The sequence below is a fragment of the Paramagnetospirillum magnetotacticum MS-1 genome (assembly GCF_000829825.1).
Taxonomy (GTDB): domain Bacteria; phylum Pseudomonadota; class Alphaproteobacteria; order Rhodospirillales; family Magnetospirillaceae; genus Phaeospirillum; species Phaeospirillum magnetotacticum.
Window position 1 is genome coordinate 114,667 of the sequence record NZ_JXSL01000027.1, and the last position, 115,343, is coordinate 230,009.

General features: G+C 63.4%; 101 protein-coding genes (1 of these 101 running past the window's edge). 64 read left to right on the forward strand and 37 right to left on the reverse strand.

What is annotated here, in order from left to right; translation table 11 throughout:
• Positions 1 to 3,093 carry the 5' portion of a tetratricopeptide repeat protein gene (locus CCC_RS09250; protein WP_009867737.1) on the reverse strand. It extends 531 nt beyond the left edge of the window, so 3,093 of the gene's 3,624 nt are visible here — the first part of the coding sequence; the start codon lies at positions 3,091 to 3,093; its stop codon lies beyond the left edge, outside the window.
• A 38-nt stretch (positions 3,094 to 3,131) separates the two neighbouring features.
• Positions 3,132 to 6,590: an indolepyruvate ferredoxin oxidoreductase family protein gene (locus tag CCC_RS09255; RefSeq protein WP_269078875.1), complete on the reverse strand. Its 3,459-nt coding sequence runs from the start codon at positions 6,588 to 6,590 to the stop codon at positions 3,132 to 3,134.
• A 188-nt stretch (positions 6,591 to 6,778) separates the two neighbouring features.
• Here CCC_RS09255 and CCC_RS09260 point away from each other — a divergent pair, with 188 nt between their 5' ends.
• From CCC_RS09260 to CCC_RS09270, 3 genes are all read left to right on the forward strand, one after another.
• Complete coding sequence (locus CCC_RS09260) at positions 6,779 to 7,759, forward strand: NAD-dependent epimerase/dehydratase family protein (RefSeq protein WP_009867221.1); 981 nt, start codon at positions 6,779 to 6,781, stop codon at positions 7,757 to 7,759.
• A 65-nt stretch (positions 7,760 to 7,824) separates the two neighbouring features.
• Entirely contained in the window at positions 7,825 to 8,127 is a 303-nt protein-coding gene (locus tag CCC_RS09265; protein ID WP_041040983.1) for a hypothetical protein, read from the forward strand.
• 237 nt (positions 8,128 to 8,364) lie between these two features.
• Positions 8,365 to 9,882: a hypothetical protein gene (locus CCC_RS09270; RefSeq protein ID WP_041040985.1), complete on the forward strand. Its 1,518-nt coding sequence runs from the start codon at positions 8,365 to 8,367 to the stop codon at positions 9,880 to 9,882.
• A 281-nt stretch (positions 9,883 to 10,163) separates the two neighbouring features.
• Here CCC_RS09270 and CCC_RS09275 read toward each other — a convergent pair whose 3' ends face one another.
• Complete coding sequence (locus CCC_RS09275) at positions 10,164 to 13,838, reverse strand: vitamin B12-dependent ribonucleotide reductase (protein ID WP_009867646.1); 3,675 nt, start codon at positions 13,836 to 13,838, stop codon at positions 10,164 to 10,166.
• Positions 13,839 to 14,195: 357 nt separating this feature from the next.
• Here CCC_RS09275 and CCC_RS09280 point away from each other — a divergent pair, with 357 nt between their 5' ends.
• Genes CCC_RS09280 through CCC_RS09295 form a run of 4 tightly spaced genes read left to right on the forward strand, consistent with a single transcriptional unit; the run spans position 14,196 to position 16,031 of the window.
• Positions 14,196 to 14,546 carry an NADH:ubiquinone oxidoreductase subunit NDUFA12 gene (locus tag CCC_RS09280; RefSeq protein WP_009867645.1) on the forward strand — a complete coding sequence of 117 codons (351 nt, stop codon included), beginning with the start codon at positions 14,196 to 14,198 and terminating at the stop codon, positions 14,544 to 14,546.
• 25 nt (positions 14,547 to 14,571) lie between these two features.
• A complete protein-coding gene (mlaD, locus tag CCC_RS09285) occupies positions 14,572 to 15,063 on the forward strand; it encodes an outer membrane lipid asymmetry maintenance protein MlaD (protein WP_009867644.1) in 492 nt (163 codons plus the stop codon).
• 11 nt (positions 15,064 to 15,074) lie between these two features.
• Positions 15,075 to 15,545: an MlaD family protein gene (locus CCC_RS09290; protein WP_041040987.1), complete on the forward strand. Its 471-nt coding sequence runs from the start codon at positions 15,075 to 15,077 to the stop codon at positions 15,543 to 15,545.
• Positions 15,546 to 15,584: 39 nt separating this feature from the next.
• Entirely contained in the window at positions 15,585 to 16,031 is a 447-nt protein-coding gene (locus CCC_RS09295; protein WP_236686345.1) for a DUF2155 domain-containing protein, read from the forward strand.
• On the opposite strand, the gene aat is transcribed toward CCC_RS09295, so the two are convergent.
• Complete coding sequence (gene aat / locus CCC_RS09300) at positions 16,028 to 16,657, reverse strand: leucyl/phenylalanyl-tRNA--protein transferase (RefSeq protein WP_041040991.1); 630 nt, start codon at positions 16,655 to 16,657, stop codon at positions 16,028 to 16,030. The genes CCC_RS09295 and aat overlap by 4 nt on opposite strands.
• A 131-nt stretch (positions 16,658 to 16,788) precedes the next feature.
• On the opposite strand from aat, the gene CCC_RS21170 reads away from it, so the two are divergent.
• Entirely contained in the window at positions 16,789 to 17,241 is a 453-nt protein-coding gene (locus tag CCC_RS21170; protein WP_009867015.1) for a bacteriohemerythrin, read from the forward strand.
• Positions 17,241 to 18,644 (forward strand): nicotinate phosphoribosyltransferase, encoded by a 1,404-nt coding sequence (locus CCC_RS09310; RefSeq protein ID WP_009867016.1) that lies wholly within the window; start codon positions 17,241 to 17,243, stop codon positions 18,642 to 18,644. Before CCC_RS21170 ends, CCC_RS09310 begins: the two co-directional genes overlap by 1 nt.
• Here CCC_RS09310 and CCC_RS09315 read toward each other — a convergent pair.
• The gene (locus tag CCC_RS09315) at positions 18,629 to 20,086 is read right to left on the reverse strand and encodes a glycosyltransferase family protein (RefSeq protein WP_041040993.1); all 1,458 of its coding nucleotides are present in this window, start codon (positions 20,084 to 20,086) and stop codon (positions 18,629 to 18,631) included. The two genes, CCC_RS09310 and CCC_RS09315, sit on opposite strands and share 16 nt — an antisense overlap.
• 206 nt (positions 20,087 to 20,292) lie before the next feature.
• On the opposite strand from CCC_RS09315, the gene CCC_RS21175 reads away from it, so the two are divergent.
• Positions 20,293 to 22,353, forward strand: a complete 2,061-nt coding sequence (locus CCC_RS21175; protein ID WP_009867139.1) for a sensor histidine kinase — start codon at positions 20,293 to 20,295, stop codon at positions 22,351 to 22,353.
• Here CCC_RS21175 and CCC_RS09325 read toward each other — a convergent pair whose 3' ends face one another.
• A complete protein-coding gene (locus tag CCC_RS09325; RefSeq protein ID WP_041040995.1) occupies positions 22,354 to 23,631 on the reverse strand; it encodes an alpha-glucosidase/alpha-galactosidase in 1,278 nt (425 codons plus the stop codon).
• A gap of 161 nt (positions 23,632 to 23,792) precedes the next feature.
• Entirely contained in the window at positions 23,793 to 24,578 is a 786-nt protein-coding gene (locus tag CCC_RS09330; RefSeq protein ID WP_009867283.1) for a glucosamine-6-phosphate deaminase, read from the reverse strand.
• A 134-nt stretch (positions 24,579 to 24,712) separates the two neighbouring features.
• Here CCC_RS09330 and CCC_RS09335 point away from each other — a divergent pair, with 134 nt between their 5' ends.
• The 5 genes from CCC_RS09335 (at position 24,713) to CCC_RS09350 (ending at position 28,224) form a co-directional block, all read left to right on the forward strand.
• Complete coding sequence (locus CCC_RS09335) at positions 24,713 to 25,408, forward strand: class I SAM-dependent methyltransferase (RefSeq protein ID WP_009867284.1); 696 nt, start codon at positions 24,713 to 24,715, stop codon at positions 25,406 to 25,408.
• 61 nt (positions 25,409 to 25,469) lie between these two features.
• Positions 25,470 to 25,739: a FeoA family protein gene (locus tag CCC_RS09340; RefSeq protein ID WP_009867285.1), complete on the forward strand. Its 270-nt coding sequence runs from the start codon at positions 25,470 to 25,472 to the stop codon at positions 25,737 to 25,739.
• A gap of 2 nt (positions 25,740 to 25,741) precedes the next feature.
• The gene (locus CCC_RS22775; RefSeq protein WP_236686346.1) at positions 25,742 to 26,863 is read left to right on the forward strand and encodes a ferrous iron transporter B; all 1,122 of its coding nucleotides are present in this window, start codon (positions 25,742 to 25,744) and stop codon (positions 26,861 to 26,863) included.
• A 6-nt stretch (positions 26,864 to 26,869) separates the two neighbouring features.
• Entirely contained in the window at positions 26,870 to 28,012 is a 1,143-nt protein-coding gene (locus tag CCC_RS22780) for a nucleoside recognition domain-containing protein (RefSeq protein WP_009867245.1), read from the forward strand.
• Entirely contained in the window at positions 28,009 to 28,224 is a 216-nt protein-coding gene (locus CCC_RS09350; RefSeq protein WP_009867244.1) for a FeoC-like transcriptional regulator, read from the forward strand. Before CCC_RS22780 ends, CCC_RS09350 begins: the two co-directional genes overlap by 4 nt.
• A 154-nt stretch (positions 28,225 to 28,378) precedes the next feature.
• Here CCC_RS09350 and accC read toward each other — a convergent pair whose 3' ends face one another.
• From accC to aroQ, 3 genes are read right to left on the reverse strand one after another with little or no spacing between them, the layout of a single operon-like run.
• Positions 28,379 to 29,722, reverse strand: coding sequence for an acetyl-CoA carboxylase biotin carboxylase subunit (accC, locus tag CCC_RS09355; protein WP_041041400.1), 1,344 nt, complete (start codon positions 29,720 to 29,722; stop codon positions 28,379 to 28,381).
• Positions 29,723 to 29,726: 4 nt separating this feature from the next.
• Positions 29,727 to 30,176 (reverse strand): acetyl-CoA carboxylase biotin carboxyl carrier protein, encoded by a 450-nt coding sequence (locus CCC_RS09360; RefSeq protein ID WP_041040997.1) that lies wholly within the window; start codon positions 30,174 to 30,176, stop codon positions 29,727 to 29,729.
• On the reverse strand, positions 30,176 to 30,643 hold the full coding sequence (aroQ, locus tag CCC_RS09365) for a type II 3-dehydroquinate dehydratase (RefSeq protein WP_041040999.1): 468 nt from the start codon (positions 30,641 to 30,643) through the stop codon (positions 30,176 to 30,178). Before aroQ ends, CCC_RS09360 begins: the two co-directional genes overlap by 1 nt.
• A gap of 161 nt (positions 30,644 to 30,804) precedes the next feature.
• Between aroQ and thiS the strand changes: the two genes are divergently transcribed.
• Both thiS and CCC_RS09375 read left to right on the forward strand, forming a co-directional pair.
• Complete coding sequence (thiS, locus tag CCC_RS09370) at positions 30,805 to 31,806, forward strand: sulfur carrier protein ThiS (protein WP_041041001.1); 1,002 nt, start codon at positions 30,805 to 30,807, stop codon at positions 31,804 to 31,806.
• A gap of 108 nt (positions 31,807 to 31,914) precedes the next feature.
• Positions 31,915 to 32,610, forward strand: a complete 696-nt coding sequence (locus CCC_RS09375; protein WP_041041003.1) for an alpha/beta fold hydrolase — start codon at positions 31,915 to 31,917, stop codon at positions 32,608 to 32,610.
• Positions 32,611 to 32,614: 4 nt separating this feature from the next.
• Here CCC_RS09375 and CCC_RS09380 read toward each other — a convergent pair whose 3' ends face one another.
• Entirely contained in the window at positions 32,615 to 33,898 is a 1,284-nt protein-coding gene (locus CCC_RS09380; protein ID WP_041041005.1) for a sensor histidine kinase, read from the reverse strand.
• Positions 33,899 to 34,016: 118 nt separating this feature from the next.
• Positions 34,017 to 34,655: a ribonuclease T2 gene (locus CCC_RS09385; RefSeq protein ID WP_041041007.1), complete on the reverse strand. Its 639-nt coding sequence runs from the start codon at positions 34,653 to 34,655 to the stop codon at positions 34,017 to 34,019.
• 169 nt (positions 34,656 to 34,824) lie between these two features.
• On the opposite strand from CCC_RS09385, the gene CCC_RS09390 reads away from it, so the two are divergent.
• From CCC_RS09390 to CCC_RS09410, 6 genes are all read left to right on the forward strand, one after another.
• On the forward strand, positions 34,825 to 35,598 hold the full coding sequence (locus CCC_RS09390) for a hypothetical protein (protein WP_009867268.1): 774 nt from the start codon (positions 34,825 to 34,827) through the stop codon (positions 35,596 to 35,598).
• A 97-nt stretch (positions 35,599 to 35,695) separates the two neighbouring features.
• A complete protein-coding gene (locus tag CCC_RS22940) occupies positions 35,696 to 35,821 on the forward strand; it encodes a hypothetical protein (RefSeq protein WP_269078876.1) in 126 nt (41 codons plus the stop codon).
• A gap of 79 nt (positions 35,822 to 35,900) precedes the next feature.
• Positions 35,901 to 37,256 carry an oxygen-independent coproporphyrinogen III oxidase gene (hemN, locus tag CCC_RS09395; RefSeq protein WP_009867269.1) on the forward strand — a complete coding sequence of 452 codons (1,356 nt, stop codon included), beginning with the start codon at positions 35,901 to 35,903 and terminating at the stop codon, positions 37,254 to 37,256.
• A gap of 2 nt (positions 37,257 to 37,258) precedes the next feature.
• Entirely contained in the window at positions 37,259 to 37,681 is a 423-nt protein-coding gene (locus CCC_RS09400) for a dCMP deaminase family protein (protein ID WP_009867270.1), read from the forward strand.
• Between the two features lie 225 nt (positions 37,682 to 37,906).
• Positions 37,907 to 39,286, forward strand: a complete 1,380-nt coding sequence (locus tag CCC_RS09405; protein WP_041041009.1) for a ribulose-bisphosphate carboxylase — start codon at positions 37,907 to 37,909, stop codon at positions 39,284 to 39,286.
• A gap of 11 nt (positions 39,287 to 39,297) precedes the next feature.
• Entirely contained in the window at positions 39,298 to 40,179 is an 882-nt protein-coding gene (locus CCC_RS09410) for a phosphoribulokinase (protein ID WP_009867121.1), read from the forward strand.
• On the opposite strand, the gene nudC is transcribed toward CCC_RS09410, so the two are convergent.
• On the reverse strand, positions 40,176 to 41,096 hold the full coding sequence (nudC, locus tag CCC_RS09415; RefSeq protein WP_009867120.1) for an NAD(+) diphosphatase: 921 nt from the start codon (positions 41,094 to 41,096) through the stop codon (positions 40,176 to 40,178). The genes CCC_RS09410 and nudC overlap by 4 nt on opposite strands.
• Positions 41,097 to 41,248: 152 nt before the next feature.
• Here nudC and CCC_RS09420 point away from each other — a divergent pair, with 152 nt between their 5' ends.
• From CCC_RS09420 to CCC_RS09450, 8 genes are all read left to right on the forward strand, one after another.
• Positions 41,249 to 42,895: a sensor domain-containing protein gene (locus CCC_RS09420; protein WP_041041011.1), complete on the forward strand. Its 1,647-nt coding sequence runs from the start codon at positions 41,249 to 41,251 to the stop codon at positions 42,893 to 42,895.
• Positions 42,896 to 43,017: 122 nt separating this feature from the next.
• Positions 43,018 to 43,533: a ferredoxin-type protein NapF gene (locus tag CCC_RS21740; RefSeq protein WP_082036575.1), complete on the forward strand. Its 516-nt coding sequence runs from the start codon at positions 43,018 to 43,020 to the stop codon at positions 43,531 to 43,533.
• The gene (locus CCC_RS09425) at positions 43,530 to 43,844 is read left to right on the forward strand and encodes a chaperone NapD (protein ID WP_041041015.1); all 315 of its coding nucleotides are present in this window, start codon (positions 43,530 to 43,532) and stop codon (positions 43,842 to 43,844) included. The genes CCC_RS21740 and CCC_RS09425 overlap by 4 nt, the downstream gene beginning before the upstream one ends.
• A complete protein-coding gene (napA, locus tag CCC_RS09430; protein WP_009868250.1) occupies positions 43,841 to 46,324 on the forward strand; it encodes a nitrate reductase catalytic subunit NapA in 2,484 nt (827 codons plus the stop codon). The genes CCC_RS09425 and napA overlap by 4 nt, the downstream gene beginning before the upstream one ends.
• A 65-nt stretch (positions 46,325 to 46,389) precedes the next feature.
• Positions 46,390 to 47,184: a ferredoxin-type protein NapG gene (gene napG / locus CCC_RS09435; RefSeq protein ID WP_041041017.1), complete on the forward strand. Its 795-nt coding sequence runs from the start codon at positions 46,390 to 46,392 to the stop codon at positions 47,182 to 47,184.
• Complete coding sequence (napH, locus tag CCC_RS09440; protein WP_009868252.1) at positions 47,181 to 48,020, forward strand: quinol dehydrogenase ferredoxin subunit NapH; 840 nt, start codon at positions 47,181 to 47,183, stop codon at positions 48,018 to 48,020. Before napG ends, napH begins: the two co-directional genes overlap by 4 nt.
• Positions 48,021 to 48,045: 25 nt before the next feature.
• Positions 48,046 to 48,510: a nitrate reductase cytochrome c-type subunit gene (locus tag CCC_RS09445; RefSeq protein ID WP_236686347.1), complete on the forward strand. Its 465-nt coding sequence runs from the start codon at positions 48,046 to 48,048 to the stop codon at positions 48,508 to 48,510.
• Positions 48,511 to 48,530: 20 nt separating this feature from the next.
• Positions 48,531 to 49,172: a cytochrome c3 family protein gene (locus CCC_RS09450; protein ID WP_009868254.1), complete on the forward strand. Its 642-nt coding sequence runs from the start codon at positions 48,531 to 48,533 to the stop codon at positions 49,170 to 49,172.
• A 61-nt stretch (positions 49,173 to 49,233) separates the two neighbouring features.
• On the opposite strand, the gene CCC_RS09455 is transcribed toward CCC_RS09450, so the two are convergent.
• The 3 genes from CCC_RS09455 to CCC_RS09465 are packed head-to-tail and all read right to left on the reverse strand — an operon-like array spanning position 49,234 to position 53,452.
• Positions 49,234 to 50,088, reverse strand: a complete 855-nt coding sequence (locus tag CCC_RS09455; RefSeq protein ID WP_052473068.1) for a ferritin-like domain-containing protein — start codon at positions 50,086 to 50,088, stop codon at positions 49,234 to 49,236.
• On the reverse strand, positions 50,025 to 50,486 hold the full coding sequence (locus CCC_RS09460; RefSeq protein WP_009868256.1) for a peroxiredoxin: 462 nt from the start codon (positions 50,484 to 50,486) through the stop codon (positions 50,025 to 50,027). Before CCC_RS09460 ends, CCC_RS09455 begins: the two co-directional genes overlap by 64 nt.
• Positions 50,486 to 53,452 (reverse strand): bifunctional [glutamine synthetase] adenylyltransferase/[glutamine synthetase]-adenylyl-L-tyrosine phosphorylase, encoded by a 2,967-nt coding sequence (locus CCC_RS09465; protein WP_041041405.1) that lies wholly within the window; start codon positions 53,450 to 53,452, stop codon positions 50,486 to 50,488. Before CCC_RS09465 ends, CCC_RS09460 begins: the two co-directional genes overlap by 1 nt.
• A 133-nt stretch (positions 53,453 to 53,585) precedes the next feature.
• On the opposite strand from CCC_RS09465, the gene CCC_RS09470 reads away from it, so the two are divergent.
• Positions 53,586 to 56,693: a DUF3971 domain-containing protein gene (locus CCC_RS09470; protein WP_236686364.1), complete on the forward strand. Its 3,108-nt coding sequence runs from the start codon at positions 53,586 to 53,588 to the stop codon at positions 56,691 to 56,693.
• 57 nt (positions 56,694 to 56,750) lie between these two features.
• Here the strand turns inward: CCC_RS09470 and CCC_RS09475 are convergent, their stop codons facing one another.
• Together CCC_RS09475 and CCC_RS09480 are read right to left on the reverse strand one after the other, a co-directional pair.
• Positions 56,751 to 57,332 (reverse strand): DUF1013 domain-containing protein, encoded by a 582-nt coding sequence (locus CCC_RS09475; RefSeq protein WP_041041021.1) that lies wholly within the window; start codon positions 57,330 to 57,332, stop codon positions 56,751 to 56,753.
• Positions 57,333 to 57,499: 167 nt separating this feature from the next.
• A complete protein-coding gene (locus CCC_RS09480) occupies positions 57,500 to 58,492 on the reverse strand; it encodes an NAD(P)H-quinone oxidoreductase (RefSeq protein ID WP_009868757.1) in 993 nt (330 codons plus the stop codon).
• A gap of 75 nt (positions 58,493 to 58,567) precedes the next feature.
• Here CCC_RS09480 and CCC_RS09485 point away from each other — a divergent pair, with 75 nt between their 5' ends.
• The 4 genes from CCC_RS09485 to CCC_RS09500 are packed head-to-tail and all read left to right on the forward strand — an operon-like array spanning position 58,568 to position 60,646.
• A complete protein-coding gene (locus tag CCC_RS09485) occupies positions 58,568 to 58,750 on the forward strand; it encodes a DUF1192 domain-containing protein (protein WP_009868758.1) in 183 nt (60 codons plus the stop codon).
• 59 nt (positions 58,751 to 58,809) lie between these two features.
• Positions 58,810 to 59,592 (forward strand): 3-hydroxybutyrate dehydrogenase, encoded by a 783-nt coding sequence (locus CCC_RS09490; RefSeq protein WP_009868759.1) that lies wholly within the window; start codon positions 58,810 to 58,812, stop codon positions 59,590 to 59,592.
• Entirely contained in the window at positions 59,589 to 60,032 is a 444-nt protein-coding gene (locus CCC_RS09495; protein WP_009868760.1) for an acyl-CoA thioesterase, read from the forward strand. The genes CCC_RS09490 and CCC_RS09495 overlap by 4 nt, the downstream gene beginning before the upstream one ends.
• Positions 60,029 to 60,646 carry an acyltransferase gene (locus CCC_RS09500; RefSeq protein WP_009868761.1) on the forward strand — a complete coding sequence of 206 codons (618 nt, stop codon included), beginning with the start codon at positions 60,029 to 60,031 and terminating at the stop codon, positions 60,644 to 60,646. The genes CCC_RS09495 and CCC_RS09500 overlap by 4 nt, the downstream gene beginning before the upstream one ends.
• A 143-nt stretch (positions 60,647 to 60,789) precedes the next feature.
• Here CCC_RS09500 and CCC_RS09505 read toward each other — a convergent pair whose 3' ends face one another.
• The 9 genes from CCC_RS09505 to fdhD form a co-directional block, all read right to left on the reverse strand.
• A complete protein-coding gene (locus CCC_RS09505) occupies positions 60,790 to 61,770 on the reverse strand; it encodes a formate dehydrogenase subunit gamma (RefSeq protein ID WP_009868762.1) in 981 nt (326 codons plus the stop codon).
• A 13-nt stretch (positions 61,771 to 61,783) separates the two neighbouring features.
• On the reverse strand, positions 61,784 to 62,038 hold the full coding sequence (locus CCC_RS09510; protein ID WP_009868763.1) for a hypothetical protein: 255 nt from the start codon (positions 62,036 to 62,038) through the stop codon (positions 61,784 to 61,786).
• Positions 62,039 to 62,042: 4 nt separating this feature from the next.
• Positions 62,043 to 62,633, reverse strand: coding sequence for a formate dehydrogenase FDH3 subunit beta (gene fdh3B / locus CCC_RS09515; protein WP_009868764.1), 591 nt, complete (start codon positions 62,631 to 62,633; stop codon positions 62,043 to 62,045).
• A 12-nt stretch (positions 62,634 to 62,645) separates the two neighbouring features.
• Entirely contained in the window at positions 62,646 to 65,531 is a 2,886-nt protein-coding gene (locus CCC_RS09520) for a formate dehydrogenase subunit alpha (protein ID WP_009868765.1), read from the reverse strand.
• A gap of 17 nt (positions 65,532 to 65,548) precedes the next feature.
• Positions 65,549 to 65,752, reverse strand: coding sequence for a hypothetical protein (locus CCC_RS09525; protein WP_236686348.1), 204 nt, complete (start codon positions 65,750 to 65,752; stop codon positions 65,549 to 65,551).
• Positions 65,753 to 65,763: 11 nt separating this feature from the next.
• A complete protein-coding gene (locus CCC_RS09530; protein WP_041041026.1) occupies positions 65,764 to 66,369 on the reverse strand; it encodes a TorD/DmsD family molecular chaperone in 606 nt (201 codons plus the stop codon).
• A gap of 244 nt (positions 66,370 to 66,613) precedes the next feature.
• The gene (locus tag CCC_RS09535) at positions 66,614 to 67,018 is read right to left on the reverse strand and encodes a DUF3306 domain-containing protein (RefSeq protein WP_041041028.1); all 405 of its coding nucleotides are present in this window, start codon (positions 67,016 to 67,018) and stop codon (positions 66,614 to 66,616) included.
• The gene (gene mobA, locus CCC_RS09540; protein WP_236686349.1) at positions 67,015 to 68,160 is read right to left on the reverse strand and encodes a molybdenum cofactor guanylyltransferase MobA; all 1,146 of its coding nucleotides are present in this window, start codon (positions 68,158 to 68,160) and stop codon (positions 67,015 to 67,017) included. Before mobA ends, CCC_RS09535 begins: the two co-directional genes overlap by 4 nt.
• Complete coding sequence (gene fdhD / locus CCC_RS09545) at positions 68,150 to 69,031, reverse strand: formate dehydrogenase accessory sulfurtransferase FdhD (protein ID WP_041041030.1); 882 nt, start codon at positions 69,029 to 69,031, stop codon at positions 68,150 to 68,152. The genes mobA and fdhD overlap by 11 nt, the downstream gene beginning before the upstream one ends.
• A gap of 70 nt (positions 69,032 to 69,101) precedes the next feature.
• On the opposite strand from fdhD, the gene CCC_RS09550 reads away from it, so the two are divergent.
• Positions 69,102 to 71,120: a 4Fe-4S binding protein gene (locus tag CCC_RS09550; protein WP_236686350.1), complete on the forward strand. Its 2,019-nt coding sequence runs from the start codon at positions 69,102 to 69,104 to the stop codon at positions 71,118 to 71,120.
• A gap of 19 nt (positions 71,121 to 71,139) precedes the next feature.
• Here the strand turns inward: CCC_RS09550 and CCC_RS09555 are convergent, their stop codons facing one another.
• Genes CCC_RS09555 through hybE form a run of 3 tightly spaced genes read right to left on the reverse strand, consistent with a single transcriptional unit; the run spans position 71,140 to position 72,865 of the window.
• The gene (locus tag CCC_RS09555; RefSeq protein ID WP_009868773.1) at positions 71,140 to 71,622 is read right to left on the reverse strand and encodes a cupin domain-containing protein; all 483 of its coding nucleotides are present in this window, start codon (positions 71,620 to 71,622) and stop codon (positions 71,140 to 71,142) included.
• Entirely contained in the window at positions 71,619 to 72,395 is a 777-nt protein-coding gene (locus tag CCC_RS09560; RefSeq protein ID WP_009868774.1) for a formylglycine-generating enzyme family protein, read from the reverse strand. The genes CCC_RS09555 and CCC_RS09560 overlap by 4 nt, the downstream gene beginning before the upstream one ends.
• Entirely contained in the window at positions 72,392 to 72,865 is a 474-nt protein-coding gene (hybE, locus tag CCC_RS09565) for a [NiFe]-hydrogenase assembly chaperone HybE (RefSeq protein WP_009868775.1), read from the reverse strand. Before hybE ends, CCC_RS09560 begins: the two co-directional genes overlap by 4 nt.
• Before the next feature lie 151 nt (positions 72,866 to 73,016).
• Here hybE and CCC_RS09570 point away from each other — a divergent pair, with 151 nt between their 5' ends.
• Positions 73,017 to 74,030 carry a class 1 fructose-bisphosphatase gene (locus CCC_RS09570; protein WP_009868776.1) on the forward strand — a complete coding sequence of 338 codons (1,014 nt, stop codon included), beginning with the start codon at positions 73,017 to 73,019 and terminating at the stop codon, positions 74,028 to 74,030.
• A gap of 56 nt (positions 74,031 to 74,086) precedes the next feature.
• On the opposite strand, the gene CCC_RS09575 is transcribed toward CCC_RS09570, so the two are convergent.
• The gene (locus tag CCC_RS09575) at positions 74,087 to 75,766 is read right to left on the reverse strand and encodes a methyl-accepting chemotaxis protein (protein ID WP_041041034.1); all 1,680 of its coding nucleotides are present in this window, start codon (positions 75,764 to 75,766) and stop codon (positions 74,087 to 74,089) included.
• Between the two features lie 253 nt (positions 75,767 to 76,019).
• On the opposite strand from CCC_RS09575, the gene CCC_RS09580 reads away from it, so the two are divergent.
• Complete coding sequence (locus CCC_RS09580; RefSeq protein WP_009868778.1) at positions 76,020 to 77,192, forward strand: PP2C family protein-serine/threonine phosphatase; 1,173 nt, start codon at positions 76,020 to 76,022, stop codon at positions 77,190 to 77,192.
• On the opposite strand, the gene CCC_RS09585 is transcribed toward CCC_RS09580, so the two are convergent.
• From CCC_RS09585 to CCC_RS09605, 5 genes are all read right to left on the reverse strand, one after another.
• A complete protein-coding gene (locus CCC_RS09585; protein ID WP_041041036.1) occupies positions 77,177 to 77,911 on the reverse strand; it encodes an ATP-binding protein in 735 nt (244 codons plus the stop codon). The two genes, CCC_RS09580 and CCC_RS09585, sit on opposite strands and share 16 nt — an antisense overlap.
• Positions 77,908 to 78,213 (reverse strand): STAS domain-containing protein, encoded by a 306-nt coding sequence (locus tag CCC_RS09590; RefSeq protein ID WP_009868780.1) that lies wholly within the window; start codon positions 78,211 to 78,213, stop codon positions 77,908 to 77,910. The genes CCC_RS09585 and CCC_RS09590 overlap by 4 nt, the downstream gene beginning before the upstream one ends.
• Before the next feature lie 19 nt (positions 78,214 to 78,232).
• Positions 78,233 to 79,921 carry a methyl-accepting chemotaxis protein gene (locus CCC_RS09595; RefSeq protein ID WP_041041038.1) on the reverse strand — a complete coding sequence of 563 codons (1,689 nt, stop codon included), beginning with the start codon at positions 79,919 to 79,921 and terminating at the stop codon, positions 78,233 to 78,235.
• Between the two features lie 282 nt (positions 79,922 to 80,203).
• Positions 80,204 to 80,908 (reverse strand): glutathione binding-like protein, encoded by a 705-nt coding sequence (locus CCC_RS09600; protein WP_009867156.1) that lies wholly within the window; start codon positions 80,906 to 80,908, stop codon positions 80,204 to 80,206.
• 93 nt (positions 80,909 to 81,001) lie between these two features.
• Positions 81,002 to 81,424, reverse strand: a complete 423-nt coding sequence (locus CCC_RS09605; protein ID WP_009867155.1) for a bacteriohemerythrin — start codon at positions 81,422 to 81,424, stop codon at positions 81,002 to 81,004.
• 202 nt (positions 81,425 to 81,626) lie between these two features.
• On the opposite strand from CCC_RS09605, the gene CCC_RS09610 reads away from it, so the two are divergent.
• The 18 genes from CCC_RS09610 (at position 81,627) to CCC_RS09690 (ending at position 101,541) form a co-directional block, all read left to right on the forward strand.
• Positions 81,627 to 83,594: a cache domain-containing protein gene (locus tag CCC_RS09610; protein ID WP_082036576.1), complete on the forward strand. Its 1,968-nt coding sequence runs from the start codon at positions 81,627 to 81,629 to the stop codon at positions 83,592 to 83,594.
• 85 nt (positions 83,595 to 83,679) lie between these two features.
• Complete coding sequence (locus CCC_RS09615) at positions 83,680 to 84,564, forward strand: glycine--tRNA ligase subunit alpha (RefSeq protein WP_009868329.1); 885 nt, start codon at positions 83,680 to 83,682, stop codon at positions 84,562 to 84,564.
• Between the two features lie 3 nt (positions 84,565 to 84,567).
• Complete coding sequence (gene glyS, locus CCC_RS09620; RefSeq protein ID WP_009868328.1) at positions 84,568 to 86,634, forward strand: glycine--tRNA ligase subunit beta; 2,067 nt, start codon at positions 84,568 to 84,570, stop codon at positions 86,632 to 86,634.
• A 120-nt stretch (positions 86,635 to 86,754) separates the two neighbouring features.
• Positions 86,755 to 89,439: a pyruvate, phosphate dikinase gene (ppdK, locus tag CCC_RS09625; protein ID WP_041041040.1), complete on the forward strand. Its 2,685-nt coding sequence runs from the start codon at positions 86,755 to 86,757 to the stop codon at positions 89,437 to 89,439.
• Positions 89,440 to 89,547: 108 nt separating this feature from the next.
• Positions 89,548 to 89,958 carry a response regulator gene (locus CCC_RS09630; protein WP_009868326.1) on the forward strand — a complete coding sequence of 137 codons (411 nt, stop codon included), beginning with the start codon at positions 89,548 to 89,550 and terminating at the stop codon, positions 89,956 to 89,958.
• Between the two features lie 85 nt (positions 89,959 to 90,043).
• Positions 90,044 to 90,418, forward strand: coding sequence for a COG4315 family predicted lipoprotein (locus CCC_RS09635; protein WP_041041042.1), 375 nt, complete (start codon positions 90,044 to 90,046; stop codon positions 90,416 to 90,418).
• Between the two features lie 14 nt (positions 90,419 to 90,432).
• On the forward strand, positions 90,433 to 90,939 hold the full coding sequence (locus CCC_RS09640; protein ID WP_009868324.1) for a sigma-70 family RNA polymerase sigma factor: 507 nt from the start codon (positions 90,433 to 90,435) through the stop codon (positions 90,937 to 90,939).
• A complete protein-coding gene (locus CCC_RS09645) occupies positions 90,936 to 91,697 on the forward strand; it encodes an anti-sigma factor family protein (RefSeq protein WP_009868323.1) in 762 nt (253 codons plus the stop codon). Before CCC_RS09640 ends, CCC_RS09645 begins: the two co-directional genes overlap by 4 nt.
• 160 nt (positions 91,698 to 91,857) lie before the next feature.
• The gene (locus CCC_RS22550) at positions 91,858 to 92,019 is read left to right on the forward strand and encodes a hypothetical protein (protein ID WP_009868322.1); all 162 of its coding nucleotides are present in this window, start codon (positions 91,858 to 91,860) and stop codon (positions 92,017 to 92,019) included.
• 14 nt (positions 92,020 to 92,033) lie between these two features.
• Positions 92,034 to 92,579 carry a cupredoxin domain-containing protein gene (locus CCC_RS09650; protein ID WP_041041044.1) on the forward strand — a complete coding sequence of 182 codons (546 nt, stop codon included), beginning with the start codon at positions 92,034 to 92,036 and terminating at the stop codon, positions 92,577 to 92,579.
• Positions 92,580 to 92,595: 16 nt separating this feature from the next.
• Positions 92,596 to 94,278, forward strand: a complete 1,683-nt coding sequence (locus CCC_RS09655) for a cbb3-type cytochrome c oxidase subunit I (RefSeq protein WP_009868320.1) — start codon at positions 92,596 to 92,598, stop codon at positions 94,276 to 94,278.
• Positions 94,279 to 94,373: 95 nt separating this feature from the next.
• Entirely contained in the window at positions 94,374 to 95,240 is an 867-nt protein-coding gene (gene cyoE / locus CCC_RS09660) for a heme o synthase (protein WP_041041045.1), read from the forward strand.
• A gap of 9 nt (positions 95,241 to 95,249) precedes the next feature.
• Positions 95,250 to 96,065 (forward strand): SCO family protein, encoded by an 816-nt coding sequence (locus CCC_RS09665; protein ID WP_052473073.1) that lies wholly within the window; start codon positions 95,250 to 95,252, stop codon positions 96,063 to 96,065.
• A 35-nt stretch (positions 96,066 to 96,100) separates the two neighbouring features.
• Entirely contained in the window at positions 96,101 to 97,675 is a 1,575-nt protein-coding gene (locus CCC_RS09670; protein ID WP_041041047.1) for a hydrogenase iron-sulfur subunit, read from the forward strand.
• Positions 97,672 to 98,175 (forward strand): hypothetical protein, encoded by a 504-nt coding sequence (locus CCC_RS09675; RefSeq protein ID WP_009867879.1) that lies wholly within the window; start codon positions 97,672 to 97,674, stop codon positions 98,173 to 98,175. The genes CCC_RS09670 and CCC_RS09675 overlap by 4 nt, the downstream gene beginning before the upstream one ends.
• A gap of 129 nt (positions 98,176 to 98,304) precedes the next feature.
• A complete protein-coding gene (locus CCC_RS09680; protein ID WP_041041049.1) occupies positions 98,305 to 99,660 on the forward strand; it encodes a cbb3-type cytochrome c oxidase subunit I in 1,356 nt (451 codons plus the stop codon).
• Positions 99,653 to 100,132, forward strand: coding sequence for a cupredoxin domain-containing protein (locus CCC_RS09685; protein ID WP_041041051.1), 480 nt, complete (start codon positions 99,653 to 99,655; stop codon positions 100,130 to 100,132). The genes CCC_RS09680 and CCC_RS09685 overlap by 8 nt, the downstream gene beginning before the upstream one ends.
• Positions 100,133 to 100,194: 62 nt before the next feature.
• A complete protein-coding gene (locus CCC_RS09690) occupies positions 100,195 to 101,541 on the forward strand; it encodes a GH1 family beta-glucosidase (RefSeq protein WP_009867886.1) in 1,347 nt (448 codons plus the stop codon).
• A 122-nt stretch (positions 101,542 to 101,663) separates the two neighbouring features.
• Here the strand turns inward: CCC_RS09690 and CCC_RS09695 are convergent, their stop codons facing one another.
• The gene (locus CCC_RS09695; RefSeq protein ID WP_236686351.1) at positions 101,664 to 103,559 is read right to left on the reverse strand and encodes an ABC transporter ATP-binding protein/permease; all 1,896 of its coding nucleotides are present in this window, start codon (positions 103,557 to 103,559) and stop codon (positions 101,664 to 101,666) included.
• A gap of 171 nt (positions 103,560 to 103,730) precedes the next feature.
• Here CCC_RS09695 and CCC_RS09700 point away from each other — a divergent pair, with 171 nt between their 5' ends.
• The 7 genes from CCC_RS09700 to CCC_RS09730 all read left to right on the forward strand — a co-directional run bounded on the left by CCC_RS09700 (position 103,731) and on the right by CCC_RS09730 (position 115,206).
• A complete protein-coding gene (locus CCC_RS09700) occupies positions 103,731 to 104,984 on the forward strand; it encodes a D-alanyl-D-alanine carboxypeptidase family protein (protein WP_041041053.1) in 1,254 nt (417 codons plus the stop codon).
• Positions 104,985 to 105,188: 204 nt separating this feature from the next.
• The gene (locus tag CCC_RS09705; RefSeq protein WP_041041054.1) at positions 105,189 to 106,133 is read left to right on the forward strand and encodes a DUF7354 domain-containing protein; all 945 of its coding nucleotides are present in this window, start codon (positions 105,189 to 105,191) and stop codon (positions 106,131 to 106,133) included.
• A 58-nt stretch (positions 106,134 to 106,191) separates the two neighbouring features.
• On the forward strand, positions 106,192 to 108,246 hold the full coding sequence (locus tag CCC_RS09710) for an adenylate/guanylate cyclase domain-containing protein (protein WP_009867894.1): 2,055 nt from the start codon (positions 106,192 to 106,194) through the stop codon (positions 108,244 to 108,246).
• A 68-nt stretch (positions 108,247 to 108,314) separates the two neighbouring features.
• Positions 108,315 to 111,971, forward strand: a complete 3,657-nt coding sequence (locus tag CCC_RS09715) for a CHAT domain-containing protein (RefSeq protein ID WP_041041056.1) — start codon at positions 108,315 to 108,317, stop codon at positions 111,969 to 111,971.
• A 62-nt stretch (positions 111,972 to 112,033) separates the two neighbouring features.
• Complete coding sequence (locus CCC_RS09720) at positions 112,034 to 114,250, forward strand: cyclic nucleotide-binding domain-containing protein (protein ID WP_041041058.1); 2,217 nt, start codon at positions 112,034 to 112,036, stop codon at positions 114,248 to 114,250.
• Between the two features lie 5 nt (positions 114,251 to 114,255).
• Complete coding sequence (locus tag CCC_RS09725) at positions 114,256 to 114,705, forward strand: hypothetical protein (RefSeq protein WP_236686365.1); 450 nt, start codon at positions 114,256 to 114,258, stop codon at positions 114,703 to 114,705.
• Between the two features lie 72 nt (positions 114,706 to 114,777).
• Positions 114,778 to 115,206 (forward strand): bacteriohemerythrin, encoded by a 429-nt coding sequence (locus CCC_RS09730; RefSeq protein WP_041041062.1) that lies wholly within the window; start codon positions 114,778 to 114,780, stop codon positions 115,204 to 115,206.
• Positions 115,207 to 115,343 lie beyond the last annotated feature (137 nt).

Sequence of the window (115,343 nt, forward strand, 5' to 3'; positions counted from 1 at the left end):
GGCCAGATCGGCGCCACTTCCCAGCAGGCTGGGCAGGGCCGCCAGGCTGACCCGCATCTGGCAATCGGGCAGCGGGTCGTCTTCGCCAATCACCTGTTCGATCCCGGCCTGATCGGCCAACAGCGCGACGAGTTCATCGGGGCAGGACACGGTGACCAGGGCGCCGCGCGCCGCCAGCATGGGCAGGAATCGGGCCAAAAGCAGGGCATCGCCCACATCCGGCGTCACTTCGACCAGCACGGAAACCGCCACCACATCACCGCCATCCCATTGGGGAAGAAGGGGCGCCCGGCTGGGAGGAATGGGGCGATGGGCCATCAGGGGCAGCCCCTCGGCCAAATTGCCCGATCCCAAGAGAATCTGAGCCAAAGCCCAATCCACTCCGGGGCGCTCGGGGGCCAGAAGGCGGGCTTTGCGCATCAGGGTTTCTGCCTCGATCAGGCGGCCCTGGTCACGGCGCAGCATGGCAAGGTCGAAGACCAGTTCGGCGCTTTCTCCCTGGCGCTCCAGGGCTTCGGCCAGCAGGGAATTTGCCTCGCCGAGACGTCCCATCTGGCGCATGACCCCGGCCAGATTGGCCATGATGGCGGGATTACGGGACTGGCCCAGGGCGCGGGTAAACCCTGCAATGGCGGCGTCTGATCGGCCAGCCATGTGTTGCAGGACCGCCAGATTGGCATTGGCCATGCCGCAGAACGGGTCCACGGACAGGGCCTGTTCATACAGATGGGCGGCCTCGTTGACACGATCTTGGGATTGCAGGGAGGGGGCGGGAGCGGATAGTTCGACCGCGCGACCCGCCGCGGCCTCGACCAAGGCGGGTGAGGGCGGCAGGCTGTCGCGCCCGTAATGGGAGGCGGGTGCGATGCCGGGGGCCAGCGCCAGGACCGGTCCCGCCTCGCCCGCGAAAGGCACCAGGGCGCCGCTGGCCGTTTCCTCGGGAAAGCGCCACAGCCCGTATCCGGCCTCGGCCAGCATCCGGGTTGCCCGGGCGCCGTCGCAATGCTCCAGGATCACCACTGCGGGGCGCGAGCCGGTTCCTGCGATGATGTCGTCTTCCCAGCCTGTCTGGTCCAGGCGGAGAACCACCCGGCACGACGCCAGATGGGGCCGCTCGTCCAGCAGGGCTGCGATGGGCCGCATGGGCGTGGCGGCGGGCACCCAGTCGGGCAGGGCGAAGACGCGGGTACCGCCGCCATGGGGGGCGCGGGCGGCCAGGACGTGGCCTTCGCCAGATCCGGCGGCGGCGGTAAGCACCTCCACCTGTTCCTCCAGCCCGGAGATGGCGAAGCTGTCGCGCAGCATGTCGGCTTCCGAGGGTGAGGGTTCCAGGGTGATGACCAGCAGATCGGGGCAATGCTCCATGGCCTGCAAGATATGGTCGCCATTGCCGCCGCCAACATCCACCAGCAGGTCTCCCGACGCGAGATGGGCGGCCAGGAAGGCGTTCATGGCCGCGTCGCGGCCCATGGCGCCTCGGCGCTGCCGGTCGTTCTGCTCGGCGGTCGAGCGGATCAGATCCTCCATGCGCTGGCGGGCCGCGGCCAGGGGCGCGTCCCACTGGCCTGGGGCGGGTTGGCGCAGCAGCGTCATCGCGGGGTACCAGGGCGAATCATCTCTCCTGCGCATCCAGCGGGCATGGGCGGCATGGGGCAGCATCATCAGAACCGGCTTGCCCATGGCGGCGGCCAGATGGGCGGCGGGGCCGTCGGCGGCGATCACCATATCCATCTCGGAAATGCGTCCGGCCAGATCGGCGAAATCGGCAATGGTGGGCGAGAGGTCGGTGATCAGGGCGGGCAGAGCCTGTTCCCGCGCCTCGGCGGATCGCGGTCCGGTCTCCAGCGAGAACAGCAGGCTGCCTGGCAGGGTGGCCAGTTCCAGCACATGGGCGAAGGGCAATCCGTCTTCCGGTCGCTCGCCCGCCCAGGCGATGCCCACCTTAACCAGGGTGGAGGGGGGAACCCGGATATGGCGGATGCGGTCGGGCGGCGGCGGCAGATAGGGCTCGGCCGGGATGGTGCGCAGTTCCACGCCCATCAGAAGGGGAAGGTCATCCAGGGATGTTGCGTAATCGGCGGTAAATCCGTCGGGCAGGGCCTGGCCCAGGGGCAGAGCCCGCGTCACGCCGGGCAGGGTTTCCAGCAACGGGATCAATTCCGGCTGAACCTGTAAGGTGATGGCGGCGCAGCTTCGGGCCAGGATGGGGATGAAGCGCGCCATTATCAGGCTGTCGGACAGCCCGGATTCGGCGTGAAGTAGAAGATGGGTTCCGCTGAGATCCTCGCCCTCCCACGGATCGGCGGGGAGCAGCGGGCGGGCGAAGCCGGGTCGCCGGTGGCGCCATTGGGCGTCCTGCCAGGATGTGGCCAGATGACCGTTCAGCATGGACAATCGTGCGCGGGCCAAGCGGGCGGACGGATCCTCCTCGTCCAGGGCCAGGGCGCGCCCGATATGGGCGGCGGCTTCGTCGATCCGGTTCAGATCCATCAGCGCCTCGGCCAGATGAACCTGATGGGAGACCTGATCGGGCTCCAAGATGATGGCGGCGTGAAAGGCGTCCAGGGCCGCATCGCTTTCGCCCATGCGGGCCAGGACCCCGCCCAGGGTGGCCCAGGCGGGACCGAAGCCCGGATGGAGGCCAAGGGCACGGCGGAGCGAGAGTTCGGCACCGGCCAAGCGTCCCTCATCGCAAAGCAACTGGGCCAGGCCGCACCATACCTGGACGGAATCGGGGCGTTCCATCAGCAAGATATCGATGATGGCGTGGGCTTCTTCGGGCTGGCCGATCTGGCGCAGGGCCTCGGCCAGTTCCAGGCGGCATCCCATATGCTGGCGATCCATCTCCAGCAGGTCCAGGCAGAACAGTAAGGAATCGCGGGGCCGTCCGGCCAACCGGCAGGTCTGGGCGGCGGCCAGCGGCGCCTCGGTATTGATGGGATCAAGCGCGATGATACGGCGATAGGCACTCAGCGCCGTTTCGGTGTCGCCATAGCGGCGGGCAAGGCCCGCCTCTTGCCACAGGGTCTCGATGACCGCCGCATGCTCGGGAAGATCGGCGAATTCCAGATCGAGGTCTTCGATTTCGCTCATGGGGCAAGTCAAACCTGCCATCGAGTGCGAATCAAGGCCTATTCCGCTGCTCGCTTGTCATCATGGGGTGATTGGAGGCGGTGCAGCATTTCCGTCATCTGTGTCCTCACTTCGGCGGCGGCTTTCAGCTTGATGGGACCAAAGCCGCGAATACGGCGGGGCGCCGAGGCGATCTCCACCGCCAGGGCATGGGTGGCGGGGGTGAGATGGGCCAGAATGGTCTCTACCGCTATCTCGAACTCACCGATCAGCCTGCGTTCCAACTTGCGCTCGCTGGTGCGGCCGAACGGGTCGAAAATGGTGCCGCGCAATCCCTTAAGCCGGGTTAGCAGCGGCATCAGGCGCAACACCCAGGGGCCGAAGCGGCGTTTCTCCATGCCCATGAAGGGGGGCGCCAGATGGATCTCCAGACCCTTCCAGTCCTCGAACTGCTCCTTCAGCGATGCGGCGAAGGCGGGGTCGCAATAGAGCCGCGCCACCTCGTATTCGTCCTTGTAGCTCATCAGTTTGGCCAGGGAACGGGCCACCGCCTCGGTCAGGCTCTCCGAGCCGGGCAGGGCGGCGCTTTCGGCCGCCCTGACCCGGTCCACCAGGGCGCGGTAGCGGGACGCCCAGGCGGCGTTCTGATAGCCGGTCAGATGGACGACGCGGCGATTGATCAGTTCGTCCAGTCCCTGTGACAGGCGGCGGTGGTCATTGGCGCCCACCGGCGGCGCGGCGATGCGTTCGACTTCCGAGGGGGAATGGGCGGCAAGGCGGCCCCACAGAAAGGCCTGGATATTGAACGCCACCATGGCGCCGTTCAGTTCCACGGCGCGCAGAATGGACGCCTCGGCCAGGGGTATGCGCCCCTTCTGCCAGGCATAGCCCACCAGGAACATATTGGTTGCCAGGGCGTCGCCCAACAGCGTGGTCGCAAGGCGGGTGGCTTCGATGAATTCCGCATCGCCGCCCACCTGCTCCTTGATGGTGTCCTCCATGCCGCGGGCCGGGAAATTGAGGTCGGGGGCATGGGTGAAGGTGGCGGGCATGGATTCGTGGCGGTTGACCACGGCGAAGGAGCCGTGGGGCTTCAACTTCGCCAAGGTGTCGAAGCCCGCGGCGACGACCATGTCGCAAGCCAAGAGCAAGCGGGCCTGTCCCGCGGCGATGCGCACGGCATGCAGTTTCTCGGGGTCGTCACAGATGCGCACATGGCTCATCACCGCGCCGTTCTTCTGGGCCAGTCCCGTCTGGTCGAGCGAGGTGACGCCCTTGCCCTCCAGATGGGCGGCCATGCCCAGCACCTCGGCCACGGTCACCACGCCGGTTCCGCCGATGCCGGTGACGATGATGCCGTAGGGTTCGGTGCTTGCGGGCAGGACGGGAGGGGGCAGGGCGGAGATGTCGGCATCCCCCCGTCCTCGAGCCCGGCGAATCTGGGCGCCCTTGACTGAGACGAAGCTGGGGCAGAAGCCCTTCACGCAGGAAAAGTCCTTGTTGCACGACGACTGGTCGATGGCGCGTTTACGGCCCCATTCGGTCTCCACCGGGACAACCGCCACGCAATTGGATTGCACGCCGCAATCGCCGCAGCCTTCGCAGACTTTTTCGTTGATGAAGATGCGCTCATCCGGGTCGGGCATCAGGCCGCGCTTTCTGCGGCGGCGCTTTTCGGCGGCGCAGGTCTGGTCGTAGATCAGGACGCTGACGCCTTCCTCTTCACGCAAGGTCCGTTGCAGGGCGTCCAAGCCGTCACGGTGGTGGATGGTGGTGCCGGGGGGGAAGCATCCGGCCGGGTATTTGCCGGGATCGTCGGAGACCACGGCGATGCGGCTCACTCCCTCGGCGCGGACCTGGGCGGCCATGGCGGCTACCGAGAACCCCGATTCGGCGGTCTGGCCGCCAGTCATGGCCACGGCGTCGTTGTAGAGGATTTTGTAGGTGATGTTGCTCTTGGCGGCCAGGGCGGCGCGGATGGCCAGGGAGCCCGAATGGGTATAGGTACCGTCACCCAGATTCTGAAACATATGGGTACGGGTGGTGAAGGGAGCCTGGCCGATCCAGGTGGCGCCCTCGCCCCCCATATGGGTGAAGGTCAAGGTCTCACGGTCCATCCAGGTGGCCATGAAGTGACAGCCGATACCGGCCATGGCCTGACTGCCCTCGGGCAGGTTGGTGGATGTGTTGTGGGGGCAGCCTGCGCAGAAATAGGGAATGCGGGTGAAGCCTTGGGGAATCTCCGCCAGGCGCCGCTCCTTGTCGTCGAGGAAATCGAGGCGCTCCTTGACCCGCAGCGAGGTATAGAAGCGGCCGATGCGCGCCGCGATGACGCGGGCGATCATGGCCGGAGTCAATTCGCCATAGGGGGGCAAGACCCATTCGCCACCCTCGCCGTGCTCGCCGATGACGCGGGGGCGGACATCTTCGCGCCAGTTGTAAAGCTGGGCCTTGAGCTGCTCCTCGATGACGGCGCGCTTTTCCTCCACCACCAGGATCTCGTCCAGGCCCTCGGCGAAGGCGCGGATGCCCGAAGGCTCCAGGGGCCAGCTCATGCCCACCTTGTACAGCCGGATGCCGATCTCGGCGGCGTGGCGCTCATCCAGCCCCAGATCGGCCAGGGCCTGCATGACGTCCAGATAGGACTTTCCCGTGGTGACGATGCCGAAACGGGGACGGGGCGAATCGATGATGGTCCGGTCGATGCGGTTGGCTTTGGCGAAGGCCAGTGCAGCCGGGATGCGATGCGCCATCAGCCGCAATTCCTGCTCCAGGAATTTGTCGGGCCAGCGGATGTTGAGCCCGCCCGGTGGCATCTTGAAATCTTCCGGGGTGACGAAGATCTGGCGCCAGGGATCGACATTGACCGAGGCCGAGCTTTCCACCGTTTCGGAAATGGCCTTCATACCCACCCACAGGCCGGAAAAGCGCGATAGCGCCCAGCCGAACAGGCCGAAATCCAGCACCTCCTGCACGCCTGCTGGATTGAGTACCGGGATCTGGGCCGCCATGAAGACCTGTTCGCTTTGGTGCGCCAGGGTGGACGATTTGGCGCCGTGGTCGTCGCCAGCCAGCACCAGAACCCCGCCATGGGGTGCGGTGCCTGCGGAATTGGCGTGCTTGAACACATCGATGCTGCGGTCCAGGCCCGGTCCCTTGCCGTACCACATGGCGAAGACGCCGTCATGGGTGGGCCCTTGGAACAGGCCGATCTGCTGGGTGCCCCAGATGGAGGTGGCGGCTAGATCCTCGTTAAGGCCGGGCTGAAAACGCACGGAGTGGCGTTCCAGATGGGCGGCGGCCCGCCACAATTCCTTGTCCAGCCCGCCCAGAGGCGAGCCGCGATAGCCGGAGATGAAGCCACCGGTATTCAGACCCGCGGCCTGATCGCGCAGATGCTGCAGCATGGGCAGTTTGACCAGCGCCTGAATGCCCGACAGATAGAGACGGCCCTGATCCTGGACATATTTATCGTCAAGCGTGACGCTGGCGGCGGCGGTCATGGCGATCTTTCCCAACGGCGGCCCATGCAATGTAGGTAATTGTCGAAGCTTCCGGGTGAAAGAGGGCCTGCCAAAATAGCAAGGAATGCAATGGGCGGCCTGATTCGGGGCAAGGATATTGCGGTTCGGTGACGAAATACGGGGGATGATTTCCCCTCGCGATCAAGCTATATGAAAGCGCCTGTGTCAGAAGGGTTCCAAGGATGACCGTCCTCGTTACCGGCGCTGCCGGATTTATCGGATATCACGCCAGCCTTCGTCTGTTGGCGCGGGGCCAGCGCGTTCTTGGCGTTGATTGCCTCAGCCCCTATTACGACGTGCGGCTGAAGCACACCCGGCTCGAGCATCTGCGCAAGCACGAGGGCTTCTCCTTCGTCCAGGCAGACATCGCCGACCGGTCCGCAATGGAAGAGGTGGCGCGGTCCCATCCCGAGGTGACGGCCTATATCAATCTGGCGGCCCAGGCGGGGGTGCGCCATTCGCTGACCGCCCCCTTCGACTACACCCACTCCAATATCGAAGGCCATCTGGTGATGCTGGAGATGGCGCGCGCCAATCCCAAATGCCGCCATTTCGTCTATGCCAGTTCGTCCTCGGTCTATGGCGCCAATACCAAGCTGCCGTTTTCGGTGGAAGATCGGGTGGATACGCCCATCTCGCTTTATGCCGCGTCCAAGCGCTCGGGCGAACTGATGAGCCATTCCTACAGCCATCTGTTCCGCGTTCCCACCACGGGTCTGCGCTTCTTCACGGTCTATGGCCCCTGGGGCCGTCCCGACATGGCCGCCTATCTCTTCGCCGACGCCATCGTCGCCGGGAAGCCCATCAAGGTGTTCAACAACGGCGATATGCGCCGCGACTTCACCTATATCGACGATATCGTCTCGGGCGTGGTGGGGGTCCTCGACAATCCGCCCGCCGATGACGGCCAGGCTCCGCCGTATCGCCTTTACAATATCGGCAACAACAATTCCGAAAAGCTGATGGACTTCATCGGGCTGGTGGAAAGCTCGCTGGGGCGCAAGGCCAGCTATGACTTCCACCCCATGCAGCCGGGTGACGTCAAGGAAACCTACGCCGATATTTCGGCCATCCAGCGTGACGTGGGCTTTGCCCCCACCACCCCCATCAGCGTCGGCGTGCCCCGCTTCATCGAGTGGTACAAGCAGTATCACGGTCTGTGAGGCAATCGCTTGATCCGGCGATTCGTGGTATGATGGGGACCTGAAGTAATTGGGGGGAGGACGTCATGTCCGTCTCCGTTACATCATCCCTTGTCACCACGCAGACCAGCTATCCCGTTCTGGTCAATGGCATCTTGTGCTTCAGCGCCGCCGAGGTCGCCGCGGCACGTAACTTCGTCGATCTGAAAGCCGATCAGCAAGCCGTCTCGGCCTCCAAGCAGGCCAGCCCGTCATCGCAATACCCGCGCACCGTCAATGGGCAGCTGTGTTTCAGCGATGCCGACGCGGCTGCCGCGCGTAACTACACCAGCGTGAACAGACCGCAGACGTCGGGGGGGCGGGGGACCGTCATCGACATTTACGCCTGAAGTGCTGAGACCGTCCGCCCTGACCCCTTGTAAATGGCCAAGGCGATGCAAATGTATATGCAAATCTTCCCCGCCATGTTGGTTGCAGGTATTCGCCATCCCGTATGGCGTTGTCCCCTGGTTGTTACAATCCAGCGATAAATATGGCGAAAATCATCGGCAAAGTTTGCTTCTTGGCGGACTAAGTATATTCCGCTATACTTTTAAGCGGGATTGGACGAGAGGCGGGAGGGCGAAATGTCTGCCTCGAAGGGAAATGTTTGGGCGCGTCTGGCGCAGTCGCTGAAGACGCTTTGGGATGATGACAAGCCCGCACCGGCGACTGCCGTGGCGGGCAAGGTTCCCCGGCCGACCGCGCGTTCCACGGTGGAATCGGCGGCTGAGTGGCTGGAGCAGATGCTCGCCCGCAATCCCGAGATCAAGGCCAAGCTGCATGTGGTCTCTTTAAGCGAGTACCGCGATTCGGTGGGCGAGAAATGGCCGCGCCTTGCCGACAAGGTGGCGATCATCGTCGATCAGGTGGTGCGCCGGAATATCGGCCGCGGCAATACTTTCTGCCGTGATGGCGAGGATTGCTGGATTTTGGCCTTTCCCGAGGTCAGTCCCGACGAGGCCCGGCGCCGCACCATCAGCGTTGTCGAGGAACTGGGGCGCTTCCTTTATGGACATCAGCAGGGCGCCGAGGATCGTCCGGTGGCCGTTGCCGCCGAAATTTCCGTCGCCGAGGCGGTGGGCGAGGATGGCGAGTTCAACGTGACCCGGATCAATCGCGCGGTGGCCGAGGTCCGGGCCTATGTCTCGACCAGCGGTCTACCTTATCTGCCCTGCGCCCCGGCTCCGGCGGGTCCCGGCGTCAACGATCCGCTCAAAGGATGGGCCAGCCTCGATCGCCGCGCCGAGGTCCGCCGCGACGACATGAAGTGGGAAACCATCGAGGGCACCGGCGTCAAGAAACCGGCCGCCTATCTCGATCCCAGCATCGTCGGCCCGATTCCTCCGGGCGCCAGCCTGTCCTTGTTGTGGCGTCCCACCTGGGTGGCCATGGGTGAGTCCATCTCGGCCTATGGTGCCCGTGTGGTGCGCCGTGACCGCGAGAACGACGAACCCATCGAGGGGTGCCGTGCCTATCCCGAAGGTGACGTGGCCACCGCTTTGGCCCTTGACCGTTTCGTGGTCAATTCGGCGGTGCGCGATATCCGCAACGCGGCGCGTATTGCGCCCGAAGGGGTGCCCCAGCCATCGGTGATCCTGCCCTTGTCCTGGCAGTCCCTGGCATCGGATCAGCGCAATTCCGTGATTTTCGCCCTGTCCGACCTCACCCAGGAAACCCGCAATACCCGGCTGGTCATCGAGATCTTCCATATTCCCGACGGCACCACTACGCCTGAACTGGAATCCGTGGTGTCCTTCGCCAGCACTCTGTGCCGCGAGGTTCTGGTGCGGACTCGGCTGTCGGCGGCGCGGACCTCGGTCGCCGCCGAGATCGGCGTGTCCATGGTCGGGCTCGATCTGTCGGAATTCCGGCCCGAGGACAAGATGAGCGACGAGCAGCTTCTCGCCGTCCTGGAACGCATTCAGCAGGAAACCGCCAAGGATGGCATCGGCTGCTATCTGTGGAGCGCACGCCACCGCAAGATCGTCGGCGGCGTGGTCCAGGGCGGCTTCGAGATGGTCAACGGCCCCGGACTGATGAAAGACATTCCCCGTCCCGCCATGGTCCTGCCCGCGCCCCGCACCCGCTTCGCGGCGGAATAAGACCGAATCCCAACTCGGGGGCTTTTGCCCCCGATCCCCCAATCGGGAGGCAAAGCCTCCCGAACCCTTCCGTTTATTGAAACCGGAGGTTCGGAGGCTATGCCTCCGAACGGGTTCGGGCGGTAGCCCGGCTCGCGTAAGCGGAGATTTCCCGCAGCCCGTTGAGCACTCATCAACAGGCCTTGCCGCCTGAAAAAAATAGGGCTGGCTCCCCGGGGGGTGAGCCAGCCCTTCGTTGCGCGGACCGAGGAGATTAAGTTCGGATCCGCGCTTTTGTCGTTTTACGAGCAGCCGGTGGTGCCGCCGCAAGTGTCGCATTTCAGGCAGGTGCCGTTGCGCACCAGGGTGAAGTTGCCGCATTCGGGGCAGGCATCGCCTTCATAGCCCTTCATGCGCGCGGTGCGGATCTGTTCGGCGCGGGCGTCGAACTCCTGGATCAGCGCCTCGGCGTTCACCGCCACGCTGACCGCCGATTGGGCGGCGGCCGCAATCTGCATGGAGCCGCCCGAGATATCGGCGGAGACCGAGGTCGGCCCGCTGCTTCCCCGCGTCATGAACAGCAGGTTGGACGAGCGCACATAGCCCCTGGACGCCACCTTCTCGACCACCGCCAATTGCTGGGCTGCCGCAGCCGCCACGGCGGCTTCCGGCAGGCCCTCATGGGCGCCGCGACCCACCGTGTCGGGGGTGAGATCGGCGGGCTCCACATGGGCCAGATCGTTGCGGCCCAGATAGGAGATGGCCAGTTCACGGAAGATGTAGTCCAGGATGGAGGACGACATCTTGATGGTGTCGTTGCCTTCCACCATGCCCGAGGGTTCGAAGCGGGTGAACGTGAAGGCCTCGACGAATTCCTCCAGCGGCACGCCGTATTGCAGGCCCACCGAGATGGCGATGGCGAAGTTGTTCATCATGGCCCGGAAGGCGGCGCCTTCCTTGTGCATGTCGATGAAGATCTCGCCCAGCTTGCCGTCCTCGTATTCGCCGGTGTGGAGATAGACCTTGTGGCCGCCGACGATGGCCTTCTGGATATAGCCCTTGCGGCGGTCGGGCAGCTTGCGCCGGGCCTGGACCTGCTGGATCACCCGCTCGACCATGCGCTCGGCGACGATCTCGGTCCGCGTCGTCATGGAGGCGTCGGCCAGATCGTCGGCCAGTTCACCGGCATCGTCGAGCAGGGAGGCCTGCAGCGGCTGGCTGAGCTTGGAACCGTCGCGGTACAGGGCGTTGGCTTTGATGCCCAAACGCCAGGACAGCATATAGGCTTCCTTGCAATCCTCGACGGTCGCGCTGTTGGCCATGTTGATGGTCTTGGAGATGGCGCCCGAGATGAAGGGCTGGGCGGCGGCCATCATGCGGATATGGCTGTCGACGCCCAGATAGCGCTTGCCGATACGGCCGCAAGGGCTGGCGCAATCGAACACCGGCAGGTGCTCGTCCTTGAGGAAGGGCGCGCCTTCCAGGGTCATGGCGCCGGTGACATAGGTATTGGCGGCGTCGATCTGCTCCTTCGAGAAGCCGAGGAAGGCCAGCATGTCGAAGGTGTAGTCGTCCAACTTGGCCTGAGGAATCCCCAAGGTCTCGGTGCAGAACTGCTCGCCCAGGCCGTATTTGTTGAACACGAACTTGATGTCGAAAGCGCTTTCCAGCTGGCTTTCGATCTTGTCCAGCGTGGCGTCGTCAAAGCCCTTGGCCTTCAGGCTGTCATGGTTGACGTGCGGCGCGCCGCGCAAGGACGCATGGCCGACCGCATAGCGAATGATCTCGGCGATATCGCCTTCGTTGTAGCCCAGCGTGCGCAGCGCCTCGGGCACCATGCGGTTGATGATCTTGAAGTAGCCGCCGCCGGCCAGCTTCTTGAATTTCACCAGGGCGAAGTCGGGCTCGATGCCGGTGGTGTCGCAATCCATCACCAGGCCGATGGTGCCGGTGGGGGCGACCACGGTGGCCTGGGCGTTCCTGAAGCCATGCTTCTCGCCCTTGGCCAGTGCCTCGTCCCAAGCCTGACGGGACGCGGCCAGCAGGGGAGCGTCTGGGCAATTGGCGGCGTCCAGCGGTACCGGAATGACCGAAAGGCCCTCATAGCCGGTGCCCATGCCATGGGCGGCGCGGCGGTGGTTGCGGATGACCCGCATCATGGCGGCGCGGTTCTTCTCGAAACCCTCGAAGGCGCCCAGTTCCTCGGCCATGTCGGCGGAGGTGGCGTAAGACTCGCCGGTCATCAGGGCGGTGATGGCCCCGATCAGGGCGCGGCCCTTGTCGCTGTCATAGGGGATGCCGCCAGCCATCAACAGGCCGCCCACATTGGCGTAACCCAGGCCCAGGGTGCGGAACTCGTAGGACAGTTCGGCGATCTTGGGCGAGGGGAACTGGGCCATCAGCACGGAGATTTCCAGCACCATGGTCCACAGGCGGCAGGCGTGGCGGAAGCCTTCGACGTCGAAGGAGCCGTCGTCATTCCTGAAGCACAGCAGGTTCAAGGACGCCAGATTGCAGGCGGTATCGTCCAGGAACATGTATTCCGAGCAGGGATTGGACGCGTTGATGCGGCCGGACTCGGGGCAAGTGTGCCACTCATTGATGGTGGTATCGAACTGGATGCCCGGATCGGCGCAGGCCCAGGCCGCCTCGCCGATCTGCTCCCACAGGTCGCGGGCCTTCAGGGTCTTGGAGGTCTTGGTCGAATTGCGGTGCTTCAGGTTCCAGTCGCTGTCATGCAGCACGGCATTGAGGAAGCCGTTGTCGACGCGCACCGAATTGTTGGAATTCTGGCCCGAGACGGTGAGATAGGCCTCGGAATCCCAGTCGGTGTCCAGCACCGGGAAGTCGATCTGGGTATAGCCCTGGCGCGCGAACTGGATGACGCGCTGGATGTAGTTCTCGGGGATCTCGCACTTGCGGCCCTCGATGATGGCCTTCTTCAGGCGCTTGTTGATCTTGGGGTCGAAGCGGGCTTCCCCGTCCTGGCCGTCCCATTCGCGGCAGGCGGCCATCACTTCGGTCAGGCAGCGGGCGGCCAGGCGCGAACCGGCCACCAGGGCGGCCACCTTCTGCTCTTCGCGCACCTTCCAGGAAATGAACTTCTCGATATCGGGATGGTCCACGTCGACCACCACCATCTTGGCGGCGCGGCGCGTGGTGCCTCCCGACTTGATGGCGCCCGCCGCGCGGTCGCCGATCTTGAGGAAGCTCATCAGGCCGGACGAACGGCCGCCGCCCGAAAGCTTCTCGCCTTCGCCGCGCAGCCGCGAGAAATTGGTGCCGGTACCCGAGCCGTATTTGAACAGGCGGGCCTCGCGCACCCACAGATCCATGATGCCGCCTTCATTGACCAGATCGTCCTCGATGGACTGGATGAAGCAGGCATGGGGCTGGGGATGTTCGTAGGCGGACTTGGAGCGGACCAGCTTGCCGGTCTTGAAGTCCACATAGGAATGGCCCTGGCCGGGGCCGTCGATGCCATAGGCCCAGTGCAGGCCGGTATTGAACCATTGCGGGGAATTGGGGGCGCCCATCTGGCGGGCCAGCATGCAGGCCATCTCGTCGCGGAAGGCTCGCGCGTCGTCCTCGGCGTTGAAATAGCCGCCCTTCCAGCCCCAATAGGTCCAGGTGCCAGCCAGGCGATCGAACACCTGCTTGGCGCTCTTCTCGCCGACGATGCGCTCTTTCTCGGGCAGCTTGGCCAGCGCCTCGGAATCGGGTTCGTGACGGCACAGCCAATCGGGCACGCCCTTTTCGGCGACGCGCTTCAGCTTGGCGGGAACACCGGCCTTGCGGAAATACTTCTGGGCCAGAACGTCGCAGGCCACCTGCGACCAGTCGGCGGGGACCTCGATATCGGTGGCGGAGAACACCACGGACCCATCGGGGTTGCGGATTTCGCTGGTCGCCTTGCGGAACTGGATTCCGTCATAGGCGGTTTCGCCGGACTTGGTGTAGTGACGCTGGACGCGCATTTTTGCCCCTCTGCTCCGCTGACCCTTGGACGATCCCATCGAGATGGACACAAAGACGGCGGCAGGCGCCAGAATCTCGGCGCGTCTCCCCCCATTTCCCGTGTCGTCCACAATATCTTGTGGTTTTCCCTCGACAGAGACGCAGCCTATGTCACGGGGCTCCGTTGCGTCAACGATTCTTTACCAAGCATTCACATCATATTGTGTTTGAAATCGACGAAACTTGGCACTGCTAGTGGTGCCCGTGGCTGGAATCCGCCATTTTCGCCGCGATGGGCGGGAATTTCGCAACCCCTCTGGACGGGGAGGGTGGCTTTTGCCTATAGTCCGCCCGACATTTGTTTCGCGAGGATCGAGATGGCGACGCTGGGCACCCTGCTTTACACCTGGGCCAAGGGCAAGCTGGTTGGAACCGATGCCGAGGGCAACCGCTATTATACCGAGCGCTCTGCGGCCAAGGGACGGCGCACCAAGCGCTGGGTCATCTATAAGGGCAAGGCCGAGGCTTCGCGCGTTGCCCCTGAATGGCACGCCTGGCTGCACTATACCTCGGACAAGCCGCTGACCGACGTGGCGCGCCAGCCCTGGCAGAAGCCGCACCAGTCCAACAAGACCGGTTCGCCCGAGGCCTATCTGCCCCCTGGGCACGACTTGGCTGGCGGCAAGCGCGACCGCGCCACCGGCGATTACGAGGCGTGGCAGCCCTGATCGTCAGCCGAGGGGGGATGGGGGCATGGTCAGCCGCATAGATCGCGATACCGTGACGGGCGGCGCCGTGATGCTGGTCGGCGCGCTGCTGCTGATTCTGGCTTTCGCGGTCGGCGGCAAGAGCGCCGAAAGCGGTGACGGCTATGTGCTGAAGGCCCGTTTCAATCGCGCCGACGGCATCAATGTGGGCAGCAATGTGCGCCTGTCGGGCACCAATGTCGGCCGGGTGGTGGATCAGTCCCTGGATGAACGCTATCGCGCCGTGCTGACCCTTCGTCTGCGCAACGACATCTCGCTGACCAGCGACACGGCGGCGGTGATCTATACCGACGGCCTGTTGGGCGCCAAGTTCATCGAACTCAAGCCGGGCGGAGACGAGCAGATGCTCAAGCCTGGTGCCGAGATCCAATACACCCAGGACGCCGTGGTCATCGAAGATCTGCTGGACATGATTATCCAGCAAGGCCGCGCCAAGCGCGGCTATCTCGACAAGCCTTTGCCGTCCACCACCAATTGAGCAGGTAAGCCATGGGCCGGAATCTGATCGAAACCATCATGGGGGCCGTGGTCTTGGGCGTGGCAGGGTTCTTCCTGGTCTTCGCCTATACCCACGCCAACCTCAAGAAGATCGAGGGTTACGAAATCTCCGCCACCTTCGCCAGTGTCGGCGGTCTCGATACCGGCGCCGACGTCAAGATCAACGGCATCAAGGTGGGTACCGTCGCGGCGCAATCCCTGGACCCTGTCACCTATGACGCGGTGGTGAAGCTCTCCATCGCCCACGGCATCACCTTGCCCACCGACACGGTGGCCGCCGTGTCGTCGGAAGGCCTGTTGGGCGGCAAGTTCATCAAGCTGAGCCCGGGCAAGGCCAAGACCATGATCGCCGCCGGTGGCGCCCTTGGGCCCTCCAAGAACTTCAAGTCCATCGAGGAGATGGTGGGCCAGCTGATCTTCCTGGCCACCACCGACAACGCGCCCGCCGCCGCCAAGGAATAGGGCGACAGCCCCCGCGCGACGAAGGACGAGGAGATGACCATGCGCAGAGTATTGGCGGCGATGGCGCTTTTGGCGGCTGGGGCGGCACAGGCGCAAACCTCCGCCCCGGTGCCTGTTCCCGCCCCGGCTCCGGCCGCTGTTCCCGCCCCGCCCTCTCCCATGACGGGTGCCGATCTGTCTTTCGAAACGGCTGTGCTGCAAGGGCTGGACAAGGTCACGGCCCGGGTGGTGACGGTGGAAGCCCCGGTGGGGGCGCCCGTGCATGTGGGCTCGCTGGAAATCATCGTGCGGGCCTGCAAGAAGCGCCGTCCCGAGGATCAGCCGGAAAGCGCCGCTTTCCTCGATATCTGGGAATTGCACAAAGACCAGCCAGCCTCGGCCCTGTTCCGTGGCTGGATGTTCGCTTCCAGCCCGGCGCTCTCGGCCATGGAACATCCGGTTTACGACATCTGGGTCCTTGATTGCCGCGGCAAGGCCGTTCGCTAACCCAAGGCCCATTCCCAGGAAATAGCACCATCGCGGTCGAACCACGCCCGTTCGTCAAGAGCATCGGCCAGACGTTCCTGATAGGCGGCACGGGGAATTTCCACGGCGCCGAATTGCTTGAGATGGTCGGTGACGAACTGGGTGTCGAGCAGGCGAAATCCATCCCGGCGCAGGCGGGCCACCAAATGGACCAGCGCCACCTTGGAGGCGTCGGTGCGCCGCGAGAACATGCTTTCCCCGAAAAAGGCGGCGCCCAGCGCCAAACCGTAGAGACCTCCCACCAGTTGGCCGTCCTGGCGGACTTCCACCGAATGGGCCAGGCCCAGTTCGAACAGCTCGACGAAAAGCGAGATGATCTTCTCGTTGATCCAGGTTTCTGGCCGCTCGATGGTGGCCTCGCCACAGGCCCGCATCACGGATTCGAATTGGGTGTCGCAGGTGACCTCGAACCGGCCCGAGCGCAAAGTCTTGCGCAGGCTTTTCGGAATGTGGAATCCGTCCAGCGGCAAAATGCCGCGCTGCTCCGGATCGACCCAGTACAGGCGGTTTTCGTCGCGGGACCGGGCCATGGGAAAGACGCCAGAGGCATAGGCGCGCAACAGCAGATCTGAGGTCAGAGGACGCATGGGAGCAGCCTAACCCATCCGCTTTTTCCCGACGACGTCAAATCGGCGCTCGGCGGCTTGTTGTCGCAATGGCGTGCCTATATAATGGGCGCGCGACATGAAAGTGCATTTAATGTGCATTTGGAGGGGGAATGAAGGCCGAACGCTTGCATTGGGACTTCTGGAGCGAGGAACTGGCCATCGGTCATGCCGTCATCGACGATGACCATAAGCGGATTCTCGCCGGTATCGAGCGGCTGGCCAAGGCGTTCCAACTGGGAGACGGCGACGAGGCGCTGCGCGACGGGCTTGCCCTGATCGTCGACTATTCCAAGTCCCACTTCGAACGTGAGGAGCGCATGCTGGCGGCGGCCGGATATCCCCATCTGGAACATCACCGCGCCCGACATCAGAGCTTTAGCGACTATGTGGCCCATGCATCCGAGGCCGACGGGGGCATCGATCATGGGGCGCTTCTATCCTATCTGGTGGATTGGTGGGTCGGCCATATCGCGTCCGAGGACAAGCTTTACCGACCGGCACTGCGGGGTAAGGAAGAGGCCATCGCCGCCGCCTTCGGAGACGAGCGGCGGGGGGCTGCGTGATGGGCGGTTTCAATCCCATCCTGGCGGTGGACAGCTACAAGGCCAGCCACAAATGGCAGTACCCGCCCGAGACGGACTTTGTGTCCTCCTATGTGGAAGCCCGGGCCGACAATAGCGGCCTGGATCTTCCCGGCACGCTGGTCTTCGGCCTTCAGCCCTTGCTGCGCCGGTTGGCCGCCCATCCGGTGGGCGAGGGGGACATCGTCAGGGCGGCCCGGCTGTTTGCGGCCCACGGGGTTCCCTTTCATGAAGACGGATGGCGTCATATCCTCACCCGCCATGGCGGGCGTCTGCCCCTGGAAATTCGCGCGGTGCCGGAAGGGACGCTGGTTCCCTTTTCCAATGTGGTGGCGCAGGTGGTCAACACCGACCCTCAGGCCTTCTGGCTGACCTCCTATATCGAGACCATGCTGCAGCGGGCCTTGTGGTATCCGTCGACCGTGGCCACCGTCTCCTGGGCAGTGAAGCGAATCTTGCGGGAGTTCTGGACCCTCACCTCGGACGAGCCCGAGGGCAGCCTGGATTTCAAGCTCCACGATTTTGGCGCTCGCGGCGCCTCGTCGGGGGAAAGCGCCGCCCTGGGCGGGCTGGCCCATCTGGTCAATTTCAAGGGCACCGACACCATCGAGGCCTTGCTGGCCGCCGAGGAGCATTATGCCGAACCCATGGCCGGGTTCTCCATCCCCGCGGCCGAGCACTCCACCATCACCAGTTGGGGGCGGGCGGGCGAGGTCGAGGCCTATGCCAATATGCTCGAACAGTTCGGGGGGCCGGGTCGCCTTGTGGCGGTGGTCTCGGATTCCTACGACGTCTTTCATGCCGTGGAGAATCTTTGGGGGCGGGAACTTCGCGCCCAGGTGCTGGACATGGGCGGAACCCTGGTGATCCGACCCGATTCCGGCGATCCGGTCGAAGTGGTGTCCCAGGTGCTGCGCCTGGCCGCCGCCGCCTTCGGAACGACCCGCAACTCCAAGGGCTTCCGCGTCCTCAATCCGGCTGTCCGCATCATTCAGGGCGACGGGGTCAATCCCAAATCCATCCGCGCCATTCTCGCCCGGATGGTCGATGACGGCTTTGCCATCGACAATATCGCCTTTGGCATGGGCGGCGCGCTGCTGCAAAAGGTGGACCGCGATACCTTCTCCTGGGCCATGAAGGCTTCGGCGGTGCGGGTGGCGGGCCATTGGCGCGACGTCTATAAGGAGCCGGTGACCGATGGCGGCAAGGGCTCCAAGCGCGGACGTCTGGCTCTGACCCGCGACCCGGGCGGCACACTCCGCACCGTGCGGGCCGAGGAGTGTCCGGCAGGTGGAGATCTTCTGCGTCCGGTCTTCCGGGACGGAGAACTGCTGGTGGAGGACAGTCTGGCCCAGGTGCGCGAGCGGGCTTATCCCGGCGTGTAAAAGCGCCCGGTGATGCCTGTGCGCCGGAGCTTATAGCTGTTGTCCAGGGCGTCGAAGACGTCGTCGGCGAAGTTGATGAAGCGGGGCGGCATGGACTGAGCCCCCTTGGCCTCGTCCACGGGATGGGCGCGGCGGCTGATGATCTGGACCACGGCGACTTCGCGTCTGGCCAGCATGCCCGTCAGGGTGTCGGCGGGTACCCGGTTGTTGGTGATGGCCTGGGTGGCGCCATAGGCATCGATCCACATGGGCTTGCCAGCTTTCAGGCAGAGCAGCAGGGATTCGCAGATGGCCGGGCCGGGCACGGTCTTCAGCCAGGCTACGTCGTCCAGAAACAGCGCTTCGCGCTCTTTCAGATCTCCGGCCATGTCCACCCCGAAGCGGCCCAAGGCGATGGGCATATGGAACAGCAATCCCGCATGGACGATCAGCGCGAGGGCGGCGCAGGCCTTGGGGCCCAGGCCAGGCCGGGCGCGCAGCCAGGCGGCGGCGGGTCCGGCCGCCATGGCGCAGGCGATCATGGCGTCGAAGAAGATGTTGGTGTCCACCCCGGCGCCGCCGGAAAAGCCCATGGCCAGGGCGAGGCTTAGGGCCAGATAGGCACCCAGTTTGGTGCTGATCCCGCCATCACGGCCCATCAGGACGTAAAGGCCGATCACGGCGATGGGGGCCTGAAGCAGGTCCAGCATCTCGGTGGTGAGTATGACGCCGCGCGCTGCGTCATACTGGCGCGACGCCAGAAGGTTCTTGAAGAAACCGGCGCCGAACTTGGCATCGATCACCACGAGGGCAAGGGCGGCAAGCCCCAATCCGGTGCCGAGGAACAAAGCCCGCTCGCGATTGGTTCCGCGCCAGATCAGATGGATCGTGGCCACCACCGGCAAGGCCAGGACATTGTGCTTGCACAGCAACCCGGCCGCGAACAGCAGGGCGACCAGGGGCAGGCGGGCCGCGCCGCCCCGGCGGTTCACATAGAGGGCGAAACCCGCGCACAAGAAACCCTGGGCCAGCAATTGCGGGTCGTTGACGCCCACATAATCGGCGGCAAAGCCCGATAGCATGCCGAGAGCCGCCGAGGCCGAGAGAACCGCGTCGATCCGCCTTGCCCCTGCGGCGCGGGCCACCATGGCGGCCGAGAGCGCGATGACAGCCACCGCCAGCAACGACAACAGCCGCCCGGCCAGGACCATGTCGCCGATCAGGCTTCCCAGCAGCCCCACCAGATAGAAGGAGAGAGGCGGGTAGTTGTTCACGAACAACGGCGTGTCGGCCGAGTACAGGGACAGGCCCGCCATGGCCCGCATCTGCTGATAGGCGTTCCAGCCCTCGTTGTAGTCGAGTTCCAACGCGGTGCCGACCCTCAGACAGGGATAGGCGAACAGGGCCAATGCCAGAAGTGCCAGGCCGGCGACGGTCAACTTGTAGGCGTCGGTTCTTCTCAAGGCCGCTCTCGCATGCAGTTCGGGTGACTAGGGGGTGTAGCAACAATTTTGTCCGCGATCATCCGCTATTTGCCGGGGGACTGGTTATGTATCGCCGAGATCCCAAGGTGGATAAGGTGATTTCCTTATGGGCGTAAAAATGTAGAATTGGGCAATTCAACATGTCGGGGCCTTTGATGGGTGTTGCGCGGCCGGTCGAAGATGGAGTGCCAGACGATTCCGAGGCTCTGAGGTTTCGTCGCCTGCGCCGCTGGCTGATTGCCGGTTTTGTCGCCGCAAATCTGTTCCTTGTTGTCGCCTATCTGCTGATGGCTCTGCTGGCGCGGCGTTATGCCATCGAGGAGACGGGGCGTTCTATGAGCGGTCTGGCCCAGGCCCTGTCGGAACAGGCCGAGGCCACGATCCGCTCGGAGGCCGCCATCCTGACCTCCATGCAGCGAGAGATAAAGGCGCGTGGCGGTGTGGCGGCCTTCGACGAGACCGCCTGGTACAAGATGTTCATGTCCCATTTGGACCTGTTCAGCGACGATCCCGCCGACAAACCCTTGCACGCCTTGTATTTCGTGACCGCCCAAGGTATCGCCTCGGCGTCTTCGGTCAGCAATCCCACACGTCGGGCCGATGCCTCGGAGAGGCCTTATTTCGTCTTCCATCGTGATCATCCCGGTGACGATCTTTATATTTCCGCGCTTTCCCAGTCCAAGATCACCGGGCTGTGGGTGTTCTTTCTGACCCAGCGCATCAATGGGCCGGATGGATCGTTCCAAGGCGTGCTGGGCATGTCGCTGCGTATCAACCGGTTCGAAGAACTGTTCGAGCGTCTACGGCTGCCCGCGGATGGCTCCATCTCCATTCTGCGGAGCGACGGCGCTCCCTTGTTCCGCCATCCGTTCACCGAAGCTTTCGCCACGACGAAGCCGGGGGATATCGCCGGACTGGCGGCCATGGTGGAAAAAGGGGCGGGCTTTCAGGCGCAGGTCAGTCCCTTTGACGGCAAGGCTCGCATCGCAGGTTATAATATGGGCCGTCGTTATCCCATCCTGGCCGTGGCGTCAGTAACCCTCGATGGGGCCTTGGGGGGCTGGTACCGCACACTGTCCTGGTTCACTGGTCTGGGTGTGGCGGCCTTGGGATTGGGCGGAGTGCTGTTCGTGTTCACGCTGCGGCATCTGGGCAGCCTGGAGCGCGAAGCCCGCATGAGGCGGCTGACCCAGACCGTCGACCAAAATCCCAATATGATCATGACCACCGATCCCGTAGGCGTGATCGATTATGCCAATCCCAGCTTTTATCGCTTCACCGGCTTCACGCCCGAGGAGGTGATCGGCCAGACGCCGCGTATCTTGAAGTCCGGCGATGCTTCACCGGAGATTTACGCCGATCTGTGGACGACCATTCGGGCGGGGCGCGAATGGCGGGGCGAAATGCCCAACCGCCGCAGAGACGGACAGACCTATTGGGCTTCCGTGGTCATCTCGCCAGTCCTCGACCCGGAAAACCGGGTGTGCGGCTTCATCGGCATGCAGGAAGATATCAGTGAGCGCAAACGTATCGAGGGGCGGGTGGCCGAACTGGTCGCCGAGTTGAAGGAGTCCAACCAGGAGTTGGAACAGTTCGCCTATGTGGCGTCCCACGACCTTCGCCAGCCGTTGCGCATGATCAATTCCTATCTCGGATTGTTGCGAAAGAAGCTGGTTTCCTCCTTCGATGCGGAGGCCGAGGAATATTTCGCCTTCGCCTCGGATGGCGCCCGGCGGCTGGATCAGATGATTTCCGATCTCTTGGAATTTTCACGCATCGGCAAACAATCGGCCTGGGAGAGTGTCGATCTCAATGGGGTTCTGGCGGACGGGCTGCAAAATCTTCATGTCGCCATCAGCGATAGCGGCGCTTGCGTGACCATGCCCGAGGGCCTGCCGGTCATTCCGGGCGACAGGTCCGAACTGACCCGCCTGTTTCAGAACCTGATCGGCAATGCCTTGAAATACTGTCCGCCGGAGCGCAAGCCAGCGGTGGAAATCGCATGCGGTGATGGCGGTCGCGACTGGATTCTTTCGGTCAAGGACAACGGCATCGGCATCGAAGCCGATTGTCTGGAAAGGGTCTTCGGCATCTTCCAGCGTCTGGTCAGCCGGACCCAATACGAAGGTACCGGCATCGGTCTGGCGGTGTGCCGCAAGATCGCCGAACACCATGGCGGCCGCATCTGGGTCGAGTCCGTGTTGGATCAGGGCTCGACCTTTTTCGTCACCTTGCCCAAGGCGTGATCAGACGCATTTACGGATATAGGGCTTGTTGATCTCCCACAATTCATCCAGCAGCTTGACGGCGGCATCCGCGGAATTAACCACCGGATCGGCCAGTAGGGCCTGAAGCGCCAGTTCCTTGGAAGCGTGAACGGCGGCCTCCACCGACAATTGCTGCACGCCCGCCTGGACCAGGGCCAGCTTCTGCATGGGTTCGGGCAGCGGGCCCAGCGAGACGGGATGCACTCCGGCCGCATCCACGATAGCCGGGACCTCCACCGCCAGATCGGGCGGCAGGTTGGGGATGGTGCCGTTGTTCATCAGCACCGCCGATTCCAGATAGTGGTGACGGTTGTTGATGAGGCCGTCCACCACCACATTGGTGCGCTCGCCCACCGAATGCTTCCATTCGTCGGGAAGAGGACCGCCCGCCAGGACGCCCTCGATGGTTTGCTGCAGTTCCACCCTTTCGCGGGCATCGCCATCGTAATCATGGCCGTGTTCGCCGCCTTCCCAGCCGAATGCCAGATACTCGCCCATATGGTCGTCGCTGCAACTGGGCCACAGGCCGTAGATGTTGAACATCTTGCGGCTGAAGGGCTGGAAGCTGGGGTCGAAGCCGGGTTCCTTTTCCCTCAGCAGGGGATAGAGGTCCTCGCCTGTCCAGCGGTTGCGGAATTGCAGCATCCACTGGAAGTGGTTAAGCCCGATACCCCAGCATTCGGTATCGTGCCAGGATTGGCCGGTGATATGGCACAAAGCGCCCCTGGCCATGAAGATGCCGTGGCACAGGCCCATGGACTTGATGGGGCTGTACTTGCCCAGCGCCAGCACGATGCGGCTTTCCGGGTTGGAGAAGTTGAGGAACAGGGCGTCGGGACACATCTCCTCCATGTCCCGCGTGATCTCGAAGATCAGCGGCAGGGTGCGCATGGTGAAGAACAGCCCGCCCGGCCCGCCGTTCTCGCCCAGGGTCTGGCGGATGCCGTATTTCTTTGGGATCTCGAAATCCATCTTCCATAGCCGCATGCGGTCGATGGCAACGGAATTGATCACCACGCTGGCCCCGTCGAAGGCGGCGCGGCGGTCGGTGGTGCTTTCGATGATCATGCCTGCCTTGCCCTCGGCGTTCATGCGTTCGGCTAGGGCCTTCATGCGGGCCAGGGCTTGCGCGTCATGATCCACCAGGACCAGGGTGGACCCGGCCAGGGTGTCCGACGAGAACATGTCGCGGAAGGTGGACAGGCCGAACGACATGCTGCCCGCGCCGAGAAAGGCGATCTTGGTGATGTTCTTCATGGTTCGACCCTCCCAGGTCTGTTTACCGATATCGAGGTGATCGGAACCGATCACCTCGGCCCTCAATTGCCGGGCGGGCGCTGGCGCCCTTGGCTTCCGCGCCATAAGGCGCGCGGCCCCTTGGGCCTAGCCAGGCCTCATTCGAGGCCTGGCCCTATCCGTCAAAGGGCGCCCAGGCCCCCACGCTCCAACACGATTCTCGCCTCGTCCCGGTAATCCTGGGCCAGGCGAAGCCCCGCCGCCGCCGCCTCGTCCAGGACCACCACCGCATCGGGATGGAGTTGGAGGGCGGTGGCCGGAACCAGGGCCGAGACCGGGCCTTCGATCATCTTGGTGACCGCATCGGCCTTGGCCGGGCCGGTGGCCAGCAAGAGAATGCGGCGTGCACTCGAGATGGTGCCGATGCCCATGGTCAGCGCTGCCTCGGGCACGGGATCGGGAGCGAAGATGGGGGCGTTGGTGCTTCGGGTGCTGCGGCGTAATCCCACCAGTCTGGTCCTAGACGCCAATCCGCAGCCGGGCTCGTTGAAACCGATATGGCCATTGACCCCCAGGCCGAGGATCTGGAGATCCAGCCCGCCTGCCCTGGAAATACGATCCTCGTGCGCCGCGCAATAGGCGGCCAGATCGCCTTGGGCCTTTCCATCGAGCAAATGGGTCTGCGAGGGGGCGATTCCCGCCTTGTCCAAGAAGTGGTTGCGAAGGGTGGCCGCGCAACTTCCGGGATGGGTGGCGTCCAGTCCGAGATATTCGTCCAGACCGAAGACCGTAATCCGAGAGAAATCCAGGGATCGCCCCGGCTCGGTCAGCAGGGCGTACATGGCCAGGGGCGTCGCTCCGGCCGCCACGCCGATCACGCAAGCAGGTTTGGCGCGGACCAGGGCATCCACCAGCGAAGCCGCCCGCGCCGCCACGGACGAGACAGAGGGTTCGATCAGCACCCGCACCGGTTCGCCTCCCAGCCATAAAACCAGCCCTATCAGTGTACGAGGACCAACGGGAAATGCATCTGTAATCGCGCGCTTGTCCTTGCGCCCATGTGGACTTTGCCATCAAGATTACGCGGGTCTGGGGGGATTGAATGAATAATCGCAGCGGCTGGATCGAGTACTGGGATGGCGATGTCTCGGTTTATACGGGGGCAACCCATCTGAAGGCCCATTACCGTGAACTCTTTGCGGGAATTTCCCCCCTGCTTCCCGCGGCTCCGTTCACGCTTCTCGATTACGGTTGCGGCGAGGCGCTGATGGCGCCCGATATCGCAGCCAGGGGAGGGCGGGTCTTTCTCTACGACGCGGCTGGGGCGCGACGTCCCAGGCTGCGTCAGCGCTATTCCCACTTGGATGGCATCGCGGTGCCTGACGAACTGTCGGTGCTGGACGGATTGTGCGATGTGGTCCTACTCATATCGGTGATTCAATACGTGCCCAGGGAGGAATTGCCCCTCCTGCTGGGGCAGTTGCGGCATGTCCTCAAGCCCGGCGCAATCCTGATCGTCGGCGATATCCTCAGCCCTGCCAACAGCGTCCTGGCCGATGTGTCCGCCCTGCTGCGCTTTGCCTGGCGCGAAAGTTTCGTCATGGAGGCGGTGAAGGGGCTGTTGCGCACCCTGACCTCCAACTACAACCAGCGACGCCGGACGCTGGGTCTGTCAACCTACGGCGCCGGGGAAATCGGAAGCCTGCTGGAGGCGGCCGGGTTCGACGCCACGCCCTTGTCTGAGAATGTGGGCCATGCCCGTCATCGCCGTTCTGTCCTGGCGCGGCGTCGCGGCTGACATGCGTTGTCTTGTCTTGACCACAATTTTCTGATGGTCTAAGCCTGAGAATGAAGATGCGATGCGCTTGCATCTCGGTTCGCGGAGCTGGATCGCCATGGATGTTTCGCTGCAGGACATGAAGCCCGGTGACTCGGCCCGCGTGGTGGGCTTCGCCAAGGGCGAGCGGGACTACCGCCAGCGGCTGCTGGCCATGGGGCTGACCCCCGGCGCTGAATTCAAGGTGACCCGCGTGGCGCCCATGGGCGATCCGGTGGAGATCACCGTGCGCAACTTCACCCTGACGCTGCGCAAGGCCGAGGCGGCCATCCTGCGGGCCAAGAGAACCTGATCATGGCCCATATCGTCGCCGTGGTCGGCAATCCCAATTGCGGCAAGACGACGCTGTTCAACGTGCTGACCGGTTCCACTCAGCAGGTGGGCAACTGGCCGGGCGTCACCGTCGAGAAGAAGGTGGGAACCTATCTTCTGAGCGGCCAGGAATACGATCTTGTCGATCTGCCCGGCATCTACATGATCGGCGGAATCTCCAAGGGCTCCGAGGACGAGCGGGTGTCGCGCGATTACATCCTGTCCGGTGAGCCCGAGGTGGTGGTCAATATCGTCGACGCCTACAACCTGGAACGTAACCTTTATCTCACCGCCCAATTGCTGGAAATGCGGGTTCCGCTGGTGGTGGCCGTCAACATGATGGATCTGGCGGAAAAGAGCGGCATCCATATTGACGTGGAGGCCTTGTCTCGCGCCTTGGACTGTCCGGTCGTGCCCCTGATTGCCAGCCGGAAGAGGGGCGTGGACGACTTGAAGGCGGCCATCGCCGCCGCCTGCCGCGCCCGCCGTATTCCCATGGTCCAGCCCGCCCATGCAGAGGCCGTTGCCGCAGCGCGCGACGCTTTGCGCCCATGTCTGGCGGAGGCGGCCGCCGGTCGCAATGTGGATGCGGGTTGGGCGGCGTTGAAGCTGATCGAGGGCGACAGTTTCGCCGAGGCGCTGGCCGAAGGCCGCCTCGATACGGAGGTCGATTCGCATCGCGCCGAGATCGAGACCCGTTGCGGCGAGGAAGCCGACATCATCATCGCCGATGGCCGCTACACCTTCATCGGCAAGGTCATGGGCGGCTGCGTGCAGCAGACCCACAAAGTCTCCCTGGCGGCGACGCGGCGTATCGACAAGGTGGTGCTCAACCGCTTCCTCGGCGTGCCGGTCTTTTTGCTCGCCATGTATCTGATGTTTCTGTTCACCATGAAGGTGGGCGGCGCCTTCATCGACTTCTTTGGCCAGGCGGCCGAGGCCTTGGTCATGGATGGCAGCGCCCTGGCGCTGGGGCTGATGGGCGCGCCCAACTGGCTGGTGGCGGTGGTATCGGGCGGTATCGGCGGCGGCATCAAGACGGTGGCCACCTTCATTCCCATTATCGGCTCGCTGTTCCTGTTCCTGTCGTTTCTGGAGGATTAGGGCTATATGGCGCGGGCCGCCTTCGTCATGGACCGCGCCATGCGGGCCATCGGTCTGCCGGGTAAGTCCTTCGTGCCGCTGATCGTCGGTTTCGGGTGCAACGTGCCCGCCATCATGGCCACCCGCACCCTGGAAAGCCGCCGCGACCGGGTGCTGACCATCATGATGGCGCCGTTCATGTCTTGCGGGGCGCGTCTTCCGGTCTATGCCCTGTTCGCCGCCGCCTTCTTCGCCGAGAACGGCCAGAACGTGGTCTTTTCCCTGTATCTGCTGGGCATCGCTTTTGCCGTGGGCACCGGGCTGATTCTCAAGTCCACCCTGCTGCGGGGCGAGGCTTCGACCTTCGTGCTGGAATTGCCGCCCTACCATCTGCCAACTATGCGTACCGTGGTGCTGCAGACCTGGCAGCGCTTGAGTGAGTTCATCTTCCGCGCCGGGCAGTTCATCGTGCCTCTGGTGACGGTGCTGAGTGTCCTGAACACCCTTGGCACCGATTTCAGCATCGGGAAGGAGAACAGCAAGGATTCCGTTCTCGCCGCCGTCAGCCGGGCCATAACTCCGGTCTTTCACCCCATCGGCCTGTCCGATGAGAACTGGCCTGCGGCGGTTGGGCTGTTCACCGGGATTTTCGCCAAGGAGGCGGTGGTTGGCACCCTCAACGCGCTGTACTCCCAGGTGGACGCCGAGGATAAGTGTGGATGCGCCGAAGACGCTAAGCCCGGTATCGGCGATAAGCTCATGGCTGCGGCAGCGACCATTCCCGCCAAGTTCTCCGCGATGGTCGAGGCCGCCGATGAGGTGAAGGTCAAGGATGGCGTGTTCGGCGCCATGGTGGCCCGCTTCGACGGCACGGCAGGCGCCTTGGCCTATATGGTGCTGATCCTGCTCTACACCCCTTGCGTGGCGTCGCTGGGCGCCATCCGTCAGGAAGCGGGGGGAGGATGGACCCTGTTCGCCGCCGCATGGACATCGCTGCTGGGCTATTCAGCCTCGGTGGCCTGTTATCAGGCCGCCACCTTTGCGCGCCATCCGGCCCAGTCGCTGGGCTGGCTGGCGGCCTGTGTCCTGGCTCCCCTGGGGGCTTCGGGAGTGATGTGGCTGGTGGCCCGTGACCGCCGTCTCTCCGCCGTTTCAGGAGCGTCCCCATGACCCTGGTCGAAGTGAAGGCCTATCTGATGGAGCGCCACCGTGCCGGGCTGGGCGAAATCGCCACCCATTTCGACACCTCGCCCGACACTGTCCGCCAGATGCTGGCGCAATGGATCGCCAAGGGCAAGGTCAGGCAGGTGGATAACGGCTCCTGCGCCGCCGGATGCCACTGCGCCATCCGCCATGATGAGATTTACGAGTGGGTGGGGTGAATGGGCCTCTAAAGCCCCCGATCCCCCAAACGGGAGGCACGGCCTCCCGAACCCTTCAGCATTTTATAAAAACTGGTGGTTCGGAAGGCTGGGCCTCCGAACGGGTCAGGGCGGTAGCCCTGCCGCGCGAGCGGAAAACAGTACTCCTGAAAGATCAGGAGTGCTGCGCCACGAACTTTTCGAGCCAGTGGATATCGTAATCGCCGTTGACGAAATCGGCGTCCTGGACCAGCCGGTTGTGTAGCGGCAGGGTGGTCTTGACGCCTTCGATCACGTATTCGCCCAAGGCCCGGCGCAGACGCATCAGCGCCTCGTTACGGGTGTTTCCGAACACGATCAGCTTGGCGATCATGGAATCGTAATGGGGCGGAATGCGGTAACCGGAATAAAGGCCCGAATCCACGCGCACGCCAAGGCCGCCAGGGGCATGATAGCCCTCGATGCGGCCGGGGCAAGGGACGAAGGTCTGCGGGTCCTCGGCATTGACGCGGCATTCCAGGGCGTGACCGGCAAAGCGCACATCGGCCTGGGTGTAGCCGAGCGGCGCCCCGGCGGCGATGCGGATCTGTTCCCTGACCAGATCGATGCCGGTGATTGCCTCGGTGATGGGATGCTCCACCTGCAGCCTGGTGTTCATCTCGATGAAATAGAACTCGCCGTTCTCGTAAAGGAACTCGATGGTCCCGGCATTGCGGTAGCCCAGCTTGGCGATGGCGTCGCAGGCGATCTTGCCGATGCGGGCCCGCTGGTCGGCGTTGAGCGCCGGAGACGGGGCCTCTTCCAGGACCTTCTGATGCTTGCGCTGGAGCGAGCAGTCGCGTTCGCCCAGATGCACCACGGCGCCGTAATTGTCCGCCAGGATCTGCATCTCGATATGCCGGGGATGGCCGAGATACTTTTCCATATAGACGTCGGCATTGCCGAAGGCGGCCTTGGCCTCGTTACGCGCCAGCTTCCAGGATTCGACCAGTTCGTCCGCGTTGCGGGCCACCTTCATACCCTTGCCGCCGCCGCCGGCAGTGGCCTTGATCAGGACGGGGTAGCCGATCCCGGCCGCCACCTCCAGGGCGGTCTCCTCGGTATCGACCGAACCGTCGGAACCGGGGACCACCGGAATACCGGCATCCTTGACCGCCTGCTTGGCGGTGATCTTGTCGCCCATCATGCGAATGTGGTCGGGGGTCGGGCCGATGAAGACGAAGCCGTGCTCCTCCACCATCTGGGCGAAGTCGGCATTCTCTGAGAGGAAGCCGTAGCCGGGATGGATGGCGTCGGCCCCGGTGATGGAGGCCGCCGACAGGATCGCCGCCTTGTTCAGGTAGGAATCGCGGGCCGAGGGCGGGCCGATGCAGACGGCCTCGTCGGCCAGACGCACATGCATGGCGTCGTTATCGGCGGTGGAATGCACCGCCACGGTACGAATGCCCATCTCGCGGCAGGCGCGATGGATCCGAAGTGCGATCTCGCCCCGATTGGCGATGAGGACCTTCTCGAACATCATTCTATTCGATGATCAGCAAGGGCTCGCCGAATTCCACCGGCTGGCCGTCGGTCACCAGGATGCGGGTCAGCTTGCCGCCACGCGGGGCCCGGATCGGGTTGAAGGTCTTCATGGCCTCGATCAGCATGATGGTCTGGCCTTCCGACACCATGTCGCCGGGATTGACGAACTTGGCCGAGCCGGGCTCGGGCGCCAGATAGGCGACGCCCACCATGGGCGAGGTCACCGCGCCGGGGTGGTCTGCATCCGATGCCGCCACCTGAGCGGGGGTGGCCGTCGCATGGCCCACAGCAGCCGGGGCGGCGTGGTGCACGGCGACCGGTGCCGCCTGGCGGGCGACGCGGATGCGCATCTCGCCGACGCCGTATTCGATCTCGGTGAGATTGGTTTCATCCAGCAGTGCGGCCAGGGTGCGCACCAATTCGCTGTCGATGGGAGTCTTGTTGCCCATTATGCCTCTGCATTTCCGTTGATCAGGCGGGCCAGCGCGTCGAGCGCAAGGATGTATCCGTGGCTTCCCAGCCCGCAGATCATCCCCTTGGCGGCCTTGGCCACGTAGGAGTGATGGCGGAACGAATCCCGCTGGTGAATGTTGGACAGGTGCACCTCGATGGCCGGAACCTCGGCCGCCAGCAAGGCGTCCAGGATGGCGACCGAAGTGTGGGTATAGGCCCCGGCATTGATGATGATGCCAGCGGCGCGGCCGCGGCATTTCTGAATGCTGGTGACCAACTCGCCTTCCATATTGGTTTGCGAGAACTCCACCGCCAGGCCCAGCGAAGACGCGTGGGTCCGGCAGGCGGCTTCGATATGGGCAAGTGTCTCCTTCCCATACAGCTCCGGCTGCCGGGTGCCCAACATGTTGAGGTTGGGACCGTTCAGAATGCTGATTATGGGATCGGGCCTGTTGTTCACCATGGCAGGGTTTATAGCACGGGTGCGCCGCCGTGCAAGGCACTGATAGCGGGTTTCGCCCAGGGGATTGCCTCGGGGGCGGCTCGGTGCCATGTTTCAGGCTGGAACTTTCGAGGGGGCCTTGGGCCTCTTGGACCTCAACCGGATATCCGGGGACATCATTCATGAAGCTGGTGATCAATGGCGAGGAGCGGAGCTTTTCCGCCTCCATGACCGTCGAGGCCCTGTTGGGCGAATTGGGCGTGGATTCCCGCAAGGTAGCGGTGGAGCGCAATCTGGAGATCGTTCCCAAGTCATCCTACGCCCAGGTGGCCGTGAATGACGGCGATAAGCTGGAAATCGTCGCCTTTATCGGTGGCGGCTCTTCAGCCGCGGGCATCGGTGGCGGCTCCGACGCGGCCGATACCTTCACCGTGGCGGGCAAGACCTTCACCTCGCGGCTGCTGGTGGGCACCGGCAAGTACAAGGATTTCGAAGAGACCGCCGTGGCCATCGAGGCCTCGGGGGCCGAGATCGTCACTGTGGCGGTGCGGCGCGTCAACCTGTCTGATCCGTCCAAGCCCATGCTGGTGGATTATGTCAGCCCCAAGAAATACACCTTCCTGCCCAATACGGCGGGGTGCTACACCGCCGACGAATCGGTGCGCACGCTCCGTCTGGCGCGCGAGGCGGGCGGCTGGAATCTGGTGAAGCTGGAAGTGCTTGGCGACCAGACCACGCTGTATCCCAACATGCCCGAGACCCTGAAGGCGGCCGAGGCGCTGATCAAGGATGGGTTCGAGGTGATGGTCTACTGTTCCGACGATCCCATTCAGGCCAAGATGCTCGAAGACATGGGCTGTGTCGCCATCATGCCGCTGGGCTCGCTGATCGGTTCAGGTCTCGGCATTCTCAATCCCACCACCATCCGCATCATCAAGGACACGGTCAAGGTGCCGGTCCTTGTGGATGCAGGGGTGGGCACCGCTTCCGATGCGGCCCTGGCCATGGAACTTGGCTGTGACGGCGTTCTGATGAATACCGCCATCGCCCATGCCAGGGACCCGGTGCGCATGGCGCGCGCCATGAAGCTGGCCATCGAGTCCGGGCGCCTGTCCTATCTGGCCGGGCGCATGCCCAAGAAGAGCTATGCCGACCCGTCTTCGCCCACCACCGGTTTGATCTGAGGAGCCTGGTATCATGGATATGGGCGTGTTCCTCGATAACGTGATGGTCTACGGATTCTGGATCGGTTTGGGATTCGGTGCGTCGTGGCTGATCCGCAAACTGGCCGGATGAGCGCCGCTCTCGTCCTTTTGCCCGGCCTGCTCAACGACCATCGCCTGTGGTCGGGGCAGGTGGGCGCCCTGGCCGGGCGGGCCGAGGTGATGGTCGGCGACCTGACCCAGGACGATTCTCTTGGCGCCATGGCCCAAAGGGTACTGGCGGCCGCGCCCGCCCGGTTTGCCCTGGCCGGGCTATCCATGGGCGGTTACGTGGCCATGGAGATCATGCGCCAGGCCCCCGAACGGGTCGAGCGCCTGGCCCTGCTCGATACCACCGCGTGGCCCGATCTGCCGGAACAGACCCAGCGGCGCAAGGATGCGGTGGAGCTGGCCCGGTCAGGCGGCTTCGACAAGATCATGCCGACCATGCTGCCGCTTTTGTTTCATCCCGACCATCTGGCGGAGGCGGCCATCACCGGCCTGGCCAAGGACATGGCGCGCATGGTGGGAGCGGAGGCCTTCGCCCGCCAGCAGGCCGCCATCATGGCGCGTCCCGATTCGAGGGGTTCCCTGTCTGCCATTGCTTGCCCCACCCTGGTCTTGTGCGGTGCCGAGGATGGGCTGACCCCTCCGGATCGCCATGACGAGATGGCGGCTCTGATTGCGGGGGCAAAGCGGGTGACCATCCCCCTGTGCGGCCATCTGTCGCCCCTGGAGCAGCCTGACGCGGTGAGCGACGCCTTGCGGGCCTGGCTGGATTCGTGATCCGTCAGTCGTAAAGGGGAAGGCTTAGGGTGAAGGTGGCGCCCTGGCCGGGAGAACTGTTGACGGAGATCGACCCGCCATGCCGCTCGATGATGCTTTTGACCAGATAGAGGCCCAAGCCGGTCCCTGGCGCGTGCTTCACGGTGCTTGAGCGATAGTATTTCTCGAAGACGCGCGGCAGATCGGCGGGTTCGATTCCCGCTCCATGATCGACGACGCGGATTTCGGCGCGATTGTCCTGTCGGCTCATCCACACCTCGATGGGCGTGGTGGGGGGCGAATATTTGCTGGCATTGCCGACCAGATTGGAAAAAGCCACGGATAGAAGGTCCTTGTCTCCATACACCTGCAGTGGCTCGTCCAAAGACAGGTGAATCGGCCGCGCGGGCGCCAGGTCGGAGACCTCGGCCATGGCCGCTTCCATCAGCGACTTGATGTTGACGGGCCTGTGCCGGAATTCGGTGGCGACCATATACAGCCAATCGTCATCGGTCAGCATGTCGATCATGTGATCCATTCGCCGGACGGCACGGAACACCTTGTCGGTTTCTGTCCTTGCATCGTCTCCTCCCTGGGGGGCCAGGCGCAGCACGGAGGCGGCTCCGGAAATGATGCCAAGCGGCGTTCTGAACTCGTGGCTGACCATCCCCATGAAATTGCGCTGCTCCTGGATCGCCTTACGCTGGGTGTCGAGGGCGTTCTGGATCTGCCGATTGGTCTCCTGCAGCGCCTGTTCCGTCTGCTTCAACTTGTCGATCAACGTGCTTCGGTTGGCGTGAAAAACGGCGGCGGCAAAGAATAGAATGGTGACCAGGCCGAGATCGCAAATGGATTCGAACAATTCCTTGTAGTTCAAGTCATATAGCGTGTCGAAATCATACCCTAGCGTGGAGGCGATGGGCATGGCGACGAGGCCGGCGATGCTGATCGTCAGCCATGCCAGGGTATCTTTGGAAAGCCCAAGCAGGATCACCGAACAGACTGGAATGATGAATATCCAGTGGATGACGGGCGAGGAGCTGCCTCCCGTGAAGATGCTGTTCGAGAGGATTGCGATAAACAAACAATCGGCCAGAAACAGATTGCCGGTCAGACGATAGCGGCCGGATCGGCGGAAGTAGGCCAAGAGCGCCAGAATGATGATGAAACAGACTGACATCATCATCACGCCGATGGGATATCCGACACCCAGCGAAGTGATGATATAGACGATGGAATAGGCCGATGTGATCAGATGGATCTGAATCATCAGGCGATCCCTGATCACCTGATCGTCCGTCGCATCCATGCGATCCGGCGCGAACCTCTCGATGATATTCCTAAATCCGTTCAGAGGCTTCGCTCCCATCACCTGCGGCCACGCAACGATACAGTGGATTTACTAACTTGGGGAGAGGGTGGACACGCTAATCGAGCCTGACCGTTCCCGGGCAGTTGTCGTTTTTCACCTCGGCGGCGGGACAGGCGATAGGGGCCAGCGCCTTGTCCAGGCAGATATGAACCTCGCTCAGCCTCTTGCCCTTGCAGTGAACGGTGATGGCGTCTGCGGGGACCGCCCAGTTCCGCTTGAGGTCCGATACCTTGATCCGTTCCAGTCTGGAGCCGGGGAGGTTGGGGGCGAGGCCCAAACTGGACACGGCCGAGTTGATCTTTCCGAAATACAGGTCCTGCTGATCGGTAACGCAGGAGCCATGCTTGCTCCATTCGTGTTGCAGAAGGCTCGATCCGATCATCACCTTTGAGGCCTGGCTCGTGGCCGCAGAGGATTTCACCGCGCTCACCGGCTGGCAGCATTGGGGCCAAGTGCCGTCGGAGTGTTGCGGCCAAAGGCCGTGCACCACCATGCCGTAGCGTTGCTCTGCGCCACATTGCCGGGGGTTCTGTTTTCCCGATGTCGTGGCGCAATAGCTGGGCGACCAGGACAGGCTCAGCAGGTAGTAATCGAAATTGCCCGTCCGGCCCCGGACCGGGCCGCACTGGTCGGCCTGCGCGGCGGTCGAGGCCAGCATTCCGGTGAGAAATCCGCACAGAAGGGCTGTTCTCATCGTCGAGGGTCCCTCACCGGAAGTGGCTTGCGGAGGCTACGCTATCAAAGGCGAATATGTCCGTCCATCGCCCTCCCCTCGGTTCCGCCTGGAAAGCAATCAGGGCGCGAATTACATTCTTAAGAATTGGGTGTTAGTGTCCGTATTCGAAGAATTGTCGAGGTGAGCGATGACGGGCCGTGGACCTGAACATCTGCGCAAGACGACCAACGTCGTTCTGGACGCTTTGGTGCGGGCGGCCGAGCAGGCCTTGCACGGTCACGCCATCGACATGCGCACCTTGGAAGCCCTGGTGGCCGAGTTGAAGGACTCCGTCGCCTTCGATGATTTCTACCGCCGGTCCTATCGCGAACTGATGGAAGTGGTGGAGGGCGAAAGTATCGAGCAGCGGCGCACCAACGCCTTCGGGCGTCTGATGCTGCATCCTTTGTCGCCGCTGTTTTCCGAGGAAAAGCTCGACCGGGTTCTGGTGCCCAACATCTTCTCGTTCCTGCACATGGTGCTGGGTGATGAAGAGGCCGTGGCGGCCGAGCGCTGCGGGACCATCATCACCCAGTTGAAGGGGGAGTTGGGCGACCATTTCTCCTGGGACAATTTCTATGATGACCCCGAGGCCAAATTGATCCAGTGGCATGTGCTGGTGAAGATTTCCGCTTCGTTCAAGCGCTACGACCTGCGCAAGGACTGGTTCATCAAACTGATGCAGTACCGTCCCACCACGGTTAGCGTGGCGTCCAACGCCTTCGTCACCAAGGAGCACAACCCCTACGACGATCCTATTCAGTTCGGCGAGCGGGAGTTCTGCCTGTTCTTTCATGCCCTTTTTGATCCGCTGCAAAGTCTGGATCGCAAGGACGAGGCGGCATTCCAGAAGGAATTTGGTGCCGATCCTCACCATCTTATTGGTGGATTTCTGGTTAATCTGGCGACTTGTGCCATTTAAGTTGTTTATCTTTATTTTTGATGTCGGTGGAATATTTGTGATTTGACATTATATATCTATTGCGAGGGGCGCGCTCCCGCTCTCAAGGATATTGAAAATGTCCCGCCACCTGACCAAGTCCTCCTTCCTGGTGAATGATTGGACGATTGTGCTTCTGCTGCTGCCCGTCATCGTGATCATGGGGCTTGGCTTCTGGCTGGCGATCCGTTCGCATTTCGGCTAATACCCCCACGCCGCCCGGTGTTGCCAATGCCGGGCCGCTGGGAGTAGGGTTCCAGCCGAATTTTGCGGGATACCCAACAATGCGCCCCGATCTTGCGGCCAAGTATGACCTTCGCGTTCCCCGGTACACCTCCTATCCCACCGCGCCGCATTTCCATCCCGGCGTGACGGGCGAGACCTATCGTGGCTGGCTGGGCGGCATCGATCCCAATTTGGAACTGTCGCTCTATCTCCACATCGCGTTTTGCGCCGAGATGTGCTGGTTCTGCGGCTGCCACACCAAGATTACCAAGCGCTATGCCCCCGTCGCCGCCTATATGGACGCCCTGTGGCGCGAAGTGGAGCTGGTGGCCGAGGCTTTGCCCACCCGCATGACGGCCCGGCACATCCATTTCGGCGGCGGCTCTCCCACCATCCTCAGTTCAGAGGATTTCGTCCGCACCATCGATCTGCTGAAAAGCCGCTTTATCCTGAAAGCCGGTGCCGAGGTGGCGGTGGAACTGGACCCGCGCACCGCCGACGAGTCCTATGTGAAGGCCATGGCCGGGGCGGGGGTGACGCGAGCCTCCATCGGCGTGCAGGATCTCGACGACAAGGTGCAGCAGGCCATCAACCGCATCCAGCCCTACGAGGTCACCGAGCGGGTGGTGGAATGGCTGGGCAAGCATGGCGTGCCCGAGGTCAATATCGACCTGATCTACGGCCTGCCGCACCAGAGCCTCGACGGCTTGCTGGCCACCATCGACAAGGCGGTGAGAGGCTTTAGGCCCAAGCGCGTGGCGCTGTTCGGCTATGCCCATGTGCCGTGGATGAAGAAGCACCAGCGCCTGATCCCCGAAGAGACCCTGCCCGACACCAATACCCGCTGGCAGCAATACGAGCAGGGCTGCAAGCTGCTGACCGAGACTTTGGGCTATGTCCAGATCGGTCTCGACCATTTCGCCGCTCCCGACGACGCCATGGCCATCGCTCTCAGGAATAAGCGGCTGCACCGCAATTTCCAGGGCTACACCACCGATTCCGCCACCACCCTGATCGGCTTCGGGGCCTCGGGCATCGGCTCGTTGCCCCAGGGCTATGTGGTCAATGACGGCGAGGTCCATGCCTATCAGCGCTCCGTCGCCGAAGGGCGTCTTGCCACCTCGCGCGGGATCGCCATCAGCCCCGACGACATTCTGCGCCGCGAGATCATCGAGCGTCTGATGTGCGACCTAGAAATCGATCTGGACGCGGTCGCTGGCCGTCACGGCGCCGACGGCTCACAATTCGGTGCCGAGCTGGCCTCGCTGGCCCCCTTGCAGGCCGACGGGCTGGTGGAGGTCACGGGCCATCGCATCCATGTGACCGAGGAGGGCCGCACCCTGGTGCGCGCCGTCTGCGCCGCCTTCGACCGCTATCTCAAAATGGGTGAACAACGTCATTCCAAGGCTGTCTGAGCATGAGCATGAACTGGTACGACTATTTTATGGGCTTTGCGCGTCACGCCGCCAGCAAGTCCAAGGACCCCAGCACCCAGGTGGGCGCCGTGGCGGTGGGACCCGATGGCGAGATCCGCGCCACCGGCTATAACGGCCTGCCTCGGGGCGTAGAGGATAAGCCCGAGCGCATGGAGCGTCCGGCCAAGTATCTGTGGACCTCGCACGCCGAGGAGAATCTGGTGGCCCATGCCGCCCGTGTCGGCGTCAGCCTCAAGGGCTGCACCGTCTACGTCACCCATTACCCCTGTTCGCGCTGCGCCCGCTCGCTGATCCAGGCTGGCGTCGCCAAGATCAATGTGGGCGACGGCACCACCTCCATGCCCGCCGAGGAATTCGACACGGCCCGCGTGATGTTCGAGGAATCGGGCGTCCAGGTGGGGTGAAGGCCTCTGTGGTTTAATCCACTGTTTCCGCGTCCAGACTGTTGCCGTTAGGGCGAGAAGGGTAGGTTTTCCCACCCGCCCCACTCTTCGCGGGTAGGGCTCTCCCACCCAAGTCATTTTCCCATACTCCCCCTCCGGGTGTTCCGGAGCCATGTCGTCACGGCCATAGTAGCGTCCACGAATACAAGGGCGAATGCCCGGAACTCACTGGGAGACGTCGGGACCATGGACCAGTCGAAGCGTTATGTGAACTTGGCCCTGAGCGAGGCTGATCTGATCAAGGGCGGCCGCCATGTGCTGTGCGCCTACCGTATGCGGCCCAGGCCCGGTCACGGCTATGTGGAGACGGCGGCCCATTTCGCCGCTGAATCGTCTACCGGCACCAATGTTGAGGTCTGTACCACCGACGACTTCACCCGCGGCGTCGATGCCCTGGTCTATGAGGTGGACGAGGCGGAGGGGTTGATGAAGATCGCCTATCCGGTGGATCTGTTCGACCGCAATATCATCGACGGCAAGGCGATGATCGCCTCGTTTTTGACGCTGACCGTGGGCAACAACCAGGGCATGAGCGACGTGGAAAACGCCAAGATGGAGGATTTCTACGTTCCCCCAGAGTTTCTGAAACTGTTCGACGGCCCGGCTTGCAACATCTCCCATATGTGGAAGGTTCTGGGGCGGCCCGAAGTGAATGGCGGCATGGTGGTGGGGACCATCATCAAGCCAAAGCTGGGACTGCGCCCCAAGCCCTTCGCCGATGCCTGCCACCAGTTCTGGCTGGGCGGCGATTTCATCAAGAACGACGAACCCCAGGGCAATCAGGTCTTCGCGCCGCTCAAGGAGACCATGCGGCTGGTGGCCGATGCCATGCGCCGCGCCCAGGACGAGACGGGCGTGCCCAAGCTGTTCTCCGCCAACATCACCGCTGACGATCCCGCCGAGATGATCGCGCGCGGCAATTTCATCCTGGAGACCTTCGGCGAGAACGCCTCCCATGTGGCTTTCCTGGTGGATGGCTTCGTGGCCGGGCCGACGGCGGTCACCACCTGCCGCCGGAACTTTCCCGACACCTTCTTGCACTACCATCGGGCCGGTCACGGTGCCATCACCTCGCGGCAGTCGAAGCGCGGCTATACCGTGCTGGTCCATATGAAGATGGCCCGGCTGTTGGGGGCCAGCGGTATCCACACCGGCACCATGGGCTATGGCAAGATGGAGGGCGCCCCCGACGAAAAGATGGTGGCCTATATGCTGGAACGCCAGATAGCCGAGGGGCCCTATTATCGCCAGGACTGGGGCGGCATGGCGTCTTGCACCCCCATCATATCGGGTGGCATGAACGCCCTTCGCCTGCCCGGCTTCTTCGATAATCTGGGCCATTCCAACGTGATCCAGACCTCGGGCGGCGGCGCCTTCGGCCATAAGGACGGAGCCATCGCCGGTGCCCTGTCGCTGCGCCAGGCCCACGAGGCATGGCTGAAGAAAATCGATCTGGTGGATTACGCCCAAACACATGCGGAACTGAGAGGTGCCTTCGAATCCTTTGCGTCCGACGCCGATCGGCTGTATCCCGGCTGGCGCGATCGCCTGCGCATCGCGGCATAAGGGGAATCAAGATGTCCAGGAAACATCCGGTCATCGCCGTTACCGGCTCGTCGGGGGCGGGGACCAGCACGGTCAAGGAATCCTTCGAACATATGTTCCGCCGCGAGGGCATCAAACCGGCGGTGATCGAGGGCGACAGCTTTCACCGCTATAACCGCGCCGACATGAAGAAATGCATGAAGGACGTGGGCGGCACCTTCAGCCATTTCGGTCCCGAGGCCAATCTGTTCCCCCAGTTGGAAGAACTGTTCTCGACCTATGGCGAGACGGGGCGGGGCAGGCGGAGATTTTATGTCCATAACGACGAGGAGGCGGCGCGCTTCGCCCATCTGGGCGTGGGGTCGGGCGAGTTCACGCCGTGGGAGGACTTGGCCGAGGATACGGACTGCCTGTTCTACGAGGGACTTCACGGCTGCGTGGCGACGCGCGACAACAATGTCGCCCAGCATGTGGACCTTAAGATCGGCGTGGTGCCGGTGATCAATCTGGAGTGGATTCAGAAGATCCACCGCGACACCAACCAGCGCGGCTATTCGGAAGAGGCGGTGATGGAGACCATCCTGCGCCGCATGCACGACTACGTTCACTATGTGGTGCCGCAGTTCAAACTGACCGATATCAACTTCCAGCGCGTGCCCATCGTCGATACCTCGGACCCCATCATCGCGCGCGATATCCCCACCGCCGATGAAAGCCTGGTGGTGATCCGCTTCAGGAAACCCGACCGCTTCCGCGTCGACTTTCCCTTCCTGCTGCAGATGCTGAAGGATTCATGGATGAGCCGGCGCAACACCATCGTGGTGCCGGGCGGCAAGATGGGTCTGGCCATGGAACTGATCCTGACCCCCATCCTGCGCCGCATCATGGAAGACAGGCGCGCGGTATTGGGCTAACCCCGCAGCCAGCCATCCACCAGAACGCGGGCGATGGAATCCTTGCGCGGCAGGAAGCGGCCACCCTCACCGGGGCGGTCGGCTTCGCCAAAGGTACGGACCTCGTCACGGGTGAACCAGCGCACCTCCTCGATCTCATGGGGATCTGCCACCGGCTCCGCATCAAAAGCGCTGGCGGTAAAGCCGATCATGAGGGAGGAGGGGAAGGGCCAGGGCTGACTCGCTACATACGTGGTTGAGTTGACGCGAATGCCAGCTTCTTCCCACACTTCGCGGGCTACGGCGTCTTCCAGGGATTCGCCCGGCTCGACGAATCCGGCCAGGCAGGAAAACATGCCGGGCGTCCATTGGGGCTGGCGGCCCAGCAGGGCGCGGCCCAAAGAATCGGTGACCAGCATGATGATGGCCGGGTCGGTGCGCGGGAAGTGGAGGGAACCGCAGGCCTCATTGACGCATTTGGCCGAATGGCCGGAATCCTGGAACAGTAATGCGCCGCCGCAGTTGGCGCAGAAGCGGGTTTTCTCGCGCCAGATCAGCATGCCCCGCGCATAGGCCAACAGGCCCGCGTCCTGGGCGGCCAGCAAGCCGCCCACCGAGCGTAGCCACACCCAGTTGCCGCCCATTTCCGGTCCCTGCTCGCCACCATCCAGGGCGGAGATATCGAGAGCCAGCAGGGGGCCTGTCTCGTCTTCTCCCAGCAGCAGGCAGGTCCCTTGGGTCGCCTCGGCCAGACGCAGGCCATAGGCGCGGTCGAGCCAGCGGACTTTGGGCGGGGTTCCACTCACCAATTGGCGGCCACGCCAATAAAGGGTGAAGCGGGCGCCCTGGCGGCGCATCAGTTCGGCAATGTCGCCGCCCCGGCGGGTCGGGTGAGAGCGGTCGAGGCTGAGGCCGGAATAGAGGACGGGTGCAATCATGGCCGAAGATTGGCATGGGTTGTGACGCTGTCCAACCCCAGATTTACGGACGTCTCCGCCATCTTCTGAATCGGGGCGTAAAGTGTAAATGCCCATGAAATGAAGATTGCGAATCCGGTAGCAATTTGGAAGATTGTGACGCACGGTGACGCATGAATGATATTCAAGCCCTTCTGAACGGCCTGCTCGATTCCATCCACGACGCGGTGATCATCGCCGATGCCGAGGGTAATCCCTTGCGCTCGAATCCCGCCTTCGAGGCCTTGATGGGCTTTGCATCGGGCAGCGGCGCCGAGGTGTCGCGTCTCGCGGCCAGCATGATCTACAAAGCGCTCTCTCCGGGTGCCGGTGGACGCTGGAAGGGCATGGTCATCTGTCCCGACGGCAAGGAACGCCCCTTCGAGGTTACCGCCGCCGCCATCAATCCATCAGCCGATTCCGCCGACCGCTTTCTTTGCGTGGTGCGCCCCGCTTTGGCCGAGGACTCCCATGGCGATGGCGGAAGTTTCGGTTACGACACGCTGACCGGCCTGCCCAATCGCGATCTGTTCGCCGATCGTATCGGCCAGGCGGTGCTGCAGGCCAACCGTACCGGCGCCTCGGTGGCGCTGATGACCATGGGGCTGGACCGGTTCACCCTGGTCAATGATGCCCTTGGCCATAACGCGGGCGACAGGCTGCTGGTGGAGGTGGCGCGGCGCCTCAAGATGTGCGTGCGCGAGACCGATACGGCGGTGCGCCTGGACGGCGATAAATTCGCCCTGGTGATGGCCATCGCCGATACCGATGACAGCGTTATCGTCGCCGAGAAGGCTCTTCACGCCGTCAAGGAGCCTTTCTCCCTGGACGGCGAGGAGGTGGTGGTGACCTTCTCCATCGGTATCAGCGTCTATCCCCTGGATGCCGATTCCAGCGCCCAGCTGGTCAAGCATGCCGAGAACGCGCTGCATTACGCCAAGGTATCGGGACGCAACCAGTATCAGTTCTTCTCCAACGACATGAACCGCAAGGCCAAGTCCAGGCTGGAACTGGAAGGCCGCATGCGCCGCGCCCTGGCCAATGACGAATTCGTGGTCTATTACCAGCCCAAGGTCTCGGCCGATCGCAACACCATCGTGGGCGCCGAGGCGCTGATCCGTTGGCTCGATCCCGAACGCGGCATGGTCTCGCCCGGCGAGTTCATTCCCGTCGCCGAGGAAAGCGGCCAGATCGAACCCATCGGCACCTGGGTTCTGCGCCAGTCCTGCCAGCAGAACCGCCTGTGGCAGGAAGCCGGTTTCGATCCCATCAAGGTCTCGGTCAATGTTTCGGCACGGCAGTTCCGCTCGCCCAGTCTTCTTGAAATCGTCACCGAAGCTCTCGATTCCACAGGCCTTGATCCCAAATGGCTGGAACTGGAGATCACCGAGAGCATGCTGATGAACGATGTGGATACGGCGGTGCGCAAGATGAGGGCGCTGCGCGATCTCGGAATCGGACTGTCCATCGACGATTTCGGCACAGGATATTCGTCGCTTAGCTATCTCGGGCGCTTTCCCATCACCACGCTGAAGATCGATCGCGCCTTCATCGCCGATGTGGACACCAATCCCAAGACCGCCGAGATCGCCAGGGCCATCATCGGCCTGTCGCGCGGCCTCAATCTCGAGGTTGTGGCGGAAGGGGCGGAAATCGCCGCCCATATCGCCTTCCTGCGCAGCAACGGATGCGACACCGTGCAAGGGTTCTTCTACTCCCGGCCCGTCCCGGCTGACGAGTTCGAACAGATGATGCGCCAGCGGATCATGGCCCACGCCTGACCGCGTCTTCCCCCTCTCTCTTTTGACCAACGTCAAGGCGCCAGTCTGGGCGCGGTGACACCTTTCCGCCATCTGGCGTCATTCCTGGGGAGAAGGAATGGCCTGCCGCGGGAGGAAATCCGATGTCTGGGCTGCTGTCCCGACGGACGTTGTTGACGAGACGGACCGAGGCACGGGCGCCTTCGGGGCCCCGTCCGCCCTGGAGCGTCGCGCGCTTTGCCGAGGTCTGCGACGGCTGCGGCGCCTGTCTTTCCTCCTGTCTTGAACATTGTCTCGCCAAGGGCGCCGACGGCTTGCCCGTGGTGGATTTCGCGCAGGGCGGCTGCACCTTCTGCGGCGCATGCGACGCGGCCTGCGCGCCTCGCGCCATCGACCGCGCCGCTGCGGACGGTCTGGACCGTTTGCCGGTTCTGGCCCGGCTGGGGGCGTCGTGCATTTCCATTCAGGGCGTGACCTGCCGGTTGTGCGGCGATCCTTGCCTTGTCCGCGCCATCGCGTTCAGACCTTTACCGGGTGGCCGTGTCCTGCCCGAAATCGCCGATCAGTCCTGTAACGGATGTGGAATTTGCGTCTCGGCCTGTCCGGTCGGGGCCTTGTCCATGGTCGCCCAGGCCCCAAGCGTGAGAGGACTTTCATGAGACTCGCGACCTTCGTTGCCACCGAGAAGTCCAAGCCCAGGGAGCAGGTGGAGAATATCTGCGGCGTGCTGATCCACGCCAAGCCGGAGCGCAGGCACGAGGTTCAGGACGCCCTCGGCCGGATACCCGGCGTCGAGGTTCACACCATGACCGACGATGGCCGGATGGTTGTTACCGTCGAGGATGCCCAGGGCAACTGGGCGGGCGCCACCATCACCAGCCTGACCGACATCCGGGGCATTTTGAACGTGTCCTTGGTCTATCACCATTTTGATTCCGATCTTGATCTGGAAGGGGAGAGTTTTTCATGAGCCTCACCAGGCGCGACTTCATCAAGGCGAACGCCGTCGCGGCCACTGCCGCCGCCGCGGGACTCGCCACGCCGGCCATCGCCCAGCCGGCAAAAGCCAATATCCGCTGGGACAAGGGTGTCTGCCGATTCTGCGGCACCGGCTGTTCCGTTCTGGTCGGCGTGCAGGACGGCCGCGTCGTCGCCACCCAGGGTGACCCCGATTCGCCGGTCAACCGCGGCCTGAACTGCATCAAGGGCTACTTTCTGTCCAAGATCATGTATGGCGAGGACCGGCTGACCCGGCCCCTGCTGCGCATGAAGGACGGTAAGTTCGACAAGAACGGCGAGTTCCAGCCCATCTCGTGGGACCAGGCATTCGACATCATGGCCGAGAAGTGGAAGGAGCAGTTGAAGAAGCCCGACGGCGTGACCCGCGTCGGCATGTTCGGTTCCGGCCAGTGGACCATCTGGGAAGGCTATGCCGCGTCCAAGCTGTACAAGGCGGGGTTCAGGTCCAACAATCTCGATCCCAATGCGCGGCACTGCATGGCTTCTGCCGTGGCGGGTTTCATGCGGACCTTCGGCATCGATGAGCCCATGGGCTGCTACGACGATATCGAGCAGACCGACGCCTTCGTGCTGTGGGGCTCCAACATGGCGGAGATGCACCCCATTCTGTGGTCGCGCGTCACCGATCGCCGTCTGACCCACGAGGGCTGCAAGGTGGCCGTGCTGTCCACCTTCGAGCATCGCTCGTTCGAGCTGGCCGACATTCCCATGGTGTTCACGCCCCAGACCGATCTGGCGATCCTGAATTACATCTGCCACTACATCATCTCGAAGAACGCCTACAACAAGGAGTTCATCGACAAACACGTCAACTTCAAGAAGGGCGCCACGGATATCGGCTACGGCCTGCGTCCGACCCATGCGCTCGAGAAGGATCAGGCCAACGCCGCGACGCCGGACAAGGCCGATCCCATGACCTTCGACGAGTTCAAGGCCTTCGTGGCCGAGTACACGGTGGAAAAGGTCTCCAAGCTGTCGGGCGTTCCCGCCGACAAGCTGGAAGCCCTGGCCAAGCTTTATGCCGATCCCAAGGTCAAGGTGGTGTCCTTCTGGACCATGGGCTTCAACCAGCACACGCGCGGCACCTGGGTCAATAACATGATCTATAACGTGCATCTGCTGATGGGCAAGATCTCCGAGCCGGGCAATTCCCCGTTCTCGTTGACCGGCCAGCCCTCGGCCTGCGGCACGGCGCGCGAGGTCGGCACCTTCGCCCATCGTCTGCCCGCCGACATGGTGGTGATGAACGACAAGCACCGCGAGATCGCCGAAGGCCTGTGGAAGCTGCCCGCGGGCACCATCAACCCCAAGATCGGCTATCACGCCGTGCTGCAGCACCGCATGCTGAAGGATGGCAAGCTCAACGCCTATTGGGTGATGTGCACCAACAACATGCAGACCGCGCCCAACATGAACGAGGAGGGGTATCCGGGCTACCGCAACCCCGCCAACTTCATCGTGGTGTCCGATCCCTATCCCACGGTGACGGCCCTGGCGGCCGACCTGATCCTGCCCACCGCCATGTGGATGGAGAAGGAAGGCGCCTATGGCAATGCCGAGCGCCGCACCCAGTTCTGGCGCCAGCAGGTCAAGGCTCCGGGCGAGGCCAGATCCGACCTGTGGCAGATCATGGAATTCTCCAAGCGCTTCAAGATTGAGGAAGTGTGGCCGGAGGAGCTCATCGCCAAGAAGCCGGAACTGCGCGGCAAGACCCTGTTCGAGGTGCTCTACAAGAACGGCCAGGTGGACAAGTTCCCCCTGACCGAATTGCAGGCCGGTTTCGAGAATGACGAGGCCAAGGCCTTCGGCTTCTATCCTCAGAAGGGGCTGTTCGAGGAATACGCCTCCTTCGGTCGCGGACACGCCCACGATCTGGCGCCGTTCGAGTCCTATCACAAGGCCCGCGGCCTGCGCTGGCCGGTGGTGGACGGCAAGGAGACCCTGTGGCGCTTCCGCGAGGGTTACGACCCCTATGTGAAGGCGGGGGAAGGGGTGAAGTTCTATGGCAAGCCCGACGGCAAGGCCTGGATCTTCGCGCTGCCCTACGCTCCGGCCGCCGAGTCCCCGGACAAGGATTTCGACCTGTGGCTGTCCACGGGCCGTGTCCTCGAACACTGGCATTCGGGCTCCATGACCCGGCGTGTGCCCGAGCTGCACAAGTCGGTGCCCAACGCCGTGCTCTACATGCACCCCAACGACGCCGCCAAGCGTAACTTGCGCAATGGCGACGTGGTCAAGGTGGCGAGCCGTCGCGGCGAGGTCACCACCCGCATCGATACCCGTGGCCGCAACAAGCCACCGGAAGGGCTGGTCTTCATGCCGTTCTTCGACGAAAGCCAGTTGGTCAACAAGCTTACCCTCGACGCCACTTGCCCCATCTCCAAGGAGACGGATTACAAGAAGTGCGCGGTCAAGGTGAGCAAGGCCTAGGGAAAGGATCGTCATCCCGAGCGGAACAAGAAACTCCGCTCGGGACGACGACAAGGTGACGCCAAATGGCCAGCCATCGCGACAGTGCTGTTGATCCCAACCGGCGAGCCATGCTTGCCGGGGCGGTCAAGGGTGCCTGCACGGTGGGGCTGCTTGGCGCGCTTTTGGCCATTCCCGCCCGCAAACGGGCCGAGGCGGTGGCGCTTCGCCCGCCTGGCGCACTGGCCGAGAAGGATTTCCTGGGCGCCTGCGTCCGCTGTGGCCTCTGCGTCAAGGATTGTCCCTACGACACGTTGAAGCTGTCCGATCTGGGCGACGGTCCGGCTATCGGCACGCCGTTCTTCAATGCCCGCAAAGTTCCTTGCGAGATGTGCGAGACCATCCCCTGCGTCGCCGCCTGTCCCACGGGCGCGCTGGACAAGGGGCTCTCGGATATCAAGAACGCCAAGATGGGCGTGGCGGTCCTGGTGGGCCAGGAAACCTGCCTGAACTTTCTGGGCCTGCGTTGCGACGTCTGCTATCGCGTCTGCCCGCGCATCGGCGAGGCCATCACGCTCGAGATGAGCCACAACGCGCGCACCGCCAAGCACGCCTTCTTCATTCCCACCGTCCATTCCGCCAAATGCACCGGCTGCGGCAAATGCGAGCGGGCCTGTGTGCTGGAAGAGGCGGCCATCAAGGTGCTGCCCCAGTCCCTGGCCACCGGCCAGTTGGGCAAGCATTACCGCCTGGGCTGGGAAGAGAAGAGGAATGCCGGTGGCTCCCTGGTCGAGCCCAGTCCCGAAGTGCAGGTGCGCGGCATGGAAGGCGTCGAGATGACCCCCGGCGGCACCTATAAGCTCAAGGAGTCCAGGCCATGAGCGCCGCCAGGGGATGGTTCGCCGCCCATCAATGGCTGCTGGCCCGGCGCCTGTCCCAGGCCCTGGTGGTCGCCGTCTTCCTCACCGGTCCGGTGTGGGGCGTGTGGATCGCCAAGGGGAATCTGGCGTCAAGTCTGACACTTGGCGTTTTGCCGCTCACCGATCCGCTGATGGTGCTGCAATCCCTGCTGGCGGGCCATGTGATGACGGCCTCGGCCCTGATGGGCGCGGCCATCGTGCTGGGCGTCTACTTGGCGATCGGCGGGCGCATGTATTGCTCCTGGGTCTGTCCGGTCAATGCCGTCACCGACCTGGCCCAATGGCTGCGCACCCGGCTGGGGCTGGAAAAGGGGCTGGTGCTTCACCGCAATACCCGCCAGTGGCTGCTGGGCGGCGTGCTGGCGGCCTCGGCTATCACCGGCACCATCGCCTGGGAACTGGTCAATCCGGTGACCATGCTGCATCGGGGCCTGGTGACCGGGTCCATCCTGACCTTTGGTTCCGCCGCGCTGATCACCCTGGCGGTGTTCCTGTTCGATCTGGGCATCGCCCAGCGTGGCTGGTGCACCCATCTGTGCCCGGTGGGAGCCTTCTACGGCCTGCTGGGCAAGGCGGCGGTGCTGCGGGTTTCCGCCGTGGGCCGCGCCGCCTGCGACGATTGCATGGATTGCTTTGCAATCTGCCCCGAACGCCATGTCATCGCGCCCGCCTTGCGCGGCGCGGCCAAGGGCGTGGGGCCCGTCATTCTGTCGCCCGACTGCACCAATTGCGGCCGGTGCATCGATGTCTGTTCCAAGACCGTGTTCCGTTTCGGCACACGGTTTCACACCGTTTGATTTTCCGAGAGATCTGGAAAGGGGAGTGACCGCAGTGAAGACCAAGATCAAGGCAATCGCCCTCGCGCTGGCCCTGGCGCTGGGCATGGGAGTGACCGCTCTTGGCGTGGTGGCCGAGGAGGTGAAGTCCCTTCGTCCCACCGCCGCCACCGAGCCCGACGCGCCGCCCGCCATCTACAAGGTGATGGAAGGCGCCAAGCACGAACGCGCCTACCGCCAGCAGCCGCCGTTGGTGCCCCACACCACCGACAAATACGAGATCGACCTCAAGGTCAATCAGTGCCTGCGCTGCCACGAATGGCCGTACAGCGACCAGGAAAAGGCCCCGAAGATTTCGGACCTTCACTATATCGACCGGAATGGCGTTCGCCAGGACGTGGTCAACGGAAACCGCTATTTCTGCAAGCAGTGCCATGTGCCGCAGAATGACGCCAAGCCGCTGGTCACCAACAAGTTCCAGGCCGCCACGACCAATACGAACATCCGCTAGGCATGGGGAAGGATCGGGCCATGAGCACTGAGAATCCGGCCAAGCAAGGCGTGTTGCGTGAGTGGTGGGCGACCCTGCGCCGTCCCAGCGGACGCTGGTCCCTGGGCCTGCTGCTGGTGGTGGGCTTTGTCGGCGGCGTCATTTTCTGGGGTGGTTTCAACACCGTCCTGGAACTGACCAATACCGAAGCTTTCTGCCTTAGCTGTCATGAGATGGAGCAGAACGTATATCGCGAATATCGCGGCAGCATTCACGATTCCAACCGTTCCGGCGTGCGGGCCACCTGCCCGGATTGCCACGTTCCGCGTCCGTGGATCTACAAGATCCAGCGCAAGATCCAGGCGTCCAACGAGGTGTGGCACAAGCTTCTGGGCTCCATCGACACGCGCGAGAAGTTCGAGGCCAAGCGCATCGAACTGGCCAAGCACGAATGGGAGCGCATGAAGTCCACCGATTCCCGCGAGTGCCGTAACTGCCACAATTTCGGGGCTTTCGACCTGACCCGGCAGCAGGCCCGCGCGCGCAATCGTCACTCTGAGGCCGAACAGCAGGGCAAGACCTGCATCGACTGCCATAAGGGCATCGCCCACCAGCTTCCCGCCGGTGCCTTCAGGGCCGAGCGCGAGCTCAATGAGAGCCTGGGCGGGGCGGTCAAGCCGTAGCGCTACCGCCTGAACTCTACAAAGAAGGGCCTCCCGAGACTCCCCGGGAGGCCCTTTTTGTCTATGCCCTGGCCATCTCCTCGTACCAGTCGCGGGGGAAAGCCGCTTCGGCGCGGGCCTGGTGGTTGAAGGGGGGCTTCAGTCCGGCGGGGTAGCGTTCCCGCATCCGCTCTTGATAGGCGGTCTTGGGGTCGAGGCCGCGCTTCTTCGCCACATGGGTGAACCAGCGCACCCCCGCCGCCACATGGCGGATTTCGTCGTGGTAGATGATGTCGAGCGCGGGCGGTGTCAGGTTGTCGCCGTTGCGGGCCAGCTTTTCCATGGTGGCGGGCGTTGTGTCGCAGCCGCGCGCCTCCAGGGTCATGGGCACCACCACCAGCCGGGCCAGGATGTCGTCGGCGGTCTTTTCCGCCGCCTGCCACAGCCCGTCATGGGCGGGAAGATCGCCGTAACCGGCTCCCAGGCTGGCAAGCAGGCGTTCCAGCATCTCGAAATGCTCCACCTCGTCCAGCGCCACCTGCACCCAGTCGGACGCGAAGTCGCGGGGAAGGGTCTCATGGGCGAAACGCGCCACGATGTCCCAGCCCAGATCGATGGCGTTGAGTTCGATATGGGCCAGCGCATGGATCAGGCCGATGCGCCCTCTGTCGCCGCCATAGGACCGGCGCGGCATCTCCTTGGGCGGCAGGAGAAGCGGCCGCTCCGGCCGGGCCGGGCGGTCGGGGGGTAAGGTATCGCCCACCTCGGCAATCCGGCCTTCCCGCCAGTCGGCGGCATAGTCGCGGGTCAGGCGGCATTTCTCGGCCGGGTCTGCGGCGTTCAGGACGGCGCAGGCGGCTTGGGACAGGGTGATCACAGTTCCTTGGCTGCCTTCAGGACCGCGTCCACATGGCCGGTGACCTTGACCTTGCGCCATTCGGCGCGCAGCACGCCATTCTGGTCGATGAGGAAGGTGGAGCGTTCGATGCCCATATATTCACGGCCATACATGCTTTTCTTCTTCCACACGCCATAGGCCTCGCACACCGTGCCCTCGGGGTCGGAGCCCAGGCGGAAGGGCAAGGAATGCTTGGTGCGGAATTTGGCGTGGCTGGCGACGCTATCCTTGGATACGCCCAGGATCTCCACGCCCGCCGCCTGATATTCGGGCATAGCGTCGCGGAAGGCCTTGGCCTCGGAGGTACAGCCCGACGTGTCGTCCTTGGGATAAAAATACAGCACCAGGACCTTGCCCTTGTAATCGGCCAGGGCGGCCTTGCCGTCGTCGCATTCCATGATGAAGTCGGGGGCGGATGTGCCGAGGGCGGTGGTCATTATGCGGTCTCCTGTTCCTTGAGGGCGGCGGCGGGTTGATCGACGAGGCGCGAGAAGACCTGATGAGCGCCCGAGGCGCAATCTTCCATGCGGTCGACCAGACTCTTGAAATCGGTCAAACCGGCGGCGCGGACCAGGACATCCTTTAGGCCCTTGGGCGCGCTGGCCTCGTCGAAGGCCCCGGCGATGGTCTGGCGCAGCACGGTCTGCACCGCCGACCACAGCCGCAGGGCCTCGGTCAATGTGGCGCAGTCGGAGTGGTCAAGCACTCCGGCGATTGCCGCGCGTTCCAGCGCGCTGGCCGTGTTGGTGTCGAGCATCTCGGGATGAGCAGAGCCATGGGCCAGTTGCAGATATTGGGCGGTGAACTCGATATCCACCAATCCGCCCCGCAGATGCTTGACCTCCCAGATGCTGGCGGCCTTGTGTTCCTTGGCCATGCGTTCGCGCATCTCGGCCACGTCGAGCAGCAGCTTAGGCAGATCGCGGGGCCTGGTCAGAGTCTGCCTGATGACGGCATTGACCTTGGTCGCCAGATCCGGGTCCCCGGCCACCACGCGGGCGCGGGTCAGCGCCATATGCTCCCAGGTCCAGGCGGCCTCTTCCTGATAGCGGCGAAAGGCCTCCAGGCTGGACGCGATGGGGCCGGAATTGCCAGAAGGCCGCAGGCGCATATCCACTTCATACAGCGTGCCCTCGCCGGTCTTGGCGGTCAGGGCGTTGACCATGCGCTGGGTCAGGCGCGAGAACCAGACGGGCGGGGCCAAGGGGCGGGGGCCGTCGGACTCCTCGACATCGGCGGGACAGTCATAGACCAAGATGAGATCCAGATCCGAGGTGGCCGACATCTCGCGCCCCCCCGCCTTGCCCATGGCCAGGATCACCCAGGTGCCGCCTGGCACATGGCCGTGGGCGCGGGCGAATTCTTCTTCGACCCTGGGTCCAAGCTGACGGAGGATGGCTCCTGCCACGTCGGACAACGCGGCCGCGGCCTCGCCCGCCTCGACGACATTCCTGAGCGTCAGCACGCCCACCTGGAACTTGCGGTCATTGGCCCAGCGCCTCGTCATGTCGAGGACCAGTTGGAAGTCGTCGGCCTCGGACAAGACCTTGGCCAGTTCCGCTTCCAGCACGTCCTGGGGCGGCAGGGGTTCGAAGAAATTGGCCTGAAGCACTGAATCCAGGCTGGTGGTGTGACGCGCCAGATGCTCGGCCAGCAAAGGCGCGTCGCCCATGATCTCGGCTACCAGTTCCAGCAGGGAGGGATTGGCGTAGAACAGCGAGAACAACGGCACCCCGGCGGGCAGGCGGGTGAGGAACTCGTCGAAGCGCATGAAGGCGTCGTCGGGGGACGTGGTGGTGCCCAGGGCCGTGAGCAGGGCGGGGGTCAACTCGGTCAGCAGTTCGCGCGCCCGAGTCGAGCGGGTGGCCCTTACCCGCCCATGGTGCCAACCGCGAATGGTGGAGCACACCGCCTCGGCATTGGCAAAGCCCATTTCGGTGATGGTGTGGACCGTCTCGGGGTCGTTCTCTCCGCCGGTGAAGACCAGATTGCCGCCTGCTCCCAGCGGCGGCGCGTCCTCGAACAAACCGGCATAGTGGTGCTCGACCTTTTGCAGATGGGCGGTCAGTTCGGCGGAAAAGCTGTCCAGATCCGCCGCTCCCATGAAGGCGGCGATTTCGGCCAGAAGGACCGGATTGGTGGGCAGGGTCTGGGTCTGCTTGTCGTCCACCATCTGAAGCCGGTGTTCCAGCGTACGGAGATAGCGGTATGCGGCCTCCAGGTCGTGCACAACCGCCTGAGTGATGTGACCCGCGGCGGCTAGGGCGCCGAGTGCCGCCAGGGTGCCAGAGACCCTCATCTCCGGCTGGCGGCCGCCCCAGATCAGCTGCTGGGTCTGGACGAAGAACTCGATCTCGCGGATGCCGCCCCGGCCCAGCTTGACATTGTGTCCGGCCACGGCGATGGAGCGCCCGCCCTTATGGGCGTTGATCTGGCGCTTGATGGAATGGATATCTTGAATGGCGGCGAAATCCAGGGATTTTCGCCAGATGAAGGGGCGCAGGAAGCGGATGAAGGCCGCCCCCGTCTCCTCGTCGCCCGCCACCAGCCGGGCCTTGATCATGGCCGCGCGTTCCCAGTTCTGGCCGAAGCCCTCGTAATAGGCCTCCGCCGCCACCAGGGCCACGGCGGGCGGCGTCGAGCCGGGATCGGGGCGCAGCCTAAGATCGGTGCGGAAGACATAGCCGTCGGCACCGCGCTCATCGAGGATGCGGACCAGATCCTTGGTCAGCGCGATGACGCATTCCTGGACCGAGCGCTTGCCGGTATAGACCAGCTTTTCGTGGTCGTAGAAGACGATCAGGTCGATATCGCTGGAATAGTTCAGTTCGCGCGCGCCCAGCTTGCCCATGCCCAGCACGATGATGCCGGAGCCTTTTTCCGGGGCCTCGGGATGGGCCAGGCTAAGGTTGCCGCGTTCCGCCTCGCGCCGCAGCAGGAAGGAAAGGCCCAGATGGCAGGCGACCTCCGCCATGGTGGCCAGGGCGCCGGTAACCTTTTCCAGCGGCCAGGCTCCCCCCAGATCGGCCAGGGCGGCCAGCAGGGAGCATCGGCGCTTGGCATTGCGCAGTTCCAGCATCAGGCGGTTGAAATCGGTCTCGCCGTCAAGATCCGCCTTGAGGTCATCCATCAGCTTCTGGAAGGCGGCATCGGGGCCGACCTCCAGCATTTGGCGCAGGAAGGCGGGTTCCTTTTCCAGGCAAAGGGTGAGAAAGGGCGAATTGGCGAAGATTCCGCGCAGCAGATCGCCCAGGCCGTCGCGCTCCGGCAGGCTGCGCATGAAGGCCGCCAGATCGGAATCATCCAGGGCATCGGCGGCCTCGGCCCAGCGCGCCAGTCCGACCTGGACGCGGGATGGATCGGCAACACCGGGGAAGAAACGTGGATCGAGAGTGAAACTCACCTTGTGCGGCCCCAAATGTTGTGGTTGCTTCACACTGCGGAATACGGGATCAGGGGTCAAGCAGGCATGGAGATGGTGGCGAGTGGTTCACGGCACCGTTAGGAGTCTGTTTCAGCTTCTCGGGGCCATCCTGGTGGGGTTGTTGATTGCAATCCCCCTGGCGGCGTGGAGATTGTCCCACGGCCCTATTTCGCTCGAATTTCTGACCCCCTATATCGAGGAAGCGCTGACCGCGCGGGACGGATCGCTGATGGTCCGTCTTGACACCACCGTGCTGCAGCGCGGTGACGACGAGCGCATGCTGGAAATCCATGTCAGTAATGTGCGGGCCTATATGGCCGGTAACGACATCCCGGTGGTTTCCGTGCCCGATATGGCTCTGTCCTTGAGCGGGCGGGCGTTGCTCCGGGGTGTTATCGCGCCCAATTCCATCCGCCTCAACCGGCCTAGCCTGTCCCTGGTCCGCGATGTGTCGGGTCATTTCCAGTTCGGCCTGCCCGAGGGCGGCGGCGACGATGCCGGGGTGGTGATCGCCCAGGTCAAAGACGCCCTACTGGGCGAACCCGATCCGTCCAAGCCGGGGCGGGTGCTGCAATCCTTCAGTATCCGGGGCGCCGATCTGAAGATCGAGGATCGGGCTCTGGGCACCAACTGGCATGCGCCGGGTGCCGATCTGGCGGTGCGCCGCGTTCCATCAGGTATTCAGGCCAGGGGTAAAATACCCCTGGATCTGGCGGGCGAGGTGGGCGAGGTCGTGCTGGAGGCGGCATATGCCAAGGCCGATGGCTCTGCCGAAGCGGAACTTCGCTTGCGTGGCATCCGACCGGCGGTTCTGGCCCGCTTTGGCGGTCCGGCGGTGCATCTGGGCGTGGTCGACATGCCCCTGGCGGGTAGTGTGCGGGCACGGCTGAATGGCGCCGGACTACTCGAAAGCCTGGCCTTCGATCTTTCGGGAGGCAATGGGCGACTCGACCTGCCCGCGCCGTTCAATACCGTCCATCAGGTGGCCGGAGCCTCGTTGCGCGGCGAGCTGAGCAAGGCCATGACCCGGCTGGATCTGACCGAGGTCAGGCTGGATCTGAACGGTCCCACCTTCGCCCTGGCTGCGGTGGTGGATGGGCTGGGCGGCGAGACCAGCGTCAAGGCCGAGGGCTCGCTCCGTGATGTGCCCGTGGATCAGGTTGGCGAGCTTTGGCCCAACGGCCTTGCCCAGAATGCCCGCGACTGGGTGGTTCCCAACATGTCCAAGGGCATGGTGCGCGAGGCTTCCATCCAGCTTTCCGCCCATTCGCTTTCGGGCCGTTTCGACGATGTGGTGATCGATCATTTGGGCGGCGAGGTCCGCCCCGAAGGCGTCACGGTGGATTATCTCCATCCCATGCCCGTGGCGCGCAATACGGTCGGAGTCTGTACTTTCGATGCCACGTCGTTCCGTATTGCCCTGACCGGGGGCGAGGTCTATGGGCTGCGCCTGAAGGAAGGCACCATCATCTTCACCGGACTGGACAAGGATGACCAGTTCGCCGATATCGAACTGGTCATCGCCGGTCCCGCCACCGATGCCTTGAAGCTCATCGACAATCCGCCATTGCGCTATGCCCAGGCCCTGGGGATCGAGCCCGCCAAGGTCAGCGGCGATGCCCTGGCCAAGCTGCGCCTCAAATTCCCGCTGCTGAAATCCCTGCGGCTGGACGATGTGGGCATCAAGGCCAATGCCACCGTCAAGAAGGTGGTTATTCCCAAGGTGATGATGGGTCTGGACCTGTCGGACGGCACCTTGGAACTGGACGTGGACGCCAAGGGGCTGGACGCCACCGGTCCGGTGGTTCTGGCAGGCATCCCCGGTCATCTTGCTTGGCGCGAGAATTTTTCCAAGGGACAGCCCTTCCGCTCACGCTATTTCCTCAAAGCCCCCGAGGTCGGGGAGGATCAGCGCAAGCTGCTGGGCCTGGACGGCGTGCCCTTCGTGGCGCCCTTTACCTCCGGACCCGTGGGCGCCGAGGTGACCGCCACCTTCTCCGACGGCGGCAAGGCCGAGATCGATTCCAAGGTCGATTTGGGGCCCGCCGCCATGGCTTTGCCTGGCCTGGGATGGACCAAGCCCGCGGGCAAGCCCGGCACGGCCGAAGTGCTGGTGAAGCTTGACCGCGAGCTCGTCTCCTCGGTGCCGCGCTTCGCGGTCAAGGCGGGGGACCTGGACGTGTCCGGTTCCGTGGCCTTCAGCCCCGAGGGCAAAGCGCGCAAGGTGGAATTTTCCCGAGCCCGCTATCTTCGCACCGATGGCGAAGGCTCCATCACCATCCGCCCCGACAATGCGGGCCTGGATATCGTCTTCAAGGGAGCCAGCTTCGACGCCGAGCCGGTCCTTGTCCGTGACGAGGACGCCAAGGCGGGCAAGAAAAAGGACGATGCCGACAAGCCGCCGCCCATGACGGTCAACGCCACCGCCAAGTCCATGTGGATGTCGGAGAAAGGGTCTCTGGCCAATGCGACCGCCAACCTGATCCGGGATACCCATGATTGGCAGAACGTCCAAATCAAGGGCGGCCTGGGCGGCGGCAAGAGCTTTGCCGCAATGGTCCAGCCGGGCGGGTCCAAGCGCCGCAACTTCTCGGTCACCTCCGACGATGCCGGGGCGGTGATGCGGGTCTTCGACATCTATGGCGACCTGATGGGCGGCGAATTGTCGGTCGAGGGCTTCATCGACGATTCGCGCAAGGAGCAGCCCTATAACGGCACCATCAAGGTCAGCGATTATCATGTGCGCAATGCGCCCGTGCTGGCCCGCCTGCTGACCGTGGCGGCCCTGGCCGGAATTCTCGACGTGCTGCAGGGCGAAGGCGTCAGCTTCTCCTCGCTTGAGGCTCCTTTCACCATGACCGAGGGACTGGTGGAGGTGCGCGACGTGCGCGCCTGGGGCCCGGCGCTAGGCATCACCGCCAAGGGCCAGATCGATCTCGACAAGTCGCGCATGGCCATGGAAGGCACGGTGGTGCCCGCCTATGCCCTGAATTCGGTTCTGGGCAACATTCCCCTGCTGGGTTGGCTGATCACCGGCGGCCAGAAGGGGGGCGGTATCATCGCCTTCAACTACTCCATGAAAGGTCCGACCGACGACCCCTCGGTGACCGTCAACCCGCTTTCGGCTCTGACCCCCGGCTTCCTGCGCAATCTGTTCAACATCTTCGACGACGGCAGCGAGACCAACGCCAGGAAGCCCGCCGCCAAGGATCCCAAATAGCAAAACGCCCGCCGGTGACCGGCGGGCGTTTCATCACGTGCCACGCGGTGGGAGGGCTCACTCCTCGGCGGCGGCATCCTCGTGAGTGGCAGGCTCGGCATCATCGAGGATCACCGAGCGCGAACGGCCCGACAAAGCCACGACCTTTTCCAGTTCAGCCTCGGTGCACATGCCAAGCGTCACCGGATTGCGCGGCTTGATGTTGGTGGCGTTCCAATGGGTCTTGTCGCGCACCGACTGGATGGTCGGCTTGGTGGTGCCGACCAGCTTAGAGATGGCGGCGTCCGAAAGCTCCGGATGATGCTTGATGATCCAGGCGATGGCGTCGGGACGGTCCTGACGCTTGGACACGGGCGTGTAGCGCGCGCCCTTGGGCTTGGCGCGCGGCTGGGGAATATCGGTGATGGTCAGCTTCAGGCGGCCGTCGGGATTGGCCTCGCAGCGCTCGATCTCGGCACGGGTTACCTGTCCGTTGGCCATGGGGTCCAGACCGACGATGCCAGCGGCCACTTCGCCGTCGGCGATGGCCTGGACCTCGAGCGGATGCAGGCCGCAGAAATCTGCAATCTGCTCGAAGGAGAGAGCGGTGTTCTCGACCAGCCAAACGGCGGTCGCCTTGGGCATGAGCGGCAGAGCCATGAAACCTCCTGACGCGGTGTCGTTCCCCTCCGTCCGCCCTGGACGGGGCGGGAACGATCCCCCGCAACGCTTTTTCCGAAATACCCGCGAGACCGCATGGGGTCAGATCGCGGATGGCAACACTCCGGCGAGTGCGAGGGTAGTTATAGGTGCGAATGCGGCATTGGTCAAACCTGCAGCACGATCTTGCCCATATGGGCGTTGCTTTCCATCAGGGCATGGGCCTTGGCGGCCTCGGCCAGAGGGAAAACGGCGTGGATCAAAGGCGCAATGGCCCCCTTATCCAAAAGCGGCCAGATGGTCTCGGCCAGACCCCGGGCCATGCGGGCCTTGGCGTCGTTGGATTGGGGACGCAGCGTCGATCCGGTCAGGGTCAGGCGTTTGAGCATCACGGGCATCATGTTCAGCTCGGCGCTGCTGCCCCTTAAGAAAGCGATGGAGACCAGACGGCCATCGGCGGCCAGGCTCTTGATATTGCGGGCCATATAGTCGCCGCCCACCATGTCGAGGATGACGTCGATCCCCTTGCCCTTGGTCTCGGCCCGGATCACCTCGACGAAGTCGGCAGTGGAATAATCGATGGCCATATCGGCGCCGAGTTCGCGGCAGGCCGTGCATTTCGCTTCGCCATTGGCGGTGGCGAAGACGGTGGCGCCCAAGGCTTTGGCCAGTTGAATGGCGGTGGTGCCGATACCGCCCGCGCCGCCATGGACCAAAAAGCGATCGCCTGACTTCAACTGACCGCGCTCGACCACATTGTGCCAGACGGTGAAGAAGGTCTCGGGCAGGGCGGCGGCACGGATCATGTCATAGCCCTTAGGAATGGGCAGGCAGTGACGCGCATCGACGGTGCAGTACTGGGCATAGCCGCCGCCGGGGGCCAGGGCGCAGACCTCGGCCCCCAGAGCGGGGGAGGTGACGCCTTCGCCCAGGGCGACGATGGTGCCTGCCACTTCCAGGCCGGGCAGGTCTGAGGCTCCGGGCGGGGCTGGATAGGCCCCGGCGCGCTGCAGCACGTCGGGACGGTTGATGCCCGCCGCGGCCACCTTGATCAGCACCTCGCCCGGTTTGGGCTGGGGCAATGGCCGGGTGATGGGGACCAGTACCTCAGGACCGCCGGGGGTGGAAATTTCGACGCAGGTCATGGTCTCGGGCAGCATCCGTCGGGCCTCGCATTGTGGGTGTGGCGCCCAATCTGGTACGTTCTCTCAACCGTGGCAAGAGAGGATCGCCCCATGGATGCCGATGATCTGGAACCGCGCAAGAAACCTCAGGCTTTGAAGAACCTGGACCCCATGTCCATCGAGGAACTGAAGGACTATATCGCCGATCTGGAAGGCGAAATCCTCCGCGCCCGGGAGGCCATCACCCGTAAACAGGCGGTCAAGGCGGGGGCGGAGGCGTTTTTCAAACGGTAAATCGGTACTTGTTTACCGCTTTGCGGCTTGATAAGACAAATAAGACGGGAGGAAGCGGCATGTTGAACGGAAAGCGGGCCCTGGTCACCGGGTCCACCAGCGGTATCGGCCTCGGCATCGCCCGCGCCCTGGCGGCTAAAGGGGCTTCGGTGATGCTCAACGGGTTCGGCGACGCGGCCGAGATCGAGGCTCTGCGCGCCGGTCTCGCCAAGGAATTCGGCGTCACCGTGCTTTACAACGGTGCCGATCTTTCCAAATCCGATGGGGCAGGCGATCTGGTCCGTGACGCCGAGGCTCGCTTGGGCGGCGTGGACATTCTGGTCAACAATGCCGGGATCCAGCATGTCTCGAAGGTGGAGGATTTTCCGCTGGAGCGCTGGGATGCGGTGATCGCCATCAACCTGACCTCAGTGTTCCAGGCCATCCGGGCCGCCATGCCCGGCATGAAGGCGCGCGGTTGGGGCCGGATCATCAATGTGGCCTCGGCCCATGGTTTGGTGGCCTCGGTGGATAAATCGGCCTATGTGGCCTCCAAGCATGGCGTGCTGGGCCTGACCAAGGTGGTCGGCCTGGAAACCGCTGAATTGGACATCACCTGCAACGCCATCTGCCCTGGTTGGGTTCTGACGCCCCTGGTGCAAAAGCAGATCGATGCCCGCGCCGCCGCCCAGGGCGTTTCGGTGGAGCAGGCCGGCCGCGACCTGTTGTCGGAAAAGCAGCCCTCCAAGAAATTCACCACCCCGGAGCAGTTGGGCGATCTGGCGGTGTTCTTGTGCTCTGGCGCCGCCGCCAACATGACCGGCACCAGCCTGACCATGGATGGAGGCTGGACGGCGCAATGAGCCATAAGAAGGAGCCGTCGCGCCAGGCCCATTATCCCTTCCGGCTGGAGATCCAGACCCGATGGTCGGACAACGACATGTTCGGCCACCTCAATAACGTGGTCTATCAGCGCTTTTTTGAACACATCGTGGTCAAGTTCCTGACCGGTCCCTGCGATCTGGATTTGATGAGCGCGCCGGTCATCACCTTTGCCGCCGAATCGTCGTGCCGCTTTCTCAAGCCCTTGTCCTATCCCACTCCGGTGGTCGCGGGCATCTGCATCGATCATCTGGGCCGCACCAGCGCCCGCTACGGTCTGGCCCTGTTCGAGGCGGGATGCGACGAGGCCGCCGCCGAGGGGCATTGGATTCACGTCTTCGTCGATCGGGCCAGCCAGCGCCCGGTTCCCATTCCCGACGCGGTGCGTGCCGTGCTCGAAGCCCATCGGAGGATATCATGACCGGCCTTTGCTATGCGTTCGAGGGAATGGTGCCGGTGGTCGATCCCACCTCTTATGTCCATCCCACCGCCGTTCTGATCGGTGACGTGCGCATCGGCCCCGGCTGCTTCATCGGGCCGGGCGCATCGCTTCGCGCCGATTTTTCCAGCGTGATCATCGGCGCGGGCGTCAATATCCAGGACAACTGCATTTTGCACGGCACGCCCGGCTTCCACACCGTGGTCGAGGATTACGGCCATATCGGCCATGCCGCCGTGGTGCATGGCTGCCGCATCCGCCGCAACGCCCTGGTGGGCATGGCGTCGTCCATCTATGACGGGGCTGAGGTGGGCGAGGAAGCCATCATCGCCGCCATGGCCTTCGTGCCCGCCGGGTTCAAGATTCCGCCCCGTACCCTGGTGGCCGGTCTGCCCGCCAAGGTGCTGCGCGAGTTGTCCGACGAAGAAGTGGCGCGCAAGACCCGCGGTACCGAGGCCTATCAGCAACTGGCCCAACGGGCGCTGAAGTCCATGGTGCCGTGCGAGCCGTTGAGTGCGCCCGAGCCGGGCCGCGCCCAGTTGAACCCCAGTGCGCTGTGGCCCGACGATCTGACGCGGCATAAGCCCAAGGGGTAGAAATTCCGGGGCCTTCTGCCCCGCACCCCGACCGGGAGGCATGCCTCCCGGACCCTCTCTTTGGTTTTTTTAACAAGCTGGTGGTCTGGAGGCTGTGCCTCCAGGCGGGTTTGGGCGGCAGCCCAATTGCCGAAGCGATCAGGCTACTCCGCCGCTTTCGGTTCGCCCTTTTCCACTTCCTCGACCCAGACGGCATGGTGCTCGCGCGCCCATTCCCGGTCCACATAGCCGGTGGTGACGGCGGTGGAGGCGCCCTCCATGCCGATGGTGCCGATATAGATATGGCCCAGGATGAACAGGATCATCACCACAGCCAGGGCAGCGTGGATCAGATGCATGACCTGCATGGCGTGCAGGTCGGCCAGGGTGAAGGGGAACAGCAGGTTCAGCCCCGTGGACGACACCAGGGCGCCCACCACGATGACCATCCAGAACTGGGTCTTCTGGCCGAAATTGAACTTGGCGGCGGGGGGATGGACGCCTTTCTTCAAGAGGCCGCCGCCACCCTTGATCCAGCCCCAGTCATAGCGATCCCACAGATTGTCCCTGGCCCAGAGATAGAAGATCACCACCAGCCCGGCCATGAAGACGAAGCCGGAAATGTTGTGCAGCCATTTACCCGCCCAGCTTAACCAGGAGAACAGGGTCTTGCCGATGATGGGTTCGATGATCCAGCGGCCGAACAGCAGGTTCAGGCCCGTGGCGCCCAGCACCAGGAAGGACCCGGCGGTCAGCCAATGTCCGATGCGTTCGATCTTGGTGAAGCGCAGGATGGTCTGCCCCGAGGGGCCTCCCTCCATCATGATCTTGCCGCGAATGAAGTAGAAGGCGGTGATGGCGAGCGTGACGCCGATCAGCAGCCAGCCCGCATAGACCGCCAGCTTGCCGTTGCGCACATTGCGCCAGGTTTCGCCCTCGGACTGGATCAGCACGCCGCGCGTGGCGGGCTGTCCTCCGATATAGCCAGCCTCGCCCTGGCGGATGGCGCGCCAGGAATCGGGGCTGGTGACGCGGTCCGACTGGGCGGCGGTGGGGATGTCGCCGTCAGAACTGGCGGCCCATGCCGGTTCGGTCACGCCGAGCCCCAGGACGATAGCCAGGATGGCGAGGATGGTTCGGCTCATGCTCTGCCTCCCCTTAAAACCGTTGTCCGGCGATGCGGCCCGCAGGCGCCGCCTCTCCGGAGGGAATGGGGCCGTCGGTGGCCAGCCGGGCGATGCCGTCGTTCTGACTGGCGATACGCTGCCGCAGGGCCTCGCGGGTCATGGGCGATATCTCGGTGTCCTTGGGTCCCGCATAGGTTCCCTTGTCCAGCTTGACCTGCCGCCCCATTTCCTCGCCCTTGCAGCCTGCCAGGGCGAGGATGACGAGTAGCGCTGCGAGCGGCTTCATGGCCTTAGCCTTTCTTGCCGTAGGCCTGGCCCCAGCCCGACGCACCCGAGCCGAATCCACGCGCCATGACGCGTTCGCGGTAGATGGTCGACACCATGTCGCCGTCACCGGCCAGCAGGGCCTTGGTCGAGCACATCTCGGCGCAGAGCGGCAGCTTGCCCTCGGCGATGCGGTTGCGGCCGTACTTTTCCAGCTCCGCCTTGGAATTGTCGGCCTCGGGGCCTCCGGCGCAGAAGGTGCACTTGTCCATCTTGCCGCGACCGCCGAAATTGCCGGTGGACGGGTATTGCGGCGCGCCGAAGGGGCAGGCGTAGAAGCAATAACCGCAGCCGATGCACAGATCCTTGTTGTGCAGCACGATGCCGTCACTGGTCTGATAGAAGCAATCCACCGGGCAGACCGCCATGCAGGGCGCGTCCGAACAGTGCATGCAAGCGACCGAGAGGGATTTCTGCCCTGGCTTGCCGTCGTTGAGCGTCACCACGCGGCGGCGGTTGATGCCCCAGGGGACTTCGTGTTCGTTCTTACAGGCGGTGACGCAGCCGCTGCAGTGGATGCAGCGTTCGCCGTCGCAGAGGAATTTCATGCGGGCCATGGTGTTTCCTCCTTACGCCTGGAACTTCTCGATGCGGCACAGGGTGACTTTCGTCTCCTGCATGCCTGTCACCGAGTCATAGCCATAGGTCTGCGCGGTGTTGGTGCTTTCGCCCAAGACGATGGGTGATGCCCCTTCGGGATATTTGCTTCGAAGATCCTTGCCCTGGAACCAGCCGCCGAAGTGGAAGGGCATGAAGGCCACGCCGCGTCCCACCCGTTCGGTGATACGGGCCTTGACCTTGACCTTGCCGCCCTCGGGGCCGAACACCCAGACATAATCACCGGCGCGCACGCCCGCGTTATTGGCGTCGAAGGGATTGACCTCGACGAACATGTCGGGCTGCAACTCGGCCAGCCAGGGATTGGAACGGGTCTCGTCGCCGCCGCCCTCGTATTCCACCAATCGGCCGGAGGTGAGGATGATGGGGAACTCCTTGGACACGTCCTTGTCCTGAATGGTTTTGTACAAGAAGGGCAGGCGCATCATCTTCTTGTCGGCGTGAGTGGGATACTTCTCCACCAGATCGCGGCGCGGCGTGTAGAGCGGTTCGCGGTGCAAGGGCACCGGGTCGGGGAAGTTCCATACCACGGCGCGGGCCTTGCCGTTGCCGAAGGGAGCCGCGCCGTGCATGACGGCGACGCGCTGAATACCGCCCGATAGATCGATGGTCCAGGCCACGTCGTCGGCCTTCTCGCCGCCGATCTTCTGGATGACGGCCAGTTCGTCGGCGGTCAGGTCCTTATCCCAGCCCAGCTTCTTCAGCATGCCATAGGTGAAGCCCGGATGGCCCGCAGGCAGTTCCGAACCCTCGGGCCAGGAATCGGTGGCCAGCAGGCTCTCGCCCTTGTATTCGGGGAAGAGGGCGCGGAAGTTCAGCCCGCCGTCCTTCACCGGCTTGGACGGATCATAGAGGTTGGGGGTGCCGGGATGCTTCATCTCGGCATTGCCCCAGCACGGCCAGGGAAGGCCGTAATAATCACCGTCGCAAGGCCCGCCCACGGCCTTGAGGGTGGTCTTGTCGAAGGTCTGCTGGTTGGCCATGTGGGCCTTGAGCCGTTCCGGGCTTTGGCCGGTATAGGCGATGGTCCAGGCGCCCCGGTTGATCTCGCGCAGGATATCCTCGGCCTGGGGCTTATCGCCCTCGACCTTGATGTTTTTGCAAAGCTCGGCGGCAAAGCCGAACTTCTTGGCGAACAGGTACATGATCTCCTGGTCGGCCTTGCACTCGAACATGGGCTTGATGACCTGCTCGGACCATTGGATCGAGCGGTTGGACGCGGTGCGCGAGCCGTCCACCTCGAACTGGGTGGCGGCGGGCAGCAGATAGACCCCGTCGGTGCGGTCGTGAAGGACGGCGGACACCGTGGGATAGGGATCGATGATCACCAGGGTGTCCAGCTTCTCCATGGCCTTCTTCAGCTCGGGCTGGCGGGTTTGGGAGTTGGGGGCGTGGCCCCAATAGACCATGGCCTTGATGGGCTCGGGCTGGGCGATGTTTTCCTTGGCCTCGTTGACGCCGTCATACCAACGCGAGACGGGAATGCCGGGCGCTTCCATCAATTCGGGGGTCTTGAACCGGCCCTTGATGTAGTCGTAATCCAGGCCCCAGACCCGTGCCCAGTGCTTCCAGGCAGGCGCCGCCAAGCCGTAATAGGCGGGGAGCGTGGTGACGTCGAGCCCCATATCGGTGGCGCCCTGGACGTTGTCGTGACCACGGAAGATGTTGGTGCCGCCGCCCGCCACGCCCACATTGCCGAGAGCCAGTTGCAGGTTGCAATAGGCCCGCACATTGGCGTTGCCCACCGTGTGCTGGGTGCCGCCCATGCACCACACCACGGTGCCGGGTTTGTGGGTGGCCAGAATCTGGGCGACGCGCTTTAGCTGGGCACCGGGCACGCCGGTGACGCGCTCGGTCTCTTCCGGAGTCCATTTGGCGACCTCGGCACGCACCTGATCCATGCCCCAGACGCGCTTCCTGATGAATTCCTTGTCTTCCCAGCCGTTCTCGAAGATGTGCCACATGATGCCCCAGATCAGCGGCACGTCGGTGCCGGGGCGCAGACGCACATATTCATCGGCATGGGCGGCGGTACGGGTGAAGCGGGGATCGCAGACGATCAGCGGCGCCTTGTTCTGCTCCTTGGCTTTCAGGATGTGGAGCATGGCGACGGGATGGGCCTCGGCGGCGTTGGAGCCGATGAAGAACATCGCCTTGGAATTATGGATGTCGTTATAGGAATTGGTCATGGCGCCGTAGCCCCAGGTCTGGGCGACGCCGGCGACGGTGGTGGAGTGGCAGATACGGGCCTGATGGTCGATATTGTTGGTGCCCCACAGCGCCGCGAATTTGCGCATGAGATAGGCCTGCTCGTTGGAGAATTTGGCCGAGCCCAGCCAGTAGACCGAATCGGGGCCCGCCGTCTCACGGATCTTCAGCAGGCGGTCGCCGACCTCTGTGATGGCCTGTTCCCAGCTGATTCGCTTGTACTTTCCGCCTTCCAGCTTCATGGGATATTTCAGGCGGCGGTCGCCATGGGCATGCTCGCGCACGGCCGCGCCTTTGGCGCAATGGCTGCCCAAATTGATGGGGCTGTCGAAGGCTGGCTCCTGGCCGATCCAGACGCCGTTGGAGACCTCGGCATTGACGGTACAGCCCACGGAACAGTGGGTACAGATGGCCTTCTTGACTTCGGCCTTGGGGTCGGAAGCCGCGGGCACCGCCTCGGCCTTGCGCACCGTCCCGGCCCCGATTCCGCCCAGCAGGGCGGCGCCACCGGCGGTGAGGCCCGAGCGGCGCAAAAAGGCGCGGCGGTCCATGGAGCCACCCGACACCGAGGCGAGGGTTTGCGACAGGGCGGATTTGCGGGCTTCGCCGTCACGCTTCTTGATCAGCATGATTCTCTCCCTCGATCTCAGAACCCGGCCGCTTCGTAGGCGCGCCGCACATGGTCGGTTTCCTGGTAGCCCGCACCCGTATTGGCGCGCTCGCTCGAGGCCGCATCGGCCTTGGTGGCGGCAACTCCCACGGCCGCGGCCCCGGCGGCTCCGGCGGACAGGGCGGCACCGCGCAGCAGGTCGCGCCGGCTGACGGTTTTGGATTCGGGGCTTTGGGTCATCGCACTCTCCATCAGTCCACCATGGCAAAAGCCTGGGTTTCGATCTCCAGGAACACACGGCCCATTTCCGCCACGCTGCGGTAGAAGCGGGCGGAGGGCGCCTTCTCCAGATCGGCCAGGAAACGGGGCATCCAGCTTCCCAAATGGGTCTGGAAGAAAATCTTCTGCTGGGTCAGGTCCAGCTTTTCGTTGAAAAGGCCGGTGACAAGGCCCTGCATCATCTCGCAAAGGGATGCGGCATGATCCTCGGGTTCGGACACGCCCGGCGAGGGTTCGATCCCTAGGCGGGCCATGTCGTCGCGCAGATCGGCCAAGGGCTTTTCATGCAGGAAACCGGTCAGGTACCACGAACCGTAGGGCATGATCTCACCACCGGTCACGCCTACGAACAAGGTGGCGAACTCATCGGCGATGGTGTCGGAATCAGCGGCGGCGGCGGCTTGGGACAGATGGCCCAGCACGGTGCCGAGCGGCGTGGAATCGCCTTCCATGGCGGCCAGACGGCGCAACAAATCCTCCGGCGGCGGGGCAACCATCAAGACCGCCAGCAAGCCATAAAATCGCGCGCGTAGGAAATCGTCCTCGGCAATGCCTTGGAGTGCCGTCACTGCCCTCATCTTTCCTCCCGTGGTCTCGGTCTTAGCGCCGAAACCTTGAGCCACCTCCCGTGGCTGCCAGTAGATCATCCGAAAACTGGTGCTACCAGTCAAGGAGATCGGGAGAAGAAAGCTGTAATTCCATAGGGGAGTGGGCAAAATTGATTGCTGCAATACAGCATATAGCGGGCTTGTTTATTGTGGTATTTGTTTGCTGTATTAATATATGCAAAAATTACGGACTCATCGTAAAAAACACATATCGCTAGGGCTTCTGGCTCGGTGAGGGCGTCTCGGTCTTGGCTTGCTCCTCAGCCTCGGCCGCCAGTTCGGCGGCATCCAAAACGCCTTTGCCGATTCGCCAAGCTGTTTTCACCACCTCGGCAACGGGCGAGGTGTAGTCGCCCATGTGAAGATCCATGATTTCCGGCGCCATCAAGGCGGGATCGCTGGCCCAGAGTTTTTGCAACGCGGCCTGCTTCAATTCCTGCGGCACGCCAGCCTTGAGGAAGGCGGTGTAGTCGGAATCCTTATTCAGGGATTCCACTGGCGGCAATTCAGGGGGCGGGGGCTCTGGCGCAACGTTTTTCACAGGCTCCGGCGGCGGAGCTTCGGTCTTGGCGTCCAGTTTGCGCCGCGACCAACGCGACAGGAAGGGTTCGTCGCTCATGACCGCCCCTTGCCCCCGAAGACCTTGCCGGAATCCAGCGTGTCGCGCTTGCGCTTACGCATGGGTTCGTCGGGCGGGTGGCAAGCGCAAAAACTCATGGCCCAGTCGAATAGGGCGCGCGGCAAGTGGACCCCGTCCACCATGTCCTCACCGCTCTCGCTCATGGCCTGGGCTTCATCGGGGGCCAGGGTGGCCATCACAACCTTGACCGGCTGGTCGGCCTCACCGGTTTGGCGCAGAACCACATAGAGGCGCGGCTCCAGCCCCGCCAGATTGTAACGGTAAGAGGCGAGGTCCGAACGGTGCAGGACCACCGTCACCCCGGTGGCAAGATAGTGCTCGAAGCTATCGCCCCGGTTAAGCATGGTCCAGGGCGCACCTTGCGGGGCTAGCGCCAGGGCTTCCAGCGGTCGCCACGAATCCTTGACCCATTGGGTGGCGCCATCGCGGCGCTCGATCAATACGGCGACAGATACTTCGGCGGTCATCGGCGGCTCGGCGGGCAGAGAGCCGTTCAGGATCATGGAAAGCCGCATCACGTCTTCGGGCGTGTTGACGTTGAAGAATGGGTCGTGGGGTGTGGTTGGCCACGGCACATGGGCGACCTTGTAACGCGCGGTCCAGGCATCGATCTTGCGCATGTCTTCTTCGACCACGGCGCGGCGCAGATCGGCGGCGAGGCGAAGCGGCCACAGGGCGAAGACTGGATGGGCCTGATCGCCGCTCTGGGCCACAACGATATCGGCGCCTTGGTCCAGGGCGGCTTTATGCAGGCGCTCCACCAGATCGGCGGGGAACAGCGGGGTGTCGGCGGCGCAGCTGACCATCCATTCCACCCCCATTGTGTGATCCCTGAACCATTCCAGCCCGGTGAGTACGCCCACCAGCGGCCCGCCGAATCCACCCAGCACATCGGGCGCCACGGGCAGCGTGGTCTCGGCGAAGCGGGCAGGGTCGCCATTGGCGTTGAGCACTATAGGGCCCACCTGGGGCGACAGGCGCTCGATCACCCGCTCCAGCAGGGTTTGGCCTTCCACGGTGATCAGCGGTTTGTCGCCGCCGCCCATGCGGCGCGACAGGCCACCCGCCAGGATTACTCCGGCGATATTGGACGATGGCGGCGGCACCATCTCACTCATCATCGCGGCTCCCCTTGCGCGACAGATGCCCCGGCTCGTCGGCGGCCTGGCTGGGGTCGGCGTCGAAGACGATACGTTCCGTCCCAGCCAGGGCGATGAAGCGCTTGCCCTTGGCCCGGCCGATCAGGGTCAGGCCAGCCTTGCGCGCCAGTTCCACCCCCCAGGCGGTAAAGCCCGATCGCGACAGCAGCACAGGGATTCCCATCTGCACCGTCTTGATCACCATCTCGCTGGTCAGCCGTCCAGTGGTGTAGAGACTTTTGCCTTTGGTGGACAGGCCGTGGCGGAACATATAGCCCGCGATCTTATCCATGGCGTTGTGGCGGCCGACATCTTCCATATAGATCAGCGGCCGGTCCTCCTCGCACAGCACGCAGCCATGAATGGCGCCGGTCTTGAGATAAAGCGACGGCATGGTGTTGATGGCCTTTTGCAGGCCGTAAAGCCAGGACGTGCGAAAGCGCTCGTCGGTGGGCAGGCTGACGGTTTCGAACTTTTCCATGACGTCGCCGAATACCGTGCCCATGGCGCAGCCCGAGGTCTGGATCTTCTTCTTCAGCTTTTCCTCGTAATCGGTCTGGCGCGTGGTGCGCACCACCACCGTCTCGATCTCCTCGTCGTAATCGACGGCTTTGATCTCGTCATCGGCGCGCAGCATGTTCTGGTTCAAGAGATAGCCCAGCGCCAGATAATCCGGATAATCGCCGATGGTCATGGCGGTGACGATCTCGCGGCCATTGAGGAAAATGGTCAGCGGCCGCTCATTGATGATGTCGGCGGGCACCTCGGAACCGGTGTGATCGATGCCCGAAACGGTCTGGTAAAGCCGCGTGTCGTCGGGGTTGGGGCGCACCAGCATGTCTTCTGTCTTCATTATCGTCCTCCCGCTCTTTACAGTATGCGGCCCCGCCCCGACCTACAATGGGGCGGCAATGAAATAAGGAATGACGGGAATGAAGGTCGGCGGCAGGCGGGTGATGATGTGTTCGTGCGAGGGAACCATCCCCCTCGAGCCTGATGCCCTGGCCAAGGCCTTGGGCACCGAGCCGCCCGGACAGGTCTATTTCCAGCTCTGCCGCGCTCAGGTGGATGCCTTCCGCCAGGCGGCGGCCTCGGGGGAAAAGCTTGTGGTCTGTTGCGGCCAAGAAGCGCCGCTGTTCGCCGAACTGGCGCGTGGTCAAGAGGTGGACGGGCCGGTCTTCGTCGATATCCGCGACCGGGCGGGCTGGTCATCCGAGGCTGGGCGCGCCACACCCAAGATGGCCGCCCTGATTGCCGAGGCGGTCCTTGAGCCCGAACCGACGCCCAGCGTGACCCTTGCCAGCGAAGGCTCCATCCTTGTGATGGGACGGGGGCAGGAGGTGTTGGAGGTGGCGCGGAGGCTGGGGGCGGAGCGGGCGGTGACCTGCCTGCTGCTGCCCGGCCATGATGCCGATCTGGTGCCGCCTGCGGTGCGGGCCCTGGGTCTGTTCCGGGGCAGGCCGCTGCGCGCCTCGGGCCATCTGGGCGCCTTCAAGATCAGCGTCGCCGATCTGGCCGGAGCTTCGCCGTCGGCACGCGGCGCGCTCGCCTTCGAGCCTGGGGTTGGCGAACGTGAACTTGGCGCCGATATCATCCTCGACCTAACGTCCGAGCCCGCCTTGCTGGCGCCGCGCGACGGCTGGTTCAAGGTCGATCCTCGCGATGCCCTGGCTTTGGCGCGGGCGCTGTCCGAGATGGCCTCGTTGGTGGGCGAGTTCGAAAAGCCCCGCTGGATCAAGGTGGATGCGGCGCTGTGCGCCCATTCCCGCAATGGTCAGGTGGCCTGTACCCGCTGCTTCGACGCCTGCCCCTCGGGTGCGCTTTCGCCCCTGGGCGATGCGGCGTCGGTGGATGCCCATGTCTGCGGTGGGCATGGGGCCTGCGCCTCAGTCTGTCCCACGGGAGCCATCCGCTTCGACGTTCCCGCTGGCAACGGCCTCTTCACCCGGCTGGGCGTGCTGCTGGAAACCTATCGCGCGGCGGGCGGCAATTCCCCCGCTCTCTTGATTCACGAGGAGGCGGGGGCCGAGGCCCTGGCGGCCTTGGCCCGGTTCGGCGCAGGACTGCCCGCCCATGTGATTCCTGTGCAGGTGGCCGCCGTCGCCGGTCTGGGGCCGGATTTCCTGCTGGCCGCCCTGGCCAAGGGGGCCGGCGAGGTGGTGGCTTTGGCCGATCCTGCTAAGCGCAAAGATCTCGATGGAGCCCGTGCCGCGGTCGGTCTTTCCAACCGGGTGGCCGAGGCGCTGGGCTGGACGGCGCGCGCCCGGCTGGAAGCTGAAAGCGATCCATCCGTTATCGCCCGGCTGATCGCCGCTTCGGCCCCCAAGCCCGTGGACCCGCCCGCCGAATTCCTGGTGATGGGCGGCAAGCGTCAGACCTTAGGGCTGGCCCTTGCCCATCTGCACCGCCACGCCCCCAGCCCGGTGGATGTCCTGGCCCTGGAAGCGGGCGATCCGTTCGGAACCATTCTCGTCGATCAGGCCAAGTGCACCTTGTGCATGGCCTGCATCTCCGCCTGTCCGGCCAAAGCGTTGTCGGGTCATCCCGACAAGCCGTCCCTGGGCATCCTGGAGGCCAATTGCGTCCAGTGCGGATTATGCCGCGTCACCTGCCCGGAAAAGGCGGTGACTCTTGTGCCGCGTCTGGCCTTCGGCCCCAATGCCCGCGTCCGGCAGGTGTTGAAGGAAGAAGAGCCCTATGAGTGCATCCGCTGCGGCAAGCCCTTTGCCTCCAAATCGGTGATCGAACGCATGACCGAGCGCATGAGCGGGCATTCCATGTTCCAGGGCACGGGCAGGCTGGACCTCATCAAGATGTGCGAGGATTGCCGCGTGGTCGCCCAGTACCAGTTGGAGGAGGGCGTGCGGCCCCTGGCGGGCGCCGCCCCGCCGGTTACCAAGACCACCGAGGACTATATTCGGGAGCGGGACGGCAAGGGGTGAGGAGGGACGTCCTGGCGCTTCAATAGGGCGTGCCATCCTTGTGCAGCATGCGCCATTTGCCGTCCGCCCCCATTTCGGCGCGCAGGTCGTCGTCGGGATAGGTGGCGGCGTCGCCTGGGCTGCGGTCGCCGATTTCCAGATAGACCACATCAGCATCGCTGGTGTTGATCAGGCAGTGGGCGTCGCCGGTGGCGGCCTTGAAGCCTGCGCACATGCCCGGCGCCAACAGGGTCTCGCCCGCATCGGTGAGCAGGGTAGGGGCGCCTTCCAGGATATAGATGAACTCGTCCTGGCGGGCATGGGAATGGCGCAACGCCGACCAGGCACCGGGCGCCAGTCGCGTCTGGTTGACGCCGAAATTGGCAAGTCCGAACAGATCACCCAGCGGGCGCTTCAGGCGGCCTTCCACACGTCCGGCCAGGGCGGCGGGATAGATGGATTTGACGCTGCGCGGCGGCGCTTCGGCGGCGACCACGGCGATGGGCTTTTTGGTCTCGTTCATCTTTCCTCCTTTCCTTCCGGCAACTCGCACAGCAGCCGGATGCCGATATTGTAGCTCCACACCGTGGCGTCGTTCTTGGCTCGCGCCGAGGCACGCGACATGGCGGAGAAATAGTACCAAGAGCCCCCTTTGATCACCTTGTCGCGGCAGGTGGACTCATTGGTGGCGGCCAGTTTGGAATGGTCAGGCGTCCAGCAATCCGCCGTCCACTCCCAAACATTGCCGTTCATCTCATGTAGGCCCCAGGGGCTGGGCGGGAAGCTTCTGACCGGCTTGGAACCGTAAGGCGTCTCCTTGCCCATGCAATCGCGGCAATTGATCCGGCCCCGGCCCACATCCTCGCCCCACCAATAGCCGGAAGACGTTCCGGCGCGGGCGGCGAATTCCCACTCGGCCTCGGTGGGCAGACGGCAGACGAGGCCGCTTTGGGTTCCCACCCAGGCGGCATAGGCCTTGGCGTCGTCCCAGGTGATGTTGATCACCGGGCGTTTGCCCTTGCCCCATTCGTGATCGTCCTGGCCGCCCCGGCAGGCATGGGCGGCGACGCAAGCGTTCCACTCGTCGAAGGTTATCTCGGTGGCCGACAGGGCGAAGGGCCGCGAGATGGTGACCGGAACGGCAGGCTTCTCATTGGCGAACTTGGACATGTCATCGCCCATCACGGCCCGGCCAGCCGGTATGCTCACCATGGGGGGGCATTGCGGACAGGGCTGCCACTCCCCGGCGGCGGCGGGGAGGCTGAGGAAAAGCAGGAGGGCGGCGATACCTTTCATGGCCCCTTGTTGACGCCCCAGCCGAAGCCGCAGCCGGTCTCGGGCTCCTCGCCCGGTTCCTGGAAATAGGGGCCGACGGCGGCCCAGGCGGTGGTGGATGCGCTGGCGTGATCGGGGAACTGGCCCATGGGCGAGTGGATGGAGTGGGAGAGGTAATAGCCCACTTCCTCGACCTCGCCGACCACGAAGACCACCTGGCCCTTGGGCAGGTCGATGCGCCGCCGCGAGCCGGGCTCGACGCCCGCCAGGTTCTCGGTGTCAGGACCGGGCAGCAGCATGAAGTTCATGAACCACGGCGTCACCAAGATACCCGCCAGCCAGCCCTGCCACTGGCGAAAGCCCACGGCTTCCACCTGAAGGGCGGGATTGTAGAGGCCGAGATCCTTCATGCGTTCCTCGCCGATGCGCGTGAACACGGTGACCAATTCACGGATGCGGGTCTGGTCGGCGGGGCTCAAAGGATCGGCCATGGGTGACTCCTGAAATGATGAGGCGGGATCGTAGCCCACCCGGGCGGAGGGGTCAAAGTCCCACCTTCACGTTGCATTCCTGTGTCAGGATCGGGTAACACTTCGCCCAGCCAATGACGGGAAAATCCGCCGAGCTTGAGAGAGGGACGACATGCCGTATAAGAGGATCACGCTGACCCACTTCCTGTTGCAGGAACAGCGCCGCCTGGGCGGGTCGGGTTCGTTCACCGCCCTGATGACCGACATCATCTTCGCCTGCAAGATGATCTCTCATGAGGTCAATCGCGGTGCGCTGGCCGGTAATCTGGGCGTTGCCGGGTCGGAGAACGTCCAGGGCGAGGAGCAGAAGAAGCTCGACGTTCTGGCCAACGATATCTTCCTGCACATGAACGCGCTGGGCGGGTCCTATGCGGGCATGGCCTCGGAAGAGCTGGAAGACGTGCATGCGGTCCACGGCGCCGCCGACGGCAAGTATCTGCTGCTGTTCGATCCCCTGGACGGATCGTCCAACATCGACGTCAACATCTCGGTGGGCTCTATCTTCTCGATCCTGAAGCTGCCCGAGGGAGCCGATGCCGGGTCCAAGGATGCCTTCCTGCAGCCCGGCGTCAAGCAGGTGGCCGCCGGTTATGCCCTTTACGGCTCCTCGACCATGATGGTGCTGACCACCGGCAATGGGGTCAACGGCTTCACGCTCGACAACAATGTGGGCATGTTCCTGCTGACCCATCCCAATATGACCATTCCCGCCGATACCAAGGAATTCGCCATCAACGCGTCGCGCGAGCGGTTCTGGGAGCCGCCGGTGAAGCGCTATATCGATGAATGCCGCCAGGGCAAGGAAGGCCCGCGGGGCAAGGACTTCAACATGCGCTGGGTGGCCTCCATGGTGGCCGAGGTGCATCGCATCCTGTGCCGCGGCGGCGTATTCCTCTATCCGGCCGATACCGAGAACATGAAGAAGGGCGGCAAGCTGCGCCTGATGTATGAAGCCAATCCCATGGCCTTCATCGTCGAGCAGGCGGGCGGTGCCGCCACCACTGGCCGTGGCCGCATGATGGAGGTTCAGCCCACCGGACTGCATCAGCGCGTCCCCGTCATCCTGGGCTCGAAGACCGAGGTGGAGCGCATCGGCGCCTACCACACCGAATACGACGCAAAGTAGCCTTGATCGGATGAAGGCCGGACGCGGCGAAGGTGCCGCGTCCGGTTTTTTTATGCCTAGCCCTGCCGCATATTGCCGAGGAAGCCACCGACTTCCGAACGCAGGTGACCGGCTTCCTCCACCAATTCGTCGGCAGCCTCGAACATGCCCGCCGCCATTTGGCCGGTGGCGATGGCGGCCTTGGACACATCGGCGATGTTGCGCGTGATCTCGGCATTGCCCGAGGACGCCTCCTGCACCGACCGCACGATCTCGTCCGTGGCGGCGCTTTGCTCCTCTACCGCCGCGGCGATGGAGGACACCACCTCGTTCACCCGGTCGATGGTGACGCCCACATTGCGGATGGTGTTCACCGCCTCGGCCGAGATGGATTGAATGCCTGCGATCTGCTGGGCGATCTCGTCGGTGGCCCTTGCCGTTTGGTTGGCCAGGGTCTTGACCTCGCTGGCCACCACGGCGAACCCCTTTCCGGCCTCACCGGCGCGGGCGGCCTCGATGGTGGCGTTCAAGGCCAGAAGATTGGTTTGACCAGCGATGTCGTTAATCAGCTGCACCACCTCGCCGATGCGCTTTGCCGCTTCGGCCAGCCCATCCATGGTGCTGTTGGCGGTGTGGATGCCGCTGACCGCTTCCGAGGTGATGGTGGCGGTTTCGGAGACCCGGCGGCTGATTTCCTGGACCGATGATCCCAGTTGCTCGGCGGCGCTGGCCACGGTGGCCACATTGGCGGCCGAGTGTTCGGCGGCGCCCGCCACGGCCGATCCCTGCGCGCTGGTCTGTTCGGCGGTGGATTGCAGGGAACTGGACAGGGTGTGGACCCGTTCGATGGAGGCGGAGACGGTCCCCATGATCTTTTCCATGGCCCCGTTGAAATCGGCGATCAAGCGGTCGCGCCGCGCCAACAGATCCGTTTGCTGTTCGCGCTGGCGCCGCTGCTGCGATTCCAGTTCCGCCGCCCGCTTCATGCCGTCGCGGAACACCGCCACCGCACGGGCCATTTCGCCCACCTCGTCCCGCCCGGTCTGGGACGGGATTTCCACATCGGTGCTGCCCTCGGCCAGACGGCCCATCACGCCGGTCAACTGGGTAACCGGGCGGGCGGTCAGCCGCGCCATGCCCATGGTCACGACCGCGCCCAGGGCCAGGAACACGGCCAGGACCAGGAAGTACTGGGTCCGGGTGGCGCCAGCGGCGGTCTTGGCCTCGCGGTAATCCTGGTCGGCGGCGGCGGCGGCCTTGCCGGTCATCTCGCGCAGCTTGGCCCGGATTCCATCATATTCCAGCTCGGTGGCGCCCATCATGGCCAAAGCCGTGACATGGTCGCTTCGGTACATGTCGAGTACATCGCCCGCCGCTAGGACGTAGTCCCGAATCTGTTTGGTGGCGGCCGCGTCGGATTTCAGGGTTTCCAGCAGAATCTTGGATTTTTCGCCCAGCGTCTTGAGGTCGGCGCGGACCTGGGTGTCCAGGGTATCGATCCGCTCCTTTTCCTCGCGCGCCGCCTGCCAGCCCAGAAGGCGGTAGATGTTTGATTCGATGGTGGCCGCCATCCCGTCCAACTCGGCGGCGGTACGGCTGTTGGCGAAGGAAACGGTGACCATGTCTTCCATGGACCGCTCCTGCTTTTCCATGGCGGCATGGAAAACGCCGCCCAGCACCATGATGCAGACAACCAAAAGGAGTGGGGCGATAAAGAATTTTACGGTGATGCGGGCGTCAGCGATACGGGCGAACACGGATTTCTCCCAACAGGTAATGGCGATAGCCGGACCCAGGATGGTGCCAGCCCTACCGATTACTGCTTGCTGCCCTAAATGAACGCATATTTATTTTCTATTGGCGCGTTCTGACGCAATGATATTGCCTATCCGTTCATCTTTCCGTCAAGCCATTGTTGCGGGCCATGGTCGGTTTACCCGCCGGAAACAATGATCTTCACTGGCGAATTTTCCAGGCGCGGCTATCCTGCCTTTCTGAGGGAGAGCGCCGTTGGACAATCTTGAGGATCTGAGCATCGATCTGGCCGGGGCCAGGGTTCTGGTTGTCGAGGACAACGAGTTCAACCGCGTCTTTGCCTGCGCCGTGCTGGAGAGCATGGGCCTTGCCAATGTGGAATGCGCGCGCAACGGCCGCGAAGGCCTGGACAAGGTGGAGTCCTTCAGGCCCGACATCGTCTTGCTCGATCTGATGATGCCGGTGATGAACGGCGAGGAGTTCCTGCTGACCCTGCGGGCGGATTCCCGTTACCACGCCTTGCCGGTTCTGGTGCTTTCGGCGGTGGTGGATCAGGCGACCCGCAACGCCCTGTTCGCGGCGGGCGCCAACGACTATATCGGCAAGCCCATTGATCGTCTGGAACTGGTGGCCAGGGTCGAGGTTCATCTGCGCAGTCACTTGGCCCTGGCGGATTTGCGCCGGTACAGGAACCGGCTGGCGCTGGATTTACGCACGGCCAGAGGGATGCAGAACGCTTTGCTTCCCACGCCCGAACAGATGAGCGCGGCCCGCCAGAATTATGGCCTGTCCATCAGCGCGGTCTTCAAGCCGTCCTCGGAGCTTGGCGGGGATCTGTGGGGGCTTGTGCCGGTCGATGAGAACCGTCTGGCGCTTTATGCCGTGGACTTTTCCGGCCACGGCATCGCCGCATCCATCAATACCTTCCGGCTGCATCTGATGCTGGAGGATATGGATGCCCAAATGGGATTTCCCGAAGCCGTGCTGGAGAAGGTGAACGTCACCTTGAAGCAACTGCTGCCGCGCGGCCAGTTCGCCACCATGACACTGGTGGTGATCGACTCCCAGGCGCGTACTCTGTCCCTGGTCAATGCCGGGGGGCCGGCCCCCGTTCTGGCGGAGCCAGGCCGCGAACCGCGTCTGGTCGGGGCCGGTGGTCTGCCGTTGGGAATCAGCCTCAAGGCCCATTACGAGCCCATCGTGATGGCGTTCCCGCCGGGAAGCCAGCTTTCGCTCTACAGCGACGCGCTGATCGACGCCCTTGATCCGACGGGTGAGCCGCTGGGCGGCGAATGGGTTGCCAAGATTGTCCGCGACGTCATGACCGATGACCCCGCCGAGACGGCGGGACGGGTGATGGATGCCTTTGCATCCCGATCACCCGGCGACTGCGTCGACGACGTGACCTGGGTTCAGGTGGCGGGCTGAGACGGCGGAAGGCCGAACCGCATGGTGATGCGCCGCCCCCGGTCGGTGAAGATCACCCTCTGGCAAAGGGCCCGGATCTGGCCGATACCCCGGCCGGAACAGGCTTTCGCCTCGACCGGAAGGGAGGTGGCGGGGGGCCGGAAGCCGCGTCCGCGATCTTCGACCCGCACCACCAGATAGGCTTGGTTCCAGTCCAGGGCAATGGTGACCGGGCGGTGCCCGAAGCGGGGGTCGCCCAGGCGGCGCTGCATGGTCTGGGTGAAGAGGGAAAGCCCTTCGCGGCTGCCACGCAGGCGGCCGTCCAGGCACAGATTGCCGTGCATCACGGCATTGCTGACCGCCTCCTGCAAGACGATGCGCAGATCCATTTCGATACTGCGTGCCCGTGGCAGACGCTCAATCAGGGCCGCGACCACCACATTGACCACGTCATGGGCGACCATGGTCGTGGTGGCGGCGCGGACCAGCAGACGGGCGGGAAGCCGGTCCAGACCCTGGTCGGGCGAAGCCGCGCCGAGGTCGATGGCCCAGGCGGCGGGGGGGCAGAGGATGTCGCCGAGATCTGCCGTGCCTGCTCCATCGAACAGGACGAGGCAATGACCATTCTCATCGGCGTGCAGCGGCAGCAAACCAGAGGCGGCAAGACGTCCGAAACGACCGAGACCCCGTTTGCCGGAGGTCCGGTTGATGATTGTGGGAGATGGCGGGACCCGGCTCACCTGAACTCGAAAAGCGTCTTGAAGGCCGCGCGCTCGAGTGCCGACGCCACGGGGCCGTTGGCTCTAAGAACCGATACCTTGATGTTCCGGCTCTGCGACGCATCATAGATATGAACGAACAGGCTCATCCCGGTGGAATCGATGAAGTTCAATTCCCCCAGATCAATCTCCAGCTTGGTCAGGGATTTGATGGATTCCAACTCGGTCAGGATCTTGGGGAATTGGGGGGCTTCCGCGAAAGTCAGGGAGCCGCTGAGATCAAGCTGTGCAGCGGTTCCGGCGGTTTTCAACGCATATTTCATGTGGGGTTCTCTCGATATCTTAGGATGCCCGGATACTGGTCAGGAAGGTGTCCACCCGATCGCGAAGAGTGTTGGCGCGCTCCGCCACATCCTTGGCCGTCCCGAATACCTCGTCGGCGACATGTTCGGTTTGTTCGGCGGCCTGGTTGACACCGAGAATATTCGAACTGACCTCGGCTGTCGCCTGGGCAACCTGTTGCACATTCTCGGCGATCTCTCCGGTGGCCTGATCCTGCTGGTGGACCGCTTCGGCGATCGCCGAAGACGTCTCCCGGATGCGTTCGATCACCGCGGAAATGGAGCCGATGGCCGTTACCGCATCGCCGGTGACCTTCTGGACGGTACTGATCTGGGTGGCGATCTCGTCCGTGGCCCGGGCCGTCTGGTTGGCCAGGGTCTTGACCTCATTGGCCACGACGGCGAAGCCTTTTCCCGCTTCGCCAGCTCTGGCGGCCTCGATGGTGGCGTTCAAGGCCAGCAGATTGGTCTGAGACGCGATATCGTTGATCAGGGCCACCACGGCGCCGATCTTGTCTACGGCCTCGGCCAGACTGTTGATCAGGGCGGTGGTGCGGCTGGCCTCGGCCGAGGCGTCGCCAGCCACGCTCACCGAGAGGCTGACCCTTTGGCTGATATCCTCGCCAGAGATGGCCAATTGCTCGGCCGATCCCGCCGCCGTGCGCATGTTGACGGCGGTTTCCTCGATGGCCGAGGCCACGGCCGTAGCCTGGGACGAAGCGCCCTGGGCGGTGTCAGACAGCACCCGCGAGGTGGTTTCCAACTGTTCGGCGGTATTGGCCATGCCCTTGAGGGCTTCGGTCACTTCCTCGTTGAATTCCTTCAGCAGATTGTCGACGACGCGGGCACGCTTGTCCTTGGTCCACTCGGCCTGACGCTGCTCTTCGGACAGTTGCTCGGCGCGGATCAGCCCTTCCTTGAAGATCTCGACGGTTCGCGCCATGTCGCCGACCTCGTCCTTGCGGGTCAGGGCCGGGACATCCATGTGGAATTCCTTGCGCGACAATTCGGCCATGACTGAGGAAAGATTGACCAGGGGACGGGTGATGCGCCGCGCCACCAGGAAGGACAGCGCGATGACCAGGGCGGTCAGTGCCAAGACGCCGCTGCCGAAATACAAGGCGCTGGACCAGAAGGCGGCATCCACGTCGTCTAAATAGACGCCGGTTCCCACTACCCAGCCCCAACCAGAGTTGAGCTTGACATAGGAAACCTTGCGGACCGGCTTGGGCGATCCGGGCTTGGGCCAGTCATAGTAATGAAAATCAGCCCCCTTGGCCTTCACCAGTTCGTTCATGCGCACGAACAGGGGCTGGCCGCTGGCATCCTTCATTTCATCGACGGCGGTGCCGTCCAGTTCAGGCTTGATGGGGTGCATGACCATGCGCCCCGACAGGTCGTGAATCCAGAAATAGTCGCTGCTGCCGTAGCGCAGCGCCGCGATGTCGCGGCGGGCGGCCGCCTTGGCCTCGGCCTCGGGCAGGCGGCCCGCCTTGGCCTCGGCCTCGTAGGAGGCGATGACGCCAGCGGCGCTGTCTACCAGGTCCTTGACCTTGGCCTTGCGCCCGGAAAGCACCTCGGTGTCGAGCATGTTGAGGGCGCCGACGAAGATCAGGCACATGCCGAGAAAGGCCGCCGCCACGATCAATGCGATCTTTGTCCCGATTCGCCTGTCATCAAGCCATGTCATGACTGCCCCCGCGCCGATTCTATGTGTTTTGTTGCAGTGCAAATAAATCGCAACCAACACCGCATGTCAAACATCCGAAGGGGGGAAGTGGTGGAGAAAGCCGGATGTCACAAATTGTCACAGAATGAAAGCGCGCAGATATTTAGAGAAGGCGGAAATTCACCGCAAATCCATAGCGTTTATGACTTGTTTAACATTAGGAGTGTCACTTATAGCCTTTTGGCTAGGTTCGGCCTTGGTGATGAAAGATGCGGAAGCAATACATAAATAAGCTCGCCGGCCTCATTGTGCCGGGCCCAATGTCGCGGCGGTTTGTCCAAACAGTACCTTCTTGGCCTCTTCACTGACGACGCGCTGGGTGTTGACCTCGTCGGCGCGGGCATAGGCCCTTTGCACCGCGGGCCGGGCGGCGATGGCCTGGAACCAGCGCTTGAGATGGGGAAAATCATCCAGGTTCTGTCCCTGGCGCTCCCACGGCACGATCCAGGGATAGGAGGCCATGTCGGCGATGGAATAATCGCCCGCCATGAATTCCCGGTCGGCGAGGCGGCGGTTCAGCACGCCGTACAGACGGTTGGTTTCCTTGACATAGCGTTCGATGGCGTAGGGGATCTTCTCGGGGGCGTATTGGACGAAGTGGTGATTCTGGCCCAGCATGGGGCCAAGTCCACCCATTTGCCAGAACAGCCATTGCAACGTCTCGGCCCGCCCGCGCGCGTCCTTGGGCAGGAACTGCCCGCACTTCTCGGCGAGATAGACCAAGATGGCGCCGGACTCGAATACCGAAAGCGGAGCGCCGCCATCGGTGGGCTGGTCGTCGACAATGGCGGGCATGCGGTTGTTGGGCGAGATGCGCAGGAAGTCGGGCTGGAACTGCTCACCCTTGGAGATGTTGACTGGCTTGATGCGGTAGTCCAAGCCGCTTTCTTCCAGGAAGATGGTGATCTTGTGCCCGTTGGGTGTGGTCCAGTAATAGAGGTCGATCATTCCAGGGCTCCCGTTCGGTGTTCCTCACAGGTAGGCCAAATCCGGCAGGGCAAAAGCCCTGCCGATGGTATGAGGCCGATCCGGGGCAGAGGGTCAGCGCCACTGTTCGACCTTCATTTTGCCCTTCATCTTGAGGTCGGTTTCCAAGATGTGGTTCATCAGCCAGTGGTTCAGGAAGGCAGACATCTCGCCCGCCGCCACCTTGAGATCGGCATATTGTCCGGCATTGAACTTTTCAATGTAGGTGCCCAGCGTGGTGCGCAAGGCGGCGTGCTGACGCTTGTTCTCTTCCAGCCCCTCATACTTGGCCACCGCCTGGATGTATTCCTCGCGGGCGAAGTGGTCATAGGCATAGAGCTGCAGCCGTTCCAGGGTCACCTGGATGACATGCTTGTCCACGCCCTCCGGGGCCTTGGCCTTGGCTTCGAAATCGTTGATCAGTCCGATGAGTTCCTTGTGGTCGGCATCGATTTCGATGTCGCCGACCTTCAGTGCTTCGTCCCAGGCAATGGCCATGGTTGTTTCCCCCTTTGGCTACGCCCTCAGGGTAACCCGTCCTGCGGCAAGGCTCAACGGCTTAGCCTGAATTGTGCCCATTAACCCGCCGCCATCCAGCCATCCTGACATTTGCGCATGGTAGGACCTCACGCTTCACGCTTTACCTGGATGTCGGAAAACCACTAATACAAAAGATTATTGCTTCTATCGGGAGGGGTGGATGTCGGGCAGGACTATTTCGCTACGGTTTCGGTTGCTGGCCATTCCGGCGCTGGCGGCGCTGGGGCTGCTTGCCTTCGCCGTCGTGACCGTTCTGACTGTGCGCAACGGCCAACTGGAAACGCGCCGGGTGCAGATCCACAGCGTCGTCGAATCCGCCATGAAAATCGCCGAGGCCTATCATGGCAAGGCCAAGAAGGGCGAGATGACCGAGGATGCGGCCAAGACGGCTGCGCTCGTCGCCATCGGCATGATCCGCTTCGATGGCGATAATTACCTGTGGGTCAATGACCTGGAGGGCAACCTGCTCATGCATCCCTTCCGGCCCAAGGAAGTGGGCAAGAGCATGCTGGAGGTGAAGGATTCCGCCGGTAAGTTCATCTATCGTGCCTTTGTCGCCGCGGGGCGCGACGGCGGCGGTCTGGTGGAGTATGTGGGCCGCCGTCCCGGGGCGGATTCCTACGACTCTCCCAAGCTTGCCCAGATCATTCCCTATACTCCATGGGGTTGGGGGATCGGCACCGGCGTCTATATCGACGACGTGGAGGCCGTGACCCGTGCGGCGGTGGTCAAGGTCGGGTTGATCGCACTGGTCATTCTGGGCATTGTCTCGGGCGTTTCCGCCTGGATCGGCATGCGCATCGGTTCGCGCGTCCATCGTCAGGCCGAGACCATGCTGCATCTGGCCGAGGGTGATCTGGACGTCGAGGTTGAACAAGATGGTATCCGTGACGAGATCGGTGAAATCGCGGAAGCCGTGGCGGTGTTCAAGCGCAACGCTATCGAAAAACGTCGTCTGGAGGAAGCGAACCTGGCCGACCAGGAGGCCCGCAATCGCCGTCAGGAGGCAATCGAGCGTCTGACCGCGGATTTCAATCAGAGCGTCGAGGGCGTGCTGCATTCAGTCTCGACTTCGACCTCGCAATTGCGGGTGTCGGCCGAGTCTCTCTCCCATGTGGCGGACGGCACCAGCCGCAATGCGTCCAGCGTTGCCGCCGCCGCCGAACAGGCCTCGGTCAACGTGGAAACCGTGGCTGCGGCTGCCGAGGAAATGTCCGCCTCCCAAGGTGAGATCGCGGGCCAGGTCGCCCGTTCCTCCGAGGTCGCCGAACGGGCCGCCCATGACGTGCGTCATATCGACGAGATCGTCCAGGGGCTTTCCGCGGCGACGGGCCGTATCGGCGATATCGCCGGTATCATCAACGATATCGCTGCCCAGACCAATCTTCTGGCGCTGAACGCCACCATCGAGGCGGCGAGGGCGGGCGAGGCGGGCAAGGGCTTTGCCGTGGTGGCCAATGAGGTGAAAAACCTCGCCAACCAGACCGCCAGGGCCACCGAGGAAATCGGGATCCATATCAAGGCGGTCCAGGATGTCAGCCAAGAGACGGCCGAGGCGGTAAGGGCCATCGGTGAAACCATCGCCACCGTTCACGAGACGGCGACCGCCATCGCTGCGGCTGTCGAGGAGCAAAGTGCCGCCACCAACGAAATCGCCCGCAATGTCCACGAGGCCTCCATCGGCACGCGCAGTGTCACCGAAACCATTTCGGAGGTCAGCGCGGGGGCGGGCACCACTGGCGATTCCGCCAAGGCGCTGTTCGATACCGCCAATGAGCTGAACTCGCGGACGTCGGAACTGACCTCCGAGATCAAAGATTTCCTTGCGGCATTGCATCAGACGGGCAATCGGCGCCAATTCGAACGATTCAGCGTGAGCATCACGGCCACGGTCGATGGCCGGTCTTGCCGAACCCAGGATCTTTCGGCGGGCGGAGCCTGTCTCGACGTGGATCTGGGATTGCAATCGGGAACCAGGGTGAGCGTCTCGCTGGATGGCGGCGAACTAATTCTGGCCCGTGTTGTGGATGTGGAAGGGGGGCGCACCCATTTGCAATTCGCCCTGGATGCTCGGACCCAGGCGGGACTGGAAGGCCGTCTTGATGGGTGGCGCCGTCAGGCCGCATGAAAACCGGCCCCGCCCTTGACCCTGTCGGGCCGCGAAGCTAGGGTTGCGGCGATTTCGCTGCAACCTGATTGAATGGCGGTTTTCCATGGGTAATGTCGGGACCAAGAAGCCGAGCTTCCAAAGCCTGATCCTCACCTTGCAGGCTTTCTGGGCCGAGCAGGGCTGCGTCATCCTCCAGCCCTATGACATGGAGGTGGGTGCCGGGACCTTCCATCCCGCCACCACGCTGCGGGCGCTGGGGCCGGACCATTGGAAATGCGCCTATGTCCAGCCCTCGCGCCGCCCCAAGGACGGCCGTTACGGCGAGAATCCCAACCGGTTGCAGCATTACTACCAGTATCAGGTGCTGCTGAAGCCTTCGCCGCCCAATGCCCAGGAACTCTATCTGGAAAGCTTGAAGCGTCTCGGGATCGACCCGCTGGCCCATGATATCCGCTTCGTCGAGGACGACTGGGAAAGCCCGACTTTGGGTGCCTGGGGCCTGGGCTGGGAAGTGTGGTGCGACGGCATGGAGGTGACCCAGTTCACCTATTTCCAGCAGGTGGGCGGCATCGAATGCGACCCGGTTGCGGTAGAGCTGACCTACGGCCTTGAGCGTCTGGCCATGTATATCCAGGGCGTGGAGAACGTCTATGACCTGGACTTCAACGGCGACGGCGTCACCTATGGCGACGTGTTCCTTCAGGCCGAGAGGGAATACTCCGCCCATAATTTCGAGCATGCGGATACCGACATGCTCCTGCAGCACTTCCTCGACGCCGAGACCGAGTGCAAGAACCTGCTGGACAAGGGCGTGGCGCTGCCCGCCTACGACCAGTGCATCAAGGCGAGCCATCGCTTCAACCTGCTGGACGCGCGCGGCGTGATCTCGGTCACCGAGCGCCAGGCCTATATCGGCCGCGTCCGTGCCCTGGCCAAGGCCTGCTGTGAAGGCTGGCTGGCGTCCCGAACCAACAAGGTGGAGGGCTGAGCCATGGCCGAGTTCCTGCTTGAAATCTTCTCCGAGGAAATCCCCGCCCGCATGCAGGCGCGCGCCGCCGACGATCTGCGCGGTATGGTGACCGATGGTCTGGCCAAGAACGGCATCACCTTCGACGCGGTGCGCTCCTATGTCACGCCGCGTCGTCTGGTGCTGGTGATCGAAGGGCTGCCTCTGGCTGGCCCCGACGTGTCGGAAGAAAAGCGCGGGCCCCGTGTCGGCTCTCCCGCCCAGGCCATGGAGGGCTTCCTCAAGTCCACCGGAATGAGCGTCGAGCAACTTGAACAGCGCGACACCGGCAAGGGCGTGTTCTACTTCGCGGTGATCAACCGCAAGGGCCGCCCCACGGCCGAGGTGCTTTCCGAGGTGGTCGAGGCCACCATGGCCGCCTTCCCCTGGCCCAAGAGCCAGCGCTGGGGCGCCAATTCCATTCGCTGGGTCCGCCCGATCCAGTCCATCCTGGCCCTGTTCGAGGGCCATGTGGTGCCTGTGGAATTCGGCCCGGCCAAGTCCGGCGACATGACTTGTGGCCATCGCTTCCTGGCGCCAGAATCCTTCCGGGTCAAGGACTTCGCCGATTACCTCGCCCGGCTGCGCCACGCCAAGGTGATGCTCGACCCCGTAGAGCGCCGTCACGCTATTCTGTCGGGTGCGGAAGCCCTGGCGGCGGCTGAAGGCCTGACCTTGAAGGCCGATGACGGATTGCTGGCCGAGGTCACCGGCCTGGTGGAATGGCCGGTTCCCCTGGTGGGCTCTATCGACGACAAGTTCATGGATGTGCCGGCCGAGGTGCTGATCACCTCCATGCGCGCTCACCAGAAGTATTTCTCGCTGCTCAAGGCGGACGGCTCCCTGGCCTCGCGCTTTGTGGTGATCTCCAATATGGAGACGACGGACGGCGGAAGCGCGGTGGTGGCGGGCAATCAGCGCGTGCTGCGCGCGCGGCTGTCCGACGCCAAGTTCTTCTGGGACACCGACCGCAAGCAGCGTCTGGAGTCTCGCCTGCCCAAGCTGGCCGAGCGCACCTTCTATGCCAGCCTCGGCACCGTGGCCGACAAGGTGGAACGTATCGCCGGTCTGGCGGGCAACATCGCCGACATGATTGGGGCCGACAAGGCTCTGGCGGAACGGGCCGCAAGGCTGGCCAAGGCCGATCTGTCTTCCGAACTGGTGGGTGAATTCCCCGAGCTTCAGGGGCTGATGGGCCGCTATTACGCGCTGAACGATGGCGAAAATCCCCTGGTGGCCGACGCCATCGCCGCCCATTACGCGCCCCAGGGCCCTTCGGATAGCTGCCCGACGGCGCCGGTGTCGGTGGCCGTCGCCCTGGCCGACAAGATCGATTCCCTGGTCGGCTTCTTTGCCATCAACGAGCGGCCGACCGGGTCCAAGGACCCCTTCGCGCTGCGCCGCGCCGCGCTGGGCATCATCCGTCTGGTGCTGGAGAACGGACTGCGCCTGCCCCTGTCCCAGGTCATCTTCCTGGCCTCGGGACATTTCAAGGCGACCTTGGTGCAAGCGCCGGGCGAAGTGGCCCGCGACCTGCTGAACTTCTTCGCCGACCGGCTGGCGGTGGCGCTGAAGGAGAAGGGGGTGCGCCACGATCTCATCACCGCCATTTTCTCGTTGGGCGGCGAGGATGATCTGGTCCGCCTGTTGAAGCGGGTGGACGCCCTGGGTGCCTTCCTGGCCTCCGACGACGGCGCCAATCTGCTGATCGCCTATCGCCGCGCCGCCAATATCGTGCGCATCGAGGAGAAGAAGGACGCGACCCTGTTCACCGGTTCCGCCGATTTGGCCCTGCTGCGCCAGGACGAGGAGAAAGCCCTTGAACTCGCCCTGTCCAAGGTCGGTCAGGAAGTGAAGAACGCCCTTGCCACCGAGGATTTCGCCGCCGCCATGGCGGCTCTGGCCCGGTTGCGCCGTCCCGTGGACGCTTTCTTCGACAAGGTGACGGTTAATGCCGACGAGGCCGACCTGCGGGTCAACCGCCTGAAGCTGCTGGCCATGATCGGTTCGGCCATGGGCGGATTGGCCGACTTCTCGAAGGTCGAGGGGTGAGGCTCGGGGGGGAAAGCGGTACTACCTATTTTCAATCCCTCTGGGACGTAGCATGATGAGATCCGCGTCGTCGAAAGCGGCGCGGTTTTTCCTTTTTCTGGATTGGGGACGAGATCAGCCATGACGAAATGGGTGTACAGCTTCGGTGGCGGCAAGGCCGAGGGGCGTGCCGACATGAAGAACTTGTTGGGCGGCAAGGGTGCGAATCTGGCGGAGATGAGCAATCTCGGCATTCCGGTTCCTCCAGGCTTCACCATCAGCACCGAGGTCTGTACTTACTATTATGGCAATGGCGAGACCTATCCGCCGTCCCTCAAGGACGAGGTCATGGCCGCCCTGGCTCAGGTGGAAGGTGATATCGGCCTGAAATTCGGCTCCACCGCCGATCCGCTGCTGGTCTCTGTGCGTTCGGGCGCGCGGGCCTCCATGCCGGGCATGATGGACACCATCCTCAATCTCGGCCTCAACGACAAATCGGTGGAAGGCCTTGCCAAGCGGTCCAATGACGCCCGCTTCGCTTATGACAGCTATCGCCGTTTCATCCAGATGTATTCCAACGTGGTGCTGGGCGTCGACCATCACAATTTCGAGGAAATCCTCGACGAGGTGAAGGAAGACAAGGGCGTCAGCCTCGATACCGAGCTGGATGCCGACGACCTGAAGAAGGTGGTCGCCAAGTACAAGGACAAGGTCGCCGAACAGCTGGGCAAGCCCTTTCCCCAGGACGTCCACGAGCAGCTGTGGGGCGCCGTCGGCGCCGTGTTCGGGTCCTGGATGAACCAGCGCGCCATCACCTATCGCCGCCTGCATGACATCCCCGCCGAATGGGGCACCGCCGTCAACGTGCAGTCCATGGTGTTCGGCAATATGGGCAGCGATTGCTCTACCGGCGTGTGCTTTACCCGCAATCCCTCCACCGGTGAAAACGCCTTCTATGGCGAATTCCTGGTCAACGCCCAGGGCGAGGATGTGGTGGCCGGTATCCGCACCCCGCAGCAATTGACCATCGCGGGCAAGAACGCCCAGTCCTCTGATCTTCCCGCCATGGAAGAGTGCATGCCCGAGGTGTTCAAGGAGCTGAACGCCATCCGCCACAAGCTGGAGGCCCACTACAAGGACATGCAGGACATGGAGTTCACGGTTCAGCAGAACCGTCTGTGGATGCTCCAGACCCGCACCGGCAAGCGCACCACCAACGCGGCGCTGAAGATCGCCGTGGATATGGCGCGCGAAGGCCTGATCAGCCGCAAGGACGCCATCAAGCGCATCGACCCCGCCTCGCTGGATCAACTGCTGCATCCGACCCTTGACCCCAAGGCGCCGCGCAAGATCCTGGGCCGCGGTCTGCCCGCCTCGCCGGGCGCCGCCTCGGGCAAGGTGGTGTTCTCCGCCGATGAGGCCGAGGATTGGGTCAAGAACCGCAAGGAGCGCGTCATCCTGGTGCGAATCGAGACTAGCCCCGAGGATATCGGCGGCATGCATGTCTCGGAAGGCATCCTGACCACGCGCGGCGGCATGACCAGCCACGCCGCCGTGGTGGCGCGCGGCATGGGCACGCCCTGCGTGGCCGGTGCTGGCGAAATCCGCGTCGATTACGCCGCCAAGACTCTGAAAGTGGCGGGCCAGGTGGTCAAGGAAGGCGAGACCATCACGCTGGACGGCTCCACCGGTGAGGTCTTCATCGGCGCCGTCGCCACTATCCAACCGGAGCTGACCGGCGATTTCGGCACGCTGATGGAGTGGGTGGACACCATCCGCACGCTGAAAGTCCGCGCCAATGCCGAGACGCCGCTGGACGCCGCCACGGCGCGCAAGTTCGGCGCCGAGGGTATCGGCCTGTGCCGCACCGAGCATATGTTCTTTGACCCCAAGCGTATCATCGCCATGCGCGAGATGATCCTGGCCGAGACCGAGAAGGGCCGCCGCGCCGCCCTGGCCAAGCTGCTGCCCTATCAGCGCCAGGACTTCATCGAATTGTTCGAGATCATGCAGGGCTTGCCGGTGACCATCCGCCTGCTGGACCCGCCGCTGCACGAATTCCTGCCCAATTCCGAGGCCGAGATCGCCGAGGTGGCCAAGGAAGCCGGGGTGGAGCCCTCCGTGGTCAAGGCGCGCAACGCGGCCTTGCACGAGAACAATCCCATGCTCGGCCATCGCGGCTGCCGCTTAGGGATAACCTATCCCGAGATCTACGAGATGCAGGCCCGCGCCATCTTCGAGGCGGCGGTGCATGTGTCGCGTGATACCGGACGCACCGTGGTGCCAGAGATCATGATCCCGCTGGTGGGCGCCAAGAGGGAGCTGGACCTCATGAAGGCCAGCATCGACAAGGAAGCCGAGGCGGTCTTCGCCGAGCAGAAATACTCGGTCCATTACATGGTCGGCACCATGATCGAGTTGCCGCGCGCCGCTTTGCTGGCGGGCGACATCGCCCAGACCGGCGAGTTCTTCTCGTTCGGCACCAACGATCTGACCCAGACCACCTTCGGCATGAGCCGCGATGATTCCGGCCCGTTCCTGGAAGTCTACCGCGCCAAGGGCATCTACGAGCATGACCCCTTCGCCAGCCTGGATCAGGCGGGTGTCGGCGAACTGATCAAGATCGCCGCCGAGCGTGGACGCGCCACCCGGCCTGGTCTCAAGCTGGGCATCTGCGGCGAGCATGGCGGCGATCCGGCCTCTATCCACTTCTGCCAGGGGGCTGGCCTGGACTATGTGTCCTGCTCACCCTACCGCGTGCCCATTGCGCGATTGGCGGCGGCCCAGGCGGCTTTGGGCGGATCGTCCTCCTCCGGAACGGCCTGACGGCTTAAGGAAAAGGACCCTTCGGGGTCCTTTTCTGCTTTCCAGGGCTGGAACCCGGAGCAATACCATACTAAGGTCATCGGCGGTTCCCACGGGAGGCGCTTGCATATGACCACGTCCGAAGATGCCGATTTCACCGCCTGGATGTCCCAAAAGGAATTCATGGTTGTGGAAGATGTGAGTTCGGCCCGCATGCTCGAAGCCAGTCTGCTGCGCGGGCTTGGGGCCAAGAAGGTGACTCCCGCCACCGATGGGGCCGATGCCCTGGCCAAGCTCGACCACGCCGAACAGGTGCCCGACATCATCATCAGCGACTGGATCATGCCGGATGTGGATGGTCTGGCTTTGCTGGAGGCGGCCAAGGCCAAATATCCCGACGTCAAATTCATCATGCTGACCGGCAAGACGGATCTGGACGATGTGCGCGTGGCCCGCGGAAAGGGGGTCGACGGCTATATCGCCAAGCCCTTCACCAAGGAAAGTCTGGTGGCGGCCCTGAAGAAGCTGGTGAAGGGCTGAAATTATTTTTCACCCTGTGGAATAATCCCGACTGCCGCCCGTTCTCTCCCATATGGCCCATGTGGAGCCACACTCGGAGGGAACCATGAATATTCGCAGCCTCACCGTCTTCGCCGCCGCGCTCGTCATCAGCTCGGCCGCCCTGGCCGCTCCGGTCAAGCAGGGTCAGTCTTCTCTGGGCGCCGTGCTCACCGATGAGAAGGGCATGACCCTTTACACCTTCGACAAGGATGCGCCCGGCATGTCCGCCTGTGTGGATGCCTGCGCCCAGAACTGGCCGCCGCTGATGGCCGCTGGCGGGGCCATGGCCGAGGGCGATTACACGGTGATCAAGCGGGCCGATGGTTCCATGCAATGGGCCTATAAGGGCAAGCCGCTCTACACCTGGGCCAAGGATGCCAAGCCGGGCGATACCACCGGCGAAGGCTTCAAGGATATTTGGCACGCCGCCAAGCCGTAGCCATATAAGCTTGCATGAGCAAGATAGAGAGCCAGATCGAAGCGGAAATCCCCGGATTGCGGCGCTATGCCCGCGCCCTGTCCGGGGATGTCTCCCAGGCCGACGACCTCGTCCAGGATTGCCTGGAACGGGCGCTTTCCCGGCTGACTCTGTGGCGCCGCGACAGCAACTTGCGGGCCTGGCTCTTCACCATCTTGCGTCATGTCTGGATCGACGAATTGCGGCGGCGAAAGATACGCCCGGAACTCAACGGTATGGATGATGTCATGGACTCTGCCGCGACGGCGCCCAATCAGATGGACCGGCTCGCGGTGCGCGATCTGGGCGCCGCCTTGGCCCTGCTGGCCCCGGAGCAGCGCGAGGCCGTCCTGCTGGTCGGGCTGGAAGCGATGAGCTATGCCGAAGTGGCCGCGGTTACCGGCGTGCCGGTGGGCACCGTGATGTCGCGCTTGAAACGCGGCCGTGACCGTCTGGCCCTGTTGATGCACGGCGGCGAGGCCGCCCTACGGAGAGTGAAATGAGCGCCCCGGTTTCCGACGACGACCTGCTGTCCTACGTGGATGGCGTCCTTGCCCCCGAACGGGTGGCCGAGGTGGAGTCGTGGCTGGAGACCAATCCCCGTGACGCCGAACGGGTGCGCCAGTGGCGCGAGCAGATGGACGGCCTGCACCGCCTGTTCGACCCGGTACTGGACGAGACCGTGCCCGACCATCTCAGCGTGGCGGCCATCAGGCGCCGCCGTTCGTCATCCTGGATGATGCCCCTGATCCGTATCGCCGCCATGGTTCTTCTGGTCCTGGCCGGAGGAGTGGGTGGCTGGTGGTTGCGTGGCGGCACGGGCTCTGCCCAGGCCCCTGGCGCCATGGTCGCCGCCGAGGCCCTGTCCGCTCATGTGGTTTTTGCCGCCGAGATCCGCCATCCCGTGGAAGTAGGCGCGGGGGAGCGAGCCCATCTGGTGGCCTGGCTGTCCAAGCGCCTGGGGTCGGAGCTGAAGGTTCCCGACCTCTCGGCGGCCGGATTTTCCCTGGTCGGCGGGCGGTTGCTGCCCGCCGCCTCGGGTCCTGCCGCCCAGTTCATGTACGAGAACGGCGACGGACGCCGGGTGACGCTCTATCTGCGGCGCAATCCCGAAGGGTCAGAGACGGCGTTCCGGTTCGCCGCCCAAGGCCGGGTGGAGGCCTTCTACTGGCTTGACGGGCCGCTGGGCTATGCCCTGGCTGGCGATGTGGATCGCGAGCGTCTGATGGAAATGGCCAAGGCCGTCTATCACCAATTATAAAACCCCCGCAGACATCAAAATCTCCCGCGAAAAATGGTGTCCCTTGAGGGCATTGAGTCCGTTCGACTTTACCAAAGTCACGGAGATGAACTTTCCGTAATGAGACCTTCAGGGTCCGGTCGTCCGGAGTTATTTCGGAAATGCCAAGGGAGTTCGATCGATGTCCAATTCAATCGAAGGCAAGGAGGAGGAGCAGATTCCGGTGATGCAGCGCATCCTGGATAATCCGTTCCTGCTTCTCTTTATCGGTGTGGTGGTTCCGGCGGTTTCCTACACGATCTGGGGGATCATGGAAGTCGCCCAGTTACCGATAGCCAAGTAAGGGAGGGATAATACATGTCTATTACTCCTCCAGAACAAAAAGTCTGGTTCAACGAGCCCGTCGAGAAGACCGAGGTGATCTGGGTGCTTATCGCACTCACCTGGGCGCTTATCATGTTCGCCATGATGCCGCTCTGGCACCTCAAGGGCACCCAGAACATGTCCAACGAAGCCTATCGCATCCAGCCGGATGTGTATCAGGCCCGCGTGGACGCGTTCGTCGAGAAGTTCAAGGTTGGCGAGGAAGGTCACGCCAAGACCCCGGTGGTTCGTCCCCCGGCCGGTTCCGACGTGTACATGATGGCCCGCCTTTGGGAATGGTATCCGGTTCTCGAGCTCGAAAAGGGCAAGAGCTACCGCCTGCATCTGTCGTCGCTGGATTGGCAGCATGGGTTCTCCGTGCAGCCCGCCAACATCAACCTGCAGGTCCATCCCGGCATCGACGAGGTGGTGACCATCACCCCGACCGATAGCGGCGATTTCGGCATCATCTGCAACGAATATTGCGGTATCGGCCACCACACCATGCTCGGAAAAATCCGAGTCGTGGCTGGCAAGTAATCGAGGGGGAGCGCAAATGGTTGCCAAGCCCATATTTCGAACCTGCGGCTTCACGGGTCTGAAGATCCATGATGAAGCAGAGAAGCTGATCAAGATCAACGCGGTCACCGCTATCGTGGTGCTGGCCGTCGGCGGTCTGTTCGGCCTTCTCGTCGCCTTGACCCGCTGGCCGACCGTGCACCTGCTGCCGGCCGACCTGTTCTACCTGGCGCTGACCGCGCACGGTATCGACATCCTGATCGTCTGGTGCATCTTCTTCGAAGTTGCGCTGATGTACTTCGCCTCTGCCATCTTGCTGCAAAGCCGGCTGGCCACGCCCAAAATGGGCTGGGTGGCGTATGCTCTGATGGTCCTGGGTGCCGGCATCACCAACTGGAAGGTCCTCGAGGGCAATTCCAGCGTGATGATGACCTCCTACGTGCCCATGCAGGCCGATCCGCTGTTCTATGTGGGTCTGATCCTGTTCGCCGTGGGTGCCCTGATCGCATGCTTCATCTTCCTCGGTACCCTGGTTGTCGCCAAGGCCGAGAAGACCTATGAAGGGTCGATCCCGCTGGTCACTTTCGGTGCCTTGACGGCCTGCATCATCGCCATCTACACCATCTCGTCCGGCGCCATCATCTTGATCCCCACCTTCTTGTGGTCGGTCGGGCTGATCAGCCACATCGACCCCTTGATGTATAAGGTGGTCTGGTGGGGCATGGGCCACTCGTCGCAGCAGATCAACGTGGCCGCCCATATCGCCGTGTGGTACGCCATCGCCGCGATCCTGTTCGGGGCCAAGCCGCTGTCCGAGAAGGTCAGCCGCTGTGCCTATCTGACCTACATCTTCTTCCTGCAGATCGCTTCGGCCCACCATCTTCTGGTGGAGCCCGGCCTGTCTTCGGCCTTCAAGATCTTCAACACCTCGTATGGCATGTATCTCGCCGTGCTGGGTTCGATGATCCACGGCCTGACCGTTCCGGGCTGCATCGAGGCGGCTCAGCGCAAGAAGGGCTTCAATAACGGCCTGTTCGAGTGGCTGCGGAAGGCTCCCTGGGGCAATCCCATCTTCTCGGGCATGTTCCTGTCCCTGATCCTGTTTGGCTTCCTGGGCGGCATCTCCGGTGTCACCATGGGCGTGGAACAGATCAACATCATGATCCACAACACCATCTACGTGCCCGGCCACTTCCACGCGACCGTGGCGGCCGGCACCACGTTGGCCTTCATGGCGATCACCTACTTCCTGGTCCCGGTTCTGTTCGGCCGCGAGCTGATCCTGCCGGGTCTGGCCAAGCTCCAGCCCTATCTGTTCGGCCTGGGCATGGGGGTGTTCTCCCTGTTCATGATGGGTGCCGGTACGCTGGGCGTGTCCCGTCGTCACTGGGATATGGCCTTCTCCGACGCTCCGCACGCCTTCGCTCATGCTCCCGCTGCCTTCCTGATGATGGGCATCGTGGGTGTGGCGGCCTGCGTCGCGGTGGTCGGCGGCGCTCTGTTCGTCCTGGTGATCGTGGGTTCGGTGCTGTTCGGCAAGCCGGTGGTGCATGCCCCGGCCGCTCCGGCTCCGGCTCCGTCGCCGGTGGCGTCCTATGGCAATGCCGAGCATGTGGCCGTTCCCGGCACCTTCGCTCTGGCGCTGCTCTTCCTGACGGTGTTTGTCTTGTACTACTTCGTCAACTGGAAGTACCTGGCCAGCACCTGGATCATGAGCTGATCCAGTCTTTGGGTAAGGCGGGCGGGACTTCTCGGTCCCGCCCGTTTCCCAAACAGAATTTAGAGTTTCGAAGTCTGAAAGGGTGGGAGCAGGTGATGGCGGCAAACCTCAAAGTCCTGGCATCGGTGTTCAAGCTGCGTATCGGGGTGTTCTGCGCCCTGGCCGCCATAGCCGGGGCCCTGGTGACACCCGGTGCCGTTCCGCCAGCCCCCCAGATTTTCGCCGTCGCCCTGGCCGTCCTGCTGTCGGCCGCCGCGGCTGGTGCCTTCAATCATTATTGGGAGCGCGACATCGATCCCATGATGAACCGCACCCGCAACCGTCCTTTCGCCACCGGACAATACGCCGCCGGTCCGCTGTGGCCCCTGGGGCTGTTGGCGTTGACCGTCGCCGCCGTGGCCCTGGCCGCCTTCGCCGCCAATGCCTGGGCGGCGCTGCATGTTTTCCTCGGTGCCTTCGTCTATGGCATCGTCTACACCGTCTGGCTGAAGCGCCGCACCGCCTGGAACATCGTGATCGGCGGATTGTCCGGCAGTTTCGCCGTGCTGGCCGGTGCCGCCGCCGCACTGCCGGGCTTAAGCCCCCAGTCCCTGATCCTGGCTTTGGTCCTCTTCTTGTGGACGCCGCCCCATTTCTGGAGTCTGGCCACCGCGTTGAAGGACGATTATGCCGCCGCCGGGATTCCCATGCTGCCGGTGGTGCGCTCGGAATCCGAGACCAACCGGATCATCCTGGCCAACACATTCGCCTTGGTCGCCTCGTCGCTGCTGCCCGCCTTTTTCGGTGCCGGTCCGCTTTATCTCGGCGCGGCAGCCCTGGGCGGCGGCTGGTTCCTCTACAAGAGCGTGGCCCTGGTCAGGACTCCGGGGCGAAGCGCGGCCATGGGTAATTTCTTTGCCTCGTTGATCCAGCTGATGCTGCTCTTGACCGCCGTCATGGTGGAGCCGCTGCTGGCTGGGTAGGACTTTGCCATGATGCGCGCAACCGTCCTGATCCTGTCTGCAATCCTGTTGGGTGGGGCCTTCGGCTCCCAAGCGGCGCCCAGCGTTTCCGCCACGGCGGAAGAGGCGCTGAAACGGTCGCGTGCCGTCGAGGGCAATGTGGTCGGCTCGCACCAATTGCTGGACCAGGACGGCCAGCCGGTGGACATCACCCGGTACCGTGGCAAGCCGGTGGTGATCAGCATGATCTACACCGCCTGCGACCATACCTGTCCGGTGACCACCCAGAACGTGGCCCGTGCCGTGGCCGGGGCCCGCAAGGCGCTGGGCAAGGACAGTTTCCAGGTCCTGTCCATCGGCTTCGACACGGTGCGCGATACGCCCGAAGCCCTGAAGGTCTACGCCAAGCAACAGGGTATCGACACGGGCGGGTGGAGCTTTCTGGCGGGCAATCCCGCCACCATGGAGGCCCTGGCCGGTGATCTGGGCTTTAGCTGGTATGTGACCTCGCGGGGCTTCGACCACATCGCACAGACCACGGTGCTGGACGGCCAGGGTCGCATCTACCGTCAGGTCTATGGCGAGAATTTCGAATTGCCGCTGCTGGTCGAACCGCTCAAGGATCTGGTGCTGGGCCGGGCCGCCGCTTTGACCTCGATTCAGTCCATCAGCGACCGGGTGCGCTTCTTCTGCACCGTCTACGACCCCCATTCCGATGCCTACCGCTTCGATTACGGCATCTTTTTCAGCATCGGCTCGGGCTTTCTGGCGGTGCTGACCATCATCTGGATGACCATCCGCATGTGGCGCGACAGCAAAAGAACGCCGCGCCAGCCGACCGCATGACGGCAAAAAAATGGAAACGAAAAGGAAATATCGCCTTGTCTAATCCAATCAAATCCGCCGTCAGAGCGGGGCTTTTCCGCCTTGAAAGCGGTTGGGATATGCTGGTCGGGCGCGAGTCCAATCCCATGTACTGCCTGGGCGCCATGTCCTGGTACTTCTTCTGGATCGTCGGTGCGTCGGGCCTGTACCTGTTCATTCCCTACGACACCAGTGCGGTGCGGGCCTGGAACTCCATCGAATATATCTCGCGCGAGCAATGGTATTGGGGCGGCCTGATCCGCTCGCTGCACCGCTATGGCTCGGATGCTATGGTGCTGACCATGATGCTGCATCTGGTGCGCGAATGGTGCCTGGACCGCTATCACGGAGCCCGCTGGTTCGCCTGGTTCACCGGCGTGCCGCTGATCTGGATGGTATTCAGCTCTGGGATCACCGGCTATTGGCTGGTCTGGGACGAACTGGCCCAGTATCTGGCCATCGGCACCGCCGAGTGGATGGATTACCTCGGCATTTTTGGCCAAAGCATCGCGCGCAACTTCCTGACGCCCGGCGCGCTCACCGACCGCTTCTTCACCTTGCTGATCTTCATCCATATCGCGGTGCCGCTGTTCCTCTTGATGGCCATGTGGGTGCATATCCTGCGCATCAACCGGGCCAATACCAATCCGCCCCGGCCGCTGATCATCGGCTCGTCCATCATGCTGGTGGCGCTGTCGCTGATCCATCCCGCCCAAAGCCATCCGGCAGCCGATCTGGGCAAGGCCATCGGCGATCTCAATCCCGACTGGTATTTCATGGCGCTCTATCCGCTCTATGATTCCAAGGGGCCATTGGTGACCTGGGCGGTGTCCATCGGAGCCTCCTTGTTCCTGTCGCTGATGCCGTGGATGGCCTTTCGCCGCAAGCGCCGGGCGGCGGCCGTTGTGACCTCGGAGCTTTGCAATGGCTGCGGCAATTGCGCCTCCGATTGCCCGTTCGGCGCCGTGGTGCTGCGCCCGCGCAGCGACGGACTGCATTCCAGCCCCAAGCTGGCGGTGATGCAGCCCGATCTGTGCACCAGTTGCGGCATGTGCATGGCGTCGTGCAACAAGACCAATCCCTTCCTTCCCCATACGGGCGAGACCCGCCAGACCGCCATTGATATCCCGGACTTCACCTTTGACCTGATGGTCAAGCGGGTTTCGGCGCGTACCCATGGCCTGGTGGGCAATGGCCGGGTTCTGGTGATCGGTTGCGAGCATGGCGCGGTGCTGGACCATCTCAAGGGACCGTCGGTGGGCGTGCTGCCGCTGCATTGCACCGGCATGATGCCGCCTTCGCTGATCGACTATGTCTTCAACAAGGATCTGGCCGACGGCGTACTGGTCACCGCCTGCCGCCCCGGCGAGTGCTTCTATCGCCTGGGACCGGAATGGACCGAGCTGCGCATGAATGGCGAGCGGGTGCCGAAACTGCGCGGCGCCGTGCCCCGCGACCGGGTGCGGCTGTTCTGGGCGGCCAGCACCGAGATCAAGGCCCTTAGGTCCGAACTGGCCGCCTTCCGGGTGGCGCTGGAGGAATTGCCGCCATTAGAGCGTCCCCAATCCACCAAGCGGAGGGTGACGGAATGATCAAGCCCCGTTACATCGCCGGTCAGGCCGTGGCCTATACCGCCTTTGCCGTGATGATCGCCTATTTCGCCTCCAACCCGGTCTATCGCTTGCACCCGCCGGAATCCGCGCTGCTGAAGCTGTCGCTCACCCATGCGGGGCAGAAGATGGGCGAGTGCAAGGACCGTTCGGCCGAGGAACTGGCCAAGCTGCCGCCCAATATGCGGGCCAAGCAATCTTGCGGGCGCGAGCGCAATGCTGTGACGCTGGAAATGGATATCGACGGCGAGAAGGTCTACGCCCATACCGCCAAGCCCGCAGGTCTGTCCGGCGACGGGCGCTCGCGCTTTTACGATTCCCGCGAGATCAAGGCTGGCCGCCACGTCATCGCCGCCCGCATGCGCGACGGCAATGATCCCAAGGTCTTCGATCAGGTGGCCGAGGTGACGGTCGAGCTTGCGCCGCGCCAGGTTTTCGTGGTCGATTTCGACGAAGAGAACGGCAGGTTCGAGTTCAAATAAACCTGACATTCGTCATCCCGGAAGCGCAACGCGCTATCCGGGATCCAGGGGGCCGAAGTTCGTCTTCGCGACTCCTGGATCCCGGCTCAGGGCCGGGATGACGGAAGTGGGAAGCGGGGCAGGACCGGAATGGATCACTCCTGGAAGACGGACGGGTTGTCGGCGGCGCGGCGGACTGAACTGCGCGGCTGGGCCTTGCTGGCGGTGGGCTCGCTGGCCGTTGCCGGGCTTTTGGCCTTGGGCCTGGGCCTGTCGCGCACGCCCAAGGTTCAGGACTGGCTGCCCTGGGGGCCGCACTTCTTCTACCGCGCCCTGGTCACCCATGTGGTGCTGTCCTTCGAAGTATGGTTCCTGGCCGCATTGGGCGCGCTGTCGGCCATGGCGGCGCCGCCCTGTCCCCACGGAGACCGGCTGGGCAAGGTCGCCGTTCTTCTCGGAAGCCTGGGCGTTCTGCTGTTGCTGATTCCGGCCCTCGCCGATCAAGGCGAGCCGTCCTTGAACAATTACGTCCCGGTGGTGGGGCACAGGCTGTTCTATATCGGCCTCGGCGTGCATGCCCTCGGGGTGGCCCTGGCCTGTCTGCGGCTGCTGCCCGTTCTGCGCAGCCATCGGGTGGTGCCCTTCGGCATTGCCTGCGCGGGTCTGGCCTATCTGGCGGCCCTGGCCTGCTTTGTCATGGCCTGGGCGCTGATCCCGGCTAGGACCGATGCCGATCTGTTCAACGAGCGGGTGTTCTGGGGCGGCGGCCATGTGCTGCAACTGGTCAACACCATGATCCTGATGATCGCCTGGCAGGCCCTGTCCGAGCGTCAGTTCGGCACCGGCCCGGTTCCGTCCGGGTTGGGCCGAGCCAGCTTTGCCGCCCTGGCCCTGTTCGCGGTGGTCTCGCCCTTGATATATATCCTGGGCGGCGACGTATTGGGCCTGGAACACCGGCAGATCTTCACTCGCCTCCTGTGGGTCGGGCTGCCTTTGCCGCCCCTGGTCATGGGGTTGGGTCTGGCCTGGCAATTGGTCAAGGGGCCGCGCGACTGGCGCTCGCCCGCTTTCCTGTCCCTGGCCCTGTCGCTGTTCGTATTCGCCATCGGCGGCTTTGCCGGATTCTTTCTGGGCGTGGCCGACACCCGCACGCCGTCCCATTACCACGCTGTCATCGGAGGCGTTCAACTGGGCCTGATGGGCGTGGTGCTGGTCCATCTGCTGCCCGCCCTGGGGCGCGAGATCGGGACGGGCAGGGGCGTGCGCCTGCAATTCCACCTCTATGGCTGGGGGCAGTTGGTCCACGCCCTGGGATTCTTTCTGGCGGGTGCCGCTGGTGTGCCGCGCAAGACCACCGGCGTCGACCAGGGCCTCGATACAATCTGGAAGAAGGTTTCCATGGGCGTGGTGGGGATGGGAACCGGTCTGGCGGTCCTGGGCGGCGTGATCTTCGTGTGGATGGCCCTGTCGCGATTGCTCAAGCCGGGGGAGGGCGATCATGCTTAAGGGCTTCGCTCCGTTGGCCCTGCTGGCGGCCAGTTTGATTCTGGCGCTGGGCTGGCTGATGGGCCGCACCGGCGGCATCGACGTGGCTCCCTCGCAAAGCTACAAGGCCGATCTGGCCGAATTCCACGGCCGCCATCTGGCTTTGATGGCCGCCCATGGCACCGGCCAAAGCGTGGACGGTATCCCGGTGGTGCGTCCGCCCGCAGGCTCTGACATCCCCGTTCTGGCCAAGCGTTGGGAGTTCAGCCCCGCCCTGCAACTGGAACCGGGCAAGACCTACCATTTGCATTTGCTGGCCGAGGATGCCGTTCATTCCGCAGCCATCGGCGAGGCCGAGCTATTGTTGAGGCCGGGCGAGGTCCAGGTGGTGGACCTGACCGCGCCCATGTCGGGCCGGGTTCGCCTCCAATGCGCCGAATATTGCGGCCTGGGGCATACCAAGATGATCGGCAGTATCGAGGTGGCCCCTTAGCTTGACGGCGCTTCACCGGGGTGGGAAGATTTTCCCCAAGGTCAGCCATCCGGGAGGGGATTATGGGCGCCGGGAAGAAGAGAATCAGCCTGCGGCCGGATTTCGTCTGGGGGGTGTCCACCTCGGCCTTTCAGGTGGAAGGCGCCACCAAGGAAGACGGGCGCGGCCCCAGCATCTGGGACACCCGCTGCCGCCTTGCCGGAGGGGTGTGGACCGGGGCCAATGCCGATGTGGCCTGCGACCATTACCACCGCTGGCCCGAGGATGTGAGGCTGATCAAGGATCTGGGCGTTGACGCCTATCGCTTTTCCATCGCCTGGCCGCGCCTGCTGCCCAAGGGCAAGGGAGCGGTTAACCAGAAGGGTCTCGACTTCTACGACCGGCTGATCGACGGCGTTTTGGAAGCTGGGATCACCCCTTGGGTCTGCCTCTATCACTGGGACCTGCCCCAGGCGCTGGATGATCTGGGCGGCTGGACCAATCGCGACTGCGCCGGGTGGTTCGCCGATTACGCCGTTCTGGCGGCCAAACGCTATGGCGACCGGGTCAAGCATTTCGCCACCTTCAACGAGTTCTCGGTCTTCACCATGTTCGGCTATGCCATCGATTGGGCGGCGCCCGGCGTCACCGACCGGGCCGCCCATATGAAGGCCATCCACCACGTCAATTTGGCCCATGGCATGGGCGTGGACGTGCTGCGCGACCATGTTCCGGGCGTGTCCATCGGCGCCATCCATAACCGCCAGATCGTGCGGCCGGAGGGCGGGCTGGCCGAGAACCAGGCGGCGGCCGACCTGCTGGACGCCCATTGGAACGGTGTGTTCTGCGACCCGCAGCATCTGGGCCATTACCCCGAGATCATGGCCCGCGATGTGGAGCCCTATGTCCAGGCGGGCGATCTGGCCCGCATCTGCCGTCCCACCGACTGGATGGGACTCAACCACTACGGCCCCATCTACGCCAAGGCCGATCCGGCCACCACCTGGGGCTATGGCTGGGGCGCTCCGCCTGAATCGGCCAACCATCCGGAAGTGGGCTGGCCCATCTTCCCCGAAGTGTTCAAGGACGAGTTGCTGACCCTGACGCGGCGCTATGGCCTGCCCATCTACGTGACCGAGAATGGATGCGGCGGGGGCGCGGGCAGCGACACGCCCGACGAGAACGGCGAGGTCAAGGACACCCATCGCCTCGCCTATTTCCGCGAATACCAGCAGGCTATGCTGGACGCGGTGGCCGAGGGCGCTGATCTGCGCGGTTATTTCGTCTGGGCTTTGCTCGATAATTTCGAGTGGGGCTCGGGCTATGGCCCGCGCTTCGGCCTCTATCACGTCGACTTCGAGACGCAAAAGCGCACGTTGAAGAATTCCGGCAAGTGGTACCGGGACATGATCAAGGGGCATAGGACGTAATCGGGCACTCGCCCGAACCCATCCGGGGCGATGCCCCGGACCCCATTTTGATTTATGAAATAAACGAATGGGGTTTGGGGCCTATGGCCCCAAGCGGGTGCGGGCGGCAGCCCGAATCCTTTTTACCGCCGCTTATCGCCGCGCTTGGTCAGGCCGTCGGCCAGGGCGCGGCGCTCTCCCCTGCGCAGCAGATTGCCGAACAGGCGACCGCCCCAATTCATGCCACGCTTGGGCTGGTTCCAGTCCTTGCGGCTTTCACGAACCAAGATGGTGCCGTCGGGCGAAGGCGACAGGGTCAGCTTGCGCTGATGGTACTGCTCCAACTCGGCGTGGAAGCCCACGGTGAGGATGGCTGCGGTGGGGAATTCGTCGTTGAGCAACTGCATCAGCTTGCGCTCGCCCTCGGGGTCGAGCGCGTCGGTGGCCTCTTGCAGGAAGACCCATTTGGGCCGGTGCAGCAACAGCCGCGCAAAGCCCAGGCGCTGCTGTTCACCGGCGGTAAGGTTCTGTTCCCACAAGGCGGTGTCGTCGATGCGCACCATCAGATGGCCGAGGCCGACCCGTTCCAGGGCGCCCTCCAACTGGTCGTCGGGGAAGCATTCCGTGGCCGACGGGTAGGTGAGTACGCTGCGCAGCGTGCCGATGGGCATGTAGGGCCGCTGGGGCATGAAGAAGATATGGGCGTCGCAGGGAAGGTCCACCGTGCCGCGTCCCCAGGGCCACAATCCGGCCACCACCTTGAACAGCTTGACCGCCGCGCCGGGATCGCCGCCGATCAGCACGTGCTCGCCGCCGACGATCTCGGCGCTGAAATCCTCGATGACCACGCTGCCATCGGAATTGGCGATGGTCAGGCCGTGGAAGCACAAGGTGGGAATGGCGGCCTTTTGCACGATGACCGCGTGGGCATCGGGGCGCGACGCATCATCCCTGAGCGCCTGAAGGGCGTCGTGCAGGGACAGGACGCGCTCGACCGAGGCGCGCCATTCGGCGACGCGCTGCAGGTTGTCCACGGGCCAGGACAGGGCCTGGGACAATTGCTGGAACGCCTGGGCGGTCTGCATCAGATGCCCCAGCGAGATGACGCCGGAAATATAGCGCGGCGCTGCGATCAGAATGGGGAAGGCGGTGGAGAACACCGCGTATCCCGAGGTGAACAGGAACAAACGCGTCAGGCCCGCGGTCTGGCGGTTCCAGGCGCCCTCGATGCCGCGGAACAGTTCCGAGAAACGGCGGCGTTCGCCCACCTCGCCATGCAACAGGGCGATGGCTTCGGAATTCTCCCGCGCCCGCACCAGTCCAAAGCGGAAATTGGCTTCGGCGGTCTGGCGGCGGTCGGTGGCGCGGATCAGGGGCCTGCCCACCCAAAGCGCCAGGGACGAGGCGCATGAAGCGTAGAACAGCGCCACCCAGACCATGTGGCCGGGAATGGAAATCTCGAATCCGCCCAGATCGAGGATGAGTTCACCCGACAGCGACCACAGGATCTGCACGAAGCTGGCCAGCAGCAAGCCGCAATAGAACAGCGAATGGATCAGGTCGATGGCCGTTTCGGTAGTCAGGCGGATGTCCTCGGCGATGCGTCCGTCGGGATTGTCGTGATCGCCTGGCATATGCATCAGCTGGTAATGATGGCCCATGGCCATCCAGTTGTCCTGCAACCTGCGGGTCAGCCAGCGGCGCCAGCCCAGCTGGATGGTTCGCTTCACCTTCAGATGCAGGGCGGTCACCGTCATGGACGCGACCAGGATCAGGCAGATTTCGGCGATCTGGGCGAAGAACTTTTCCATGGATTTCTGTTCGAGCGCGTCGAACAACTCGGCGCTCCACAGATTGATCATGATGGGGATGACCACCTGGCCCACGGTCAGGCCAAGCAGCAAAGCGACAAGGCCGCGTACTTTCCACTTCTCGCCCGATTGCCAATAGGGTCCCGCCAGGCGGATAAACTGCCTGATGAAACCCGGCGACTGGCGATCCTGATATTGGCCGTCGCTCATTTCGGCCTCGGTGTTCACGTCGCTTGCCATCCCCTGAAGCGGGAGGAGCAATACTCCCCCAGTGATCACTTAACCTCGAAAAGCCGTGCAAGTGAAGCCCGCACAAAGGCCATTGTGTCATTTCAACGTTTCGCAGCGGTTAATTCCGAAGCAGTTGCAACTTGGCGGCCGGAAGGCGATGGTGATGCCATGGTGAACGGGATTTTGGCATGTGGTCGGTTTTTGGCGGTGTTGGCGCTTGGGCTGGCGCTGCCGACTGGCATGGTGCGGGCCGAGCCGTCGGCATCTCTGGCCGTCGATCTGGGCTCGGGCACGGTGATTGCCGAAAGCCGGGGGGGAATGCCCCATCATCCCGCCTCGCTCACCAAGATGATGACTGCCTATGTGGCCTTTGGCGCGATCAAGGCTGGCAAGGTGTCGCAAGACGATATCATCACCGTTTCGGAACGGGCGGCGTCCCAGGGCGGTGCCACCCTCGACCTGGGGCCGGGCGAAAGGATCAGCCTGGGTGCGGCGCTGAAAGCCATGATCGTTCGCTCGGCCAATGATGCCGCCGTGGCCGTGGCCGAACATGTGGCGGGCAGCGAGTCCGCCTTTGCCGTCCGCATGACCGAGGAGGCGGCCAGACTGGGCATGACCTCGTCCTCGTTTCGCAATGCCACAGGCATGACGGCGGCGGGACATGTGAGTTCGCCGCGCGACATGGCCATCCTGGCCATGGCCATCGAGCGGGATTTTCCCGCCTTCCGCCCGATGTTTTCCAGCCGCGACACCACCTGGAAGGGCCGCGTCCTGCCCACGGTCAACGGCTTTCTTGGCGCCTATGCCGGGGCCGAGGGCATGAAGACCGGCTTTACCTGCTCGGCGGGCTACAATCTGGTGGCCATCGCCCATCGGGGTGGACGCCGGGCCCTGGCGGTGGTGATGGGAGCTGGGTCCTCGGCCGAGCGGCTGGGTGCCATCCGAAGGCTGATGGATCAGGCCTTGCAGGCCGAGCCTGCTACCGGGCGTTCTCTGGCCGGGCTCGGCAATGTCGGAGGGACGCCGCCCGACCGCTCGCAGGAGGCCTGCGGCTATGCGCGCAGCGGCAAGGGAGGCGGACCCGAGATGGCCATCGCCCAACGCCGCTCCGTTCCCGCCGGATGGGCGCTGGAGGTCTCCTATGGCCGCGACCTCGGCAAGGTCCGCCGCGAATTGGACAAGGTCCATCGCCAGATGCGGGGCAAGCTGGGCGGTGGTTCGGCCATGGTGGTGGTGCGTCCCCGCGACGGCATGCTGCGTTATCGCGGTCTGATCGTGGGATTGCAGGAGCGGCGGGCCATCGATACCTGTCTGGCCGAGCGGGCGCGGGCGGGCGAGGAACGCTGCCTGGTACTCAATCCGACCATGCTGGCGGGCGCCATGGATGACGAGCGCCGCTTTAAAATGATCTCGGCGCATTGAGGGAAACGACGTATACTCTGGATCTATAATCAAATTCGGATCGCCATCGACCATTGGGGAATGGGCGGCTGGTTCGTGAGGGGCAGTTGATCGGGTCGGGCCGAATCATGGGAGGTGACGAAGTTTGACGAAGTAGTGTACCCGCCTGATTATGGTGGCGTGCCTTCTGTGTTAGGCTTCAAGGAATCGGCTAAGGAGGCCAATATGACGAGCAAGTTTTTTGCTGCCTTGATTTTCGCGGTTGGGCTGCTGATTTCCCAGGTCCCCAACGGGGCGCTGGCCGCCGATCCGCCGGTTTCGCTGCTGATGCAGGTCAGCGGCACCGTGGAGCATAGCCGTGACGGCACTTCGTGGAAGCCGGTTAACCGTAACAAGTATTTGTTCGCTGGCGACATGATCCGCACCGGCTCTGACGGGTCGGGCAAGCTGGTCGATCAGGCCACCAACATGGCCCAGACCCTGTCGTCGGGCAGCCAGATCGAGGTTGCCGGAACCGCCCTGAAGGTGGTCAGCGGCAAGCTTTCCGCCCCCGAGGCCGCTTCTGGCGATCTGGTGGCCGGTCTTGGCAATCGTTTCGCCGAGGCCCAGCGGTATACCACCGTGCGCCGCGGCGTCGCCAAGGAAGGCGCCATCAAGCTGCGCGTGGTGCAGCAGGTGACCTTGTCCTCGACCTATCCCGAACTGGCCTGGCAGAGCTTCGGCAAGAGCCATTCTTTCGTGCTGACCATCGATGGAACCGCCCATCAGGTGGCTGGCGCCGATGGCGATCTGGTCCGCTTCAAGGTTCCGGAGCTGTCGCCCGGCAAGCACAGCTTCACCGTCGCGGTGATCGAGAACGGCCAGAAGGTGGCCGAGGCCGATAAGGAAGGCGCCATCATGTGGCTGTCGGCGGCCGAGGATAAGGCCCTGGCCGACAATATCGCCAGGATCCGCGCCATCAACGCCAAGGACGATTTCTCGGTGGCCAATCTGTTGGACGAGAAGGGCGTGACCGTCGCCGCCATGGATCTCTATCGTAAGTATTTCGATGAGAACAAGGACGACAACGAAATGCGTCCGTTGCTGATCCGCGCCTATAACGAGCTGAAGCTGGTCGAGCTGAAGCAGAAGGAAGCGCTGGTCTACAACGACAAACTCAACGCCAACTAACCAAATTGGGGCGCTCTCTTCCGCGAGGAGAGCGCCCCTCTCGATTCCGGGGAGCGGCATGACCAAGCGATACGATATACTCTTCACCCTCGTCCTGTTCCTGATCGCCATCCCCGCCCAGCATTTCGAATGGTTCGCCCTGCTGGAGGATCAGACTCTTTCCTTCCGCCACCAGTTACGGCTGGCCTATGGCGATGCCAAGAAGCTTGCGGTGGCCCCCGAAGTGGTGGTGGTCAATACCGACGAGGCCTTCTTCAAGTCCTATAAGAGCTTTCCGCTCCGGCGCACCGATATTGGCGCCATGGTGACCAATCTCAAGGCGCTGGGCGCCAAGGTCATCGCCGTCGACATGCTCATGGATTTTCCCAGCTCGTATAATGAGGACCCGGCCCTGGCCAAGGCGTTGAGCGACGCTGGCAATACGGTGCTGGTGGCCCAGGGCGAGTTCAGGGACGGAAAATTCGCCAAGATCAATTATCCGACGGCGCTTCTCGATCAGGCCTCGGCCAGCGCCTATACGAATATCCAGTCAAATTCCAAGCTGGTCACCAGCCTGTCGCGGCTGCGGGTGTTTCCCGAGATGACCGGCGAGAAGGGGGGCTGGCCCTTCGCCGTCAAGGCCGCCGCCATGTTCTTGGGTGTCGAGCCCAAGTTGGACGGCAATACGCTGGTTCTGGGCGAGCTTCGCGTCCCGCTGAACCACGAGAACAAACTCTATATCGACTTTCCGCCCCTTCCCACCGGCACCCGGTTCCTTAGCCAGTCGGCGGGGCTGTCCGCCCTGGAATTCCTCGATATCTCCGGCCTGGATGAGCGGGAGCTGGCCGAGTTGGAGTTCTGGGTGAAGGACAAGATCGTCGTCTTAGGCGATACATCCGAAGTGTCCCACGACTGGTTCGACACGCCTGTCGGCATGGTCTACGGGGTGGAAATCATCGCCGATTCCATCAGCTCGATCCTGAAGGGGGCGCCATTGCGCGCCGCGAGTCCCGTCCTGGATTCCGTGGCGCCCGTCGTCTTGCTGCTGGCCATGATGCTGCTGTCGCTCTATCTCACCCGGCCGCTGCTGCGTGGCATGTTCGTGGTGGCCTTGGGAATCGGCTTCATTCTGTCGGCCAGCGCTCTTTACATCCATCTGGGCGTGGTCATCTCCATGTCCTACGGCATCCTGGCCCTGATGGCCTCCTATCTCCTGGTGGAATTCCGCCAGTATCTGATCGAGCGCAATCAGAAGCAGCAGATCGCCAAGACTTTCGGTCAATACATCCCGCCCGAACTTGTGGCCGAGATGAACAAGACCGGCCAGCAGGTCACCGTGGGCGGCGAATCGCGCGAAATGACCGTGCTGTTCTCCGACGTGCGCGGCTTCACCACCATTTCCGAAGGCCTGGCGCCGCAGGAACTGACCGTGCTGATGAACGCTTTCCTCAGCCCCATGACCCATGTGATCCATGATTTCCGCGGCACCATCGACAAGTATATGGGCGACGCCATCATGGCCTTCTGGGGGGCGCCTCTGCACGACCCCGACCACGCCCGCCATGCGGTCATGGCGGCGCTGGGCATGGTCAAGAAGATGGAGGAGTTGAAGGACGACTTCATCGCGCGCGGCTGGAAGCCCATCAAGGTGGGTATCGGGCTCAACACCGGCATCATGAATGTGGGCAACATGGGATCGGACTTCCGCATGGCCTATACGGTGCTGGGCGACGCGGTCAATCTGGGCTCGCGTGTGGAAAGCCTGACCAAGCAATACGGCGTCAACATGATGGTCACCGAGTACACCCAGGCGGTGGTGCCCGGACTGGTCAGCCGCGAGATCGACCTTGTCCGCGTCAAGGGCAAGGACACGCCTGTCCGCCTCTACGAGCCCATCGGCTTCGAAGGCGAGGTGGATGCCGAGACCGTGGCGCGTCTGTCCCAGCATCTGGCCGCACTGGCCATGTTCCGCGATCAGAAGTGGGACGCGGCCAAGATGGCGTTTCAGGAACTGCACAATGCCGAGCCCGAGCGGGTGATCTACAAGATTTACCTCGACCGTATCGAGCACTTCATGGAAGAGCCGCCCGGTTTGGACTGGGATGGCGTCTATACCCACAAGGAAAAAAGCTAGGCCCGGTTTTCAGCCAGGGGCCTCGGTGGCGGCTTGGGGAAGCCGGCCGGCAGTCGGGAGAGGGTTCGATGATGGCTTCGCGTGCTTTGACGTTGCTCGCCGGGACCGCTTTGGCGGTTCTGGTTGCCGCATCGCCGGTTTTCGCCCAATCCGCCGACGATCTGATCGGTCAGGCTCGCCAAGCCATGCAGGCGGGCAAGGCCGCAGACGTCCAGCGTCTGGACGGCGAAATCACCAAGGCCCGCTCGGTTCTGCCCGCCTGGGTGGCGGAGAAGCAGCAGGCCGCCTCGGCCGTTCCCCAGGCCAAACAGCGCGCCGCCATGCTGTGGAACCGCTCGCATCAGCAGGCCATCGCCTCGGCGGGCGGTGGCGATCTTTCCAAGGCCGTGGACGAGGCCGCCCAGGCCCTGTCCATCGCCAAGGACAATCTGGGCGAGGGGCATCTGGCCACCATCATCAGCGCCACCGATCTGGCCGCCTTGCAGCAATTGGCTGGGCAAGTCGAGGCGTCGGAGGCCAGCTATCTCCTGGCGGTGAAGCTTTCCCAGGCCTCTTTGGGCGATGCCCATCCCGAAACGGTCAAGGTGCAACAGGCTCTGGCCGGACTTTACCAGTCCCAGGCCAAGTTCGATCAGGCCGCCAAGGTCTATGACGGGGCCGTCAAAGCCTCGACCGCCGGATTGGGGGCCACGCATCCCCAGACCATCAGCCTTCAACTCACCCTGGCGCGTCTGCAGATCAACGCCTCCAAGACCAAGGATGCCGACAAGCTTCTGGACGCCGCCTGCACCGCCTCGCGCAAGGTCTATGGCGAGGCCCATGGGGAGTTTTCCCGCTGTCTGGCCCAGCAGGGCGCCTTCAAGCGGGTGCAGGGCGACTACACCGCCGCCGCGGCCCTGATGGATCAGGCCGTGGCCATTCAGAAGCTGGCCCTGGCGCCCACCGATCCCTTGAGCCTTTCCACCCGTATCGAGGCGGGTGGGCTGTACCACCGCCAGGGCCGTCTGACGGAATCGCAGCAGATTCTGGAATCCGCGGTGCGCGATGCCCAGGCCGCCAATGATCAGCAGAACCTGCTTTCGGCCAAGGGCGATCTGGCCGACGTGCTGGATGACCGTGGCGAATACGACGCCGCCGAGAAGATGGCCAAGGAAGTACTGGAGGCCCAGACCGCCGCGCTGGGCGCCGCCCATCCCAACACCGTGGCGGCGCTGTCCTCGCTGGCCTCCATCTACCGCAAGCAGGGCCGCCTGCTGGAGGCCGAGAAGACTTTCATGGATGCGTGGGAACGCTACCGCAAGGTTCTGGGCACCGACCACCGCTCCACGGTGATCGCCGCCAATAATGTGGGCGAGATCTTAGAGAAGGAAGGCATTTACGAGCGCGCCGAGCCCTTCTTAAGGGGCGCGCTGGACGGCGGACGCAAGGCCTTCGGCGAGACCCATCCGGCCACGCTGACCACCATGAACAATCTGGCGCTGCTGTATGAAAGCCAGGGCGTGTTCGACAAGGCCGAGCCTCTGTATCAGAGCGTCATCACGGTGTTCGGCAAGACCATCGGACCGAAGCATCCCGATACCATCGCGGCGACCAACAATCTGGCCTATCTCTACATGCTGAAGGGCGAGTACGACCGTGCCGCCCCCATGTTCAAGACGGTGCACGAAGCCTGGGTCAAGGCATATGGGCCCAAGCACCAGAACACCTTGAAGGCGCTCAACAACCTGGCCCGCGCGCTGCACAAGCTGGGCAAGCTGGGAGAGGCGGAAAAGGCCTTCGACACCGCCCTGGCCGGTCGGCGCTCGGTGTTGGGCGAGAAGCATCTCGATACGTTGCGCTCCATGCACGATCTGGCGGCGCTCTATCGCAGCCAGAAGAAGCTCAAGGAGGCCGAAACCCTTCTGACCAAGACCCTGGCCGGTGACGAGGCCGTTCTGGGGCCGGCCCATCCCTATACCTTCGAGACGCTGAACACCCTGGCCGGGGTGCAGGAGGATATGGGCGACATCAAGGCCGCCTTCGCCACCCGTCAGACCACCTTCAAGCGCCGCACCGAATTCCTCAACCGCGTGCTCTATGTCACCGGCGACAATGCGCGCGAGGGCTATGTGCGCCTGCACGCGCCCGAACTGGCCGCCTATGTGGCCTTGCTGACCAAACTGGACGAGCCGACGGCGGGCAAGGCGCTGATGGAGATCAGCCTGAACCGCAAGGGTCTGCTGCTCAAGGTGGCGTCGGAGATTCAGCAGGTGACCCGCCTGTCGCGCGATCCCGAACTGACCAAGCTGACCGAGGAACTGGCCGAGGTCAGAAAGCGTCTGGCCGCCCTGACCCTGTCGGGCCCCACCGAGGAAACCAAGGACAACCACGTCGAGGTGATCAACGGCCTCGAGGAAAAGATCAACGACCTGCAGGGAGCGCTTGGCCGTTCCTCCACCCGTTTCCAGCAATCGGTTGCCCCCATTGCGCTTGATGATCTGGTCAAGGCCTTGCCCGCCGACGGTGTGGTGGTCGACCTGTTCATCTATGGCGAAGAAGGCGCGCGCAAGCTGGTGGCCGCAACGCTGCGTAAGGATGGCGACACCCCGGTCTATGGGCTGGTGAAATACGATTCGCTCAAAACCATCGAAGACGCCATCGTCAAGTACCGCACCGATATCCAGAACGAAGAGATCGAAATGGACGATCTGCTTGATGTGGGCCAGCAGGTGCACAAGCTGGTCTGGCAACCCCTGGATAAGGCCCTGGGCGGGCGTACCAAGGTCTATTTCATTCCCGATGGCATGCTGAACATCCTGCCCATCAGCGCCCTGGTGGAGCCGAGCCGCAAATATCTGATCGAGCGCATCGACCTGCATGTCCTCAATTCCAGCCGTGATTTGCTGCCCTCTTCCATCCCGGCGGCCAAGGGCGGCTATCTCATCAATGCAGGTCCCGACTACAACACCGAGGAAGTGACGGGTAAGGCGACCCTGGAAAAGGCCCGCTCGCGCTCGGCCGGTTCCGATGTCCAGAATTCGGTGCGCGGCATGAGCGGTATGCGCGGCCTCAAGTTCGATCCGCTGCCCGGCGCCGAGAAGGAAGGCCAACTGATCGTCAAGACCGTGGAGAACCAGGGCAAGCCCACCGCCATCTACTCCAAGGCCGGAGCCCAGGAAAAGGTGCTGCGCGAGCTGGAGCAGCCGCCCGAGGTTCTGCACATCGCGACCCACGGCTTCTTCCTCAAGGCCGACGATACGCTCAGGAAACGCCTGTTGAAGCTGCAGCGCTCGTCCGATTTCCAGTTCCCGCCGCCCGGCGATAACCCGCTGCTGCGCGCCGGGCTGGCCTTTGCCGGTATCAACTCCAACGCCCAGGTGCTGGGCGATATCGATACCGACAATGACGGCGTTCTCACTGCGCTGGAGGTGCTGGGCCTGGACCTGACAGGCACCCAACTCGCCATTCTGTCGGCCTGCGAAACCGGCCTGGGCGAAGTCCATGAGGGCGAGGGCGTCTACGGTCTGCGCCGCTCATTCCAGGAGGCGGGCGCCCGTTCGGTGGTCTCCTCCCTGTGGGAGGTCAGCGACGCCGGAACCCAGACCCTGATGGCGGCACTTTACAAAAGGCTTTTGGCGGGCAAAACTCCGCATGACGCCTTGAGGGAGGCTCAGCTGGAGATGTTGCGTAACAGCCAGTGGAGCATGCCCTATATCTGGTCGGCGTTCTTTATGGTTGGCGGCTGATGGCGAAAACGGGGCGCCATCGAAAGCCTGCTCCGGAAAGCGGTCCTGTGGGGGGAAGCCGCATGCGGGTCGTATCTGTATCGTCAGGAATCAGCTGGGTCGAAGTGCCCGAGGCGGATCTCAGAGTCTTGTGCGGCTGTCCCGCCGACAGCGTCAAGCATCTGATCAAGCGCGGGCTGATTGTTCCCACCGAACGGAACGGGGTCTCTTTCGAGACCGGGCCCAACGCCATTCTCTTGTCCGATGTGCCGCTGCAAAACGGTGCATTCTCCAACCTGTCGGAATTTCCCATCCTGCAGATGCTCTATCGCCAGGGCATGATCATTCCCGGCCATCCCAATTGCTCGGGGCGCAGGCCGCTGCTCCTGGGTCTCGCCCAGCAGGTTGAAGCGCAGATGGAATACGTCCTGCGCGGCAATTACGGCCTGTTGTCAGAAGATGAGATGCTGGCCGCGGGCGTGCCCGCCGATATGGCCGCCGAGTGGATGCGCATGAAGCTGCGCTTCGCCTTTGGCGCCATCAAACCGCCCCAGGATCTGATCGACACCTGCATCATCGGAGACGACTCGGCCATCCTGCCCGGCGGCGTGACGGTGCGGCGCCTGGAACTCAATATCTTCGAGTTTTCCTATGACGGCGAGACCGCCATCGTCGATCTCAATCTGTCCGCCGGGAACACTTACGAGACTCCCTATCACCTGGGCTATCACAATCTGGAGCGTGAATACTTCTCGGTGGTTCATGCCGGGGAAGGCGACGGCTGGGACCCCGAGCGGGCCGCCATGTCCTCCATCTTGATGTTCCAGGGCAAGATCTATCTGATCGATGCCGGTCCCAATGTTCATTCGGCCCTTCAGGCCCTGGGCATCGGCGTGCAGGAGGTGGAAGGGATCTTTCACACCCATTGCCACGACGACCATTTTTGCGGCCTGACCACGCTGTTCCGCGCCGATCACCGCATCAAATACTATGCCCTTCCCGCCGTACGCGCCTCGGTGGCCAAGAAACTGGCGGCGCTCACCAATATCGGCGAGGATTCGTTCGGCGAGTATTTCGAGATCTGCGACCTGTCGCTGGGTATCTGGAACGATATCGCCGGGCTGGAGGTGAAACCCATCTTCTCGCCCCATCCGGTGGAAACCACCGTGTTTCATTTCCGCACGCCCTGGGAGGATGGTTTCCGCTCCTATGCCCATATGGCCGATATCGTCTCTTTGGACGTGCTGGGCCAGATGGTCGATGACGACGAGACCCGCCACGGCATCAGCAGCGAACTGATGGCCCAGGTGCGCGCCGATTACCTGATGCCCGCCGACGTCAAGAAGCTCGATATCGGCGGCGGCCTGATCCATGGCTGCGCCGAGGATTTCCGCGAGGACCAGTCGGGCAAGATCATCCTGTCCCACACCGCCCTGGCGCTGACCAAGGCGCAAAAGAGCATCGGTTCGGGCGCGCCCTTTGGCACGGTGGATGCGCTGATTCCCTCCTACCAGGAATACCGGGTGAGCGCCGCGCGCGGCTATCTCGCCGAATACTTCCTCGGCGTGCCGGAACACCAGATCCGCATCTTGCTGAATCATCCGGTGGTGACCTTCAATCCGGAAACCATCTTGTTGCGCGAAGGCAGCTATTGCGAGGACGTGCATCTGATTCTCACTGGTCTGGTGGAGACCATCGAGCCCGATTCGGACCAGACCGCCACTCTTTCGGCGGGCGCCATGATCGGTGAATCCTATGCCCTGTCGGGAGAGCCGTCCTTCGAGACCTACCGGGCGCTGTCCTTCGTGCGTGCCCTGAAGATTCCGGCCGTTCTGTATCGCAGCTTCGTTGAGCGCAACGAGATGAGCGAGCGCATCTCGCGCCTTGCCGATCTGCGCAATTTCTTCAATCATACCTGGCTGTTCGGCGAAAGCCTGTCCAACCTGACCGAGGTGCGCATCGCCGAGACCTGCCAGCCCTATTACCTGGCCACCGGCGAGGAAATCGACATGACCGGCCAGGACTTCGTGTTCATGGTGCGCGATGGCCGCATCGACCGCTATTTCGACGGTGCCGTGGTGGAATATTGCGGAATCGGCGAGCCGCTGAACGAGTCCGAAGTGCTGTTTTCCCAGGCGGGGAAGGGGCGTCTGGTGGCGGCCATGCGCAGCGAATTGTTGATGGTGCCGGGCTTCATGGTGCGCGACATCCCCGTGGCGCGGTGGAAGCTGCTGGAACTGTACCAGCGCCGCCAGCGCACCTTCTCCTCCCAGCGCCAGGAAACGGGGATGCCGTCTTGAAGCCTGTGTCGGCTGTGTTCGCGGCCCTGCTTCTGCTTTGCGGCTGTGCGTCCATGGTGAATGGCCCCTCGTCGGAGGTGCATATCGCCACCCAGCCCAATGGAGCCAATTGCGCCTTAAGCGGTGCCGACGGCTTTGCGGCCGAAGTCTCGACCCCTGCCACCCTGCAGATCCCACACAAGGCCGCCCCCATCACCGTCGCCTGTTCGGCGCCGGGCTATCGCCGCACCGTCAATACGCTCAATACCAGCGGCAGCGGCTGGCTGTGGGCCAATACCGCCTTCATCGTCTTTACCGGCGGCGGCGCCGTTCTGGGCATGATGGTGGACGAGGCGGTGGGCGCCAGCACCAGCTATCGCCGGGACTTCAACATGGACCTGGATGCCGATGCCGGACGGCGCATCCGCGCCACACAACGCAATGGCGGTCCCACTTTCGATCTCAAGACGCCATAATCTGTTTCTTGCCCTCCAATACCTTTGGGCCCATCCTTTCCGCTGGGTTAGGACGGGCAGAGGCGTATTTCCATGGCGAATTGGCAAGAGCACATGCGGACCGGCATCGACGTTGTCGATGACGATCATCAGGAGCTGTTCGCCCTGGTCGGTCAGTTCGAGACGGCCAGCAAGACCGCCTCGGGCCTGGTCGACGGCGCCGAGATCGGCCGCATCCTCGAGCGCCTGCAAACCTATGTGATCGAGCATTTCGAGCGCGAGGAAACCGCCCAGCTCGAGACCGGCTACGAAGGCTATGAAGAGAACAAGCGCCAGCACGACGAATTACGCCGCACCCTGGAAAAATTCCTGGACAAGCACAACAAGGGCGAATGGGGCGACCTGAAAGTCGCCACCGAAAGCATGCGCAGCTTCCTGAGTATTTGGCTGTCCGAGCACATCATGAAAACCGACCGCAAAATGCGCGGCCGCATCCTGCCCTGGGTGCGCAAGAAGGCCTGAGAGCCGTTCTGTTGTCCGAAGATAGGCGAAGGGACTCGTCCCTTCGCGCATCCCTATTCCTTTGTTCCGGGATTGCCTGTAAAACCCCTCGCCCGCTTGCGGGAGAGGGGGGGCGAAAAGAAAGAGCGATCAGACAA

Bases quoted from the DNA above. Each gene is read 5' to 3' on its own strand.
- CCC_RS09340 (WP_009867285.1), top strand. From the start codon at position 25,470: ATGCGCTTGCATCTCGGTTCGCGGAGCTGGATCGCCATGGATGTTTCG.
- CCC_RS09420 (WP_041041011.1), top strand. From the start codon at position 41,249: ATGAATGATATTCAAGCCCTTCTGAACGGCCTGCTCGATTCCATCCAC.
- CCC_RS09730 (WP_041041062.1), top strand. From the start codon at position 114,778: ATGGCGAATTGGCAAGAGCACATGCGGACCGGCATCGACGTTGTCGAT.
- napG (WP_041041017.1), top strand. From the start codon at position 46,390: ATGGCCAGCCATCGCGACAGTGCTGTTGATCCCAACCGGCGAGCCATG.
- CCC_RS09570 (WP_009868776.1), top strand. From the start codon at position 73,017: ATGCCGTATAAGAGGATCACGCTGACCCACTTCCTGTTGCAGGAACAG.
- CCC_RS09475 (WP_041041021.1), bottom strand. From the start codon at position 57,332: ATGGCTCTGCCGCTCATGCCCAAGGCGACCGCCGTTTGGCTGGTCGAG.
- cyoE (WP_041041045.1), top strand. From the start codon at position 94,374: ATGGCGGCAAACCTCAAAGTCCTGGCATCGGTGTTCAAGCTGCGTATC.
- CCC_RS09610 (WP_082036576.1), top strand. From the start codon at position 81,627: ATGTCGGGCAGGACTATTTCGCTACGGTTTCGGTTGCTGGCCATTCCG.
- CCC_RS09700 (WP_041041053.1), top strand. From the start codon at position 103,731: ATGGTGAACGGGATTTTGGCATGTGGTCGGTTTTTGGCGGTGTTGGCG.
- CCC_RS09675 (WP_009867879.1), top strand. From the start codon at position 97,672: ATGATCAAGCCCCGTTACATCGCCGGTCAGGCCGTGGCCTATACCGCC.
- CCC_RS09525 (WP_236686348.1), bottom strand. From the start codon at position 65,752: ATGACCCAAAGCCCCGAATCCAAAACCGTCAGCCGGCGCGACCTGCTG.
- CCC_RS09680 (WP_041041049.1), top strand. From the start codon at position 98,305: ATGGATCACTCCTGGAAGACGGACGGGTTGTCGGCGGCGCGGCGGACT.
- CCC_RS09460 (WP_009868256.1), bottom strand. From the start codon at position 50,486: ATGACCACCGCCCTCGGCACATCCGCCCCCGACTTCATCATGGAATGC.
- CCC_RS09630 (WP_009868326.1), top strand. From the start codon at position 89,548: ATGACCACGTCCGAAGATGCCGATTTCACCGCCTGGATGTCCCAAAAG.
- CCC_RS09275 (WP_009867646.1), bottom strand. From the start codon at position 13,838: ATGCGCGTCCAGCGTCACTACACCAAGTCCGGCGAAACCGCCTATGAC.
- CCC_RS09295 (WP_236686345.1), top strand. From the start codon at position 15,585: ATGCGCAGAGTATTGGCGGCGATGGCGCTTTTGGCGGCTGGGGCGGCA.
- CCC_RS09495 (WP_009868760.1), top strand. From the start codon at position 59,589: ATGAGCCATAAGAAGGAGCCGTCGCGCCAGGCCCATTATCCCTTCCGG.
- CCC_RS09505 (WP_009868762.1), bottom strand. From the start codon at position 61,770: ATGAGCCGAACCATCCTCGCCATCCTGGCTATCGTCCTGGGGCTCGGC.
- CCC_RS09270 (WP_041040985.1), top strand. From the start codon at position 8,365: ATGTCTGCCTCGAAGGGAAATGTTTGGGCGCGTCTGGCGCAGTCGCTG.
- CCC_RS22780 (WP_009867245.1), top strand. From the start codon at position 26,870: ATGGCGCGGGCCGCCTTCGTCATGGACCGCGCCATGCGGGCCATCGGT.
- CCC_RS09705 (WP_041041054.1), top strand. From the start codon at position 105,189: ATGACGAGCAAGTTTTTTGCTGCCTTGATTTTCGCGGTTGGGCTGCTG.
- CCC_RS09535 (WP_041041028.1), bottom strand. From the start codon at position 67,018: ATGAGCGACGAACCCTTCCTGTCGCGTTGGTCGCGGCGCAAACTGGAC.
- CCC_RS22940 (WP_269078876.1), top strand. From the start codon at position 35,696: ATGTCCCGCCACCTGACCAAGTCCTCCTTCCTGGTGAATGATTGGACG.
- hemN (WP_009867269.1), top strand. From the start codon at position 35,901: ATGCGCCCCGATCTTGCGGCCAAGTATGACCTTCGCGTTCCCCGGTAC.
- CCC_RS09530 (WP_041041026.1), bottom strand. From the start codon at position 66,369: ATGAGGGCAGTGACGGCACTCCAAGGCATTGCCGAGGACGATTTCCTA.
- CCC_RS09600 (WP_009867156.1), bottom strand. From the start codon at position 80,908: ATGATCGACCTCTATTACTGGACCACACCCAACGGGCACAAGATCACC.
- mlaD (WP_009867644.1), top strand. From the start codon at position 14,572: ATGGTCAGCCGCATAGATCGCGATACCGTGACGGGCGGCGCCGTGATG.
- CCC_RS09720 (WP_041041058.1), top strand. From the start codon at position 112,034: ATGCGGGTCGTATCTGTATCGTCAGGAATCAGCTGGGTCGAAGTGCCC.
- CCC_RS09615 (WP_009868329.1), top strand. From the start codon at position 83,680: ATGGGTAATGTCGGGACCAAGAAGCCGAGCTTCCAAAGCCTGATCCTC.
- CCC_RS09480 (WP_009868757.1), bottom strand. From the start codon at position 58,492: ATGCTGCCCGAGACCATGACCTGCGTCGAAATTTCCACCCCCGGCGGT.
- CCC_RS09400 (WP_009867270.1), top strand. From the start codon at position 37,259: ATGAGCATGAACTGGTACGACTATTTTATGGGCTTTGCGCGTCACGCC.
- fdh3B (WP_009868764.1), bottom strand. From the start codon at position 62,633: ATGGCCCGCATGAAATTCCTCTGCGACGGCGAACGCTGCATCCACTGC.
- CCC_RS09280 (WP_009867645.1), top strand. From the start codon at position 14,196: ATGGCGACGCTGGGCACCCTGCTTTACACCTGGGCCAAGGGCAAGCTG.
- CCC_RS09410 (WP_009867121.1), top strand. From the start codon at position 39,298: ATGTCCAGGAAACATCCGGTCATCGCCGTTACCGGCTCGTCGGGGGCG.
- CCC_RS09650 (WP_041041044.1), top strand. From the start codon at position 92,034: ATGTCTATTACTCCTCCAGAACAAAAAGTCTGGTTCAACGAGCCCGTC.
- CCC_RS09520 (WP_009868765.1), bottom strand. From the start codon at position 65,531: ATGCTGATCAAGAAGCGTGACGGCGAAGCCCGCAAATCCGCCCTGTCG.
- accC (WP_041041400.1), bottom strand. From the start codon at position 29,722: ATGTTCGAGAAGGTCCTCATCGCCAATCGGGGCGAGATCGCACTTCGG.
- thiS (WP_041041001.1), top strand. From the start codon at position 30,805: ATGAAGCTGGTGATCAATGGCGAGGAGCGGAGCTTTTCCGCCTCCATG.
- CCC_RS09335 (WP_009867284.1), top strand. From the start codon at position 24,713: ATGAATAATCGCAGCGGCTGGATCGAGTACTGGGATGGCGATGTCTCG.
- CCC_RS09500 (WP_009868761.1), top strand. From the start codon at position 60,029: ATGACCGGCCTTTGCTATGCGTTCGAGGGAATGGTGCCGGTGGTCGAT.
- CCC_RS21740 (WP_082036575.1), top strand. From the start codon at position 43,018: ATGTCTGGGCTGCTGTCCCGACGGACGTTGTTGACGAGACGGACCGAG.
- CCC_RS09380 (WP_041041005.1), bottom strand. From the start codon at position 33,898: ATGGATGCGACGGACGATCAGGTGATCAGGGATCGCCTGATGATTCAG.
- CCC_RS09510 (WP_009868763.1), bottom strand. From the start codon at position 62,038: ATGAAGCCGCTCGCAGCGCTACTCGTCATCCTCGCCCTGGCAGGCTGC.
- nudC (WP_009867120.1), bottom strand. From the start codon at position 41,096: ATGATTGCACCCGTCCTCTATTCCGGCCTCAGCCTCGACCGCTCTCAC.
- CCC_RS09550 (WP_236686350.1), top strand. From the start codon at position 69,102: ATGACGGGAATGAAGGTCGGCGGCAGGCGGGTGATGATGTGTTCGTGC.
- CCC_RS21170 (WP_009867015.1), top strand. From the start codon at position 16,789: ATGAAGGCCGAACGCTTGCATTGGGACTTCTGGAGCGAGGAACTGGCC.
- CCC_RS22550 (WP_009868322.1), top strand. From the start codon at position 91,858: ATGTCCAATTCAATCGAAGGCAAGGAGGAGGAGCAGATTCCGGTGATG.
- CCC_RS09425 (WP_041041015.1), top strand. From the start codon at position 43,530: ATGAGACTCGCGACCTTCGTTGCCACCGAGAAGTCCAAGCCCAGGGAG.
- CCC_RS09640 (WP_009868324.1), top strand. From the start codon at position 90,433: ATGAGCAAGATAGAGAGCCAGATCGAAGCGGAAATCCCCGGATTGCGG.
- CCC_RS09490 (WP_009868759.1), top strand. From the start codon at position 58,810: ATGTTGAACGGAAAGCGGGCCCTGGTCACCGGGTCCACCAGCGGTATC.
- aat (WP_041040991.1), bottom strand. From the start codon at position 16,657: ATGCGTCCTCTGACCTCAGATCTGCTGTTGCGCGCCTATGCCTCTGGC.
- CCC_RS09485 (WP_009868758.1), top strand. From the start codon at position 58,568: ATGGATGCCGATGATCTGGAACCGCGCAAGAAACCTCAGGCTTTGAAG.
- CCC_RS09560 (WP_009868774.1), bottom strand. From the start codon at position 72,395: ATGAAAGGTATCGCCGCCCTCCTGCTTTTCCTCAGCCTCCCCGCCGCC.
- napH (WP_009868252.1), top strand. From the start codon at position 47,181: ATGAGCGCCGCCAGGGGATGGTTCGCCGCCCATCAATGGCTGCTGGCC.
- CCC_RS09655 (WP_009868320.1), top strand. From the start codon at position 92,596: ATGGTTGCCAAGCCCATATTTCGAACCTGCGGCTTCACGGGTCTGAAG.
- CCC_RS09350 (WP_009867244.1), top strand. From the start codon at position 28,009: ATGACCCTGGTCGAAGTGAAGGCCTATCTGATGGAGCGCCACCGTGCC.
- CCC_RS09265 (WP_041040983.1), top strand. From the start codon at position 7,825: ATGTCCGTCTCCGTTACATCATCCCTTGTCACCACGCAGACCAGCTAT.
- CCC_RS09635 (WP_041041042.1), top strand. From the start codon at position 90,044: ATGAATATTCGCAGCCTCACCGTCTTCGCCGCCGCGCTCGTCATCAGC.
- CCC_RS09450 (WP_009868254.1), top strand. From the start codon at position 48,531: ATGAGCACTGAGAATCCGGCCAAGCAAGGCGTGTTGCGTGAGTGGTGG.
- aroQ (WP_041040999.1), bottom strand. From the start codon at position 30,643: ATGGTGAACAACAGGCCCGATCCCATAATCAGCATTCTGAACGGTCCC.
- CCC_RS22775 (WP_236686346.1), top strand. From the start codon at position 25,742: ATGGCCCATATCGTCGCCGTGGTCGGCAATCCCAATTGCGGCAAGACG.
- hybE (WP_009868775.1), bottom strand. From the start codon at position 72,865: ATGGCCGATCCTTTGAGCCCCGCCGACCAGACCCGCATCCGTGAATTG.
- CCC_RS09360 (WP_041040997.1), bottom strand. From the start codon at position 30,176: ATGGGCAACAAGACTCCCATCGACAGCGAATTGGTGCGCACCCTGGCC.
- napA (WP_009868250.1), top strand. From the start codon at position 43,841: ATGAGCCTCACCAGGCGCGACTTCATCAAGGCGAACGCCGTCGCGGCC.
- CCC_RS09325 (WP_041040995.1), bottom strand. From the start codon at position 23,631: ATGAAGAACATCACCAAGATCGCCTTTCTCGGCGCGGGCAGCATGTCG.
- CCC_RS09595 (WP_041041038.1), bottom strand. From the start codon at position 79,921: ATGACATGGCTTGATGACAGGCGAATCGGGACAAAGATCGCATTGATC.
- CCC_RS09710 (WP_009867894.1), top strand. From the start codon at position 106,192: ATGACCAAGCGATACGATATACTCTTCACCCTCGTCCTGTTCCTGATC.
- CCC_RS09385 (WP_041041007.1), bottom strand. From the start codon at position 34,655: ATGAGAACAGCCCTTCTGTGCGGATTTCTCACCGGAATGCTGGCCTCG.
- CCC_RS09390 (WP_009867268.1), top strand. From the start codon at position 34,825: ATGACGGGCCGTGGACCTGAACATCTGCGCAAGACGACCAACGTCGTT.
- CCC_RS09455 (WP_052473068.1), bottom strand. From the start codon at position 50,088: ATGGCGCAAGGTCAAGGTCACCGGCCATGTGGACGCGGTCCTGAAGGC.
- CCC_RS09375 (WP_041041003.1), top strand. From the start codon at position 31,915: ATGAGCGCCGCTCTCGTCCTTTTGCCCGGCCTGCTCAACGACCATCGC.
- fdhD (WP_041041030.1), bottom strand. From the start codon at position 69,031: ATGAAGACAGAAGACATGCTGGTGCGCCCCAACCCCGACGACACGCGG.
- CCC_RS09260 (WP_009867221.1), top strand. From the start codon at position 6,779: ATGACCGTCCTCGTTACCGGCGCTGCCGGATTTATCGGATATCACGCC.
- CCC_RS09690 (WP_009867886.1), top strand. From the start codon at position 100,195: ATGGGCGCCGGGAAGAAGAGAATCAGCCTGCGGCCGGATTTCGTCTGG.
- ppdK (WP_041041040.1), top strand. From the start codon at position 86,755: ATGACGAAATGGGTGTACAGCTTCGGTGGCGGCAAGGCCGAGGGGCGT.
- CCC_RS09555 (WP_009868773.1), bottom strand. From the start codon at position 71,622: ATGAACGAGACCAAAAAGCCCATCGCCGTGGTCGCCGCCGAAGCGCCG.
- CCC_RS09645 (WP_009868323.1), top strand. From the start codon at position 90,936: ATGAGCGCCCCGGTTTCCGACGACGACCTGCTGTCCTACGTGGATGGC.
- CCC_RS09290 (WP_041040987.1), top strand. From the start codon at position 15,075: ATGGGCCGGAATCTGATCGAAACCATCATGGGGGCCGTGGTCTTGGGC.
- CCC_RS09310 (WP_009867016.1), top strand. From the start codon at position 17,241: ATGGGCGGTTTCAATCCCATCCTGGCGGTGGACAGCTACAAGGCCAGC.
- CCC_RS09590 (WP_009868780.1), bottom strand. From the start codon at position 78,213: ATGAAATATGCGTTGAAAACCGCCGGAACCGCTGCACAGCTTGATCTC.
- CCC_RS09605 (WP_009867155.1), bottom strand. From the start codon at position 81,424: ATGGCCATTGCCTGGGACGAAGCACTGAAGGTCGGCGACATCGAAATC.
- CCC_RS09685 (WP_041041051.1), top strand. From the start codon at position 99,653: ATGCTTAAGGGCTTCGCTCCGTTGGCCCTGCTGGCGGCCAGTTTGATT.
- CCC_RS09405 (WP_041041009.1), top strand. From the start codon at position 37,907: ATGGACCAGTCGAAGCGTTATGTGAACTTGGCCCTGAGCGAGGCTGAT.
- CCC_RS09715 (WP_041041056.1), top strand. From the start codon at position 108,315: ATGATGGCTTCGCGTGCTTTGACGTTGCTCGCCGGGACCGCTTTGGCG.
- mobA (WP_236686349.1), bottom strand. From the start codon at position 68,160: ATGATGAGTGAGATGGTGCCGCCGCCATCGTCCAATATCGCCGGAGTA.
- CCC_RS09665 (WP_052473073.1), top strand. From the start codon at position 95,250: ATGATGCGCGCAACCGTCCTGATCCTGTCTGCAATCCTGTTGGGTGGG.
- glyS (WP_009868328.1), top strand. From the start codon at position 84,568: ATGGCCGAGTTCCTGCTTGAAATCTTCTCCGAGGAAATCCCCGCCCGC.